This window comes from Paenibacillus germinis (assembly GCF_013141785.1).
Taxonomy (GTDB): Bacteria; Bacillota; Bacilli; order Paenibacillales; family NBRC-103111; genus Paenibacillus_E; species Paenibacillus_E phytorum.
The window spans coordinates 57,672-156,346 of record NZ_WHOC01000095.1; the positions used below are offsets into that span (position 1 = coordinate 57,672).

The following is a 98,675-nucleotide window of genomic DNA, read 5'->3' on the forward strand; positions in this document are numbered from 1 at the left end:
CCAACCTTTGTTCCGATCCATCCAAGAACGAAAGGCGCCGTAGTTCATGCCAATTGCACCGCCAACGAGGAAATACCCGAAATACGTTATGCAAAGTTCTGGTTTATGACTAATCGTTCCGAACCAGTGGCTGTAAATGTAAACGCCCGCTTGAATGGCTAGTCCCCAAAGTGCCAGCGTTCTGCGGAACCATGGCGCATTTCTAACAGCCCACACTAGCAGCGGAAACAGCAGGTAGAACTGTACAATAATAATCATGAAATACAAGTGATAGCCGGAATCTGCCCATTTTAACTGTTCTAAAAAAACACGTAGATCAAATTTAATGGGGTGCCCCGGCGTCCAAAGCCAAGGATTATATATATAGTAGAAGAAGGACCAAACGATATAAGGAACTAACACTTGGCGGACACGTTTCCAATAGAAAATGCCAGCCTGTTTCGCACTCCAATTATCCGTATAAATGTAGAATAATACAATGCCACTCAGAAAAATAAACAGCGGGACAGCGAAATAACTTATTTTATTCAAAAATAAAATGATCAGCTCTGTGCTGCTCCCCTTCAAAGCCGGATCCACTGTCCAGTCCGCGGTAACATGAATCAGAACGACTGCAAGGATGGAGAAGGCTCTAACGATATCGAGCTCCGTGATTTTTGCTTTTGCCATAACGGTTTCAAGTCCTCATTTCCTAATAAATACCCTTTTACTATAGACAGTTTCGAGATATTTCGCAACAGCGAGCCTAGCAAAAAGGCATCCCTACTCTTCGTTTGTTTACTAAAAAAAGAGTGCAGCCCAGGAGTAGACTTCTAGACGACTAGATGACTAGACTTCTCTACGAGGGATACACTCTTTTTTATTACAACATTGCTTTTAACGGCTCAGCAATGATCCGCTGCACATCTTCCAGTACGATCGACAATCGACGCTCCGCGTCGAATAATTGGTTAATACGTGGATTGAGAGCAAGCTCCTCATATCGTTTCTGCAATTGTTCCATATCCTCTTGCGGCGGCATGTCGCCCCCTGCCATTTTTTGCTGCAGCTCATTTTGACGATTGCGAAAATCTTCCAACAAGCTCTTACTGGCTGCATCACCGTTAATGATGGAGCGGAATTCCTTCATATCCTTGTATTCACTGCTTTCCTTAATTGCTTTTGCCAATTCGTAAGCCTTATCATGTACATTCATTTTATTTCCTCCTGATTTTTATTTGTTATGGCCTATGTACTTTCTCAACGAATAAAAGGGCACTTTCGGACAGATGCCTAGGCACCAAGGGAAATATGTCCTCATATGATGGAGTAGTTTACTTTGCTTAAGCAGCAATGCCATTTTTGATGCTGGAAGGAGTGTTCGCTATTGACCCGGACGAAAGTTGGAATATCCATTCAAGGCACCAGCATCTATTTGGATGATCGGACCGTTGTTCTAAGTGAAGCCATTGCAAAAAAATGGAAAGTTCCGTCCAATCAAACGATTACTATGCGATTTGGCTCTGCCAAGCAGGATGTCAAAATTGTCACCGCCTCAACGTCGAACAGTTTACGTGTAAACCCTGCTCTAGCTTCCAAAATCGGACTTCATCATGGGGCTCAACTCAATCTCCATTATAGGCAAAACGCAAGCACCTTGTCGATCGGACCCTTGATTGGCGTAATGATTAGCCGGGTTTATGCTAGCTCAAATGATCGTCCATTCGGTGCTATCACCGCTTTTTGTAAAGAAATGACGGACGCGTGTGACCTTTTCGGGGCTATTGTGTGCTTTTTTCCGCCTGATGAAATGCGTGCCAATGCCCAAACGCTATCCGCGTATTCGTATTCCAATGGTTCCTGGAGCAAAAAAACGTTTCCGATTCCCAATGTCATCTATAATCGACTTACCTCGCGCAAATACGAAAATATGGCCAATGTTCAACAATTCATGAAAGACGCCAAAGCTCGCCATGCCACTGATATCTTTAATGAGAAATATTTGAACAAAACGGAAGTATTCGAGGCCTTGCGCAAAGATAACACCCTCCATGGATATTTACCCGAATCCTATCTCTTTAAAAACTATCAGATGTTGAAATCCATGGCCGCACGTCATCCGGTCTTATTCCTTAAACCGATTACCGGAAGTTTAGGTAAAGGGATCATTCGCATTCGCAAGGAAGCAGGAGATGGCTTTACCTGTCATTTTACGAACCTCGCTGGGGTTCGCAAACAATCTTTCTCCTCGCTAACCGCTGTGTTCCAAGCCTTATCCGGCAAGCTCAAGACACAACGTTATCAATTACAACAAGGACTCGATCTCATCACTTCCGACGGTAACCCTGTTGATTTCCGAGCTCTTGTACAGAGGGGAGCCCAAGGGCAATGGGCCATAACGTCTATTGTTGGTCGAATTGCAGGAACGCAGCATTTTGTCTCTAACCTGGCTCGTGGCGGCAGTCTTACGACCGTGCCTGGAGCACTTGCTAAGTCTTCGTTTTCGTCAGCAACACGTGTCTCCGTCTCGGGACGTTTGCGCAAAGCTTCTCTAGACATCGCCAAAGGGATTGAAACACAAATTCCCAATCATTTTGGTGAGTTAGGAATCGACCTTGCTGTAGATAAAATGGGTAAAGTTTGGCTGCTCGAAGTGAACTCCAAGCCGTCCAAGGATGATAATACCCCTCTTAACAATGAGCGGAAAATTAGACCGTCTGTTAAACAAATCGTGCAGTATGCGCGTTTTTTAGCGAAGTTCTGAGGTGAAAACATGCGGTTAAGCGCAACTCGTCCCTTGCTAGGGATAATGGTGACGGAACAGAATCGAAAGCTGCCTTTTGCGAGTTCGGACTTTTATGAGCATCTCACTTCTTATGGTGATAGCGAGGGTCTCGACGTGTTCGTCTTCTCACCGAATCGTATCGATTGGAAGCAAGAAATGGTGAGAGGTTATACCTACCTGAGTGAAACTCAAGAATGGGTCATGAAACTTTTCCCTCTGCCTTCACTTATCTATGATCGATGCTTCTTTAGCAGTAAACACAGCTATAGGCAGTACCGTTACCATGTTGGCAAGCTGCGTGCGAAACCCCATATTCGTTTTCTAGGATATGGTTTGAGCGGAAAGTGGGAAGTGGGTCAGATCCTACAGAAAGATAGCGCTTTGCATCTCTACTTACCTCAAACGAGCATGCTGACAAGTGGCACAGGGCTGAGAAAATGGCTTCGTACAAGAAGCGATGTTTTCCTCAAACCACAGGGTGGCAGCCAAGGCAGAGGTGCATTGCATATTCACAAGATAAGCACATTGGACGATAACAGCTCTTTTCATATAAAAGGGCGAGATGCCCATAATCACCCCATAGAGCGTGATTTTAAAGACTTTGATTCGTGTTGGTTTTGGCTTCGCAACCTGATTGGTATGCGACCTTATCTGATACAAGAATACCTAACTCTCCATTCAACAGAGGGCATGGCTTACGATGTACGCTCCCTCGTACAAAAAAACGGCCGTGGGTTATGGGAAAGTACCGGCATGGCCGTACGTATTGGCAAACCTGGAAGCATCACCTCCAATCTACATGGCGGAGGCACTGCTGAAGATGTGACCTCGTTCCTTACCAAGGAGTTTGGAGACTCGAAGGCACATGAGCTTATAGCCACACTCGATATGCTTTCAAGCCGAATTCCCCCTTTTCTGGAAGCTCATCACGGGCGACTGGCTGAGCTTGGTATTGATCTAGGGATTGACACCTGTGGTCGCGTGTGGATTCTTGAAGTGAACTCGAAGCCGGGCAGGACAATTTTCGCACGAATGCGTAACGAGAAAGCACGCACGAAATCCATTGCAAACCCCATACATTATGCTGGATTCTTACTCCACAAAAAGCTGAGTTGAGCTTGGCTTTGCTGGTATGTGCCAAAGTAGGCAGATGGTCATTTCTGCCTGTTTTGACACGGAAAGCCCCGTAGGGCAACAAGTTTAGGAGGGTAACCTAATGAGTTTGACAACGTGTATGCTCCACGCCGTACAACGAACAGATAGATCGGTCTACTTAACAAGTGAACTCGTCAAAGCTTTACGGTTAACCGGCAATAAATCGATAACTGTAAAGGTTGGCAGTAAAAAAGCGACCCTACCGATCCGTCTGATCAAAAAAAGTGGTCAGCATATGTACATTCCGCTTTCCCTGATGGCCTCCTTACGCATTCCTCGAACAGGGAGTGTGTTCGTAGCCAATAACAATAATAAAGAACTTCGCATCGGCCCAGTCATTGGTATCTTAACCAACGTAGTGAGCGGTACATCACCATTCGGTACAAAAACTGGATTCATTCGCCAAATTATGAGTACAGCCTCAACAAAGTCCTTCGCTTTCGCTTTCAGCCCCAAGAGCGTTAATTGGATTCAAGAAACCGTTACAGGCATTATTCCGAAAGAAGGCGGAGGTTGGGTACGCAAAACATTCCCATTGCCTGATGTTGTCTATAATCGGCTGTCTAGCCGTATAGCAGAGAAATCTGCAGGTATGGAAGGCTTTAAGGAACGATTTGTACGAAGAGGGGTTCCCCTCTTTAACTGGAGCTTCTTTGATAAATGGGACGTTTACAAAATGTTAGATGGCGATGATGCGTTCCGCTTCGTCCCAGAATCCCGGATCAATCCGTCTGCTGATCAAATTAAAGAAATGCTTGATAAACATAAATTCATTTACTTGAAGCCCACGGCAGGGAGCCTAGGTATCGGTATTTTCCGCGTAACGTATAATCCTAAGCGAGGTTACTTTGTTCGGTACCGCAAAGGCGGTAAAAACGTTCTCATCCGTTACGGAAAATTCGATGGTTTAATGCAAATGCTTGGAACTGGACGTGGCCGCCTCACGAATTATGTTGCACAGCAAGGGATCCGTCTCATTGAAATCGATAGCTGTCCGATAGATTTCCGCTTCCATTTGACGAAGAACGGCAATAACAATTGGGTTGTAGCTGCAATCGGGGCGAAAAAATCTGGTAAAGGCAGTGTTACCACCCATATACGCAACGGCGGTCAATTGATGACGCCAGAACAGGTACTGCGTCAAATCTACGGCACTCGCGCGGAGCAAGTGCTTACCAATGCCAAAGAAACGGCTATTAAGCTCGCCGAGGGCATCGAGAATAATTATAACCATTTACTTGGAGAGCTCGGATTCGATATCGGTATTGATCAAAATGAGAAAATCTGGATGTTCGAAGCAAATGCCAAACCGGGGAGATCCATTTTCAAACATCCCTCTTTGAAAGAAGGCGACGTCGCTACTTTACAAAATATTTACGAGCACTGCCTCTTTTTGAGTCGCTTCCGCTCTAGGAGGGAAAACTAATGGGCTTCTTCCTTCATGAGATAGGACAAAAGCCTACTCTTGCCATTCTCACCGTTAAGGATAGTAAGCGTGTATTTCGCGGCAATCTGGACAATTTCAGGGATTTAATTCAAACTGGCGAACAATTTGGTGTTGATGTTTACATCGTGACCACGAAGGACTTCACCTTGTCCAGCCCCGAAATATATGGTTATCGCTTTAATGACGAAACCAAAAAATGGAGCAGGGAACTCGTTCCCGCTCCACAAGTCGTATACAATCGTATTCCCTATCGCAAGATGGAAATGAAGCCTGAGGTCCAGCAAACCATTCAAGCATGCAATCGCAGCTCCAGCATTCAGTTATTCAATCCTTCCTTCTTCAACAAATGGACCTTGTTCGGATGGTTAAATAGCGCCAAAGAAAGCAAACCTTACATGCCCGATACGCAGCAATTGAACTCGGCAAATGATCTAACTCAGCTATTGCGTAAACATGCCGTACTCTACTTAAAACCAGTAAAAGGTAAAGCAGGGAGAGGCATTATGCGCATTGATCGATTAACGACTGCAAATGGCCGCCGTAATTATCGGCTGAGCCGCCAAGAAAATAAGAAGATGGCTTATAGCTACCACAATTCCACTGATGAGCTATGGAATGAATGGAATAAACACCGTGGTACCCATGATTACATCGTGCAGCAAGGTATCGCTTTAACGAGATACAAAGAGCGTGCTTACGATTTACGCGCTTTGGTCCAGAAGACGTCCAAAGGTGTCTGGAGTGTGTCCGGTATTGGAGCTCGTGTAGCGGGTAGAGCCAGCATCACGACACATGTACCTCGCGGCGGATCAATTGACGAGCCACGCAAACTGCTTACGTCTGCGTTTGGTGCCACGGAAGCCAAAAATATTTTGACGCGAGTTCGCAAAGCCGCTGTTACACTCGCTGCGCAAATTGAGAAGTCATCCGGCAATCAACTTGGTGAAATGTCTATGGATATTGGTGTTGATACCGCAGGACACATCTGGTTCTTCGAAGCTAATTCTAAACCAATGAAATTCGATGAACCCAAAATTCGTCAAAAATCACTCGAACGCATTATCCGTTACAGCCTTTACTTGATTAATCATGGGAGAAGAAGGTGATTATGCTTGTCTTCGAAACGACTGGGCGTACTCGCTATCTATTTAAGCAAATCTCGGCTCGAAGAGCTTTCTTACTTTCAGCGGCTAAGTAGGGAGGGCAAGAAACTTGGTGTGCAGGTTGAGGTATTTACTCCGGATGACGTCGAAGGTGACAACGCCGTTCGTACGCTGACGTATGATTCCGGTCTGGGGAAATGGATTCGCAAGCGAACTTCTTTTCCCCCTATTATTTATGATCGCTGCCGGTATAAAGCGGCGGCAAATTATCAGATGCTCAAAGCATTTCGTAATCGGCATGCCATGCTTACCTATTTAAGCAAACCACTAGCTAACAAATGGTCGATGCATCAAACCTTATCAGAGAATGATAACATTCGCCCCTATTTACCTGCTACTGACCGATATAGCTCCGTGCAGGAGCTGCTGAAGTTTCTAAAGAAGCATAAGCTAATCTATGTAAAACCGAAGAATGGCACAGGTGGAAGAGGAATATTACGAATTGAACAGCTCGGTTCTGATCTTTACTTATTACAAGGAAGGAATCAGCAACGAACCATCATCGCTCCATTCCGCGCGACGGAAAAACAGCTTGCGATCAAACTGCATACCCTGAAATTGAGCCCCGATTATGTGGTTCAGCAAGGAATACAGCTAACACTGAGAGATGGCCGTGTGCATGATTATCGTTTGCTAATTCAGAAAAATGGCCGTGGCGAGTGGGAAGTGACCGGTTGTGCGGGCCGTATTGGTCCTCATCGCAGCATCACTTCGAATCTTCACGGCGGTGGAAGTGCAGTAACCCAGGATAAATTGCTAGCCTACCGTTTTTCTTCCGAAGAAAAAATGGAAACAATTAAGAAAGAAATGAACAGCTTCGCGTATAAGCTCGCTGCCTATTTGGAAAGTAAATTCGGTAAGTTGTGCGAGTTAGGCATGGATATTGCCGTAGATCCCAAAGGAAATGTTTGGCTGCTCGAAGTAAATCCTAAGCCATCACGAGAAGTATTTCGCAAAATTGGTCAACATTCAATCTATCAGAAGGCGGTTACAAGGCCACTTGAATATGCTGTTTGGATGATGAAACAAAAGAAAATAAAAATAGAAGAACAAACATCGGAAGAAAAAAAAGCCGAATCATAACGCAAGCAATCGGAAGCGTCAGCTAAAAGACTAGCCAGCTTCCGGCCTACATATGCTGAAGATGTCCCAAAGTTTGAACAAAAATTTGCTCAATATGGTCATCGTCTAACGAATAAAAGACCGTTTTCCCCACTTTGCGTCTTTTGACAATGTGCAAATCCCGCAAGTAGCGTAGCTGATGTGAAACAGCCGACTGCCCCATCGCAAGAAGCGTTGCAAGATCATGCACGCATAGCTCTCTTTGCTGCAGGTAATAGATCATTTTAACCCTTGTCGGATCGCCTAAGGCTTTGAATACCTCCGCAATCCCTACCGCTTGCTCCTCCGTTATTTGAGGTTCCTGCATAAGTTGTACCGAGTCAGCACTTGTACAAGTACATGTGTCCTCACCCTCACTTGCTTCTATCCATATTTTTTCCATGATCATCCCTCCTTAGCGCTTTGTTTTAGCTATACTTTTAGTTCTGGATGGGCGTTAGTTGAGTTTTCAATTTGAATCGTAGCATGAGTGATTTGAAATCGTTCCTCTATTTGATGAATAGCTTTCTGGAGAACTACTTGACTATCATGATCATCGGCAATGAGTAAATGGCAGCTCAGGGAATCAAGGCCTGAAGTAATCGTCCAAATATGTAAATCATGTACATTGATAACACCGTCAATGCTCTCCAACACGTGTTTGACATCCCCATAAGAAACAGCTGCGGGAGTTCCCTCCATCAATATATGAATCGTCGATTTCAGGACGGCCCAAGCCCCCTTAAGAATAAGTAGAGACACAATGATACTAATGATTGGATCAGCCGCATACCAACCGAAGATCAGCATAGCCCCACCTGCTAAAATAGCTCCCACAGAGCCCAAAGCATCACCTAGAATATGCAGATAAGCGCTGCGCAGATTGAGATTGCCATGCACATCCCCTTTACGCATAAGTGCCCAGGCACTAAGTAAATTGGCCATTAAACCGACGCATGCAATGAGCATCATTGAACCACTGGCAACAGTAGGAGGATCCATAAATCGCCCAATTGCTTCCCAGATAATGAGCCCTGCTATTAGAAAAAGTGTGACAGCATTGAATAGAGCCGCTAAGATTTCAATTCTATGAAAGCCATAGGATTTATGAGCTGATGATGGCTTGGCTGCGAACCAAAGAGCGGTGAGACTTAATACAAGAGAGCCTGCATCACTTAACATATGGCCTGAATCCGAGAGCAGCGCCAAACTATTGGTCCATAAACCACCTACAAACTCTAAAATCATGATGCTCGCTGTTATACATAGCGCAATGAGGAGTCCCTGTTTATTTCCGCTGTGGCCATGGTGGTGATGTCCATGATGATGTCCATGGTGAGCGTGATCGTGTCCTTGGTGACCCTCATGACCGCTGCAATTAGAATGATCTTTGTGTTGATGTGATTGTACTTCAGACTCTTGATGCTGCATGGTATTCCCTCCCTGTCTACTCAATCCTTTAGAATGGTGTGCTGCCAATTGCTTTATACATGGCATCAATATATGAACATCTACTCATATATACATAATAGTAAGTTAAACAGGCTGATGTCAATATCGTTTCTTCAAAAAAAATAGATCGATTCATTGCTCAATTTCACCTGAGCCTGAATCGATCTAACAAATGATTGTCTAACTGCTATGTCCCTGTTGCGACTTTGTTCGCTCCAGCCTCTATAACATCTGGGTCAAACGTGATCGTGGCACTAACCAACGTATTGGTTACCCCGAAATCTCCCGTTATGCCGCCGCCGCCGCCGGAATATGATTTGCTTGCACTTGTCGGAGCAATTACGCAAGTATCACCGTTCACCAGATTTCCTTCATTCCTAATAACGTTGAATATTCCTACAAAAGAAGGCATTCTGATCAGCACCCTTTATCTATCAAAGTTCTACAGTGTATGCCCATCTAGCCATGTTTGCGACAGCCTTCCCTTAATTACAAATATTCAAGCAGTTCGGCGAAGCTGCGGATTCGAATATGCGCACCCTCTAGCTCTCCCGATTCACGAAAGCCTGCATAATCGCAAGCGGCTACGGTTAGGTTATTCTGGATTCCTGCCTCTACGTCGGATGAGCGATCGCCAACCATCCAAGCCGATTGGATATGATGTGTTTCCAGCAATATTTTTACTAAATCCACCTTGGATCTCGTTCGATATTGCCCTGCACTGTACAATCCTTCAAATAAATGCGCTACACCTTTGGCTTCAATCACATGCCGCACATAATCTTCGAGTCCATTGCTTGCGACAAATAAACGAATTCCTTTATTATGTAAAGCTTGTAAGGTTTCAGCCACTCCTGTATAAAGATCGCCGTGCCCCTGCTGCAGTCCCTCCACTTGATACTTGATCAGCAGCTTATCTGCTTCTTGACGAGTTGCAATCTGCTCATTCGGCATAACCCGCTCCCAAATGTGCTCAAGAAGCATGCCTAGCGCCCCCAGGATTCGCTCTTCTGGTGGAGTTTCACCGACAAATAGACCTTTAGCTCTGAGCTCATCAAACGTCTTATGGTAAGCAGGCAGAAGTAAGGTCTCCGTCTGAAATAATGTTCCGTCCAAGTCAAAAAGCATCGCTTCGGGTTGGTTTCTCTGATTACTCATAATCAAGCTCCTTCTATGCTCAAAATAATGGTTATGATCTTAGATAAGAATGGCAAACATACCCATGTAAGTCAATATTCATATTTAGGAAAAAGCCTGTTGCCGATAAGAAAAAATTCAGTTATGATTGAAATGAGAGTAATTCGTTTTAAAAATGATATTTTTATGCAAAATCCTATCACAATTAATCAAAATAGGTATCACATCTTGCAAAAACCCCTATTCGATAACTTATCTATGAAAGTGAGGAAGACGATTATGAATCTTCATATTTTTCAAAATCAACAAGAGCTGAATGAAGCTGGAGCTGGCATTATTACCTCGCTTGTCCAAATGCAGCCTAAAGCAGTATTGGGTCTAGCCACTGGTGGAACACCTGTAGGCATTTATGAGGAGCTAGTTAAGGCTTACGATAAAGGACGTGTTAGCTTTAAATCTGTCACTACCTTTAACTTAGATGAATATGTCGGCTTACCGGTAGATCACCCAGAGAGCTATCACGCTTATATGCAGCAGCATTTGTTTGCACATATTGACTTACCTGCTGCTGCGGCTCATATCCCCAACGGAAATTCAGCAGATCTAGATGCCGAATGCGAGCGTTACAACCAACTTTTGGAAGAAGCAAAACAGATCGATTTGCAAATTCTCGGCCTTGGCCATAACGGGCATATTGGTTTTAATGAACCTGATCATTCCTTGATCAGCGGTACACACCGCGTAGAATTAAAAGCGGAGACTCGCGAAGCGAATGCACGTTATTTTAACTCCATCGATGAAGTTCCGACGCATGCCTTAACCATGGGTGTAGGCACCATTTTGAAAGCCAAAACAATCCTGTTGATCGTTCGCGGAGCCGATAAAGCCGAAATCGTACATCGCGCACTTACAGGTCCGATTACAACAGAAATTCCGGCAACCCTTTTGCAAACTCACCCACACCTTGTCGTTCTTCTTGATGCTGAGGCAGGGAGGCTTTTTGAATGAGTGAACTTGTGATTTCGGGGGCTAAAATCGTTACTGAGCAGGGAATCATCGAGCAAGGCATCCTTCATGTGAAGGATGGCTTTATTGCTTTTGTTGGCGATATGTCCCAGTGGGACCCTTCAGCTGCAGGCTCTACCGCTAGATCAGTCGATGCCCATGGAAGCTGGTTGTTACCAGGATTCATCGATGTTCACGTTCATGGAGGTTACGGCGCCGATTTCATGGATGCGAATCCAGAGACACTTGACATTATTACTCGGTTTCATGCCTTACACGGCACAACCTCCATGCTAGCTACGACGATGACAGCGACTCGAGATGCGATTGATCGTGTGCTTGGTGAAGTAGACCGCTATAAGAGCCAAGAGATGCCTTACGCTCAGCTGCTTGGCGTACATCTGGAGGGGCCTTTCATCTCACCCAAATGGGCAGGTGCGCAGGATCCGAACCTCATGGTACCGCCTCAGCTCTCATGGATCGAAGACTGGCACGAGCGCTATCCGCAGCTCATGAAGCAGTTGACCCTGGCCCCCGAACGCGAGGGGGGCCTTGAGATGATCGCGTGGCTGCGCGATCGTGGCATCGTTGCCGCCTGCGGCCACACCGACGCGACCTATGCCGACATCCAGTCGGCGGTTCGCGAAGGGCTTTCGCATGCGGTGCACACCTACAACGCGATGAAGCCGCTGCATCATCGCGAACCCGGAACCGTCGGTGCGATACTCACCGACGAACGCATCAGCGGCGAAGTCATCGCTGATGGGCACCACGTACACCCAGCAGCGATTCGCCTGCTGGCCATGGTCAAGCAGCCGCATGGCTTGCTGCTGATCACGGACGCGATGTCAGCCGTGGGACTCGGCGACGGGCAGTACGAGCTGGGCGGGCAAGCCGTGACCGTACAGTCGGGCGTAGCCCGGCTGACGGAAGGCGGCGCGCTCGCCGGCAGTACGCTGACGATGATCGAGGCGCTCCGGTTTATGGTGCGCGAGGTCGGCGTCAGCGTCGAAGACGCGAGCCGCTTCGCAAGCGGCAACCCTGCGAGGCTGCTGCGCCTCGAGGCGTCGCACGGCTCGATTGCGCAGGGCAAGCAGGGTGACTTGCTGCTCGTCAGCCCTGAATTAGAGCTCGAACATGTATGGGTTCGCGGCAAAGAAATTACAGCATAAGTTGACTTGACGCACATATTCGTTGATACTAGCCCCGACTTCGTTTTAATCGCGAAGTCGGGGCTTTTTGCATCTCACTACTTTGAAGCTCTTGTAAATTTGCAGGAAAGTACCAACTTTTGTCGAAAACCCCTAACACCATACTTGAGTTTGCACAAGAAAGGGTTTGACGCCTAATATGATTTATTTGATAAAAATCGCTTACACCATACTATTCCCTCCTGGAATTATCATACTTCTACTCTTGGCAATAGCTTTATGGCTGAAGCAAAAAAAAGAGTACCTTGCTACACTTCTAGTGGGTCTAGCCGCACTTCTTCTTGGCGTATCCTCCATGCCTTATTTCGGCAATACATTACTAAATTCCATTGAAAGAAGGTACACACCACCAGCTCAAGTTTCCGGCGACGTGCTAGTTCTACTAACAGGAGGCGCAACCTTGGATACTCCAGACCCTCTTACCAAAGGGGAGGGATATCTGACAGGGAACACGGCCGCGCGTGTATTAACGGTTGCTGAACTATACCGAAGCACAAAGCTGCCCATCCTTTTGTCTGGCGGTCAAGTGTTTCGTGACACGGGCAATGAATCTCAGATTGCCAAACGGCACCTTCTCGCGCTTGGTGTTCCCGAATCGTCCATTTCCATGGACGATAAGAGTCTCAATACCGAGGAAAATGCCGTGAATACTCAAGCTATTCTCACAGAAAAAGGCTGGAAAGCTCCAATTCTCATCACATCTGCCTTCCACATGGCCCGATCCGTTAAACAATTCCAAAAACTCAAAATTGACGTAGTCCCCTACCCTACCGACTATATTTCTCAGCAGAAGCAGTACCTCAGTATCAGCAAATTCATTCCATCTTCCAGCGGTTTATCCACCACAACGATTGCGCTGAAGGAATTCTTAGGCTTGTTTGCAGCCAGGAACAATTAGACGGTAATAGCCACTTATTGTGCTCGTACAAGAACAGTACTGGTATTCCTTTTGTATCATTAAATCATTTACAATATTACAACATTTACATCCTTTGCATCTTCTGCATTCCTACATCCATACATCCTTGCATCTTTTGCTGCTGAGGCTTTCAATTTTTCTCTCCCCCCACTCAATCTTGTTCCTTAACCCTTGTCCTGTCACTTTCAGAGCCTATGCAAGTTAGAAGTAACATAAGCGTATAGGCTCCAATACCGCGCTTTCAACTGTGGCGCTTGAAATAAGCTCCGTTTCGGAGCCTAAAATAAGAGAGAACAGAGGAGACTGTCGACTGATTCATTATGATTCCTTACAACTGGTATTCAAAACTCCAAAATTCGATTGGAGTCATCCAGCTGCTTTCGTGAGGTAAAATGGGTTATAGTAGTTACCAATGTTGTATTCTCTACAACAATTCACACGTCCAAAGTCTATTTCGCAATTTGAAGTTGTAGTTTGTACAACATTTTGAGCCCATATGTTGCGAAATGGCCTGTATAGGACCAAATTGTTGTACATTATGCAACAACAAAGGGAGAAAGTCGAGATTTAGGCAGCAATTGTTGTACTTTCTACAACATCATTCAACCGCGAATATGGATTTATTCATTCAGCAACCTCAATTGGGCACGATTTATGACACATCAATGTAGAGCGAGATTGGATGAATGAATCGACGGTCTCCAGAGATCGCAGTTAAAATAAGCGCGATTTCCAAGAGCTTAAAGTAGCGAGAGCAGCGTTGAAGCTAGTGGATATCGGCTGAAACGTCTGTTTCCGAGCTTACGACTTTCGTAAAAAACAAAAAGCAGGCCTCCCGGCCCACTTTTTTTCCTAATCCTAGCTACCCAGCCCTCCCCCTGCTAAAAAACCTTTTGCGCTTCCCGATCATCCTTCAAAATTTCAACTGCTTCTCTAAATCGCAGAGAATGCACAATCTCCCGTTCGCGGAGGAACTTTAGACTGTCCTGCAGATCAACGTCATCGGTTAGATCAATCAACCATTGATAGGTCGCCCTTGCCTTCTCCTCTGCGGCAATGTCTTCATAGAGGTCCGCGATGGGATCTCCTTTGGCTTGTATGTAAGCAGCCGTCCATGGCACACCGGATGCATTTTGATAAAAGAGCGCCCTGTCGTGGCTCACATAGTGATCATCCAAGCCAGCAGCTTTGAGCATATCTATCGTCGCATCCTTGGTCAGCTTATAAACCATCGTAGCAATCATCTCGAGATGGGCGAACTCCTCAGTCCCAATGTCCGTTAGCAGACCCACCACCTTATCTGGGATCGAATAGCGTTGATTCAAGTATCGTAGTGCCGCAGCCAGCTCCCCATCAGCACCCCCGTATTGTTCAAGGAGCAGTTTAGCCATCCGAGGGTCGCATTTACTGACTCTGACCGGATACTGCAGCTTTTTTTCATAAATCCACATGCGCTCTCCTCCTTCTCAGACTTGCCATGGCCATGGAGGTTCAATCCACTGCCAAGGTTGTTTTGTGTAACTTTGACCGTACGACATCAAAGGGCCAAATTCCATCTCAAATTGCCCGGCGATTTGTTTTCTTTTCTGCGCGAATTGATTGTATTGTTGAATGGCGCCCAGATCATCAGGATGAGTGTCCAAATATAGCGTTAGCTCAATTAAGACGAAATCTACAGCTTGCAGATCATGAAGCTGTCTGTAATACGACTCAGGTAACATGGGTTCACTCATGTCAATGGGCCCCCTTCTACCGCTTTGGACTCATAAGGCCCGTAAAGCGCCGGCCAGAGCGTTCCTTTTCTCAGTGCTTCATAGGGACTAAACTGTGGCAAGCCAGGCGGTTGAAAGTGGATATATAAATGTGGCGGTGTGTTATAGAGTTTCACTCGAATGGGTGGACAAGGATCAAATGGACCGATAAATGGGTAATATTTTTTAAATTGCGAATGCGAATGCATATGCATATCTCTCCTCCTCTTCTGTCTTGGGAGTATATGAAATCAGGCGTAGCAACAAAGGCCTATATGCTCGTTATATGCGGCATGACTTGGCCAAAATCACATGTTTTCCAACATTTCCATATTGTATGGGTTATTCGTTGACAGCTACAATAAGATCAAGCGCGTGTATTGAAAAAAAATCCCTGCTGCGTTACCATATGGCAACTAAGCAGGGACTTCTGTTTATGAAGCAGCTTTCGAGGGCGTACTAAAATAAATAAGGGATAAGTTCATGCAGCTGACGAACGATCGCGAGCGGTTTCTTTATTGAGTCGGAGGCAGGAGGCGTTTTGCCATATTTATTGAGCCAAACTGCCTTCATGCCAATTTGCAGCGGACCAGCTACATCCGCTTCCCAAGAGTCACCCACGAATAAGGTGTCCTCTGGCAGCACATTGAAATAATCAAGCGCCAGTTGGTAAATACGTGGATCAGGCTTGGCCAGTCCAACGACATTAGAGATCCACACCTGCTCGGGAGGAAACAATTCCTTCATACCTAGACGCACTATCTTACCTTCTTGCATATCGTGAGGTCCATTCGTAATGATTCCTAACTGATAACGCTCCTTAAGCTTCAGCAGCAGCTCCAACACGTGAGGATCAGGCTCTAAGCTTTTTTCATATTGTTGGACGTATTGGAGGTTGAAAGCTTCTGCCTCATCTTCCGACATCGTATACTGGTGGTCAGCTAATGTTTCGATCAGCCTTCGGTTACGATACGCCTCCACAGAACAAATGCGCTGCTCATATAGGTAGTATAGCTCGTCGCTTTTCTTTTGAAATGCAGAGAAAAACGCCTCGTTGTCATACTCTTTTGTCACCTCATGTTCCGCGAACATCTTTTTCATCACGACATTCCACGTACTTGAGAAGTCAAACAGTGTATCATCCAAATCAAATAAAATTAACTTCATACTCAACCACCCTGTTTATGTACTGTGGCTCAATCCAGCTTAATATTTAAGTTCAACAGGCCAGCTTTACGCATAGCTTGATAAATAATAACAACCAACGGCCCTAAAAAGAGACCTGTTATTCCTAATAACTCGAAACCAACGTACAAACTGATCAAAGCAGCGAGCGCATTAATTCCAACAGCATCACTGAGCACTTTAGGTTCTACAATGCGGCGGAATATCGTTAAAACAAGGAATAGGATTAACAATCCTACACCCATTCCCGTGTGTCCAATCAGCAGTTGATAGACGAGCCAAGGAATAAACACAAGCCCGGTACCAATCACAGGAACGAACTCCATAACCATTACTAATAAGGAAATGGCTAGCGGATATTCAGCTCTTAAGACCAGTAAGCCTATAAACGTGACTAAATAGGTTAACACAGCCATGATGAGCTGAGCTCGAATGAAGCCAAAGATAGCTTCCCGCAGGTAAGTCAGTACGTTTTCCATCTTTCCTTTGGAATGCTCTTCAAACATGGATAGAAAAGACATCCTAAGCTTTGGCAAACTAAACATAAACAAATATAAAGCAATGACGTACATAAGCATTAAGATAAATAAATTCGGAATTTTTCCAGCCATATTTAAAAAGAAGCCAGAAATGCCGCTTAATACATTGGTTAACGCCCCTGTTAAGGTTTCTGTACTGCTTTCCAGCCAAGTTTGCACTTGTGCCGCCATGTCTGGTGACAAGGAATCATAGAACAACTGTGTACGGTTGACAGCTTGATCCATATACTTATTCACTTCATCCATATAATTGGGTGCTTTGCGGCCAAGGTCAATGAGCTCTGTGACGACATTTAACCCAATGAAATAAAATAAGGTCAACGTCAGCAGCGTAAATAAGGTACAAATGATCGTAGCTGCAATCAATCGGTTCACCCTTGCAGCTCGCATGAGAAGCACAGTTAAAGGGTCCAAGAAAATAGCTGTCACGAGCGCGAGTAAAAATGGCAAACCTATGGTGAACAATCCGTACAATAACAGCAATCCAAGCACCATGATTAAGATCGTCTTAGGCGACATCGGAACTCCTCCGCTTACTCATCTGCAGGTCTGACAGCGTTGATTTTCGTTATGTGAATGCGCACGATACGCAGTCGATCTACTTCGGATACTTCAAACACGTGATTGCCGAAAGCCACTCTTTTGCCTTTTACAGGTGCACCTTCAAGCTTCTTAAATAACCAACCGCCGATAGAGTCCACATCATCGTCCTCAATGTCCAGATCCAGCATATCGTTCAAGTCTTCAATCAGGACACGGCCGTCTACGGATGTATACTTATCTTTGACCTCAACACCTGGCCGCTCGTCAATATCGAACTCATCGTGCATCTCGCCAACAATCTCCTCAAGAATGTCCCCTAGTGCTAGAAGTCCTGCAGTACCACCGTATTCATCAATAACAATAGCTAGTTGAGAATGTTTTTTCTGCATTAATTTCAATACACGACTGACTTCCATCGACTCTGGAACATTGAGAATTGGGCGAATAAAGTTTTTAATTTCCTGTTCTTCATCCGGATCAGCTGTCAGTAAATCAGCAATGTGAACGAAACCGACAATGTTGTCTTTATCCTGATCAGCGACAGGGTAGCGTGTATGTTTCGTCTCATGGACCATATGTAAATTATCAATGAAGCTAAGCTCAAGGAACAGACAATCCATATCCGTCCTCGGCAGCATAACCTCACGGGCAATACGTTCTGAGAATTCAAAAATATTATCGAAAAGCACCATTTCATCTTGATCGATATGGCCGCTTTTGACACTCTCATCCATCAGAATACGAATCTCTTCCTCCGTATGGGCGGCCTCATGCTCGCTTGCCGGCTCTACACCAATCCATGATAGAAATTTATTTGCTGCACCATTCAGCACCCAGATAATCGGGCGAAACAGCCTGTAGAAGAAGAGCAGCGGCGCTGAGAGCCATAGTGAGGTTAATTCCGCTTTTTGAATCGCGAACGATTTCGGGGCCAACTCACCGAGCACGATGTGCAGGAACGTAATAAATCCAAATGAAACAATGAAAGACAAGGTTGTCGTATACACCGAAGTCTCTACTTGAAGCTTATGTAAAAGGGGTTCCATGATCAACTCTGAGATGGCAGGCTCACCAACCCAGCCTAGTCCCAGAGAGGCAAGTGTAATCCCCAATTGTGTTGCTGATAAATAAGTATCTAACTGCGATGTTACCTTGATGGCATACTTTGCTTTGCCGCTGCCTTCATTGACTAACTGTTGAATACGGGATTGTCGAACCTTCACAAGCGCAAATTCAGCAGCAACGAAGAAACCATTGAGCAGGACTAATATAATGACAACTATCAGGTTAAGAACAATGGAACCGAAATCAAACGAAGTATGTGGCAAACTGTATATCTCCTTCAGTAATATGATTAGATGATAGCTTTGCGGCTTTTGAAATCAACAGAACGGTAATACGAGTCAGCTACCAGCAGGTTAGGTCCGCAACAAGAAGCGCCGCTGCAGAAGCAGTTTACACGCTGATTCAGCGGATTATTCTCCCAACGGGCAAAAATGGTATCTAACTGGTCATCATGGATATTACCTAGAGGTGGTTCATTGGCAAAATCCGTGACGAACACTTCTCCTGTAAAAGTGCTCACATTCAAGCGATTGCGTCCATCCGGATCATTACGTACGGTCACATTCGGCTCCTCGCGAAGCCTTTTAACCAATATTCTGTCCTCTTGAAGATCGTTGCAAGCAAAGAATGGCAGTGTGCCAAACAGCATCCATATGTCACGATTCCGGCTGTCTAACAACCGGTGAATGCTCGTTCTTAACTCGTCCAGAGATACCATAGGAAGATGAGAAGCAAAGGAACTGGCATACATCGGGTGAACCTCATGGCGCTTGCAGCCCATTTCCTCAATCAGCTTATGAATCTGCGGTAATTTCTCATGTGTGCGTGTATTAATCATCGATTCCGCTGAGACATAAAGTCCACCTTTACTAAGCGCGATCGTGTTATCAACCATGCGTTCATACATACGTGCCGCGGTATCATAACCAACAGGATGCCCGCTATTCACAAAGCCGACTTGATGGAAATCGTCAGCATTCAAGTAATTGAAAGAAATATGCATGACATCGAGATAAGGAGCGAGAAGTTCATACCTAGCTAAGTCAAGCGTTAAATTAGAATTGATTTGTGTACGAATACCGCGCTCTCGTGCATATTTAAGGATTGGCAGCATATAGTCTTTGACGATCTTGATGTGATATGAAGGCTCTCCACCAGTCAAGCTGATCGTTTCTAAATGCTCAACCTGGTCCAGCTGCTTCAAAATGATCGGCAAGGGAATACGCGGTCCTTCCGACATGGTTAACGAATCCCCAACTGCGCAATGCTCACATCGCATATTGCACAAATTCGTAATTGTAAGCTCTACACTTGTTAGTACGTGTTTCCCGTATTTGCGATAAGACCGAATAGGGTCCCACGGATCGTAAGCGGGGGTTAACTCCGGTAAGATGGAGCTTGTTCCATTCATATTCATGCTGTTTACACCTGACCTATCATTTCCTATTCACAAGCTAATTGTTCCTATCATGCCTATACCTATGCCCTTTATTGTAACTTATGATTCGCAAAAAAGGAAACGGCGGCAAGTTATTTTGAAGCTTCGCTACTGCTTCTCTGCTTTCGGTTTCGAACTCATTCGCAGCCACTTAGGTGCCCACCAGTTCGCATCCCCAAGCAGTTTCATGAGTGCAGGAACGAGCATCACCCGAACGATGGTCGCATCAATCAGAACAGCGAGACCTAGACCGAGCCCCAACGCCTTCATGATTTCGATATCTGTAAAAATAAATGATCCTACAACTACAACTAAAATGAAAGCTGCACTTGTAATTAAGCTTCCCGTTTTCTTAAGCCCTTCAGCCGTACTCTTATCATTGTCACCGCTTGCTTCATACTCCTCCATAATACGAGAAATCAGAAATACTTCATAATCCATGGATATGCCAAACACTACACAAAAAATGATAACTGGCAGCGTTGCACTGACATAACCAATGGACGTTATGTGCAGCAAATCAGCCATGTAGCCATGCTGGAACACTAACACAACAACACCGAGACTCGCGCCAAGACTGAGCATGTTCATTAATACAGCCTTGAGCGGAAGCAAAACGGACCTAAAGGCAAGCAATAGTACGATGTAGGTAATCCCCATCACAAAAGTTAATACTTCAGGAATTTCATTCTGAATGCGATCTATAATATCCAGTCTATAGGCTGGTCCGCCCGTGACTGCAATATCAAGTCCGTCCTTACTTAAGCTGCGAAGTTCTCGGACAAGGACATCCGTCGCAGGATCATCGGTATCTTTCTCCGGCACTACAACCATCAGAGCAGTGCGATCTTTTGCAAATTTATTGCCTTCTATTTGAGCTTTGACATTTGAATTCCTTAGCATGGCTGCTAATTCAGCATCGGAATGTTGACCTAGTGAACTGATATAACTCTGTACTTCTTTTACACCAGATACCCCTTTAACCTGTTCACTATAAGCCCGAATTTGACGAATCGAAGCTTCATCCCACACTTCTCCTTGTGTATGAATAACAATTTGGATGGGCCCCATCATACGCGGATCATAGGCCGCCTTCAATAATTCCGAGCCATATCGGGATTCGTAGCTGGGAGGCAGCACCTCCGCATTCGGTACATTTAACTTTATATGACCCATCGGGGTCATGGTGTAGATTAGGGCACCCCCGACGATGACAACCAATAGAACGGGGCGTTTCATTACAGCATAAGCGATCCGTTCCCAAAAGCGGGACGTTTCTTGTTTGCGAAAGCGTTTAGGAACGACCTGCAAGGAGTTAATCCGTTCACCAAGTATTCCGAGAAGCGACAGCAGCATCGTATTCGCGACTATAACGGATATCGACACGACAATTACTCCGCCCAAACACAAGGAGCGGAAAAAGGTGAGATCTACGAACAGCATGCCAAGCAGCCCAATCAGTACCGCTATTCCGGAAAAAAAGATCGATTTCCCCGCCGTCTGACAAGTCATGGCCACAGCTTCCGCCACATTCTTCTGTACCTTGAGTTCCTCTCGAAAGCGACTGACAAGAAACAAAGCGTAATCAATTCCTACAGCAAGACCGAGCATCGTCACCATATTCGGAAGGAAGTTCGATAAGGATTGGTGCTGGGCGATAAAATAGGTAATCCCTAATGTAAGGGTAACGCTCATAAGCCCCACGATCATAGGTAATAGCGCCGCGACTAGGGTACCAAACACGATTAATAACACAATCAGCGCAATCGGTAAACCAATCGCTTCTGATTTGGCAATATCATGTTTACTCGCTTCCTGCATATCATGCAAAATAGCAGGTCCACCAGTCACATATACATTCATGCCATTTGGCGGATGCACGCGTTCCTTAAGCTCCGGATATTTCTCCAAAGCAGGGTCGGTATCTAGATTTAGGGATACAGTTACCGCCGTCACATCTAGATGACCTTCGTTACGGGGTGTCGCGACGAATTTCACACTTTCTACATACGGCAGCTTCGTAAGTTCGTTAAGCGAATCCATAATAGCTTGTTGATGGACTTTGTCCGTCATGTCGAGCCCTTCTCCTGTATAAACCAGGTTCAGCATCGTAAGTGGGACACCAAGCTCATCCCGCAGTTGAATTAGACCACGATCGGACTCGCTACCTCTAGGCGTAAAGCCGTTGTCTTTGAGCATTCCCGGTGTTTTCTGTGCAAAAATAGCAAAGCTGAGAAGCAGAAGCACGCCAATAACTAGTACGATCCATCGGAAACGATGCATCGCATATCCCCATCTCCAAAACTTCCCTTTCACAGCTGTTTCTCTCACACGCATCCCCCTAATTTGCAAAAAGAACCTGGATTCCCAGGTTCTTCAGGCTTGTTATCTATATTTTATCTTAAAATATGGTTGGCATACTTTCGTCTGGATTAAATTCGTCTACATTAATTTCCCCAATTTCTGAAATTAATATAGAAAGCTTCGTTGACAGGTCAATTTCGTACGGTTCCTTTAGCTCTTGACCGGCTTGATCCTGCAGCACGCGAACGATCGGTCTATGAGGCACGGTTACGTTTAACTTAGATACGATGCCAAACTCCCCGGTATTCAATCGAACGGTTATGCCTAATGGGTAAATCGCGATTTTATCACGGAATAAGGCAATCTGACTTTGATCATACATCGTGCCCGAGCCTGCGAACAGTTGCTCCATAGCTTCATGCGGCAGTAAGGGTCTTCTATATACTCTTGTTGTCGTCATAGCATCATAAGAATCGACTAACCCAACCCATCTGGCAAATTCGTTGATTTCTGTACCTTGAATCCCACGCGGATAACCGCTTCCGTTAATTCGCTCATGGTGCTGAAGAGCACAATGCGCAGACAGAAGAGGAATATTCGGTTCATCTTTCAAAATGTTAAAACCGTATGTCGTATGATTCTTCATCTCAGTAAACTCTTGCTCGGTCAATTGCGAAGGCTTGCGAAGAATACCAAGTGGTACTTTCGTCTTACCAATATCGTGAAGCAAAGCGCCTAATCCGAGTGTTTCAAGGTTCTCACGACTGTACCCAAAGCTAATTCCCAGCATAATGGCATAAATACTTACATTCACAGAATGCTGAAATAAGTAATTATCTTTCACATTCATATTATTGAGCATGACCATAGCCCCTTGATGAGCGCTTAGATCGTCAATAATCATTTTCATCACATCACGGAAATTACGCCCGATATCATAATAATTAACGGCTCCGCGTTTGTTCGAATCTTCCATCACCTTCTTAAAGGTGTTACGGATTTCGAGAATAGCCTTCGTTCTCGTTTCATCTTGAATAACATCCTCTTGAATGATGTCGTTGGTCCGAGAATCTTGAATATATATGTAGTCGATACCGTATGTAAAAAGTCGATCAATGAGTCTCTGAGAAAGCTCAACATTAACGGCCAGCAGGACCATACCATCGTCGTTGTAAATATTCTTGGCCAACCTCATTCCAGGATGACACATGTTGATCGGCATTAACAGCATTTCAGGACCCCCGAATAGGTGAGCGTTACTTTCTATCTAAATGTAATAGATTTCACAAAAAAGTTCAATAAAAAAAACCGCATCATTCGACGCGGTTCGATAAATGAAACAGTTAATGTTACTTTAAGAACATATAAAGAGCGAAAATGATGGCTACCGCAAATCGATAGTAAGCAAAATACGTTAATTTCATATTTTGAACAAACTTGATGAAAGAAACAACAGCCAACAAAGCAACGATAAATGCAACGAGAAAACCGACTACAAAGAAACCTAAGTCATTCGAAGAGAGTGCTTCGTAGTTTTTAAGAAAGTAAACACCTGAAGCTCCAAACATAATTGGAATCGCCATAATGAATGTGAAATCGGCAGAAGCAGCGCGGCTTACGCCGGACAGCATTCCACCCGCAATTGTCGATCCAGACCGGGAGAATCCTGGCCAAATGGATACCAATTGCCACAAACCGATGAAGAACGCTTGACGATAAGTCAAATCATCCAAAACTACAGCACTCGGCTGTTCCTTCTTCTTCTCTGCAATGATTAACAGGATGCCTCCTAGAACAAGCCCAATCAACACGGTAGTTGCGTTAAAAAGCTTCTCGTCGACAATATCATTAAACAAGACGCCGATGATCCCTGCGGGTATAATCCCAATAAGAATATGCAGCAAGTTCAGTTTCTTTCCTGTCCTACTCTCGCTTTTCCTTTTCACTAACCCGAATAAAGATAAAATCCGTTTCCAATAAATGAGGACGACGGCCATAATGGCGCCAAGTTGGATGACAAAGTCAAAGGTTTTCATTACTTCATCATTTTGGGTGTTTAATAGGCTTTGTGCTAGAATCATATGCCCCGTAGAAGAAACCGGTAAAAACTCGGTCAATCCCTCTACGATCCCAATGATGATCGCTTCAAAAATAGTATGCATGGTTTCCCCCTATGAATTGAGAGTTTATAGATGTACTCCTGTCCAATTATCTATTCTACCTGTAACTTGGTAGATCTGACAACTCCTTCGACAAAGGTCGTGGTAGTTCGACTTATTCGTTATTCGCATTAGGTCTTCTATCCGTAAATCTTAGGAAATGACTGCTTACTATCGCGTCTTCATCGCGAAGCTCAGAAGCTAGTACATCACGGATAAATTCAGGCAGCATATACGTCACCTGTTTACCTCGACCGAGCGATAAATAACCTGAGCCGAAAGTAAACATGTCGATGGTGCCAACAACATAGTCACGGCTAAGGTCTAAAGGCTCATCGCCCACGTCCACAGCGATGATGCGTTCGTAAGGTGCACGGGTGCTGTCGGTCATGACGGTCAATCCGTCGACACACAGCACGCCCAGCACCTCGCCACGGAAGCCGAAGCCTCGAATCGGCTTCTCCATGAACTCGCCAAGCAGCGACTCTTCGAGCGCTTGCAGCAGATCCGCCCCGCTGAGCAGCACACGGCAGGGGTTGATCGGACCCGGGCAGATTTCTAGCAATCTGCCGCGAGTCAAGCGCCCCTCCTTCAGTCCCTGAAGGAGCTGGCCGCTATTGACCAGCCCGATCTCGGCGCTGGTCCAGCGGCGAATGCCCGCGGCAAGCAAGTTGCCGAGCGGGGATTCGCCGTACCAATCGAGGCGCAGCGGTTCCCGCAGCTGCGCCACCTCCGCATTCAGCGCCGCCGTGCTGGCGATGCGGTAGTGCTCCAGCAGCTCGGTAACGCTGCTGTCTTCTTCACTTGCGTCCGTCATAGGGACGACGACGCCTTGGAGCTCCACGATCCGGCGCTGCTCCGGATCGTAGGCAAGTTCAATATGGCCGGCGTACTGACCGAATTTGCCGGCCGCGCAAATATAGGTGCCGCTGAGCAGGAGCGGCTCCTCAAGCACATGATGCGTATGGCCGCCGAGGATCACATCGATGCCTTCCAGTTCCTCAGCCATACGTTGATCGGAACGCAATCCTAAGTGGGACATGACAACAATGATATCCACCCTTGGGCGAAGAAGCCTAGCATAGGCCTTTACAGCTTCGATGGGATCCGTTACATGCCATCCAAGCAGTTCATAGTACGCTTGGTAAGCCGCTGTTACCCCAATGAGTCCAATGGTGAGACCCGATTTCTCAATCGTAAGTGTAGGAAGCATCCAATCCGGCGTCTTATTTGTCGCCACTTCTATAATATTGCTTCCTATAATTGGGAACTTGGCATGCTCCTTCACAACCGTTCTTAACAATTCCGGTGTAAACGTTAGCCCTTCATTATTACCCATGACCATCGCTTCGTAACCGGTCGCGTTCATAATTTCCAAGTTGGCAGAAGCATTCGTGCCTTCCGTTTCTGGGCGCATCCGGTCCATATGATCGCCAATATCAAGTGTCAACACCTGATCAGCCGGCCACAGTCGACGTACGCGATCAAAGTACGCGCTAATTTTGGGCATCTGTTCAAAATGACTATGAATGTCATTCGTATGTAAAATAACGAGTCGTTGCAAGGGCTCAGACACACCGTTCACCTCTTTTCTTTGTAAGTCAGATCCGAAGCATGTCTAATCTTATGCAGCAGAATGTCCTCTCATTTCTTGAATTTAAGCTCATCAAGTGCCACTCTGTTTTTGAAGCCGAAAGTCGCTTCTTCCCCTAGCGCCTGATCATGAAGAAACCACACTTTGATAACACTTTTAACATTGAGACATTCACTGCTGCCATCTGGCACATAAAGACGAATCGGATAATCTTTCTTGAGCGCCTGTCCATCTTGAACATATAGAAATAAGGCAGAATCTAATTGTGACCAAGGCATTAGTGCTTCAAATTCGTCTACTGCCTCTACTTTCAGATGCGTAGGTTCTTCAGCATGCCCCCCATTACGGCTTCTCTTCCAGCTCCGATACCACGATTTTAAATCAAAAGCATCTCCCTGCACATTCGGTACACGCTCCTGGAGCGATACCTGCTGCTCAGCAAGAGCAACCATCTCGGATATCGTGAATGCTTCATTTTTTATATGTAGGTCTGACACTTGTATGCGCATATCTTCTTGCATGAATACATTTCCCCTTTCATCCTAAGCGCCATTTGTCATCCAAATGCTCTACCCATTATACCATTTTCAGGTCAAAATATGATATGCTGTAAGGGATTCCAACAACTAAGCCATTAGGAGCAGAGCCGTGAACATAAACATCCAACTCTTTGCAGGTTTGGTAGACCTATTCGGGACTTCCGTCCTAATTATAGATATCGAACAAGAATCCATTTCTATTGAGCAGCTCAAAAAGCAGATCACAGCAGCCTATCCGGCAGCTTCCACCCAACTTGCGACCTGTTTTTTTGCTAAAAATCAAGCCTATGCCGGAGATCAGGAAATCGTCACAGCTGCAGATGAACTTGCACTGATTCCCCCTGTGTCAGGCGGTCAACCTTCTAAATATGAAATCACCCACGATACGATTGATCCAGCTGAGGTAGCTTCTAAAGTCAACCACCCTAATCATGGCGCTTCGCTTGCCTTCATAGGGACAACAAGAGAGATGACCTATGGGCAGCGGACCGTCCTTTTGGAATATGAAGCCTACATACCGATGGCACTCAAAACCATGGAAACCATCGGTGAGGAGATAGAAGCTCAGTGGCCAGGCACGCTTTGTGCAATTACACACCGTTTGGGCAAGGTCGCTATTGCAGAAGCCAGCGTCGTTATTGCCGTTTCATCCCCGCATCGCGGTCATTGCTATGAAGCAAGTCGGTATGCGATTGAACGCCTGAAACAAATCGTACCCATTTGGAAAAAAGAGATATGGGAAGATGGTTCGGAGTGGAAAGGCAGCCAAACAGGTCCTTGGAACCCGCTCCAAACGCCACAATTCGAATAAACCAGACTGGAGATGACCACGCTTGGACACACATTTACATATAGATCATTATGATGACGTTGATACGCGCTATTCTAGACAAGTCCTGTTCTCCCCCATCGGCAAAGACGGACAGCGCAAACTCGGAGGAAGTCGAGTTGCTATCGTAGGAATGGGTGCTCTAGGCACCGTTCTTGCCAACCATATGGTTCGTGCAGGGGTCGGTTACGTACGACTGATTGATCGTGATTTTGTCGATACTAGCAACTTACAACGACAAATGCTCTACGATGAAGAGGATGCAGCTTCCACCACACCCAAAGCGATTGCAGCAGCAAAACGGTTACAACTCGTGAATTCACAGGTAACGATTGAGCCTCATGTAACCGATCTGAATTCCTTGAATGCTGAACAGCTGCTAAGTGATGTAGATTTAATTCTAGATGGTACCGATAACTTTTCCGTTCGGTTCCTGATTAACGATGTAAGTATCAAACTAGGGATTCCTTGGATTTATGGTGGTGCGGTCGCCTCCAGAGGAGTCTCTTTGATGATCATCCCGGGACAAACGCCATGTCTTCGCTGCCTTTTCACACAAGCACCCGCCGCAGGCACGACTGAAACCTGCGATACCGCTGGCGTTATTGGCGGAATCATTCATGTTGTAGCTTCCTTTCAAGCAACGGAAGCTCTTAAATTGCTTGTTGGCGCGAACGAACAGCTTAATCTTAAAATGCAGCAATGGGACTTATGGTTCAATCAGAATTCAGCGATTAGTGTAGCAGGTGCGCTTAAATCAGACTGTCCTGCCTGCGCAATGAAGCAGTACGATTACTTAGAAGTCGGCGTGGAAAGTGACACGATTCAATCCTTATGCGGTCGTAATTCCGTCCAGATTCATCCGGTAAATGCTTCTGATAAACCGCTTGAATATTGGGAAGAACGATTAAAACCACTGGGTCCGGTAGAGAAAAACCGCTTCCTTTTGAAGTTCCAAGCAGCCCCGGATCTGCACATGATCATCTTTCCAGATGGCCGCGTTCTCATCCAAGGAACTGAAGATTTAATTCAGGCTAAAAGTCTTTACAGCCGATATATTGGGATGTAGTATAACTATATACCTACGGATTATAGGACTAGGAGAGGAGCTTCTATGCGTATACATGTGCTTCAACTTATTGTTGGTGATAAACTTATTTCTGATTCCTACAATATGGTAGGACTTCATTTGCTTTCATCAGGTACTGTCGTAGATGCGGGAGATATCTTGATGCTCAATCGCCACAATGTAGAATATGTAGATATACATCCTAGAGGGAATGAAGCCATAAATGTGCTTGAAGAACCTACAGTCCGACAAGCAAATAGCACGCAATTACACTCTTTTAACGATGCAATCACCGGTATAAAAGATTTATTTGCTGCCGTCGAAAACGGGGAATCTATTCAAAATGAACTTATAGAATCCGCTTTCAATCCGATGATAGAGAGCTTTCAGGAGGAGAAAGACGTTGTTTCGCTACTGCTTTCTTTGAACAGCAAAGATGATTATACGTATCAGCACAGTGTGCAAGTAGGTATGTTATCCTACTATATTGCCAAGTGGATGAATAAAAGTGAGAAAGAAGCCCTTCATATTGGAAAAGCAGGCTATCTACACGATATCGGCAAAAGCAAAATCCATTCAGACATTCTACATAAACCCGCAAAGTTAACCAACGATGAGTACAATGAAATTCAGAAGCATACAATATACGGTTATGAAATCATCAAAAAATCCTTAAATGACAATACCCTTGCTCTCGTTGCTCTAGAGCACCATGAACGAATGGATGGTACAGGCTATCCTTTACGCAAAAAGAGTACAGAAATCCATTCGTACTCACGAATCATTTCGGTTGCAGACGTCTATAGTGCTATGATCTGCAACCGGGTTTACCAGGAAAAACGTGATCTACTGATCGTTCTGAAGGAACTACACCGCATGAGTTTTGGCCAGCTTGATCCGAAAATCACGCAAGTATTTATCCGCAACATGATTCCTAATTTTATCGGTAAGAAAGTGTCACTCAGTGACGGACGCGTCGGTACGATCGTCATGACAAATCCATCTGATTTCTTCCGACCGCTCATTAACATTGATAATCAATTTTTGGATTTATCACAGCTTTGCGACGTTGAAATAACGAAAATCGCGATTTAATTAAATAATAAGACTGCTGACTGCAATTGCGATTCCAATATAAACGGCAGCTAGCAGCGTGCCAACAGCTACATTCCCTTGCTTTAGTTGATCAGATAGCTTCACTCCAGGTGTAAGCCAATCAAAGATCCAATACGTAGCAACCAAACATACATACCCTACCGCGAACCATAAGCTCATATGCCAAATCGAAGAATTCGTATAAGCTGCAATGCCTAATACTATCGCCGTAGCTACAAATTTACCACCCATGGTAATGCCTACGGCTACATTGCCGTTGTTTATTTCCTCCATATCGCGGTAGGGCGTCATTAAACTAAACACATACATACCTGCGAATTGCAGCAGGACAATCACAAATAAACTAATTACTAGATCCAAAACTATCATTCTGCCCACCCCCGAAATTTCGCCATGGATTGATCAAAATTGCTGTAATCATGTACTTCCTCTAGAATAACCTGTACTTCCTTCTTGTTTTTAAAGCTTACATAGCGTTCCTCTGGGATGGGCTGCTTCACTTTCTGTCCAGTTGGTAGATCAGCTACCGCGAAATAGCGAAATTTGCCATCCTGCTCCGTTTTGTAAACCCCTACTAATTTCACATCCGTCTTAATTTCTATTTTTAACTCCCCTACATCTTTTTCAGCTTCTTCTTTCGTTTTAAATGTCTTAATTGGCTTCCATTGCGAAAGTGTCACATCGTTCTTCCCTTGATCATCCGTTTTCATTGTTGCTTGCATATAGCTCAGTACCCACACTTGGTCCCCTGTAGCAAAATTCTGATCGTTCGAAATCCGTTCATTATTCGGCAGCAGGACCATATCCCCATCCAATAAATCCCCTACTTTCGCCTGCTGTACTTGATAATCCCACGGTACTTCACCACTCCTATCGCTTGTGCTTGCTGGACTTCCCATCGTCGCCTTACTCAGGACAGCTGGCTTCTTATGAAAAGCACTGCTAATGCCCCAAATGATTAGGATGCATACAACGAGGCCCGCGGCCAATAGCCAAAATCGTCCTTGTTTCAAGGTGTTTTCACTCCTATCGCTACAAATTGACTCGCATTCCCTGTAATTATCCCACCTGCTCTCCCTAATAGCCCGCACGGTGTTCCATTAAGGACAAAGAGACCTGTTAATAAATGTTTATTTCCATGAGCAAAAGATAGCTCGGGCAAATCAGCTCGCTGCTGATAAACACGCTTGAAAAACACACTCGTGTCAAAGCCAACTTCATCTTTGACCTCTAATTCACCCTGCGAGTTATACAACTCAACCGAGCCGCCTTCTCTACCGAACATGGATTTGGACACGTAATCACCTGTAAGATCCGGCGTCATATAAGTAGGCAGCATATAGGTCCTTATTGCCTCATGCTCATCTGAGGTGAACAATTTTGCTCCTTTCTTATGCAAGCCCCATATGATGGCTTGCAAGCCTTTTGACTGCAAGATGACCGCATGTAATGGATTGAAAAGTTGTATGAATTGTTCTTCAATCGCATAAGAGAAGGCCTCTCCTCCATCATCAATGCCCATCCATTCCTTCGGATATAGCGCAAACATTTTGCTGATAATTTGGTTCTCTCCGACCTTAACGGCGCCTTCGTCAATCCATAAATCTAAACAATCGACACAGGTCACCCTTCTCCCGCTATGCGCTACAAGAGCATCTATGGTTCCTGTATCTTCAATATGCTTTCCATATGCGATGCAGGCAGCAAAGTCAGGCGCTTCGATCTCCCACGCTGAGCGTATTAGTTCTTTCATCGCACGGTTCGGTGATTCTATTCCCATTTGATCACATAACCAGGGTGTAGCGATTGCTGCTTCTACATAGCCTGTAGGTGTATCTGCATTCAGCTCTAAAAGCTTAATTTCTCCTTGCTGATCCACGGTAAAATCAAATCTGGCATATCGACTAATCAAGCCCGCGGCACCCGGTTCGAGCCGGTCTAACCCATCCCACAGCACTTCAGGAATAGACAAGAGCTCATATAACTCCCTTTTCCCTTTCACATAACGAACCGTCTTATCAAACACGCGCCACAAAGCGCCAGCCGCCTGGATAAGTTCTTCATATGCATGCCGCTCCATGACCACAAGTTGGTCAATCCAATACGCTTCCTCTTCCATATCTGCCCATGTAAATCCAAGGCTCGCCAGCTGCAGCACCCTATGATCTCTGTCGGCAGAAGGCGTCCCTATGACTTCATATATCACAGAAATTAACCTCCTGAACTGGAGCTTGACGAAGAGCTGAAACCACTTGATTTACCGCCAATACTACCGGAAGAGGTTGAGGTCGATTTGGAGCTTGATGTTGTTCCGCCGCTCGTACTGTTTGACGATGACTTATTTGTTGTAAACGAGCCGGTTCCACTCGAGGTTGTTGGTGTCTTCGTAGTGGATCGGTTCGAAAACGAACTAGGTTGATAGGTTTTCGTCACATATGGTGTATTGGAACGATAATGATAGGAACGGTGATTGCTTCCCCAACTACTCGATGAGTAAGGACTTACCGTATTAAAAATCAAATGGTACAGTAATAGATCATCCCACCCAAAACCACCACCACCGGTTACCTGGTTCACAATGATGGGTGTCGTACTTCCTCCAATGCCCGTTGAGCTCCCCCCTGCTGCAGGTGTTGGAGACGGAGAAGGCGATGTCGTTTTATTATCCGATAGCACGGGCACAGGCAAGCTCCAGTCAACTGAAGGGTCGTAATAAGCTTTGACGTCTTCTGAAGACCATTCAACCAGCTTAGATGATCCAGCACCAGCAGCACTCGGATTAGGAGACTCTACAGCATGCGCAGATAGCAGCAGCATTTGACTAACTAGCATGATGCCTATAGAGGTTGAAAGCACTTTGAGCGGTCGTTTCACTGCCTGTTCCCTCCCCCTCCAGAGCTTACCGTAACTAGCAGAAGCTCAAAAACATTAAGATCTAAGTTCAATCTTCCTTCAATCATTTCATATTCCTTACCGCCAATAAGAACAAAGTTAGCTACATTTAAGGCCTGTATGAGCTTTTCATCCCACGGGCGTTCACTAATTTTTTGCAGTTGTCCGTCCACCAACTTTTCGAAGAGCGTAATATTCATCGATTCATCTTCCTCCATCCAAATCTTTATACTAGATAAAACGCGCGAACAGACCATTTGTTTCAATTTAGTGAAAATAAATAAAGCCTATCCCTAAGGATAGACTTTATTGGATTAATATGCGATACGCTTTGCTCGTAGAAATGTTGATTTCCAATACGGTTTATTGATATTAATGATTTGAACACCATCCTTTGGTTTAGGTGAAGCATTTAGCATTTGCATGTTGCCTATATAAATACCTACGTGTCCAACTGTTTTATTGGTTTTGAATCGACCTGGTACATAGAAAAACAACAAATCACCTTTGCGCAAGGATTTTCGGCTAACCAATTGTCCTTGCGTCGCTTGTTGACGAGCAAGCCTCGGTAGCTTTATTCCATATTTTCCATAGACATATTGGGTAAACGTCGAGCAATCAAATTTTCCTGTCTGCGGATAAGGTCCTGAACCGAATAGATATTTCACACCTAAATATTGCTTGCCTTTGTTAATCATTGCATTAATATCAATGTTCTTAAGAACTGGAATTACTTCTTCCTGATTAGTGGATGCCCACACCTCAAGGTCACCCTCATCTTGTGGCATAGATGCCGGGTTAGCTCCCGTACCTTCACCTTTGAAAGGATCCGTTGGATCATCGCCGAATTCAAGCTCCGCTGTGTTACCGCGGGGGTCATTGTCATCTTCACGCTCAATTGGAGCAACCGGAGCTGCATGAATCAACAATTGGCCATTCTGTACTTCATATGACATATCTTCTTGAAACAAATCTGGCAAAGCGGAGACTGGCAAGTAAGCCGAATCACCTTCCTTGATAAAGGGTTGGCTAACTCGGATTTCTGCACCATCCTTCATGGCTTTCGTCGAATTCATCGTCACTTCGAAGTTTGCGTCATTATCGCCAATTAACAGCTTCTGATTTCCTGCTTCCCAGCTTGACTGGAACTTTAGGGTTTGGATAAGTTCACGTGCAGCTACATAATTTACATTGTTAATCACTTTAATGGGTACAACAGCGTCATCATTACCTAATTTCGTTCCTTGTCCTGCTTGTGACAAACTTTGAGACTGCATATTGCCTGTACCTGACTGTGCGGTAGGATTCTGCGTTGGTGCTGCATTATTGGGGCTGACATTACCCCTCCCACAAGCGGTTGTAGTTGCCATCATGACTACTATGCTACCAATTGCTGCTACTTTCAGCTTTTTCCACATCGCTTCTATTCTCCTTTAGGGACACATAATTATCCTCTATAGAGTGAAACAAGTGGCTTACAAATATGCATAAAAGGCCAAATGAACGGCTTGGATCATCTTGGAAGAAGGTAATCCCATTCTATTTGTCGAATATTGGAATATATTGAAAAGGAGTGATCGAAATGGCAGGTTTTTTGAATGGACTTTTAGGCAATTTTTCAGAGGTTTCCGTAGATGAGCTCACAAAACAGTATGGCATCTATCTCATGCCCAGCGAAAAGGTGACAACAGGCTTTAAGTTAGTCAGAGATTCATTTATCGTAACAGATGAAAGAATTATTCTTATTGATCATCAAGGTGTTACTGGCAAAAAAACAAGGATCGCTTCCATTGATCTTGACTCTATCTATGATGTCACGATGGAAACAGGCGGCACAGGCTTCGATGATAGTGAATTAACGATCCATTACATTACATCTCCTTATTACAAAGCCAACAATGCTGTCACGATTTCCTATAAATTTGAGTTCGGTAAAAAATTCAACCTCCAACCTTTCTATGTTGCCATTCTGACTCTAGCAACACAGAATCGTAAACGTATTAACGCTTAATTAGAGAGACTTCTTTGCTAGATCAAAAATTTACTAAAAAAAGCGTGCCCGAGAAACTCGGGCACGCTTTTCGTTGTACATATCGATTAACCGATGGAACCTTCCATCTCAAATTTAATGAGACGATTCATTTCTACGGCATATTCCATTGGAAGTTCTTTCGTGAACGGCTCGATGAAGCCCATAACGATCATTTGCGTCGCTTCAGCCTCAGTAAGACCGCGGCTCATGAGGTAGAACAATTGGTCCTCAGATACCTTGGATACTGTTGCTTCATGCTCAAGCGTAATGTTGTCGTTCATGATTTCGTTATAAGGAATCGTATCTGACGTTGACTCGTTATCGAGAATCAAGGTATCACATTTGATGTTCGCTTTGGAACCTTGGGAGTTGCGTCCGAAGGAAGCCAGACCACGGTATGTTACTTTACCACCGTGCTTGGAGATCGATTTGGATACGATCGTTGAAGTTGTGTCAGGCGCCAGATGCGTCATTTTCGCGCCAGCATCTTGGTGCTGCCCTTTTCCAGCTACAGCGATAGAAAGAACCATCCCTTTAGCGCCGCGGCCTTTCAGCACAACAGCTGGGTACTTCATAGTCAGCTTGGAACCAATGTTACCATCGACCCATTCCATTGTAGCGCCTTCTTCTGCAACCGCACGTTTAGTAACGAGGTTGTAGATGTTCGGTGCCCAGTTTTGAATCGTTGTGTAACGTGCACGGGAGTTTTTGAGACATACGATTTCAACTACCGCGCTATGAAGGGAGTTTGTGCTGTAAATAGGAGCTGTACAGCCCTCTACGTAGTGCACGAAGCTTTCCTCATCGGTAATGATCAATGTACGCTCGAATTGCCCCATGTTCTCGGAGTTAATACGGAAGTACGCTTGTAAAGGAACTTCACATTTTACGCCTTTAGGCACATAGATGAAAGAACCACCGGACCATACCGCACTATTCAACGCAGCGAATTTATTATCGGTCGGCGGAATAATAGTTCCGAAATATTGTCTGAACAGCTCTGGGTATTCACGAAGAGCCGTATCCGTATCTGTAAAGATAACGCCTTGGTCTTCTAGTTCCTTTTGCATGCTGTGGTAAACAACTTCAGATTCATACTGAGCCGATACGCCAGCTAAGAATTTTTGTTCCGCTTCAGGAATACCGAGTTTGTCGAATGTTTCTTTAATTTCTGTAGGAACTTCTTCCCACGTTTTGCCTTGCTTCTCGGACGGTCGTACATAGTACTGGATATCATCGAAATCCAGATCATCCATGTTTCCGCCCCAACGTGGCATTGGCATTTTGAAAAATTGCTCCAGTGATTTCAAACGAAACTCTAGCATCCACTCAGGTTCGCCTTTAATTCTGGAGATTTCTTCAACGATTTCACGAGTTAAGCCTTTACCCGATTGAAAAATCGATTTGTGCTCATCTCTAAAACCATATTTATAATCCTCGAGATCTGGCATTTGTTTAGCCATGGTAGTTTCCTCCTTAGAATTTTTGTGCAGCAAAAACAGCTTTCTAATCTATGCATCGCTTTTGCGTTAGTTATCGGTTTTTTGAGAATGTTCAATCCCTTTGCGAAGTGCGTTCCATGCCAGGGTTGCACATTTAATACGTGCTGGGAATTTATTTACCCCAGATAACGCCTCAATATCTTCATATTCAAATTCAACAGGTTCGCCCTTCATCAAGCCAGAAAAACCATCGGCCATCTTCAGTGCCTCTTCGATTGTTTTACCTTTGACTGCATCCGTCATCATGGATGCAGAGGATAAGCTAATCGAACAGCCTTCACCTGTGAATTTAGCCATCTTCACGATACCATCTTCTACCTGCATCTGCAGGGAAATCTTATCTCCACAGGTCGGGTTATTAAGATCAATGGTAACTGCTTCGCCAGACTCAAACTTCCCACGGTTGCGCGGTGTTTTATAGTGATCCATAATCACTCTACGGTATAAATCATCCAATTGCATGGCCGAAGTACTCCTTTGTTTTTTGTAAGGCCAACACAAGTCGGTCAATATCCGCTTCTGTATTGTATAGATAGAAGCTTGCACGAGCCGTTGAACTCACCTCAAGCCATCTCATTAAAGGCTGACAGCAATGGTGACCGGCACGCACAGCAACTCCTTCCGCATCCAGAACGGTTGCCACATCATGAGGATGCACATCGCCTAGATTAAACGTTACGAGTCCTGCACGGTTCGCAGTAGGGCCATAAACAACCAGATCTTCGATCTGAGTCATACGCTCCATCGCATAATTCGTGAGCTGAATATCGTGTTTATAAATATTGTCCATACCGACTTCTTGAAGAAAATCGATTGCCGCGCCGAGGCCAACAGCTCCTGCGATAATTGGTGTTCCACCTTCAAACTTCCAAGGCAGTTCTTTCCATGTTGACTCATAGAGATCCACATGATCAATCATCTCGCCGCCAAATTCAACGGGCTCCATATTCTCAAGCAAGGCCTTCTTTCCATACAATGCCCCGATTCCGGTAGGGCCACACATCTTGTGACCGGAAAGCGCGTAGAAGTCGCAATCCAAATCTTGAACATCCACCTTCATGTGCGGTGTGCTTTGTGCGCCATCGACCATCATCTTCGCTCCATGTTTATGGGCGATTTGGGCTATTTCTTTGATCGGATTAACGACACCCAGAACGTTGGAAACATACACAACCGATACGATCTTCGTACGATCGGTTATCGTGTTTTCAACATCTGTAAGCGAAATCGAACCATCTGGTTGTAAAGGAATATATTTTAAAGTAGCACCTGTTGCCTTGGCAGCTTGCTGCCATGGAATCAGGTTGCTGTGATGCTCCATCGGTGTAAGGACGATTTCATCGCCCTCACGTAGTACAGATCTCGCATAACTGCTTGCTACAATGTTGATTGCCGTTGTCGTACCTCTAGTGAAAATGATTTCCTGCTCACTGGATGCACCAATGAACTTAGCCACTTTGGCTCTAGCTCCTTCGTATGCATCCGTTGCACGGGAACCTAGGGTATGAACCCCGCGGTGAACGTTCGCATTGTCCCACTCATAGTAATGCTTCAGTGCTTCAATCACCTGAATAGGCTTCTGGGAAGTTGCAGCACTGTCCAAGTACACCAGCGGATGACCGTTCACTTCTTGCTTCAGAATGGGAAAAAGTTCACGTATCTCCGAGGTAATCATTGTCCCAGCTTCCTCTCCACTAAGCTTTGCAGCTGTTCTTCAACGCTCTTAATTGGAATTTCGGAAACGACTGGCGCCAAGAATCCGTAAATAATTAAGCGCTGAGCTTCTTCCTTCGTAATCCCACGAGACATCAGATAGTGAACTTGCTCAGCATTGACTTGGCCAACACTCGCCGCATGACCAGCTTTAACATCATCTTCATCAATAAGAAGAATCGGATTCGCGTCGCCGCGCGCTTTGGGGCTGAGCATAAGTACTTTCTCTGTTTGTTGACCGTTACAGCCTGTTGCGCCTTTTTCGATCTTCGTAATTCCGTTGATGATCGCTGTTGAGCCATCTCTCATTACGGCACGTGTAATCATGTCGCTTGTCGAAGCTTTGCCCCAGTGAACAGCGCGAGTTGTCAGGTTCAACTTTTGCTCTTGAGTTCCTACACAAATCACTTTAGCATCGGAATCGGAACCTTTGCCTTTAAGGATCGACGTCGTATCAGACAACGTGTTCCCGTAATTCATTTCACCAACTACCCACTGAATGCTCGCATCGTTATCGATGATCGCACGGCGGTATGTCAAGTCCGTAACGGATTCTTCCAAGTTATGAACGGATGCATAGTTAACGCGCGCACCTGGCTTCACGAATACTTCAACGATCCCGTTTTGTACCATTGGAACACCTGATACGGAGGATACAAAATTATCTACATAAGTAACAGAGCTGAACTGCTCTGCAACAATCAAGACATGCGGTGCAAAAGTCGCTTCAGCATCATCGGTTACAAATAACGCTTGCAGCGGAAGGTTCACTCGAACGTCTTTCGGTACATAGATGAAAATACCGCCGTTCCATAGTGCAGCATGCAAAGCTGTTAATTGATTTTCATTGGCTTCTACAGCTTTCATGAAGTATGGCTTCACCAAATCCGCATGATCGCGAATGGCTGTTTCCAAATCGGTGAAAATAACGCCTTGCTGTTTCAATTCCGCCGATACTTGATTGAACACGATACCGGAGTTGCGTTGTACGATCAAGTTTTCGGAATTAGCTAATCCTTTGGCAACTTCGGGTAAAGCATCGAGGGATGCCAAAGGAGCTTGCGTTTTATATGAACCATAGGAAGAGATGCTCCAACGGTCAATTCTCGTCTTTTCTAGTGCAGGTAATTCCAAAGAATTCGCTAACGCTAACCCTTCTGTACGAAGGGCAGTCACCCACTCCGGCTCTTGTTTGCTGCGGGAGAGCTCGATGACAGCATTAGTATCTATGGAAAGTGTTGTTTGACTACTCATGGTATTCCTCCTAATATATGGACCTTGGGTCGTAGACCAAAGTCTCTCCTCCTTTAGTACTTCGGTCCAGGCGTGTTCATTGGAACTTTGAATTCTTCCGTATCTTGACCAACCGTTTCATCCACGATACCGAGTTCTTCTTTGATCCAATCGTAACCTTCTGCTTCCAGACGCTCTGCAAGCTCAGGACCACCGGATTTCACGATACGACCTTGCATCATAACATGTACAAAATCAGGTTTAACGTAGTTCAGCAAACGTTGGTAATGCGTAATGATCAAGAAGCCGCGATCTTCGCTGCGCATAGCATTAACACCTTCAGCTACGATACGCAATGCATCGATGTCTAGACCGGAGTCAATTTCGTCCAAAATAACGAATTTAGGCTCAAGCAAAAGCATTTGAAGAATTTCGTTACGTTTCTTCTCACCACCGGAGAAGCCTTCGTTCAGGTAACGGTGCATGAACTCTGGGTTCATTTCTAGCTGCTTCATCTTCGCTTCCATTTGGCGAATGAACTTGATCAACGAGATTTCATTGCCCTCACCGCGGCGAACATTCATTGCACTGCGCAAGAAGTCAGCGTTCGTTACGCCAGTGATTTCGCTTGGATATTGCATAGCTAAGAACAAACCAGCGCGTGCTCTCTCGTCAACAGCCATTTCGAGAACATCTTCACCGTCTAATGTTACAGAACCCTCAGTTACTTCATATTTCGGGTGACCCATCAGAGCAGAAGCCAATGTACTTTTACCTGTACCATTTGGTCCCATGATGGCATGAATTTCGCCGCCTTTGATTTCCAGGCTAAGACCCTTCAAAATTTCCTTTCCTTCGACGTTCGCTTTTAGACCGTCTATTGTAAATGTTGATGAATTCGCCATTTCTTAAGCCTCCATAATGTGTTTGAATGTACAAGATAAACGACAACCATTTCAAATGATTATCATTGATTCTCATTAGAATAATTCTATTATAACTTACTATGCTAAATCAAGAAAGGGCATTTGTATGAAAAAGATGGTCATTTTCTGAAAATGCTTCCTTTTAATTTACGCCAAAGTATGCTTAATTTCAGCAACCCTCGCAGCAAACGCCTCATCACTCAACACTGGAACCAAGGAAGACTCTTCCGGTATAGCAGTCCCAAGCTCAATCCATGATTTGCAGCCTATATAGGCTTGTTCAATCGGAATTTGCAAGGGCTGCACCAATGTATATACCCTTAACAGCATGATATGAAGCGGATTTTGGCGTTTCCACTTTAATCTTTCTTCCGTGAAATTTTCGGTCCAAATGTGATAAGGATACAATTTATTCAACTGTTCTTGATCACTGACTTCAATATCTTCAACCATTCGAGCAAAGCTGCTAATCGTTACGTGTGTATCCTCTGCACTCCAGCCTATGAGGGATTCATCGATAACCCCGCGATAATCTTCCTTCAATAATTCTTTTCTCTGATGTTCATACGTCGGATAGAGAAAGAAATCAGCGGATTCCACTTGAAAATCTTTTGTTTCCTCAACAATTCCTCCCTTGCGCATAATAAAAATTTGCGTTCCATCTTCCAATGCTTTAACAGCCGATGCCCATTCCTTCAGGGCCTTTGGTTTCCCCATGACGCAAACACCTCGTTCTCCTCATTAATCTTATTTATTATAAGGAATCTAAGGAAGCAAAACAATGTACCGCAATTTGTGACATAAACACAAGTTAGTAACCATACTAGCGCACTATGAGAAAACCTCTATCGCAGCCTTTCGAAGATGAGCGACCGCGTTTAAATGTAGGTTTTATCGCCAATAAGAAAGTCAAGTTTTTCTGTTAGAAAAAACTTATACTTTCTTATGTGGTAAAAAAGGGATAGCCGTATGGGGCCATCCCTTTACTCTCTTTATTTAGAAGTTTCAGCGTAATACGTTGGCTGCATACGGGTAAACTGGTCTTGATTTTGTTTCATAGGATTAGGATCAGCAGTCGCGCTAGGAGCATCAGCATCGAAGGCGATCAGGAGCAAGAAGAAGCAAGCGGCCACAACAAGCAGCAGATTCAGGATTTTCATCACAATGACATCCTCCAGAACTGTTTTGCTCCAAGTATAGCCAAGTTTCATCATCCACATGTTTGTTCAGATTAAAGATTTTGTAAATATCGATTATCCTAGGAATGACTGAAGCATCCAGCGATGCTTTTCCAAGGAAGTTTGAATGGCTAGAAGCATGTCGGACGTCGTATCATCTTGAACTTCTTCACAAGCCTGCATACCCGCTTTTAATTCTTGCGTAAGGATCGTGAAATCTTCTATAACAGCTTCGACCATTTTTGTGGCGGTTTCTGAACCAGAAGCCTCTTTTAGGGACGATAATTCCATAAAAGCTTTCATTGTAGCCGCTGGCTGACCACCGATAGAAAGCAACCTTTCAGCCAGCTCGTCCACGTGAAGGGCCGCTTCATTATATAGCTCTTCAAATTTAACATGCAGCGTGAAAAACTGATTGCCTTTCACATACCAATGAAAGTTATGCAGCTTGACATAAAGTAAACCCCAGTTTGCAATTTGCTTATTCAGAACAACTTGGATAGATTGGGTTAAGGACGTTGTCACCATAGTAAGCCTCCTGATTTTTTTTATTGATCGGTGATACTCTGTTCATGTACACGTTAATTTACGTTAGAAGCACTTATTTTATGTAATTTGTGCAACATTTCCAAAGTTAGTATTTCAAGCAGCTACATTTTGTCTTATACTAGGAACAGACGATTAAAACATAGTAAGTTGGTTGGAATTAAATCCAATGAATCATAGGAGGTTACTACATGTCCACTTATCATCCTTTAAGTGAAGCCCAAGCTATTGAATACGCACGTCAAATTCCAAATTTGTTTCAAGCAGGCTCAGACTTAACTAGCCATGAAATCGGCGACGGCAACTTAAATCTCGTTTTTCACATATCGGAAACAGCTACAGGAAAAAGTATTATTTTAAAACAAGCCCTTCCTTATGCCAAAGTTGTCGGCGAATCCTGGCCTTTAACACTGGACCGTGCACGAATTGAAAGTGAAGCGCTCTTGATTGAAGAAAGCTTGAATCCAGACCTTGTACCTCACGTTTATGCCTATGATGCTGATTTGGCGCTTACCGTGATGGAAGATCTGAGTGACCATGTCATTATGCGCAGAGGGTTGATTGAACGTAACCAATACCCACTCTTTGCTGAGCACATCGGCCGCTTTCTAGCAAATACGTTATTTTTCACATCGGATCTAGGCAAAAACCAGCAAGAAAAGAAAATCCAACAGGGTCGATTCATCAACCCCGAGCTTTGCAAAATTACAGAAGACTTAATCTTCGATGATCCGTATCGCGATGCAGAAACGAACAATATTGAAGCGAACATCCGAGATGCGGCAGAACAGCTTTGGGCGGATAGCGAACTTCACTTTGAGGTAGCTATCCTGCGCAACAAATTCCTTACGAGTGCACAAGCGCTCCTTCATGGCGATCTGCACACAGGAAGTATCTTTATCAAACCAGATTCCACGAAGGTGATTGATCCTGAGTTCGCTTACTATGGGCCGATGGGCTTCGATATTGGCGCTGTACTCGCGAACCTGCTCCTCAATTACGCTGCTCAAGAGGGCTGGAGTAAAGATACTCAGAGCCGTGCTTCCTATCGCGCGTATTTACTACAAACCGTGAAGTACGTATGGACCCATTTCGAAACGAATTTCCGCACGTTATGGAATGAGCATTGTGTAGATCGCGTATTCCAAGCACCTGGCTATCAAGACCACTTCCTAGCCAATCTGCTTCAAGACACAGTTGGATTCGCCGGAGCTAAAATGGTGCGCCGTATTGTTGGACTTGCACATGTGGCTGATATTGATAAAATCGAAGATGCAGCCGCAAGAGAACGTGCACAGCGCTTGGCGTTAGCCATTGGCACTTCATTCATTCGTACCAATCGTCAAGTGAAATCTATCGATGAGCTTATTGCCATCGCTACCCAAGAATCTGCTGAAGAAAGAGGATTTGTCCTATGACGAACACGAACAACAAAGATTTAGAAGTACAAAACCTTGAGAACCAAGGTGCCTTGCAATCCTTGCGTTGGAATGGCAAGCAGCTTGATCTGCTCGATCAACGGCTGCTGCCGGAAGAGATTGTGTATTTGCCGCTGGAGACACCAATTGAGGTGTGGGAAGCGATCCGGCATTTGAAGGTTCGCGGCGCACCAGCGATAGGAATCGCCGCCGCGTATGGGGTATACCTCGGCATCCGTGAAGTGGATGCTCAGTTAGACGGGCTTCTGGAGGAAGTCCAGAAGCAAGCGGACTACCTGGCGACATCGCGTCCGACAGCTGTGAACTTGTTCTGGGCGCTCGATCGCATGCGAGCGCAGGCTGTTGCTTTGGCAGCAGCAGGCGGAAGCCCGGCTGCCTTCAAGGAAGCTCTCCTGGACGAAGCGCAGAAGATTCAAGCAGAGGACGAGGAGACGAACCGCCTTATCGGCGAACATGCGCTAACGCTGTTCGAGGATGGGTTCGGCGTGCTGACGCACTGCAACGCCGGGGGCTTAGCGACAGCCAAGTATGGCACGGCGCTAGCGCCGTTCTACTTGGCTAAGGAAAAAGGCATGAACATCAAAGTGTTCGCGGATGAGACCCGGCCGGTGCTGCAAGGCGCACGGCTGACCGCCTTTGAACTGCAGCAAGCAGGCGTTGACGTGACGCTGATCTGTGACAACATGGCCGGCGCGGTCATGTCGAAGGGCTGGATCCAGGCTGTCATCGTAGGAACAGACCGTGTTGCGGCTAACGGTGACGTCGCCAACAAAATCGGCACCTACAGCGTAGCCGTACTGGCGAAAGCGCACGGCATACCGTTCTACGTGGCGAGCCCACTCTCCACGATCGATCTGAATACGCCTACGGGCGGAGACATCCCCATTGAAGAACGTCATGAGGATGAGATTACACAAGGCTTCGGTAAACGCACAGCTCCTCTGGGTGTGAAAGTGTTTAATCCAGCCTTCGACGTGACACCTAACGAATATGTGACAGCAATTATTACCGAAAAAGGCATTATTCAAGCTCCTTATACGGAAAACTTGCGGAAGCTGTTCGAATAAAAAACTAGATGGTCCAGTATCGTGGATACGAATGTTGTAGTTTCTACAACAATTCACACGCCCAAAGGCTATTTTGCAAGTTGAAGTTGCAATTCGTACAACAATTCGAACCCATTTGTTGCGAAATAGCCTGAATAGGACCAAATTGTTGTACATAGTGCAACAACGAAGGGTGAGAGGCGAGATTTAGGCAGAAATTGTTGCAATTTCTGCAACATCATTATTCCGAGAGTAGGAATTCATTCATCCAGCAACCTCAACCCAGCATATGTGACGATTGATTCCAATTAAAGAGACCGACAATTATTACCTGATTGGATGAATGGATCGACGGCCCCTTTATCCAATAAAAAAGGCTGTTCCCTACGTAGTAGATCATTCTACGAGGGAACAGCCTTTTTCTTTTATCCATGATTCAATAGTTGATCACGATATTGATTCGGAGTGACACCATGTGCTTTCTTAAAGACATAGTGCAAATAATTGCTAGATGCAAAGCCATTGCTTTCCGCAATCTTGTCAAGGGTCAACGAGGTTTGAAGCAACTCGCTGCATACATGTTTCAAACGTACCTGTTCCAAGTATTCGCTGAACGAGATGTTCGCCTGCTCCTTGAAGATGCGCTGAAGCTGCCTTGAACTGATCTGCAAACGTTCAGCAACTCCTTCAAGCGTCAGTGGACGACGGAAGTTGTCCTCAATAAATTGAATAGCTAGCTGATACCGATAGCTCTTCATATCACGCGCAGGCAGGTTCAACCCTTGCTGATCCGCCTTATAGGCCCCCACTGTCCTTAACAACATTTGCACAATGGATTGCTTAATGATCGTGTACTGCCCTAACTGATTGCTTCGCCAAGCTTCATAAGCGACAAGAAAGCACTTCATGGCTTCCTGTCGGTCTAAAGCAGGGACATGAGGAAGCTCGCTCAGCTGCCTTAAGCATGCATCTGCCTCAGCAATCTCCCAAGCTTCTCCCCATGCTTCAGAGACTGGCATAGAACCTCGCTCAGCTTCATCTTGATCCAGCTTTACGATATCCACATGCAGACAAAGTTCGCCCATCGCTTCCCGCTCATCGGCTTCTTGGCGATGACTGACACCTGGTGCCGTTACATAAAGCATGCCTTCATGAAGGGGATGCGTGACACCGTCCAGAATCACCCTGCCTTTGCCATAGGGGATGTAATGAATTTCATACTCGGAATGTTGATGGAAATCTATGATCATTCCTGCAGGAAAGGAAGTCAGATGACAGCGCAGTACTCGAAGTCCATAAGAACCCCACCTGAAGCTTAACTCCAAGCGATCCAATGCCATTGGATTCTCGACCATGGGTTCGAAGTAAAATGGCTGGCTCATCCGTAGACCCTCCTTTCTTACCTGCTTAAATTACTGGTTTAGTGAATCAAGTCTCACTTGCTGTTTGGCTGCAACGGAACGATTAGAAGCCTCCATCAGCTTCGTTAAATCCACAGCGAGCCCAATATTTTCAACCGCTTTTGTCCCATTTTGAATATGAGCTACCCATTGATCGAACGCAGATGGCTTAGCTTCTGGACCGTTCTCATACGCTACCCATTGCGTGTTTGCATCTGCAAGCTTTTTCGTACGAAGTAAGACTCTTCCATCATGGTCGGAATAAAGGACACTGCCATCCGTACCGTGAACTTCAATCACAAACGGTGAAAATGCGTTCACAAAACCAGCTTCTACGATGCCAATCGCACCATTTGCATACTGGAGGGTTGCTACCGCATTATCTTCAACTTCTCTACCTGTTACGTAGCCATAAGAAGCACTTACAGCTTCAGGCAGCCCCAACAATAAACGAGTTAAATACATAGGATGACAACCAAGATCAATTAGGGCGCCTCCGCCACATTGCTCTGCATTATAGAAATGCTCTGGCAACCAACCGTTCGGATTTTCATTCGTGGAAATGCCGCCATTGTGTGATAAGCGTGTTCGAACGAGTGTAATCTGGCCCAATAATTCTTTCTGGACAATTTCTTGAATTGCTAACGTATAAGTTGGATTCAGACGAGGCAATGAAACTGTCAATGTCACACCCGCTTCATTAACAGCGTTCAGAATCTCATTAACTTCATGTAAAGTTGGTGCAATTACTTTTTCTGTGAAAATATGTTTACCTGCCTTCGCAGCAGCGATCATTACGTCTCGGTGTAGGTTGGTCGGTGTATCCACAACAACAGCATCAATTTCCTTATTTGCTAGTAACTCAGCTAGATCTGTGTAAAAGCTCACTCCGCGCTTCGCCGCTTCTGCTTGCCCACGTTCTGGAAGCTCATCCCAAACCGCAACAATCTGGGTATCTGGATGCCCCTCTACTTGTTTTGCATAGTCATTCGCATGCACGTGCCAAAAACTTAACATCGCTACTTTAATCATGTTAACCTCCAAATAAGTGACTTGGTTTCATTGTAACATGCCATAACGTCTTGATAAATTTCGAATTAGCGACAGAATAAGGTGCAAAATAACGACATCTTTCATTACTTGGTTACGGGAACCGCTTTGTAATACTCTTCCATTGTCAAGCTTTTGTCTACCATTTCTTTCGCAACCTCTATGCCCACATAACGAATATGCCATGGTTCGTATTGATAACCGGTAATCGTTGTTTTACCTTTGGGATAACGAATAATAAACCCGTACTCCGCCACATGTGTTTCGAGCCATTTCGCTTCCTTGGTTCCAGCAAAGCAATCTTCCGCCGCACATTTCCCGTCACTGCCCGTTACATCTATGGCTAGCCCAGTTTCATGCTCACTCGTCCCAGGGACAGCACTGTACAATTTGGCTTTCTCTTCGCCGTCTTTAAGCACATAACGCTGGAAAAGAGCTTTCTGCGTCGCATAAGAGCGATATGCCGAAACTCCAGATAGGCGGATACCGTCCTTCTCAGCTCCAGCAAAGAGTTTTTCGATCGCACTGGCAGCGGCTTTACGCATTTTACGTTTTTCATTTTTCTCAGCAAAAATAAATGGAATGTCAGGATATACCAAATCAGTCGGCTCGTAGCTCGAGGGCAATGAATTTTGCTTATTTACTAGAACAGTTATACTCTCCGGTTTCGCAACAACTTGGATAGCTCCGCTCTTTGGCGGAACCGCAGAGGTTGATGGGGAAGCCGTAGGAACAATTGAGGGTTTCGGGGTTGTGACAGGCGATGGAGAAGGGCTCGAAGAAGGTGTAGGACTTCCCAAACTAACCGGCGGAGTAGCCGTTGCAGTGGGACTACCTGAAGGAGCTACTTCCCCCTTGCTGCATCCAGTTGCTATGGATAACGCCAAGAGTATGGCGAGCGTATATTTCGACTTATTGTTCATGATCTTCTAGTTGCCTCCTCAAATATGAAAAACTTACACATGAAATAGACTTCTGATCTCATGCAAAAGTTGCATTGCAAATGAAAAAGGCTGCAATTTTAGGTTTTGAGCCTAGATCACAGCCTTCTTATTTTATGCGTATTCGTGTAAGGTTACAAGTTTAGAATTCGTAAAATAATTCCTTTGCTCTTCTAGCCTTGACTTGATGCAATCGCTTGTTCCAAATCATAGATAATATCTTCGATCGCTTCCGTACCAACGGACAATCGAATAAGTCCCGGAGACACACCGGCAGATACTTGTTCCTGCTCATTCAATTGCGCATGCGTCGTGCTTGCAGGATGAATAATCAATGACTTCGAATCTCCGACATTCGCCAAATGCGAGAATAGTTTAACGGAATGTATCAGCTTCTTGCCGGATTCAATACCGCCTTTGATACCAAAGCTCAATATAGCGCCTTGACCCTTCGGCAAATACTTCTGAGCAAGTTTATAGGAAGGATGGCTTTCCAGGCCAGCATAACTAACCCATTCTACGGATTCATGTGACTCTAAAAATTGAGCAACCTTAAGGGCATTGGAACTGTGGCGCTCCATGCGCAGATGCAGTGTCTCAAGTCCTTGCAATAAAAGGAATGAACTGTTAGGAGATAACGAAGCCCCTAAATCTCGAAGCAGTTGAACCCGTGCTTTAATGATGTAGGCAATAGGACCGACTGCCTCCGTATAGACGACGCCGTTATAACTTGGATCAGGCTTCGTCAAACCAGGAAATTTACCGCTTGCAGCCCAATCAAATTTACCGCTATCTACAATAACACCGCCAATCGTTGTTCCGTGTCCACCAATGAACTTGGTTGCGGAGTGAACAACAATATCGGCCCCGTGCTCAATCGGTCTAAGCAGGTAAGGACTCGGGAATGTATTATCAATAATCAAAGGAATTCCATTTTCGTGTGCTATAGCCGCTACAGCCTCAATATCGAGAATATCCCCCTTAGGATTACCGATCGATTCCGCGTAAATGGCTTTGGTCTTGTCCGTAATCGCACCTCGGAAGTTTTCCGGATTGCTCGGATCAACGAATTTCACTTTAATGCCAAGTTTAGCCAATGTATTTGAAAATAAATTATATGTACCGCCATACAAGGAAGAAGCTGAAACGATTTCATCTCCTACCTCAGCAATGTTCAGTATTGAGAAGGTAATGGCTGCTTGACCGGATGCTACAGCAAGAGCGGCTGGGGCACCTTCCAATGCGGCAATCCGTTTCTCAAATACATCGGTCGTAGGGTTCATTATACGGGTATAAATATTGCCAAATTCTTTGAGTGCAAATAAATTTGCAGCATGGTCCGTATCGTTAAACACATAGGAAGTCGTTTGATAAATCGGTACAGCCCTTGAATTGGTCGCTGGATCAACCTGTTGACCTGCATGAATGGCTAGTGTTTCCGGTAAGTACTGGCGTTCTGAATCTGACATTGCACATGCCTCCTAAGATAAAATAAATTGAATAATAACAGTCACTTACTTTAAACTTGATAATTCCTACTGGAATAGTATACAATCATTCTAGTGGAAATATCTAGGTAAAGTCAATATAACATATTGGGATTTTTTTCTATACCATTTTCGATAGGATGTGCGTACTCATGTTATTTACCCCCTATACCATAAAAGAAATGACCTTAAAGAATCGTATCGTGATGTCACCCATGTGTATGTATGCATCGGACGATTCCGGTGTTGTGAAGGATTGGCACCATATTCATTACGCTTCACGCGCAGTTGGCCAAGTCGGTCTCATTCTATTGGAAGCTAGCGCCGTCACAGCCCAAGGACGAATTTCCACCAGAGATTTGGGCATCTGGCAGGATGAACAAATCGAAGGCCTGAAACGGATCGTTGATTCCGTACATGGTCAAGGATCACATATCGGTATCCAGCTTGCGCACGCTGGCAGGAAGGCGGTCCTTGAAACACCCATTATCGCACCCTCAGCAATCCCCTTCTCAGAATCATTCAAAACGCCTGATGAAGCCACCCTCCAGCAAATTCAGGAGACGATTACAGCCTTCGCCGATGCCGCAGACCGCGCAAAACAAGCTGGATTTGATGTCATCGAGATTCATGGCGCACACGGCTATCTCATCAACGAGTTTCTATCTCCGCTCACCAATCTGCGCCAAGATCAATATGGCGGTGATCGAGACGGTCGTTTCCGTTTCTTAAGCGAAGTCATCACAGCTGTTAAACAGCGCTGGGATGGGCCGCTATTTGTACGTATCTCTGCGCATGAGTATACGGACGGAGGGTTAACTCCGGAAGATCATGTTTATTTTGCAGCGAAACTCAGAGAGCTGGGCGTTGATCTTATCGATGTCAGCTCTGGCGGCAACCAACCCGTTGTACCAACATCGTACCCCGGTTATCAAGTACCATTCGCTGAAGAGATTCGCTCCAAAGCAAGTATCGCCGTGGGAGCTGTCGGTCTCATCTCAGAGCCGGAGCAAGCAGAAGAAATTCTGCAAAACGAAAGAGCAGATCTCATTTTCCTCGGCCGAGTCTTGCTGCGAGATCCTTATTGGGCAAGAACAGCAGCTCGCAAATTGAATGCTGAAATCTCACCTCCCCCATCCTACCAACGCGGTTGGTAATTATACAAAGGCCCGCTCAGAATGTAAATTCAAGAGCGGGCCTTTCTCAAGATTGGTCTGGCGGAAGCAGAACAATTCGTCCATCCTCCATCGCAACGCGAACTTTATTCGTATTGGAAGCGCCAATCGATTCGAGGAAGTTAGCAGGAATTTGCAGTCTACCCGCCTTGTCAACGACCGCGTATTCGACATGAGAGTCACCATCGGCAGCAACGATACCCTGCTCTAGTTCCAGCAATTCTTCCTGGTAGGATTTGCGCCGCAATATCTCTGAAGAGGTTTTGCCGTCACGAATGGCAACGACACGGTCTACTTTCTTAGCTAGAAGCGGATCGTGCGTGACGATAACAACCGTTAAACCGAAGCTGCGGTTCAGCTCACGGAACAGATCGAGAATTTGATTCGCCATTTTCGTATCGACAGACCCTGTCGGTTCATCAGCGAGCAAGAGCCTGGGCTGATTAGCGAGTGCAATAGCAATTGCCACACGCTGCTGTTCTCCGCCAGAAAGCTCATTTAGCTTGTTATTTCTTCGGTGGCTCAAACCTACAGCTTCCAGTAAATCTAATGCCAGGTGGCGCTTGCGTCGTCCCTGCAGCAGGATAGGCAGCTCTACATTTTCCAAAGCTGTCAAATAGGGAATCAGATTGCGCGCATTATTTTGCCAAACGAAGCCAACGGTTTCCCTTTTATACTTCACTAGATCCGATTCCTTAAATTTCAACAAATCCTTGCCATCCACATGGAGATTACCTGCTGAAGGTCGATCTAACCCTCCCAGCATATTCAACAACGTCGATTTGCCACTGCCACTGTTGCCGATAATCGCCATCAGCTCTCCCTCCTCAATATGGAGATCAAGCCCTTGTAAAGCGACGACTTCAATGTCAGCCGCTTTATAAATTTTAACTAGATTTTCACAGTGAATCATCCTTAATCCTCCCCAAGCTTAACGGCTTGATGAATTTTAATTCTGGACAGCATCGTACCGAGTAATAATAGACCCGCGCCTATCATCACAGTGACAATGACGTACAAATGCAGCTGGTCATTCGGATCAAAGCTCACTTGAAAAGGCGGTACTTGACTTGATGAATCGAAAGTTAACTGGAATAACGGAACAAACAATCGGCTGGCCATATTCCCCGTAATCATGCCTATTAGAACAGCTGCGCCAGAAGTTAATAATTGTTCAGCTATTAGCATTCCGATCAGCTGCGCAAAAGATATTCCCATCGCTCGAAGCACACCGAATTGCAAGATCCGCCCGGACAACGAAAGCACCCAGTACAGGAGAAACCCAATAAAGCTTATGCCAATAGCAATCAGGAAGCCAAGCGTCATAACGCCATTCACAGCCAGTTGGAATGGATCATTCTTGGAGAGAACCAACATTTGTTTCGTATCCATTACACTTGTGAGGGGAATATGTTTAAGCTCTAGCTCTTCATACAAAGCTTGACTGGTCATATCCGGTTTTAGCTTTAGCCAAACATCATACGGCTCTACAGCCATATTATTTTGAATGTAGGACAGATGCCCAATAACTAGCTTCGGTGCATCCACTTTACTTTGCTTCGTCGTGTCAGAACTGCTCCCTGTTTTGGTTCCAGCGGTTAGGATCGGATTGGGATTCCAACTCGGCCAGTAATCAATAATCCCATACACAACACAAGTGGCTCCCTCCACATCATTCCATCCTAAATGCACCACATCGCCCACTTTGGCTCCAGTTTCCTCGGCAATAGATTTGGAAATAAGCACGGCTTTGGAATCCGCAGCCAATAGGTTTAAGTACTCATAAAAGTGATGATCGAGCAAATGGTCGCGGAGCCAGGCCGTTTGACCAAATTCATCGGTATCAATGCCCATGAACGCTGTTTTTTTCGTTTCTTTACCAAGCGCGAAATAAGCATCTTTCTTATTAAATACTCGAGCCGCTGATTCCACACCTGCCAGCTGTGTGAAGGGCAAGAACGGAGGCTCCGTATATTGGACACGCTTCTTAACAACTGGTTGACTAGCGGAACTCGCTTCTGACTGAATGCCAGACGGACCTGACTCAGGGGGCGGAGCATCATTGTCCCATTTGGTTTGCAGAACAATATCGGCCCCATTCTTATAACGGATCTTCTCTTCTATATTTTTGTTCATCGTCCTTGCTGCGCTGGCACTAAACAACCCTGTAGCAAGCGTCATGATGATAAACAGCATAATGAATTGATATTGTGTGGTTGATCTGCCAACTTGGAGCAGCGTTGAATATAAATAGGGAGGCCACCATTTTCGGCCGATGAGATAGAATAATTGAATAACCCATGGGTATATCCGCAGTAGGAACAGGCCCATGGCAAAGATGAATAAAGCCGGTACTACGAAAAGGAGTGGATCTACCTTCATGTCCATAGAGTCCAGCCCTAAGGATACAAGATCATTCATTCGTCGGTTAAAGCTTTGTAATAAATAGATAGAAACGGCCAATAAGACAACATCGAGAAACATTTTATGTACAAAAGAGAGCTTGTTCTTCCTCGCCATGGTTTGTTTGTGGCTAACAATTGTAGCGCGAGTGGCAAGTACAGCGGGAATAAGAGTCATACAAACCGATGCGGTTACGGCAATTAAAGCGTATTGATAGGCCTCTTTATTCAGCTTGACTTCCATCGCTGCGCGCTGGACAAACGCTAGAAACCCATTCGATGCACCCAGTATTTTTGTTAATTGTAGGCCAATGAGAGGACCAACCAGAAGGGCAACTCCCCCTAATAAAATACCTTCTAGCACATAACCTAGCAGAATCTGAGTCCGGCTTGCTCCTCTGCTGCGAAGCACGGCAATCTCTGTTTTCTGTCGTTCTGTAATCAAATTGGCAACCATGAATAAATAGAAGGCTAGTAAAATACTAATGGGCACATTAAGCGACCACAGCATAATTCTGAGTTTTTTCTCTTTCTCACCATACAATTTCAATGTGGTAATCGCTGGATTTTTGACCATGTACGTGTTGAAATGACTGCTTAAATAGCCGGTTATTCTTTCATGTGTGCTGGTGTAGGCTTCAATCCCTTCCAACTTCAATTGATGATAATCCAATATGTAATCCCAATAGGAAAATGTGTTGGGAAACATTTTGTTTTTCGTAAAATCTTTTTCAAATAAGGCAAAGGGAACGAAAAATTTTGAACGTAAGTCACCCATATTATTCGTCCAATAAAGATCGGCATAATCGGAACGATCGATAACTGCAACCGGCTTTATTCGAATGTTTTGTTTCAAATCTTTGTCAGCGATGGTTAATTCATTGCCCAGTACGATTTTTAATTGAGTCAGCAGCTCAGGAAATACCCACGCTTCATACACACCATCAACTGGCTCCTTAGAAGGCATGACACCGTCAACAATACGAATATGCTTTTCCAACTCTGACATCGCTGTTAATTCAGCTGCGCGGTTTACTTTAGGGTCTACCTTACTTGGATCGCTAGGTGTAAGCTCGAAATTTAATGTGCTGCGCGTTATCGTGGATAGGAGAATCGGCAAGCCGAATTGCTGGCTTTGTTCTGCCATAAAGTCATCCGTTTCCTCTAAAAGTTGATCTCCGCTTTCTCCCATTACGTAGGCAGAATTATAGGAATGCCCGGGATATTGCTGAGAGTTGGTTTGTAGAACTTCCAAATCTTTGATCAGCATACGCTGTAAAATGGCATGTGTATAAATGGGCATTGAGCTGGCAAGTGCAACCGAAATAATTAGCCCCACAAGTAAACTAAGCTCTAACCAGCGGTTTTTGACCATTTTACGGAGAATCATCAGAAATAAAGCCATTGCTATCCTCCCACAGATGCTAGTTATTTAAAATAACATTCTGACCTTCCTTTAGCCCGGTTCGTATTTCCACTTCTGTCGGTGTTACAAGCCCTTTGTCTACATCGACTTCCTTCCGACTATCCCCAATCAACACCTGAACGTAATCCCTACCTAGGTAACTCCGAAGACCTGTTCTTGGTAGGACAATGACATTTTCTCGTTTCTCAACGATGATCGTTAAGTCTCCGGATACACCGATCGCTGCTCCTTCAGTTCCATCGGGAACCCCAACGATAATCGTTTTAGCATTTCTTTCAGCTTGCGCTTTGTTGTCTGATAGAGGTGAGCTAGAGGGCGTTCGCAGCACTTTGCCTTGTATCTTATTTCCAGAGGAACCAATCTTCACTTCAACATCCATGCCAACTTCAATACCGGAAAGAGTGCTGGTATCTGAAGATTCGTAAGATAGCTGCAGCTTACTAGGATCAGCGATGACGACAAGCGTACTGAAGGCATCCACGACATTTCCCTGCTGTGCATCGGTTAAGTAAGTGACCACTCCCGCGGAATCGGCCTTCAGCATCGTCTTGTCTAGCTGGGATTGAAGAGATGCCAATTGAAGCTGCGCGGCTTCGACATCTATAGCCTTCAAACGATTCGCTAGCACTTGATCGGGGTCAACCTGCCTCGTTTGCACACTAGCAATCTGGGCTTTCTCCAGATTCAGTTTTTGAAGGGCAAGCCGAGTTTCTAAGTCGCCTTTTTCCAGTTCAGCAAGCACATCGCCGGGCTTAACGGTATCGCCTAGTTTAACGCGCAATCCAGCTAACCGATGACCTGCCTCTTTAAAATAATAGTTGGTCGTTTTACTAGACTTAAAGGTCCCAACAACACTAACCTTCCTCGTTATACTGCCTTTCTTCACTTCATAAAGGTCAAAATTTTCTTTAACGGGTTTGATTAAAGGCGGTTTAAGCGCTTCCTCTTCTTTGGGCAACAGAGAGCATCCCGCTAGTAAAAGCACAGCACTTGTTAGTAAAACGAGCTGAGAAGCCAATTTATTAACCTTCATCGACAATGGTACCATCCTCCAATGCATACACTTCATCTACAATTTCCATAATAGCGAGATCATGCGTGGTCAAAATAATTGTCATTCCTTCTTGCACCAAATCTTTGAACAGTTTAAGCACCTGGAGGCCCATTCTGCTATCTAACTCAGCTGTAGGCTCATCTGCCAATATCAACTTAGGCTTGTGCGCAATGGCCCTGGCAATGGCAACCCTCTGCTGTTCTCCGCCGGAAAGTTCGTAGGGACGATGCTTCATTCTCGGCTTCAATCCAACGAAATCTAGCGCTTCTTCTGCCAAACTCTTATATTGATTGGGGTGAATACCCGAAATGCGCAATCCAAACTCTACATTCTCGTAGGCTGACATGTAAGGTACTAAGGCAAAAGATTGAAAAATAAGACCGATCTGCTTCCGTCTGACTTCATTGCGCTTGGACTCGGATAGTCGGCTAATCTCCAAGCCTTCTAAATAAACGGTTCCTTCCGAAGGATGGTCGAGTGCCCCTAATATATTGAGCAGCGTTGTTTTACCGGATCCGGATCTCCCGCGCAAAGCCACTAATCTGCCTCTGGGAATACTTAAATGAGCTCCCCGCAATGCGTGAACGGCTCCCGGCCCTTTCCCAAAAACACGCGTAACGCCAATTGCTCGCACCATAGGCACTTGATCTTCATACGTTTTCAAAGTTAGCACCTCTTTAGAAATGGAATCAAAATGACAAGCGTAAATATAGAGAAACACCTCTTTGGAAGCGCTTAAACAAATGAGTAAAGCTATGGAATAAATCACCCTAATTTTCAATATAAGATAGTTACCTTCATTATAAATCTATCTTTTGCCAAAAAGATACAAATAAAAAAGAGGATCGGCATGCGATCCTCCCTGCTTACTTCTATTCTTTTAAAAAGCGCTAGAGCACTTTAGACAAAAATGATTTCGTCCGTTCCTGCTTGGCATTTTCAAAGATTTGCTCTGGCTTTCCTTCTTCGACAATAACGCCTTGTTCCATAAACATAACACGGTCACCGACTTCGCGAGCGAAGCCCATTTCATGCGTTACGACAACCATTGTCATCCCTTCTTTGGCCAATTGCTTCATGACAGCAAGCACTTCCCCAACCATTTCAGGATCAAGAGCCGATGTTGGCTCATCGAACAGCATGATCTTCGGCTCCATAGCCAGTGCTCTTGCAATAGCTACACGCTGTGCCTGACCGCCCGAAAGCGAGTCTGGAAGGGCATTGGCCTTATCTGCAAGCCCAACTTTATCTAGAAGCTCCAGCGCTTTCTTACGCGCTTTATCCTCTGGCCATTTTCTCACTTGAACAGGTGCTAACATGATATTATCAATGACTTTCATATGCGGGAACAAATGAAACCGCTGAAAGACCATCCCGAGTTCCATACGGATCTCATTGATCTTATTCATCGGATCCATAATCGACTTGCCTTCAATCAAGATACTGCCGCTATCCGGCTGTTCTAACAGGTTCAGACAACGTAGGAATGTCGATTTCCCTGATCCGGATGGTCCTATCACAACAAGAACCTCTTGGTTCTGAATTTCTGCACTAATATCTCGCAGGACGACATTATCCCCGAACGATTTTTTAAGATTTCTAACTTCGATCATAGCCGTCATATCTCTACACTTTCCTTTCCAGATAAGCAAGCAGCTTGCTTAAAGAGTAAGTGAGGATGAAATAAATAAGAGCAGCCGTTAAATAAGGTTCCCAAACTTTAAAGTATTGGCTGCGCATCGCATTGGACCAATACATCAATTCTGGTGCAGCAATAACAGCGAATAGGGAAGAGTCCTTAATTAGCACGATAAACTCATTGCCAAATGGAGGAATCATACGTTTAATCGCCTGAGGCAAAATAACCGATTTCATGGTTTGGAAATGGGTCAATCCTAGCGAATGCGCGGCTTCTGTTTGTCCTTTATCGATGGATTGAATACCAGCTCTGAAAATCTCGGCCATGTAGCCTGCTGAATTCAGAGATAAAGCAACGATTGAAGCGATGATCGCATTCGTTGTTCCTATGAATAATGGAACGATTCCAAAGTGGACGAGTAATATCTGAACAAGCAGCGGTGTGCCGCGGAAAAAATTGACGTACATACTAGTCGGCCATCTTAAGTAACCACGGTGAGACATCTTGCCTAATCCAACAGCTAGCCCTAGTACAGAGCCCAACAGGATGGAAAGAATGGATATGCCAATAGTCCAAAGCGTACCCTTGAGCAATAAAGGTAAATATTCAATAATGATGTCAAAACGAAAATCCATTCCACACTTCCTTTCTTAACTTATTCTGCCTTTACAGAACAAAAGCATGCGCAAGGTTGAAGTCACGCATGCTGTTGGCCTATTATTTTTGTTCAAGTAATTTCTTAGTATCTGGCTCTTGACCGAACCATTTTTTGTACACTTTTGCATATGCACCGTTCTCAATAATTTTCTTGATTGCCGGGTCTAGCTTCGCTTTAAGCTCGCTGCCTTTAGGAAGCAGAATACCGTAGTACTCGGACTCAAAGTTTTTCGGATCAGAAATCGTGACGAATTTCTTGTTCGGATTATTTTTCACATATTCACGTACAATCGCAATGTCAGCGACAACTGCATCTACACCGTTATTTTCAAGCTCCATTAGAGCTAAAGTGTTATTATCCAGACGTTTCAAAGATGGATTCTTCTCACCCAAAATTTTGCTCATCAATGTATCAGCCGTTGTAGAAATTTGAACAGCTACTTTCTTGTCTTTCAAGTCATCCGCGCTTTTGATCGGGCTGCCTTCTTTAACAAGAATCATGTTCATTGATTCAAAGTAAGGGATCGAGTAATCGTAAGTTTGTTTACGGTCATCTGTGATCGAAACGGCCGAAACTCCACCTTGAAACTCTTTACCTTGCTTCACATTTGTCAGCATGGTATCCCAACCTGTATTCGTTATCTCGTAGTCAAGGCCAGCTTCTTTCATTACTTCAGCAAAAAAATCGATATCGAAGCCAATCAACTTATCTTTATCCATATATTCCATTGGTGCATAGGCAGCATTAGTAGCAAATTTGTACTTCGTGCCACCAGTTCCCTTAGAACCACAACCTGCTAGAGCAACAACTAAAACTACAGCCAGTAAAAAAAATATTAATTTTTTCAAAAATTATTCCCCCGTTCTATGTAATGGACGAATCATATTTTAACACTTGGTCAATAAAATAACAACGCCTTCATTGAGAAATTTCGCTAGAAATATATTGAAACTGGCTATTTTCCCACATTTTTAGGTGTATGCACAAAGGTAATTAAACTGGTTGGTCGCCATGCATGCTCAAATAAATAAAAACGCCGAGATCCTAAGATCCCAAGCGTTCTAATTTTGTCATTCAAAACACTTTTACATCATTTTCAGAATGGCTTCCCGTCCGGTCATCCCAGCTACAATACCCAAATCTTCTGCCGTGTGTGTCACCGATTCAAGCGGTGCTTCTAGAAGTTCCTCAATCGTGCGAACCCCCGTTGCCCGTGCAGCTACAATATTCCTGTCCCTCAAGCGTTCATTGAGCAGCGCAACATCGAGAGCGCCACACATAATGTAACCTTTGTCCGTAGTCACAACCAGCAGCGTTGTTTTCGGCAGTTTAACTTCTATAGCGATTGCTGTATGTCCTTCAAGGAGAATGGGTTCTACGCGCATCATGCTCTGCACAGCTCCTCTTCGCAGTCTTACGGTAGTATATGCGCGCGCGGCTAGTACGGTGTGAGAAAGGTTTGAAAAATTTCGTGTAAATTTCCAGAATCATGTAAAAACCAAGCAATATTTGAGCTGCCGTGAAATGGATTTTCTTCATTAACCCTGTAAAAGTTTTTTAATCTCAGATAGTTCTTCTTTCACATCTTTCCTAAACTCAGCAAAATCTGCCTCAAGCCTATGTAAATGTCCTTGCATATCAACTATTTCTTGTTCAGCCTTATAGTTAATCGCAAAATCAATAATAGCCTCTTGTTTGTCTCTTGCTGACTGTCTATTCTGACTCATCATAATAATTGGAGCTTGGAATCCAGCAAGGAAAGACAATAGCAGATTCAACAAAATAAACGGCGGTTCATCAAAATGAATAACCTTAGTGAGAGCCAGGGAGTTTAAGATAACCCACATAGCCAAAAATACCATGAAAATATTAATGAATTTCCAACTTCCGACAAAACTTGCAACATTATCGGCGAGTCTATCTGACCATTTTGTGGATTTTACATAATCCTCGTTTAAATGTTCATGTATATTGCTTTGAAAATTATCAACCAATCGTTGAATTCTACCTGCATACTCTTTTATATCTGTTTTGTTTTCATTTTCCATTGTTATCACTGCCTTTATTTGTAGTTGAAATGGATTTTTTATTTGTATTGTTCGTGTAATTTTTCAATAAACACTTTATGATAAAATCGTGAGAAATGAGCAATAAAATGATCGTAAAAATAACCGCTTGGAAAGTTAAAATATTACCTAATAAAATCATTCTTTGTTGCTATTGTTCGATCAAGAAAAGTATCTATTTTCCCAATACTTCATATGAAATCCAGTTCTATATATTAGTGCTTTCTGAATTAGTTTTGATAGCTTAACTGTTAAGATTTTTACATTCTCCCAATTTGTTGAGTTTTCACCTAATGAGCGTTTAATCAACCACGACAAGGGATAAACAATGCAAGCAAAAATAAAGAATGCTATTTTAATAAACCACGCATGATCGAAAAAAGCTATTAAGTGTGCCAAGTCATACCAATGATAATTATGTTCGTTAGTCATGTAAAATCACCTATCTGGAAGAATTAGGGTACGTTTATCATCTGAGCCATTTTGCCAATAACGCCAAACCGTTCCTCTATCTTCTAGTCCAAACAAATACGCAAAACGATATGCCAATAGTCGCAAACAATATTGCTATAATCCTCCAATTTCCTTATAATCCCATTGGAACATTATACATCAAATTCAACAAAAAGAAGCCATCTTTTAAGGATAGCTGCCCAGTTAGCTGTATAATAAAGGTTTAAAAAGTTTCGGGTGAATTTCAAATTCATGGGGAAAGCAAGCTATATTTGGGTATGATATCATGATATAGTATGTGCAAGAGCAGTATTTGGACAGCAAGGAGGCTATATGAGTCAAGGAAAAGCAGACACAAGTCCGAATGGACATTTATTTACCGTAGAAATTCTGATTGAAGAAGCCACAAATGGCCTTGCCATGGAAAAGCTCCTTCATCTTTTGAATGTGGATACAGTTAAGGATTACCAAATTATTAATGGCATTCAACTTGGCAAGTTGATTGAACTTAACACAAAAAAAGAGAGCCCCCCTCCGTTACAACCAAGCAAAAAAACGGCTGCTGTCCCACCTTCAACTGTAACAGCCACGGCGAAAGTCATCACCAACAGTGGAGCTTCAGATAAAATTATTGAGCAATTGGAAGGTTTCAAATTAAATAATACATTAATCCGTTTAACGGTTATCAAAGGTCAAGGAATCAAGCTTAATCTTCCGTGTCGCATTTTGAATTTTGATAGCAGTACTCAAAATGTATCGGTGTACCATGTAGATGAGAAGAAGGTTTACTTATTCAAATTGAATGAAATAGATGATTACGTCGCGTTCTAAATAAAAGTAAGAGGGTATCCTGGAATTAGGATACCCTCTTACTTTTATTTGGCATGGACAGAAGCAGCCGAAGCATTCGGGATACCCGTTCTTAGCATTTTCTCTAGTTCATCCGCACTTACGGGTGGACTAAACCAATAGCCCTGCACCTCATTACAGCGATTCTGATGCAGGAAATGCAGTTGATCTTCGGTTTCTACGCCTTCAGCAATGACCTTCAAGTTCAGATGGTGCGTCATGGCAATAATCGTGGCCACGATGGCTGCGTCATTCGGATCCACCATGATGTCTCGAACAAAGGAACGATCGATCTTCAGCTTATCAATCGGAAATTTCTTTAAGTAGTACAGCGAACTGTAGCCTGTCCCAAAATCATCAATGCTTACATTCACACCTAGCTCCTTAAGCTCAAGTAAGGACTGAATGGCGTGATCAACATCCATCGTCATGCTTTCGGTGATTTCAAGTTCCAAGTACTGCGGATCAAGTCCTGTTTGTTCTAAAACATGTCTGATCTTGCCTTTGAGATTGTGTTGAAAAAACTGTCGCATAGACAAATTCACAGATATCGGCATCATCGGATACCCTTGATTTTGCCATGCTTTATTTTGCTTGCATGCAGCGCGCAGTACCCATTCACCGATCGGTACGATCAATCCGGACTCCTCAGCAAAGGGAATGAAATAGTTTGGGGAGATGAGGCCTTTCTCCGGATGATCCCACCGAATTAAGGCTTCGACACCGACAATTTTTCCCGTCTCAATGTCAACCTGTGGCTGATAGTATAAAACGAACTCATCCCCGACAATCGCCCTGCGAAGCTCACTCTCCAGCTTGAGTCGGTTTATTGAAACTGATTTCATGTCCGTATTGAAGATCTGAAAGTCGTTGCGCCCCTTCTCTTTGGCTCTGGCTAATGCAATGTCAGCATATTTCATAAGTATTTCCGCATCATCGGCATCATCCGAGGAGATCGCTACGCCGATACTAGCTGTAATATGTAGTTCATACTGTTCTAAAAGAAACGGCTTTTCGAGGACACGATTAATCTCTGCAATAACCGCAATTACGTCATTAGAATCGGCTACATTCGTATAGAAAAAGGCAAATTCATCGCCTTCCGTGCGAGCCAAATAATCATTGTCCGTTACAACTCTTGTGAAACGCTCCGCGAGCTGCAGCAGCAGCATGTTTCCGTAATCATAACCGAAGCTGTCATTGACCAGCTTGAAGCGATCGATGTCCAAATAGAAGACGGCTACCTTTTGTCCAATGGATTTGGAAATACTAAGCCGCTCATTCAAGTTATCTCTGAACATGCGCCTGTTCGGCAGCCCTGTCATATCATCATAATAGGCCATATAGCGAACTTGCTCATCGCCGCGCTTACGCTCTGTGATATCCTGGCAAATGAGAATATTGCCTTTGGAATTAGGCTGTAAATCAACAGGTACAGCAGTAACGTTCAAATCCACCCGATAGCCGCTTTTATGTATTACGGCTGTTTCAAAGGTGACGGGAGTCCCGCTTCTCACTTGTTCAAGCTGACTCCCTGTCCGCTCCAGCTGCTCTTGTGTAACAAAGCTGATAAAGGGTTGATTAAGCAGCTCTGCTACGGAGTATCCGAGGATGGTTTCTGCCGCAAAATTAATCCGAATAAATTTGCCCTCTTGATCAAAAATACCAATCGCATTCGGATTGTGCTCGAATAAGGAATCAAGCACATTTAAATACGTGTGATCCCGCGGCATTTCCTTGTTTAAGGACCGTGTACTTCCACCTTTTCTAAGCAGCACGATAAGCAGCACTAGTGAGGCAAGCAAACAAGTCCATGCAGCATACGGCTTTACGTAAAAGCTTACGAATATGGCGACTAACAGATATCCGCCAATATAGAGCCGGTTTTTCACAAATTAGCCTCCTCTTACTGCTCACTCTAGGTACTAGGAAGCGTCACACTGACAACCGTTCCTTCTCCCACTTTACTCTCAACCACAAACTGGCCAAGATGATCCTCAATAATTCTATTCGTAATCATAATGCCAAGCCCTGTCCCTTTTTCCTTCGTTGTAAAGAAGGGCTCACCTAGTCTAGCCAATACATCTTGCGGAATCCCATGCCCACTGTCTTGAAACAAAACACGCACCGCTTTGTCTCCAACTGAAAATAGTTGAATATCGATTTGTCCGCCATCTGGCATTGCTTCCATCGCATTTTTGATCAAATTAATGAAGGATTGCTTTAGCTGGTTTTCCTCACAAAGAACAAGCGGTAAATGATGCTCCATAGCGACAACGAATTGAATGTTGTTAATAATGGCTTGCGTTTCAAGCAGGGTAATGACACTTTTGATAATATTCTCGATACTTTTGGGCTGGTAGTGTATGAATTGCGGCTTAGCCAGAACGAGCATCTCTGTCGTAATCAGTTCGATCCGTTCTAGTTCGGACATCATAATATCGTAGTATTCTTTCTTATTTGGAGCTCCTTGGTGCAGAAATTGCATAAATCCTTTGAGCGTAGTCAATGGATTACGAATTTCGTGAGCAACCCCAGCAGCAAGCTGCCCGATAAGGGACATCTTCTCTGATCTGCGGAGCAGCTCTTCCGTGCGCCGCCGCTCAGTAATATCAATGAATGATAGGACAACGCCAATGATTTGATCTTGATCCAAGATCGGCGAAGTCATGAATTCGACCGGAAACGAGTCTCCATTTTTTTTGTAAAAGATCTCGTTTGAACAAACACAAACCCCTTCAAGCATCGTTCGATTTAACACAGTTTCCTTCTTGATTTGCAAATCTTCATTGGTTACACAAGCACGTGTCAAAACAAGATAAGGATTCTTCCCTACCATTTCTTCATAGGTGTAACCCGTTAAGCACTCCGCCGCTTTATTCCAAAACGTAGTACCAAAATGCTCATCGATGCCAAACATACCCTCTGAAACGGCATTTAGAATGAGTTGATTATGGTTATGATTCAGCCGGGATTGATAGCTAAGTCTGCTTTCCTCAAGCTTGTACTCCAAACACTTTCTTTCTGATACATCTTGAATCTGAACCACTGCAAAATTGGGATGGGCATCCGTATCACGAATGAAGGAAACTTGAACCATTCCCCAAATCATGGAGCCATCCTTATGGACATATCGATTCTCTTTTGGAGAAGATTCCCGCTCGCCACGAAGGGTCTGATCACATAGTTCTGCATAGGTCTCCACATCGTCAAGATGCGAAAATTCCTGAATATGCTGACCAATCAGTTCTTCTTCTGTGTAGCCAAAAAGGCGGCATAACGATGTATTCACCTTGAGTAACCTGCCGTCGAGACTAACGATTGCCATTGCAATGATTGCGCAACCAAACAATTGATGATATAGCTCATGGCTTGTGAGTAGCTTTAGTTCCGAAGTTTCTGATTGGTTCCCCATGAAATCAGCCATGCGCCACATCCTTTCAATTAAGGAAGAATGATCGTAAACGTCATGACTACTTTCTACATGATCCGCGGTTTTTCCTGCTAAGAAGACACAATACAATGAAAAAAGAGTCAGATTTCCTGACTCTTTCCATTTTTTTATTTGTAAGCGGCCACGGCCAGAAGTATCCATCCAACCAAGAAACTCAGCCCGCCTAGCGGGGTAATGGGTCCAAAAATCTTGAGTCCTGTCAAACTCAGGGCATATAAACTACCTGAGAACAGGATAATACCGATAAAAATGGCCCATCCCGATGCATTCACCATAGAGCTATTTGCCAACTTATCTGACAAAAGAGCAATAAGGATGAGGGCTATCGCATGAATCATGTGATACTGTACACCGGTCTGAAACACATCTATCTTATCCGGAATCCTTTGTTTCAAGTAATGAGCCCCAAAAGCGCCTAGAGCGACCGAAAGAAACGCATTCAAACTGCCTAACAGCAAAAAAAGTTTCATCATTCTCGTCTTCTTTCCTTTCCGTAACACATTAATTTATTTATTCTACTTCGCCAATATCATGCTGACCGACAATTAACCGCACGGGCTCCAAAAACACACGTGTTATCGAAGGCTTTTTGATAAGATCGAGTTCAATGTCTACAACCTTGTTACGAGCAGTTTTGCCTTCTCTTTTGTCATAAACAACATCAAATTGTTTCAGACCAAGCTGATAAATCACAACAGATGAACCAATCGTTAATGCATTCGAATCAAAATCACCATGGTCAAATAATACCTCTGACAAAATCTCTTCATTCATATCCACAATCGTAACATACTGACAAAATTGGTAACGCATTAAAGAAGTCCCCCTTTATAGATTAGTATGGTTACCCATTCGCTGAAAAATGTCGAAATTCCTGCTAACTTCATGATTCCCACCCATGTTCATATAAAATCCAAACAAAAGATAACAACTGGAATTGTAAACATACTAAATAAAGTTGAAGTAAAGACAGCCTGTGAAGAAAACTCCGGTTCATTCTCATATTCAATGGCCAGCAACACACTGCTTAGAGAGGTGGGCACAGCACACGAGAGAATCAATGCTTTGGCCGTAATTCCTTCAATCCCGAGCAGCCAAACAACGAAAAATCCGAGCAGTGGTCCTGCAGCAAGTCTTAGTATATTAGAAACAAGCACATTAGAAAAATGAAATTCCCATTTCATACCGCCAAGCTGCACACCTAAGGTCAGTAAGGCTGTCGCCATAAAAGCGTTTGAAATATACTGCAGCGGTATATGAATCGATCCTGGAACAGGTAAATGGAAATATCGCAGCAGCAGAGCAATCGGAATCGCATAAATGACCGGTAAGGAAAGAATGGTTTTCATCGTTGCTTTCCAGGTTGATTTATGTGCATTTAAGGTATAGATGCCATATGTATTTGGAATTAGCGTTTGCATAATCATGATCACGATTTGGATGGATAAGGTATAGGCATTCCCACCAAAAACAGTTTGATTCAGCGGCAGTGCGTAGTTAGCACTATTATAGAAAATAACACTATTGCGCATGGCAATGCGCATACCTCGCTGCATCTTTTTCAACCGAATAATAACCTCAATGATGGCAAAAAGGAGACTAAAGAAAAGGACAAAAAACAAGAGAACCTGCATTAAAATATGCAAGTTCATTTCGGACTCATACAGCTTAACAAAAACGAGCGCGGGTGAAAACACGTAGAAATTAAGCTTCGATAATGTCTTAATATCAATGTGGAAAGCACGATACATCGCCGCGCCGATCGCAATCATAATACTAATAGGTACAATGTTATTCACTAAAATGTATATGAAATAACTCATTCCAGATCCTCACTTCAAAAACCTATAGTCGTTCCTTAATCGAACGCATTTACGCTGCTGATAATACGTTTTAACTGTTCATTGAAAGTGTAAATTTCTTCAGGAGATAGCCCGCTTGACGCAAGCAGCGACTGTGGAATACAAAGCGCCTTCTCGTAAAGGGCAAGACCCGCTTCTGTGATTTGAATATTCACGACACGTTCATCTTCCGAAGATCGTTTCCTTTGAACCAATTGCTGAGCTTCCATCCGCTTAAGCATAGGTGTCAAAGTACCCGAATCTAGATCGAGCTTCTCGCTGAGCTCTTTGACTGTGCTTTCCTTTTGATCCCAGAGAACCAACAGCACCAAGTATTGCGGATAGGTAATCCCCAAACCTTCAAGAAAAGGGCGATACATGCGAGTAATGGCTCTCGAGCTTGCATATAGACTAAAGCACAGTTGATTTTCTAGCTTTAAAAATTCACTGCTGCTCATTGGCTTGGTTTCCTTTCTGTTCAGTCATATTGTGAACAATCGATTTGTTTCAAATGTATATAAAATTATTCCCTCTGTCAATGTGAATAGTTAAATATGTTCATAAATGTTGTATGATTACATCTTGTGTCTATTTCAATTCGGATGATAAGGTAGATATACTTGGCATCACTGTATCGGTTAGTCCGTAAGGGGGGGCACGCTGTGAATTTAAAGATTTCGGGAGATAATCGCAAACTGTATATTAAGCTTTTGCTTAGTACTATTTTCGTTACAGTTCTGACTCTGCTTGTATCCTCCACCATTTTCTTCGTTAATTACAGAAATATCAATCTGAACCAAGTGTATCAATCGGACTTAGAGAATTTAACCCAAACGAGCAGAGAAGTCATCTCCATGACGGAAAGTGCGCAATCGCTTACATTTCAAATGTACCGGAACGGTAATATTAGTAAATTAATGTTTTATGAAAATCCGGATATTTATGACACCACAGCTGCAATGAGAGAAATGAATAATTATTTGAATTCAATGCCCTACATCGAATCGATTTACGTTTACAATCCGAAAGCGCCAAATGTCTATATTGCGTCAAACAAAGGTCAGAACGGTTTAATGACCAAGGCGGAGCTCGTTGATAAAGACATCTTGAATGTCCTAGATCACTTCCAGGAATTCAAACCCTTCGTGCCCATTCCGCGTACTTATTTAAAAAATGCTGACAGTTCACAGAAAAGCAACGTCTACACCTATCTATGCTACGATGCCATTGGCAACAACAATGCCTTGAATTCTGCCATTATCGTGAATATTACGACAGACTGGATTAATAAAGATATCGGCAAACCAAGTGGGAACGAACCAAGCAGTTCGTTTATTCTCGATAATACAGGCAGAATGCTTACAGGTGATCAACCCATTAATTCTCTAGCCCTGACGTCTGATTCCCCGATAACGAAGCAAATTATGAGCAATAAGGGCTCCGGATATTTCGTTGGCATGGCCCAGGGCAAGAAATCCTTAATTTCCTTTACAGCGCCTGACACGCTGGAATGGCGGTATATTCGTATTACGCCATATGAGAATATTACGAAGAAATTAAACAAGATTCGTACAACCACCATTTATATTGGCATATCGATTCTTGTTGTAGGATTGCTAGTGTCATGGTTGTTATCTCGAAAGCTCTACGCCCCTATTAATCGTATTGTCAATAAAATGAAATCGCTGGAATCAGAAAAACGAAATTCTTTGTTTACGTTAAAACAAGATTTATTACGCAAGCTGCTCCAAGGACATGAGCCTATTACATCTAAAATAATGAGGGATAAGCGCAGCGAGCTTGGCATTTCCTTTGACTTCCAAAGTGATTATCGACTTGTCTTGCTTCGTATCGATCACTTCCAACCCTTTCTGCAAGCCCATCAAGACGATCTTCATGTATACAAATATGCCATTATGAATATCAGTTCAGAAATCGCTTCCCAAGCCTTTCAAGTGGAAACGGTGGATATCGGCGATGACAGCACTGTGCTTTTCATTAATGCTCGAAATATACCTGGCGACGGGGATCAGAGCATGCTGCAAACCCTATTAAAGCAAATTCAAAAGGCTGTCAACGAGCTGCTTAAAATCAGCTTATCCATCACATACAGTCCGCTAAGCTCTCAGCCTCAAAGCCTAGTACCCATGTATCGCAAGGTTGTAGAAGCTTCCGAACACCGTCTGTTTCTTGGATCAGGCTGTCTCATTGCTTCTCAGGAGCACCAGTATCCAGAAACGGCTGACTACATGTTCACCGTTGAGAAGGAGAAGAAACTGATAGATGCTTTAATGGCTGGCAAGGTTGAAGAAGCTAAGAAGATATACACCGTCATCATTGAGGAAACAAAGCCTTATCCGATTAGTGTATTCCAATCAACCCTTTCACGATTAACCATCACTCTTAGCGGTGTCATGCATACGATTCTCAAAAACAATGCCCTCGAAATCCCTAGCGGATCGCAATTATCTAGACAGGCACTCGCGAAGCTGGAAACGACCCAAGAGATTGAAGCTATTTTTTTCGAATCGTTCGATGAAATTAAGAGGAAGCTCAATGATAAAAGAAGCATGAAACAAGATGATCTTATTCGTAAAATTAATGACATGATTGAGCTGCATTGCGGGAATCCAAACTTATGCTTAAACTGGATCGCAGATGAGATCGATATGTCGCCGATCTACATAAGCCGCGTCTACAAGCAGAATACAATGAAGACCGTTGTCGATGTCATCAATGCCATGCGCATGGATCGAGCCAAGGATTTGCTCAAACAATCTGACCTTCCCATATCGGATATTGCTGAACGCATTGGTTATACCAATAGCTCATACTTCTATCGCATGTTCAAGAAAAACTTTGGTGTAACGCCAACCGATTACCGAAAGATTGGTCAATTAGAACCAGGTAAACAAGCGTAAAAAGGATCGCCCTGCACATAGCATGCTGCAGGGCGATCCTTTTTTTGTGTTTTATTTAATTCCTTTATCACTTACATATTGAAGCCATTGCTTCTTGTACTCTGCCTGAACTTTTTCTAGACCTGCCTGTTTGGCTTTCTCCATAAAAGTCTTCATACCCGCTTCTACGTCGGCGACAAGACCGAGCTGCAGCGGCCATAGGTACTGCTTTTCAACTTGCTCCAACGCTGCTTTCTCCGCTTGGTAGGAGCTGAAGTCTTCGGCAAAGCCAGTGAAGATATCCGGTTTTTGAATTTTATCGAGTTCTTTGTAGATGGCTTTAACACCATCAAAGCTTTTCTCGAATAACATCAGCTCCGGGTTCCGCCATGCCCAGCTGTTCATAGCCTCACGCGGGAAGCCATTGGAGTTATTATCACCAATCATTTTGTAATAGCCATTTTCGACTTGGAAGTTCTTCCCTTCAATGCCATACGAAGTGAGCCAATTATACGTTTTGTCTGTGACCATTTTCTCATAGAATTCTAGCGCCCGCTCTGCGTTCTTACTGCTCTTCGGAATAGCAAAGCCGTTATGAATCGGATGTACTGGCTGTGCATACCCTTTGGCAATCGGGAATGGATAGTAATCTAGATTCCAGTCCGGATGTGTTGATTTCATTTTGTTCAAGGAATCATTGAAACGAGCCGGATTATCTCCGAATTCACTTGCTGCTTTCCCGCTTACAAGCTGATCCCACGTGGAGTCTTTGACGTTCAGTACGTTTTTCGGGATGAAGCCTTTATCCATCCAACGTTTGGCGATTTTAATGTCGCCTAAGTGTTCATCTGACCCCCAATAGGAGTATGGCTCGCCAGGTTTATTATAGTTGATTCCAACACCGTAAAGTGGAGCACCTGCACTGTTATGAACGACGTCTCTTAGGCCATTAATAATTAGATTTCCATCTCCACCGCTGGCGAATGGCAAAATGTTAGGTTCATTCTTCTTGATGCCATCCATGTAAGCCTCGAAGGTTTCAATCGAAGTTGGCTTCGGCAAATTGTACTTCGCTCTCAAATCTTCGCGCCAAACGAAGCCATTGGTTACGTATTCCTTAAAAGTCGCCGGTACGGTGTAGATTTTACCGTCGATTTTCACTGCCTCCCACATGTCCTTTGGCACATATTTATTCAAGGTTGGTGCTGCTTTTGGAAGAATATCATCGAGCGGCAGGAAGGCGCCTTTTTTGGCATAGGATTGATATTGCGTCCAGTCTGCGGTGAAGATTAAGTCAACTTGCTGACCAGAGGAAAGCAGAAGCTTATACTTTTGATCCCAGTCCGTCCATGTTGTGTAGTTGAATTTAACGGTTGTGTTCAAGTCTTTCAAAGCAAGCTTGTTCACTTCGTCCTGAATAATTTGAAGATCTTTGGGAGCATTACCGAGCATATAGAACTGAAGCTCTACCTTGTCTCTCTTAGGCGTCTCAGCCTTCGCTGGTGCAGCCGCGCTCGCTGCAGGTGCAGCGGTTTCTTTCTTAGGCTCTGTAGTGCTGCAGCCTGTAAGAGCAGTGATAACTAGTGCCCCCGAGAGTATAGCAGAGAATCGATTTGTTGCTATCATTTTCATTTGAATCCTCCCTTTATGATGTTTGTAATCTATGTTAGCCGAGAAGGTTTACTAGTTTGCTCCTTCTACGGTTCTAACCTTTAACAGCACCGATTGTCAATCCCTTCACAAAATAACGCTGAACGAACGGGTACAGGAAGAGTATAGGTCCTGTTACGACAATGGCCATTGCCATCTTCGTCGATTCCGTCGGCATTTCACCCGTCATCACGACACCGGTGCCAGCACCCATTTGGGACACAAAGCGCATCGTATTGATCACGTTATACAAGTAGTATTGAAGTTCATACTTGTTCGGATCGTTGATGAAGAGAGATGAGAGCAGCCAACCATTCCAATAATGAAGCGCCAAGAATAAACCAACTGTTGCGATGCCGGGCATCGATAATTGAAGCACAACGCTGTAGTAAATCTTGAAATCATTCGCGCCGTCTATTTTGGCAGATTCAATCAATTCTTCAGGAATGGCTGATTTAATGAAGCTTCGCATCAAGATGATTAGGAATGGACTCATAAGTCCCGGTAAAATAAGAACTGCGTAGGTATCCGTCAGCTTCAAGTAATTAGCCAGCAAAATATACCAAGGCACCAAGCCGCCACCGAACAACGTCGTGAAGTAAATATAGAAGGAAAAATGATTGCGGTACTTGAAATCCTTGCGCTGCAGGACGTAGCCTGCCATGGTCATCAGGAATAAACCGATAAAAGTTCCCAATAAAGTAACTAAGATGGTCACTCCGTATGCTTTGAGCACCTGCTCAGGAAACCGAAACACCGTTTTGTAACCTTCTATGGAGAAAACTTTAGGAATGAGGTGGTAACCACTGCGGATAATCGACTCATTCTGTGTAAGCGATGCCGAAATAATCATCAGAAAGGGAAATAAACAAATGACGAAAGAGAAGATAATGACGACATATGCGATGGTTTGAAACAAATACGTGTATTTCTCATCCTTGACTCTCAAGTTCCCAGCACCTCTTTCCCTAAAATAAAGCGTAATCGTCGTTAATTTTCCGAATGATATAGTTAACGGAGATGATTAAGATAAACCCAAACAGAGATTGATAGAGTCCTGCTGCTGTGGCCATCCCAACATCAAAAGTGACCTTCAATGAGCGATATACATACGTATCTATAATGTCTGTCGCATTAAACAGGATCCCGTTATTACCTATTAACTGATAAAAGAGATCGAACTGTCCCTTCATGATGCTTCCCAGAGAAAACAATAGGAGCACAACAAATGTAGGCTTCAGCATTGGAATGGTAATGTGCCATACACGCTGAAAGATATTAGCTCCATCGATTTTCGCTGCTTCATAATACTCCTCGCTGATCCCCGTAATCGCAGCCAAATAGATGACCATACTGTAGCCGAGATTTTTCCACAAATAGAACAAAATGATGAGGAATACCCAAGCCCAGGGCGTATTGTACACATCGACTGGATTCGAGCTCAGCTCTTTCAATGTTGTGTTTAGAAAACCGCTCTCATAATTAAATAAGTTGTAGACAATGACACTTAAAATTACGAAAGAAATGAAGTAAGGCAAGAACATAACGGACTGAGCAATTTTCTTAAACCATGCGCTGCGAATTTCGCTTAGCAAGACGGCACAGATAATCGCGAAAACATTACCGAATAGAATGAAAGCCAAATTATAGCCCAGCGTATTGAACGTCAATTTCATTAAAATGCCGGATTTCCAAAGAAAGGAGAAATTATCCAAGCCCACAAATGGACTACCGAACAAACCAGCATTGAAATCGAACCTCGTAAACGCATAATAGATGCCTACCATCGGAATGTACGAGTTAATGAAGAAGAAGATCAATGTCGGCAGCAGCATAAGAAACATGATTTTGTTCGTCATTAATTCGTAGAGAAAACCTCGTCGTTTGACCATGTATGGATCGATCCCCCTCAAGCAATATGTCTTGAGATGATCATAAATCGGGCAGCAGCTATTGGATAGTGAAGCCTGTCGAAGGTATGTGAACTATGCTGTGAAAGATGAAGTGAACAATATGAACTTCAGTGAACAAGAGTGAATAATTGCGTTGTTAAATCGTGGAAAAACACTAATTGAATACTCCGTGAATTCGTGCTAGGCTAGTTTCAAGAATATACCAATAAAGGGGGTAATGACCTATGAACTGGTTCCTTGCTCATGAGAAAGATCTTGCTGACGTATTTGCAGATGCAGAACGCATCGTTAGCGCATTTCCAGCACCGTTAGATCACCTCGGACTTGCCTATCTAGCTACATTTGACGGAAGAAAAGAAGAAAGCACTAAAAATTATATCTGTTACCTTCTTCCGTATTGGATGAAAGATATCAGTGAACTGCCGCCAGAGTCGATGAATAAACTCTCATTAGCGAATGTATTCGTAATGCTCTACTATTTTATACAAGACGATATCATGGATTCAGCCAAAGGTGAGCATAAGGACAAGCTGCCGCTCGCCAATTTATTTCATGTGCAGTTCCTATCCATTTATAGAGAAATGTTCCCTGCTGGGTCGCCTTTCTGGATTTACTATGAAACGTATGTCACGGAATGGTCAGAAGCTGTTTCCAATGAGCAGCAATCCGATTACTTCCATCACGACATTGGCAAAGTCGCTAAGAAAGCAAGTCCAGTCAAAAATGCCAGCACCGGCGCTCTTCTATTAGCAAACCAAGCTCACCTTATCCCTGTCGTCACGGCGGCTGTTGAACAAACGCTTATCACTTTACAAATGCTGGATGATTGGGCTGACTGGGAAGAGGATTTGGAAGAGGGTTCTTACAACTGCCTATTAGCTTCGATGCGGAAGCAGTTGCGGCTTTCAACGGATAGTGCTATATCATCTGAAATGGTAAAGCAGCAGTTGTATGTGCATGACTTTTTGGATACCTATGGGCAAATCGCCACTACTCATCATGAGCAATTACTAGACTTGCAAGTATCTATGACGCAAATGATCAATTTCCATGATTCTCTTGTGCAAAACATTCAAAAAGTCGCACTTGAAATAAAAGAAAACAGAAAAATGTTAGCCTCTGGGGGATTCTATTATTATTTGTCGAAATCTAGTTGATATTGGTAGATTATTCCGAATATTCGTGCTATAATTTTTTTGTAGGAAAAATTACCCAATTGACTAGGAGTGATTAGTAATGTCATCCAACGAAACATTGAAAGCTCAAATTATTCAAAAAGCTTGGGAAGATGAAGCATTCAAGAACCAACTTATTGCTAATCCCAAAGCCGCGCTAAAACAAGCATTTAACATCACTCTTCCAGATGACATCAAAGTTAAAGCGGTTGAAGAAACCTCAACGGAGTTTGTTCTCGTGATTCCTACGAATCCTGCGAAAGTATTAGTTACTACGAGTGGCACTGAAAGTAATTGGTAAAATAGGTAAGAGGTGCCACGCTAACAACGCGCAGCACCTCTTTTTATTTAACAGCAATTGATGGGAAGCGAATGATAACCTCTGTGCCAATGTATCTTTGACTATGGAACTCAATGTGCCCTTTCATGATTTCAATGATCCGAAAGGTGACCATTAATCCAAGCCCTGTCCCCTTCGTCTTTGTGGAATAATAAGGCTCCCCTAATTTGATCAACTGCGCGGGTTCAATCCCCTCGCCATTATCTTTGATATGAATGTAAACCTCATCATTTTTATGATAAGCCCATATATGAATCTGACCATCAACCTGAAAGGCTTCGATACTATTTTTGATAATATTAATAAGCACTTGTTTCAATTTCGATGAGTTCCCTTGTATATGCAAATCATTAGGAACACTAACGGTTATCCGCCCGCCATGTAAGGTAGCCAATGGAACAATAATACCTTCAATTTGGCTGATTTCTTTGGAAACATTTAAATCAACGAGATCATCCAGCTGAGGCTTTGCAAAAGTCAGGAAGTCCGTAATGATAACAGAAGCCCGATCTAATTCTTCGATCGCAATTCCCATATATTCTTTGTTCTTATCGTCTGTTCTAGCAGCAACAAGCTGTAAGAAACCTCGCGTAACCTGCAATGGGTTTCTCACCTCATGAGCGACAGAAGCCGCCAACGAGCTTATGATTTCCATTTTTTCCGAGAGTTGAAGCTGATGATTGTAAAATTCAAGTTCTTTGGAATAATTGATCATCTGTTCCTGATTGATGGCAAAGCGCCTGCCTAATATGACAATAAGGGCAATAATAAATCCTACAACTCCCCATTTCCACAAGGAAAACTGATATTCTTGAGAACTAGCGTAGAAGTATATAAGGTCTAGTGTACTCATAAAAGCTAAAAAGGCAAAACCGGATGAAAAAATAACAGCTTCCTTATTCCCTCTTAGTACGAGTATAATAGATAATCCAATAATTAAAATGAACTGACTAATCATAATAAACCCCAAGACGGTAACCGAAGAAAAAAAATAAGCTTTGTTAAATCGATAATCACTGAGTAGATTAATGAGCATAAAAGTAATTGAAAAAATCGAATACAGAACTTGGAATTTTCTAAACCAACGAATCAGTTTATATTTGCCCTCATCAAATATTTTTCCAAAAAAACAAGTGAGTGCCGGCAAAAAAATGGCAAGCGACACATCAAACAAAGCACTAAATAGATTGCCATAGTTCGTGAAGTTTGCGTACATGAAAGCGGGATATGTAATAAAAATAATGCCAATCGTTAAATTAAGTATACTAACTAAAACCCAGCTTGTAAGTTGGCCTTTTTTCAGGAAGATAGAACCTATCAGCATAATTGCAGCCATGAAGAGAAATGCACACCCTAGAATAATGTCCGTTAGATCCTGAAGTACATATGTTCGTGTCAAAACAGCATAATTATCCAACTTAATTGCTGTATGTATACCCAAGCGATCCATGGATGTCTCCAGCTTTAAATAAATGACTCCCCCTCCATCCTCACTGCCTATAGGAAATAAACTTCTTTGACTATCATATGGAAAGTCAAACTTGGTTTCTCGAACTAAGCGATCACCCATAAACACCCAAAGGTTCTGCGTATAAATTCCTTCAATGTAAATGCCATAGTCTTTAGGTACATTGGGTGGAAGTTGAAGTCTAATCCATGCCGAAGAAACTTCTTTCGGTTTCTCGGGAGATGATTCGCCGTTAATAACTTTAATCCAATGATTCGAGGAAGCAGCAATTACTCCTTCTAGACCACCTGGTGGGTCGTTCCACATGATGCTCCACTCTGGGATCGCTTTCAAATCCGCTTTCTCTTCGGCATAGGCATTGGAAGACATGAATCCACAACAAACAATCAGAACCAATATTGTTTTCCAGAGTTCTCGAGATATCCATTTCATTTATTTTCCTCCCCCGAAGAAAACTGTAAGTAATTAACAATAGTATAAATTCGACAGGTTCTAAAGCTTTCCTTCTTATTTACTTGTAAACATAAGAAAAACAAAACATAAACACCCCCTGCAAAAAAACATCAGGGGGGGGTACTGCTTTCTGTATAAATTATTATATTTAAAATGCAGTGAACAATTGACTCCTTGCAGGCACAGTTTCAGCAACAATGCGGCCTTGGCTCACAACGTACCGACAACTTGGCTGTTCACGAACAAGATCCATAGCATCATCTCCAAGCAGCAAGATAAAGCTGGCAGGATGGCCAATCTCGATCTCGTATTCCTTGAGCTGCAGGGTATTCGCTGCACGTGTTGTAATCATACGTACAAGCTCCGCCACTTCTTCGCGCCCCGTCATATGTGCTAAATGAGCAGCAATGTGGGCTGCTTGCAGCATATTCCCTGTACCCAGCGGATAGAAAGGCGTTTGAATATCATCATGCGCGATGCTAACATTCACACCAGCCGACCATAACTCCTTTATCCGAGTGATGCCTCGGCCTTTGGGATAGCCGTCGTATCTGCCCTGCATAGCACTATTGATGAGCGGACAGCAAACAACATTCACGCCCGAGCGCGAAAGCATTCCCTGCACCTTCTGGTAATAAGCTTCACCATAATAGGCTGCAGCGTTCGCATGTGCTGCTGTTACTCGCTCGCGCAGTCCAGAACGAATCGCAAGATGCGCCACGCTTTCTAAGAACGTGGAGTGAGCATCGTCCATTTCATCGCAAAAAACATGGACGAAACAACCATACTTCTCTGCTAGATTGAAGCAAATTTCAAGCGATAATAGACCTTCCTCACGCGTAGGCTCTAGATGCGGAATCGCTCCAATGCCATCTGCGCCAAGCTCCAATGCCATCTCCAAACGCCGTTCATTATCGGGACAGGCGCGAATACCATCTTGAGGAAACGCAATAACTTGCAGGTTCATGTCTGGTTTTATGCGCTCGCGCAAGGCTAGTAGTGCACGTAGAGCAGTCAGATTCGGATCTGAGATATCTGCTTGTGTACGCACATGCAGGATGCCGGAAGCCATCTGCATCCGAAGCACCTTCTCTGCTCGTTCCGTGACGTCTTCGTAGGTGAGCGCTTGTTTCCGCTTTTGCCATAATCCGATGCCTTCGTATAGGGTCCCGCTCTCATTACATGCGGGCTCCCCCGCTGTTAGGACGGTATCCAAATGAATATGCGACTCCACAAACGGGGGGAGCAGGAGATGACCAGTGCCATCGATTTCACGTTCTCCATTTACGGTAATACTTCCAAGCATGGCGATTTCGCCGTTTTTTATACCGATATCTACAAGACCTCGGCCCTCCGAATGTCCAAGCATACGCACATTACGAAATACAATATCCAGCAGCTAACTCACCCTCTTTACCTTGGTGCCATTTTAGTTATCCTTTTTCATCTCGGATTCATGCCACGAACTAAGCAGCCATTTGGCAAAACCGTTGACTAATAGGAAGAAAATAATGCCCAGTGCTGATGCTGAAAGTCCACAAGCGAATAAATAAGGTGTTTTTAAACGAGCAGCGGCATACGTTATCGCATAACCAAGTCCGCCTTGACCTCCGCCAATACCGGCAATGTATTCCCCGACAATAGCCCCGACTACGGATAATGTACAAGAGATTTTCAGACCGGCTACGATATAAGGCAGGGCAGCTGGTATGCGCAGTCTCCACATCGTTTGAATCGCATTTGCATTGTATAAATAAAACAAGTTACTCATATTTTGATCCGTGGAATTTAAACCGATTAATGTATTAGAAAGCATGGGGAAAAATCCAATTAAGAATGTAATAATAACAATCGCATTCACACCCGCATCGAACCAGATCACAATGAGAGGGGCAATGGCGACAATCGGAATCGTTTGTAAAATAATTGCATATGGATACACACTTTTCTCAATCCATTTGGAGCTTGCCAATAGAATAGCACCAGTAACTCCTAATATAATACTGAGGAAAAATCCAAGCACAGCTTCCAGCGTTGTTGTCCTTACAGATACCCATAGTCCGTGTCTGTTTTCTACGGCTGCTGCTACGATATCGGAAGGCTTCGGTACGAGATAAACAGGAGCTTTCACTAAATAAGCAATAAGTTCCCAGCCTCCGATGAAAACAACAAAGGCAACTAAGGGTGGCAAAAGATTCTTAAGCAACATCAGGAGTCGACGCCCTGGCGAAGCCCCGTCTTCCAATCGATTAGCCCAAGCCGCCCGTTCGCGGGCAGGGAATATTTCATCCGGCAGTATTTGCAGGTATTTAGAATCTACAGCCATTGTACGTCCCCCTTCATTTACATCTCATAAATGATTTTCCCTGGATTCAACAGCCCTTTCGGGTCATTCTCACGTTTTTTGCGCTCCATGCTGCCAACTTCACCACGTCCGCCATGATCTAACACCCAAGTATGAGGATCAAATATTTTCACGCCGATGGATTCACAATAGTGAATGATCTCGTATAAGCGTTCTTCGCTTTCAAAGCGAACAACCGGAAGCGAATTTGGGGAGATTTCCCCACCGCTTCGTACCCATTCAAAATGCAAGTAAACTTCATCCCCATATTTGTCTTTAATCTTCTGGATCTGTTCCATATAGCAATCCAGCTTAAAGCCAGCTTGCAGATACGTCATGGAAGAGTCCGTTTTCATTGCCCATAACGTCGTATGATTCCATGTAAAATCCGATACCCCGATCGTTTTCCGGTAATTCTTAGCCTCAATCAGATGGCCGATGTGCCCGCCATGACTTTGGGTAAGGGCAGTGAATCCTCAGCGAATTCAAGCATGACAGCGGCCATACCCGACTTAATCACTTTGGCAAACGGAACGAAATACGAGGGAATTGGCCATTCCATCGGAGCAATGAGTCGTTTCAGAATAGCTTCCTCTCTGGCAAGAGCCTCACCGAATCGCATCGACTGCTCGAAGGTGTCGAAATTAGCAATAGCCTGAGCCCACTCGGTGCGAGGAGAAAGCGGGATGGTCACCTCAGTCAAAATACCGGTCGTCCCATAATTATGAATATAATCAAATAAGTCACGGCCTTGGATAACCAAGCGCTGCGGAGATTCTTCCATGGTGTAAATGACGGCTTCCAGCACATTGCCATCCCATAGGTTTCCGTGGGTAATCGAGCCGATTCCGCCGGAACCACCACTTACAAAGCCGCCCACCGTCGCTTTGACATAAGTACTGGGGTAAATGCGAATTTCTTGCCCAACTTCGCGAGCCTTTTTATCAATGACACCTAGACGAACTCCACATTGTAAACGAGCATATCCAGGTCCGATTTCAAGAATTTCATCCATTCGGCTTAAATCTAAGACAATACCGCCCTGCAGAGGGACCGCCTGACCATAGTTACCTGTACCAGCTCCACGAACCGTAACAGGAATGTTATGGCGGTAACCAAAGGCTAATACTTCTGCCACCTCGGCCTCATTGTGCGGTATGGCAACGACATCGGCCGCCTTCATATTCTGCAACTGCCGATTTAGTACAGGAGAGTACCAGTAATAATCTTTAGAGAGCTTTTCTCTCGTTTCGCCATCGACAAACACGATTTCTTTAGCTAGCTGCTCCTGTATCTCTTTCTCCCAGCTAATATTCATGGCCATGAACTATTCACCCTTTCATATCAATGATCCAAAGCTGCAGATACTTCACGAACTAAATCACTGAACTGAGTCGTTGTACGGAAGCTTTCATCTCGTGGAAAAGGGACAGGGATATCAAGCCTCGCCGATATTTTACCTGGACGGGGTGTCATCACAACAACACTTGTGGATAGGAAGACCGATTCGAATACGTTATGCGTGACGAATAGCACGGTCATGGATTTATCCTGCTGCCAAATATTGAGCAGCTCCATCTGCAAGGTTTGACGCGTAATTTCATCTAAGGCGCCGAAGGGCTCATCCATGAGAAGCAGCTTAGGTCTCGAAATGAGGGCACGCGCGATGGAGACACGCATCTTCATTCCTCCAGAGAGCTGTCTAGGCAGCACCTTCATATAGTCCTTCAAGCCGACCAGCTCCAACACGCGCTGAGCCTCTTCTTTCTGTGTCTTCTTATCTACACCGCGCAATTCAAGCGGCAATCTTACGTTAGCTTCTACCGTAGACCAAGGCAGCAGCGTATGATCTTGGAAAACAAAGGCGATATCACTTTGTTTGCGCGCTTCTTTGGGCGTCGTTCCGAAAACATCTAATGTCCCTTTACTCGGCTTGGCAAGACCTGTGATCATCTTGAAAATCGTTGATTTCCCACAACCAGACGGACCGACAAAACAAAGGAACTCCCCTTCTTGTATGGTTAGATTCACATCCTGCAAGGCAATCGTTCCATTAGGATAAGTCTTAGACAGATTTTCCATACTTACGAATTTAAGGCCAGATTCATGTGAATTGGATGTATAGATCAGAGAAGAATTCATAGCCATTTACTTCATCTCCTGTATTTGATTTTTGGAACTTTCCTCCGTTATTGTTCCTTTTTCAATGACTTCATTTCAAAAGCTTGAAAGGTGAGCAGCGCCTCGGCGATATAAGCGCCATACCTTTCGGTCATCGCATGCCCTTTCTTTATCGTTGCTTGCGTGGCATCACCTGAAATGCCTGAATGAGATAAATCATCCATCACCCAAGCAAAAGCACGATTGCGAAGGCCCAAATAACGCGAATCCGGGTAATTCGGATATTCCGTAGGAGCCAGCTCCATATGAACCCAATGGGGCATAGCAGACATCACTAAGGAAGTTTCCATGTCACCCGCATGAATACCAGCCTGCTTCTCCAGCGGCGTTATCCATTCATCAGCGGCACCGAGTCCGCCCGGATCTAATCGAAATACAGCCAGCCCCGTTTCAATACGGATTTCCCGGCCCATCATATTTAATAAATCCGTGTTGCCCCCGTGTGTGTTCACTAGTACTAATTTCTGAAATCCGCTTTTACTCAGGCTTTTCGCTATATCCATCACAACAGCCATTAAGGTAGTTGCGGATAACGTTATGGTCCCTGGATGGCCAAGGTGCTCTGTACTTTTGCCATACGGAATGGCCGGCAGCAGCCATATATTCGCATCATCGGGAAGCTGTTCGAAAGCCTCGGTCAAGAGCACTTCGGAGATTAACGTATCGGTAAACACTGGCATATGCGGACCATGCTGCTCAATCGCGCCAACTGGCAGAACGATGAGCGCATCATCTTTGGGAACCTGAGCAACCTCGAGCTTACTTAAGCGGGGAAAAAAGCAGCGATCCCACGCCTTACCTTGATAACGATTGAATGACAAGTTCAGCACCTCCAAGTGAGTGGACATTATAGTACGCATAAGCTCTTATAAAAAAAGATCCAGACTCAAAGTGAAGAGCGGATCTTAAGCTTTCAAATTAGCGTCGTTCAAAATTAAGCTTATCTTGCTTGGAATAGCTGTAAAGCAGCGGCTACATCAGCAACCCTCTCTCCTAATCGAGCTGCCATCAGAAGCTCTCTTGGATCCGGAGATAGCGAACTATCCGGCCCAGCCAATGTCGATGCCCCATAAGGCGAGCAGCCAATCGCATCTGCAGTTAAATATTCGGGATTCTCCGAATAAGGCAGTCCCACGAATATCATGCCAAAATGAAATAAGGGAACCATTGCAGTTAAAATAGCGGCTTCATGTCCGGTATGAATGGAAGCAGTACTGTTAAAAATACCAGTCGGTTTTCCTTCCAAAGCACCTTCGATACAAAGCTCTCCAGCCATTTCAAGAAATAGCTTAACTTGGGCAGGCATCGTGCCATAATACGTCGGAAATCCCCATAGAATTCCATCTGCCCAACGCAAATCATCATTCGTTGCGATAGGAATATCCTGCTGCAAAGCTTGCGTAGCTTCATATTTACTGTAACGATCTGTTAAGCGGAATTGCTTGGAAAGCGTCGCTGCACTTGCTAAGTTCTCATTTCCCGCTCTCGGGCTTTCTTTATCTTGCTGAATAACACGATTTTGAGCAGCAATCATTTCTGAAATGCGAACGATCCTAACCTGATGCGCTCCGGATTGGCTAGCTCCATCTGCAACAGCCTGAGCCATTTGAAATACGTGACCGAATGCGCTGTAATAGATGACCAATAGGTTAGCCATTAAGACGCTCACCCTTTCGCAAATTCATGTTTATGGAAGGATACATTCTCACTTGCCTCTTGCCAATAATGAGCTAAGGTCTTATCCTGCCACTCTGCTTTATTTGCAGCCATTCGCACAAAGCTTCCTTGACTATAAACCCAACGGCGTTCAGGCAGCATGGTAAAGAGCTCTTCCGGCGTACTTCCGTCTATGATAATAAAATTCGCATGATGACCAGCCTTTACCTCATAGGAAGCTAAGCCGAGTACCTTGGCGGGCACATCTGTGATCATGCGCAGCAGTGTGCGAAGATCATCTGGTCGCCCCATATGAGCGGCATAAGAGCCAATAAGAGCAATTTGCAATAAATCGCCTCTGCCAAAAGGGTGAAAGGGATCGTGAATATTATCAGAAGCCACGGCAATAGGAATGCCTGCTTCCCAGATTTCCTTCAAACGAGTTACACCACGTCTAACGGGGAATCCGTCATGCCTTCCTTGCAAATACAAATTAACTGCAGGTAATGAGACTGCTTTGAGCCTCGCGTCAGCCATGCGCTCAATGATGCCGTGAGCATCCTGATCCGTCATCGAAGCTAACGCACATAAATGATCGACAGTAACTCTTCCTGAATAGCCCTCTGATTTTGTTCGTAAAGCGATATGATCGATTGTGCGCATAGCTGGATTATCTGTTTCGTCACAATGAAGATCTATCGGCACATCATATTTCTCTGCTAATTTGAATATGTAATCGATATCTTCCTTAGGGGTTGAGGACAAATGCGGTGCTCCACCAATCCCATCGACGCCCATCTTTAATGCTTCCTCTACGGCATCAACATCTAGTGACATGAAATTGTAGGGACACATCGGAAACAACTGCAAGCTGATATAAGGCGCTAAGGCCTCTTTAGCTTCCAAAGCTGCCTGAATTGTGCGTAGAGCTACCTCTCGTGAGGCTCTCAAATTAAAATCAAGATGTGTACGAATGTGCATTGTGCCAAATGACAAAGCTTGCAGAGCAGAACGCATGATTCTTGATTTAATCTCATTTTTGGTAAAAGACGGTGATGCACTTGAGTAATTGCGTACGGCCTCTTCTAATGTCCCGCTCCAGTTCTCAACCGAAGTTAGCGAGAAAGATTTGTCTAAATGCATATGAGCATCTACGAAGCCAGGCAGTAGTATTTTTCCTTCAAGATCAATGAACGAGACGCTCGATTCGCCTGTGCCAATCTGCAGTTTCCATTGTTCCAGCGACACGGCACCAGAATGAGCAGCATTAGCTTCTTGCTTCTGAATCTGAGTCCAAACGCCTTCACGAATCGAGAGACGAAACAAATGCCCCTCATCCTCCATTGGCAATCGAACGTTCACTAAATCCATATTCATATTAGAAGCCAATGCCGCCACCCCCTGATTATTTTCTATGCTTTATCTCTTACTTTTTAGGTAAAAATTGCGTTGTGAACACTTTGTCGATGTTCTCTGCTGTTTTCAGAACACCCACATCAACAAGCTGCTTCTGAACTTCTGTCCAGCGCTCTTTGGTCATTACTCCTGTTCCCTTGGTTGCTGCATCTCCGCCGAATACAAAATCCATCTCTTTAGCAGCGCTATATTTCATCATATCTAAGCCCATATCTGGATTCTTCACTTGAATGGAAGGATTGATCTCCTCGGAATGATCCTTGTAATAATCCCAGCCTTTAACCGTAGCTTCTACGAAAGCTTTCACTTGGTCTGGATGTTCAGCAATCATTTTCTCCGTAGTGAAGTATACGCCAGCATAAATGTTATAACCGGAGTCGGCAACCAAAAGCGTGCCGTGCTCTACCTTTTGCTGAGAAAGAGTGAACGGTTCAGAAGTTACATACCCTTGCGTAAGAGCCTTGGGATCGCTGACAAAGTTAACTAATTGACCTGTATATTTCATTTCTTGGGCACTGTCTAATTTGTATTTCTTCTTAATAAATTGCCAGAAGCTGGCCGTTGAAGCCACGTATACCTTATGTCCGTTTAAATCACCAAAATCTTTAATCGCAGCATCTTCTTTATGATAAAACAACGCTTGTGGACTCTTTTGCATGGAGGTTGCGATAGCTACAATCGGAATACCCTCTTGTCTGGCTACCAGGATATCATCGCCATTGGCCATACCGAATTGCGCTTTGCCTGAAGCGACGATTTGTGTAGAAGAAACCTGGGGACCACCCGGCATAAGCGTCATATCAAATCCTGCGTCTTTGTAGAATCCTTTGGCCAAGGCCGCAAAGTTCCCGCCATGTTCGGGTTCGGCGAACCAGTTTAAAACAACAGTTGCAGGTACGACTGCTTTGGTTGCTGTCGTTGCAGCCGGTGAAGCTGCTGGAGCAGTGGAAGCCGTCGCTTGCGCCAATGGTGCTGTAGATGTCGCTGACGTTGAAACCGATGAGCCCGCATTACCGCATGCGGCGAGCACACTTGAGATCATAACTAAGCTAATGAACAAAACAACTGGGCGTTTCGCTGCAAGCGGATTGGTAAGATGAAATGGTTTCATATTAAACTTCCCCTCCATATTTGGTTTTCTCTACAAAAGAACTTATCAATCTTTAGTCAAATATAGAGTTGATGGCCTGTTCAAGTCAACGAATAGACTAACGTTTTGTATTTCCACACAATAAAAGTACGTCTTTTTATTACTTTTTCAAGAATTGTTTTAGAAAAACACACTTATATTGCGCGAAAGACGAACGTTCACTCACATCGTGCCAACAACCACGCCTAATTCTTTCAACCAACGACGATACGCAATGGAGAACCGGTCGACCTTATGGTTGAGTTCGACCTGCAGATCCAGCGGCAGAAGCTCCGGCTTCTGAGTCTCGATTACCCTCGAATCTTGTTCAAACACGATATCCTGGAAGCGAATAAAATTCGCATCATCTACGTCATAGGCATAATTCCGCGATACCATCATGAATACAACGCATTCTTCTGCGGCTACAGGCAAAACCGTCAACATAATCCACAAGGTTTGGCCATTGCTCGGATCTGATTTGGACAATCGAGCCGATAGAGGCCGATAAACTTCCTTCATATATACGTATGTCGTACCTTCACTCTTATCCGAGCCGGAATGGGCAACAGGTTGAAAGATCGGAATATTTTCGATATAGATGCGTTCCTTCTCCTTGATAACCTGAAAGTCAGGCAGCTCCGCATAGTCAGGGTGTCCGAGCAAATTCTGATGGACGAACATCAAATGTGCGAAGTCTGTAAAATTCTCGATCACTCTCGTTCCAGCTGCCTCAACTTTGTATGGGCCGCATGGTAATGGACGAAACTCCGGATTAGCAAACTCTTCGAAATGAGGCAAAGGCGCTACAGGTTCACCTATACATACCCAGATAAAACCGTATTTCTCTTCACAGGCATAGGTTTGCGCCTTAGCTCTGAGAGGAATCTTCTCTCCCTTAGGCTGAGCTGGAATACAGATACATTGCCCAGATGAATCATACTGCCAGCCATGATATGGACAGACTAGGACATCATCTTGTACCCACCCTCTGGAAAGCATGGCTCCACGGTGAACGCATAGATCTTGCAGGGCATGAACCCCTTTGCTAGAGCGGTAAATCACTACTCTTTCACCCAAAATGATGACACCCACAGGTTGGTCTTTCAACTCAGACGCGAGGTACACAGCATGCCAATCATTTTCAAGTACAGGATCATGTAGACGTTGTAAAGCCATTGAAATCATCCTCCTACTCTATATTTGCAAAAACAGGATATTGCCCCGCCAGCTTATTGCGCAGAGCATCAACCCTTGCTTGTGCTCTCTCTAGAACTTCCTGCTCATCGATCCATGTGCTTTTTCCCTTCTCTACAACAACCTGACCGCCAACAATAACGAGATCGACATCATTACCGTTCGCGTTATAAACTAGCGCTGAAGAAGCGCGATGCACGGGACTAATGTGTGCTTTGAGCATATCTACAGTCACTAGATCTGCCTTCTTGCCTGGTTCAAGACTGCCCAAATCAGCACTTCTTCCAACGGCCTTTGCTCCATTCACAGTAGCCATACGCAGCACATCCATCGGCGGCAATAAGGTTGCATCCAGCTCATTCACCTTATGCAAGCACGCCGTAAACTTCAGCACCTCTAAGTTATCTTGGCAATTATTGCTGCCAGGACCATCGGTACCTAGGGCGACGTTAATACCCATACGCAGCATTTCAGGTACTCTGGCAACACCAGAAGCTAAGTACATATTGGATACTGGACAATGGATGACGGAAGCTTGCTTTGCACGAATCATTTCTAGTTCTCCATCATCGAGCCACACACCATGAACAACCTGAGTTTGCTCGCCCAGCAGTCCAACTTCATTCAGCAATTCCAAATTGCGCAGACCATAGCGGGCTATCGTCGTGTCGATCTGTTCGCTCGTTTCAGCGACATGTACGTGAGATATCAGCTTGCGATCCCGGCTAAAGACAGCCGCCCGCTCTAGATACCCTCGGGAGCATCCATATAAATTAAGCGGCCCTAATGCAATTCGAATCCGACCGGAGGCAGCGCCATCCCATTCATCAAGTAAACGATCTGTACTATCAAATATCTGCTCCTCTGTTTCCCTTAAGCGAACTTCTCCAGCCAAATCCGAGCCACCTCTGGCCAAATGTCCACGAATCCCAGAATCAACCATCGCTTGCAACACACTTGCATCATTCTCTGGATACGTGTGGATATAATGGTGATCCATCATATATGTCGCGCCCGATTTTAAATTTTCGATACATCCAATTAAAGCAGCTAAATAAAAATCTTCAGGCTCCATCGTGAGGCTCATTGGCCAAATAATCTCCTTCAGCCACTGCGCGAGCGGGGAGTGATCCGATACCCCTCTCATGAACGTTTGAAACAAGTGGGTGTGGCCATTGATGATCCCGGGAATGACGACTTTACCCGAAGCATTGTACGTATACGAAGATTGTGAGATTAAATGGTCCAAGCTCCCGTCTGATCTCCATTCCCCCACTTCACGGATCACATCATGCTCCATATACACAAAGCCAGGTTTGAAAATCTGATTGGTGGCATTCATGGTCAAAACCGTACCGTTATAAATTAATTTGTTTGACATTTTACCACCTCCTTCATGTGTTATGTAATATGACATAACTTCGCTTGTTTTCTTTATGTGTTATGTTAATTAACATCATTATATGAACGAACATTTTTATCGTCAACTCCATTTGTAAATGTAAACACTTGATATAGTTACGTTTTTATCATATTTATAACCATCTTGATTAACATAATTTGATTTCGAACGTAAAATACGTTCTTTTAATGAGAATACTATGATAAAATTAACAACTGTATATATTTACGAAAAGGAGTCTTGCTTATGTTAGATCTTCCTCACCTCGATCAAATAGATCAAGAAATCATCAAGTTACTACATGAGAACGGCCGGATATCCTATGCAAAAATCGGGGAAATACTCAATCTCTCACGTGTTGCGATTCAAAAACGAGTCGAAAACCTCATCGAAAAGGAAGTCATCGAAAACTTCACAATTCGGTTGAACGCGACCAAATTAGGTAAAGTCGTCAGCGCTTTTTTCGAAGTCGAAGTGGAGCCGCGTTTTGCTGAGGAAGTAGGTAATCTGCTCTCCGCTGACTCCAACGTCATTAGTATTTATCAAATGACGGGGAGCAGCTCCCTGCACATGCACGCCTTGCTCAAAGATGATGCTGCGCTCGAAGACTTCCTCTACCAAAATATTTACAAATTGAAAGGCGTCGTACGCGTTAACACGCAGGTCGTCATTAAACGCTTTAAACAAGGAACTGGATTGGAACTGTGAGAAAAGACAAAAAAAACTGCGCGAGCATCTGTGCTCACGCAGTTTTCGTTATTTTGATATAAATTATAAGTTCAAACGATACATCGCCTTATTTTCTAGTCCGCGGATCATCGGCGTCCATGCTTCTGTTTCCGGCGTTGTCATCAGAGTATCCTCAACCATCTGGAGCTTCGCATCCATCGAATCAATGTAATGTAAAGCAACAGCTTCTGGAATTTGAGGCAGTACCGGACTCCCCCATTCTGGCAAGTTGTGGTGGGACAGCACAATATGCTGCAGACCTATGACAACATCCGACTGGAGGTCAATCCCCTGATGCAAAGCAGCTTCCGTAATCCAGTTCGACGCCATCGAGATGTGTCCGAGCAGCTTTCCTTGCACACTATAATCAGAAACGATCCCTAACTGCGCGATCATTTCTTCAGGTTTGGCGATATCATGCAGAATGATGCCCGCTTTAATTAAATCGGGATTAAGAAATGGCCGCTGATTACAAATAAATTCACCAATTTCCAGCATCCGTACAATATGATAAGCAAGGCCGGCGAAATAGGCATGATGATGCGTTTTGGCAGCAGGATAATGGTTTAGCTTCTCTTCAACTTTGGTCACACAGAATGAAACAATCGACTTGATGGCCGGATTCGTAATACTTTCCAAAACTTGATTTATCGTATGAATAAGATCGATTGGACTAATCGGTGCTGAACGGATGAAATCCGTAATATGTATGCCATCCTCTGGCAGCGCCTTGCGCAATCTACCAATTTTCACCTGTAATTTATCGCGATAGGTTTGAACTAAGCCTTGAACTTTGACCAACGTCATCGGGAAAAATGTTTCTTTATCGGTCGCGCTAACATCCCATAGTTTTGCAGAGATCTGCCCACTAGCATCGCATAACACAATGTCCATGAAATCTTTGGCAGGCGTGGTATTCGTTTGTTTGACTTCTAATTCTTTGATGAGGTAGTAGCCTACAAACTCTTCTGGTGCTTGCAATTGCTTAATTAACGTCATTTTAGTTCCTCCATATGTCATTAGGAACATTATACTACGAATAGGATCGAATTCATTAATAGAAAATGATAGAAATTTGAGAAGTGCTAATCTTTCACTCAAAGTCTTTTAAAGTCAGCAACCTGTTGCGAGGTATCTCGCTCATCGGCTTTCCTAATTTTGCCCCGACCTTTTCACGAAATGAAGCGTCACTTTCGATTTTGCGAAGGAGTTCATAAGACATTAACAGCCGAATATCCTGTTTATCCATTTTCAAATAAAATTGTATTCCATACTTTCGATATCCAAGCTCATCTTTTAACATTTCCGCAAAAGGAACCGTTTCCGGCTTAACTTCGACTTCCAACCCGGTATTATTGATATATTTCATGGCCAAAGTTTTGGGCCCACTCTGCTGTTCAAGGGGGAGGTGGAGAATAACGGAAGAAGAACTGTCTACCCATTCGACTTCATAACCAAGCTTTTCCGCGATCGCGCGTAATGGAACAAAGATTTCATCACCCGAAACAAATGCTTCCGGATGTTCCTCTAGGGTTTCACTTTTCACTTTGATTTTAATATCATTGTACGCGGCGCTAATTTCTGTAGGCGCCCCACTATGGGGAGAAAGAAGGTCATCCGGATTTGTTTCTTCGAATTCTAAACGGTTCGTTGTATCGATGACAATTTCATTCTTATCCTCATTCCAGTCTGCCGAATACCAAAGTGTATCACTGAAAAAAGAAGCAGGAACATAGATGGAGTTGTTCGTTATGAACGACTTTTTCGAGTACCCTCTATCATGATGTTCAAAAAATACCCGAATCTCTCCCTGTCTATGGGCAAGAATAGTCTCCGTGCGCGGAGGCTTAGGTTGTTGTTTCTCAGTCCTATCTGAGAGCCAATGCGTCAGCTTTTCTGCTCTTTCTGTACTAAGAAGATGCGTATCAAATACACTAACGTAAGGTAAATCCCATCTCTGGGAGTAAAATAAATAGGTTTCTCCAACTTCGATACCGGCACCGCATTGGTCCGAATCATCATTGGTCACAACAAAGGACGGAGACTGTCCCTTGAATACTTTATCTGGTTCCACCACTGCTATTTTATGCGACGGATACACGGCATCCACGCTCGTTACTTTAGCCGTAAAGATCGCACTCGCTTCCAGAAAATCTTCCTCAAACGTTGTCGGCCCGCGGGAACAAGCATACGCCTTAGGCGTCATAAAGCTGATAAACAGACCCAGTAAACAAACAAAACACAGCAATCCGATAATTCTACCTTTCAAGAGCACACACCCTTTCCTCCAAACGCAAAGGACTGTTCGGATGCCAGCATTATAAGCTACATCCCCTTACCATGCTTCACCCTCTCCGCAAGCACCGCAAGATCATGCCCTTTCAATGCCCCTTCAATGAATTCCGGGAGCTTCTCCGGAGAACATCCGAAACAAGGGATACCGTATTGAGCCAATTTTTTAGCAACAGCATCGTCATAAGAAGGTACGCCCTGGTCAGATAAAGCGAGTAAGCAGATCGTCTTCACGCCTGCCTGATGCATGTCGACAAGCCTTTGAATCATCTCAGTCCGATTGCCGCCTTCATATAAGTCTGAGACCAAGATAAACAGCGTTTTCTTCGGCTCCGTGATAAAAGGCTCGCAGTAAGCGATGGATTTGTTAATATCTGTTCCCCCGCCAAGCTGAATCCCAAACAGCATATCAACGGGATCTTCTGCACACTGCTCACTTAAATCAACGACCTCGGTGTCAAAAGCAACTACTCGCGTGTCCAGAGCCGGCATACTGGCGAAAATAGAACCAATAATGGACGCGTAAATGACAGAGCCCGCCATCGAACCGCTTTGATCAATATCCAGGATGACCGTCCACTCTTTGCTCCGACGTGCTCGGTCAAAGAAGTAGACTTTTTCGGGCAGCAGGAGACCGCGCTCCTTGTCGTAGTGCTTAAGATTTTTGCGGATGGTTGTGTTCCAGTCCAGTCCCGTGGACGACGGCAGCGGCGAATGCTGCCTGCGATTCAAGGCACCAGTAACTGCTCGGCGCAGATCCTGCGAAAGCCGCTTCACGATTTCATCTACAACGGCCTTCACTAATTGCCGTGCTGTTTCTTTCGTTTTCTCCGGTATTTTCCCTTTAAGCGCCATTAATGTGGCTACCATTTGGATGTCCGGCTTCACTTGGGAAAGCAGCTCCGGCTCGAAGAGCAGCTGCTTCAATCCTTTGCGCTCAATGGCATCGGATTGAATGACGGAGACCACGTCCGGCGGGAAAAAGGTGCGGATATCGCCCAACCACTTGGCAAGCTTCGGGGACGAAGGCCCCAGCCCCGCTTTGCGGGGGCCGCCCACGTTCGATCCGTCATCAGCACTAATGCCGGATGTCTCATCATAGATCGCGGCAAGCGCTTCATCCATGAGTCTCGACTCCTCGTCGAGCATTCCATCTCCAGCGCCAAAAGACTGCAGCTTCTCTTCGGAAGCAGCACCTAGGATCAACCGCCATCGCTTCAATTGTTCTTGATCTATCATGGTCATAGGCTACAAATCCCCAAAATCAAAATCGTTGAGCTCATCCAGCTTCTCCTTCTCTTCCTCGCTTAACGGCTGCTGCAAAGCAGTTCCGGCTTTATCTGCACCAACACCCCAAATATCGCCCATCATCTCGGCTACCGTTGCCTTCTCCCTCGGCTCGAATGAACCGAAAGCTCGGCGCAGAAACACAAGTGAACGTTGAAATGCCTCTTTTTCCAGCGATCCAATATAGGCATCTAGCTGCTGCCACAGCGATACCCTAGACAGCAGTGCGTATCGGTTGCGCATCGACATGCCTTCAAACCATCCCGCTCCCAGGTCAACAGGAATCCCTGGTGACAGGCGGCGTGAAACTTCCTGAGCAACGCGCTCATCCGGAATTTCGTTACGCTCAAGCAAAATAGCGAATGCGAAGCCCGACAGCTTTGCATTTCGGTCATCGCGAGAAGCCAGTTCTTGCAGTTTGTTCAACCACAGAGCGTCGTCTACCGCTTCAAAATGGTCTTGGGCAATTGTGTGCAGCGACTGAATCGCTCGAACCATACCCTGAGCAGCGTCATCGTTGCAGCCCGCGCTATCTACGAGAAGCAGCGTTCCCCGCAGGAATAACTGCTGGAGCAGCGGAACAAGGGTATCCGTTTCGATTCGGCGAATCGATCCATAACGGATCAACACCGACAGCTCATAGGCCGCCCCTGCGACCTGCTCGAAGTTGCCTGCATCCACCGTAAGGCCTTGCAGCGTGGATTTGGCCTGCTCCATCAGCTCCGTCAACGTGCAATCGCAAGCGATTCGAATAATGCGCGAAGCTTCCGCGATATCGCTGCAAACATCAAGCCGCTCCTTCAGCACGAAAGCCGCGGCCAGCTCAATCGTCTCCCCCTTCAAGGTCGACTCCACCGCTTGGATCTCAGCTTCCGGCGTCCACTGCAGTACCCAATTCTCCGCCCACGATGCGGAGTCTTGATTCACTCTTTGCTTCTTGGCAAAGTTAATGCCGAGCAATTCCAAACGGTGCAGGAGAACAGACCGCTTCAAATCCAGAAACGCAGCTTCCTCCGACTTCACCCTGCGGTTTTCGCGTAAATCCAACTCTAAGGTTGCAGCAACCGTAGATTTGAATTTCTCCAGCTTGAGCCGCTTGAGTTCTCTGTTCAAATCATCTTGAATTGGCGTCTGGCTGACTCCTTCTGGCAATCTGCCAATGGCCGTGCCCACGTCTGTCCTTGCCAACGCTTCCGCAATTGTCGAAAGCTCCCCATGACCGAGACATACGGTTGCAGCGTCCCGAAGGTCTTTCCACGTAGGATGACTACCATCGTGCAGAGCAGCAAGAGCCTCTGCCAGCCTCACACCTTCGATGAGCGAAGCTGTGGATCTATAAGTGCCATGTTCCCTGAGATGAGCCGCTACCTGTGAGAAATACAAAGAAGGGAGTCTGCTCAGATCACCTTTTTGAAGGCACTGCCAAAACAATTCGAAATAAGCGGGTGCCTGGTTCCCCGCCCCATATCCCGAGTGCGAAGACAGCTTGTAGTAAGAATAAGGCATCAGCGTAAGCTTGGTTGTCGTCTTGGGCAGCCCCTTCATCTCTTCATCCGTCATCACAGGAAAGCGGAAATCTAATGCGGAGGCGTGATGCGCGCCGGTTACAACTACTATTTTCTCAGGAGCGTGCCCAGCTTCAATAGCATGCTGAATTTTACGCCGCATGTAAGCTTCCCTGATTTCATTGTAGGCCGCATCTTGTGGAGCATATTGCCACTCCTGCTGAGCGGTCAGCTCCCGCATTTGAGCCGAGAATTGAAAAATGCCATGACGGTAGGCGTCTTTTTGCAAATTATGTTCAAAATGCCGCTCCCAGTAAGCCTCGTAGTCCGGTTCTTCTGAAAGATCGGCAAGCTGCTGATACAGTGTCCTCTGTTCGTGGACATACGCCCGAAAAGCGTCGTCCTCAGTCTGATTACTCTCTCCCTCAGCAGAGGATGACCTCCGTTTCCTTTGCTCGTATAGAGCTAAGGCATGCTCGGACGGCAAATCGATAAATTCAGCATGTGCACCATTGCGGCTAGCCCATTGAAACGCCTGATATTCCGGCGAATAATCTGCATACGGGTACAACAAGGTCCTTACGGGCAGTTGATCCGTATACGCCAAAATAGCAATCGGCGGGACAACGCCATGAGAGGTTAGTTCAGTAATAAACCCGCTTGCGTCGCTAGGTCCCTCAACGAGCACTGCCGTAGGCTTCACTTCATCTAAGAAAGCAAGCAGGTGGAAAGCACCTGCAGGAGATAAATGCCGTATACCAAAAACATGAAACTCCTGACTGCGATCTAGTTGTTCATCTCCGAGCACGCGAAGTACAGATTTCTCCATGTCGATCCCCGCTTTTTCATCACATTTTCTAGATATTCCTTCCATACGAGGCGATCCTTCTCTTCGTCTTTCACAATAGCTCCTTGCAACCCGGCTGCTATATCTTCTTCACTGATCTGTCCGCTGCCAAAGCTCCCAGCAAGTGCCATGCTGCCCGTTAACAGCGAGATCGCTTCAGCCGTAGAAATCACACCGCTCGGCCCTTTCACCTTCTCTTTGCCGTCGAGTGTCATCCCGCTGCGCAGCTCGCGGAAAATCGTCACAACCTTGCGCACCGCCTCCTCCTCTGGAAGCGACGCTCTCAACTCATAGCTCGTCGAAATCTCTCTGACACGCTTGCGAACAATTTCCACTTCCGTATCGATATCCGACGGCGATGGAAGCACGATGATGTTAAATCGCCGCTTCAAGGCGGCTGACATCTCGTTCACCCCACGGTCGCGCGTATTGGCCGTTGCAATGATAGAGAATCCCCTTGCAGCGAACACTTCTCTACCTAGCTCCGGAATTGAGATCGTCTTCTCGGACAGGATGGAGATCATAGCGTCCTGTACTTCGGACGCGCAGCGTGAGATCTCTTCGAATCTGGCGATCCCGCCTGTTTCCATTGCGCGGAAAATCGGGCTTTTGATAATAGCTTGATCAGAGGGCCCTTGCGCCAACAGCATGGCATAGTTCCATGAATAACGAATATGCTCCTCGCTCGTGCCTGCCGTTCCTTGAATTACTTTTCCAGAATCTCCATGGATGGCTGCCGTCAGATTTTCCGAAAGCCAAGACTTAGCCGTCCCTGGTTCTCCGATCAGCATGAGAGCTCGGTCTGTCAACAGCGTAGCTATCGCCATTTCTACCAACCGCTTGTTGCCGATGTATTTCGGCGTAATTGCGACCCCTTTTACATTTCCACCAATCAGGAACGTAAGTACGGCCTTCGGAGAAAGCTGCCACCCGGCTGGCTTCGCATCCTGATCCAATTTCTTCAAAGCTTCCAGTTCTTCCATATATAATCGTTCAGAGGGTAACCTTACGACATCTTGCTTTTGATCCATCCCCATAATCCCTGTCCCTTCTCTTCGTGATCTGAGCGTTCGGTTTGTTCCGGCTTCGCAGCTATCGTTTCCGCGATTTCTAGCAGTTGATTTTTCATGCCTTGATAGGAAAGCCCTTCTGCGAATTGCTGCAATCTCTCTGCATATGGCTTAGGCAGTAAAGAAAGCAATGTAAGCTGGACACGATCCAAGTAATAGAACTGCTTGGCTCCGCCTTTTTCCAATATATCCATGAGCAGCTTTGGCGCATCCGGATAGCTTTGGCTGAAGAGGATCAACAACATATTAGCTGTTTTACTTCGATTAAAATTAGGCAGCTCTTCGCATTTTTTGACTAGATAAGTCGTGACTTTCAGATCCAGGTCTTGAGCAAACCTACACACGAGCTCTTCCTCGTCCAATTTCACAAACAAATGCACCCATCTTGGATCCCATGTTGTAAAATTTGCTGAAGCAACCTCATGGGGTTCATCTGCTTGGTATAGCAGCGTCGGTGTCATTTCATACAACTCTCGCAATAATTCCTTAGCCGCCGGCTGCTTTTTATCCTTAAGATCATGGCAAAAGCGTTCGTAGACGTCTTCTGGAGGAAGAATCTTGATGGCCGCTCTAAAGCTGTAAGCAATAAATTTGCGATTGTACACCTCATGTAGAGTAACCGCAAATCCGTCTGCCTCTGGCAGATCCAATTGCAGCAGAAGATCAGCAGCAGCCTCCTGGACAGCTTCCGTTTCCGGAACAATAAAATTAGGCGTAGATAGCAATTTCTCTAGGAATTCTACGACTTCCGGTACTCTTTTGCCTTGTAAGCTGCGGATGTCCGCCAACAACTGTTGTGCGGAGTCTTCCACCTTTGTACGTTGAACGATTCGCTCCAACACACTTTCCGCATGCCCGATGACACTGAGAGTCAAATCGTTGGCCTTGCATAATTGAATTGGCTCTATGGCAAGATCCTGATCCTTCGACCCCAGTGCCTTGTAAAGGCGCGCGATCGCTTGCTCCGTCCCAAGACGAGATAAGGCGAATAAAGCGGCTCTGCGTATCTCTTTTTTCTTATCGTCCGCCTGCTCCAAAATAAAATCCTCTTGATCAGGATAATCGCCCAGAAGCTCAATCGCCGTGGAGCGGACTTCCGTTGAGCCCTGTTTGGCAGCTTGCAAAAGGAGGTCTAAGGCAGATGTGGGGAGCAAATCGTGGATTAGCTCCAATCTGCGGGCGTCACCTTTCCCGCCATCCAGCCGGAATTGCTGCTGAAGCGCGGGGAGTGCTTCCACTCCGAGTGTGGGCATCACCTTTCGATGGAGAAAATCAGGTATTTCTACATAACTGTCGTCTAACGCAGAAACAGCCGCAGGTATGACGCGGAAATCATGAAACAACCCATCGTCGTACCCTTGACGAATCTGCTCCATTCGGCCCTGACCTTTTTGTGTCAACGCCTCAATGAGTGGGTGCAGCTTGCGGTAAGGGAATGACGTCGAAAGATTCGCTCCCGTCCCTTCCATAGGTACGAGGTCCTCTTTCGTCTCCGTTTTCCCTTGCGTGTACAGCACGGAATTTAACAGCATGCCTAACTCTAGAAGTCTGCTCGCTGAACCGCTCGTCTCCGTGTCCAGAACTTGGCTAACCGCTTGAGCCATTCGGTTAAAAACCGGCGCTGACTCGCCCAGCTTTTGCAATTGGGGAAGCATTTTCTGCAAACGTAAATCGCCCGCCGCCATCCCGCTACCTGCTATAAACAAACGCCGCACCTCATGCTGCAGCTCAAACAATAGATCTATACTCATGAGTTCGTCTCCTAATTCTTTTCATCAATAAAGCACTACTCAAATATCTCTTGAACACTTGCTGCAAAATCATATCGAGATCTTAGATAGTTGGATTGGATTATCTGGAAACTCTCCATCTAATTTGCGCCTGGATAGCGCTTGAGTCATACTAGCGGGAAAAACTCCTGCTAAATCAGCGATTATTTAAGGATTGACCAAGATTCGAATATATTAGTAGTAGAATTTCCTGTTAAAGCCATAGATTAACGAAAATCAAAGTAATTTGCAGGAGTTTTTCCTGTTAAACTTTCTCCCGTACTTTAGTTCAATCTTTTTTAAACCTCAATAAAGCAAGCGAACGACTTCATTTGTCGTTACGATGCTTAAAGGCTGAGCCTTAAGCCTGTTATGCTGCCAATTGTGTTCGAACATAACCATAATCGCCTGATTCTGTAAGAACGTCTTATTTAGCATAGACAGCAAATGAGTCGTAGGCTCGCCGAGATATGGAATGTCCGCAAGAGGAATCTGCTTGCCCTGTTCATCTAACAATATATAGCCAGTTTCCGTCTTCTTGATCTCAGCAAATTGCAGCAGTACGACAGGGCGCTTGTCCGAAAGTGGATTTTTAATCTGATTCTTCACTTGTTTAATGACTTCTGGGAATGACTTGTGAGCTGAAGCACAGATCTTCTGAAAATCCTGTGAGTCAGCTTCGCGGAATGTCGCTTCCTCCCAACGCACTCTCTTGTTAAGCTCCCCTGGGTATTGCGCAAGTTCTTTCGCTTCGACGACCTGAAATACGGAATCTTCTTCACGTATGTATTTCGCTGCACGGAATGGCCGATACGTTCTTGTGATGTGGAGCTGTCCGCTTTGTAGGTCCGACCAGTATCCTTCATCTATGAACTCGCCCCGCGCCTGATCCGTATAGGATCGAAACGACAACTGCAGTAATTCTGAGGACTCGCTGCGAACGCGACCAGACTCCCTCAGTTCCGCGATTTGCCAGGCATGCCCCATCCATTCTTCCAACGCGGATTCCGTATCCATAGGATGATCTGGATTTTCCAATCTGCTGTTGAGATACTCCCTGCTTTTCTTAATCAATGCTTGCAGTGTGGTAAGCTGCTCGATCACGTTTGTATACATGGTCTCCCGATCTTCCAAAGCTCGGAACTGCAGTGTCAAATCACGAAGCGCTGTTTGGATTCCCGGGATATAATAGTTGCCGAGCTGTTTTGCCTGCTCTTCAGCGGTTTGCAGCGCCTTTTTGTCCAGGCCTCCTAGCCCTGACTGTACAAGCTGCAGGATAAGCTTCTCAGCAATACTGATCCCTTCCAGCTGTGCAGCTATTTTCTTCATTAACGCTGACTTGTTCGTCTTGCGCTTAACAACTGGAGCATCCGGGTCGACAGGTTCTTTCTTCTTTTCCTCCCGCTTCTCCGCCTTTTCCCTTTTATCCACAATATCTTGTGGTACGGGTGCAGTGATGAACGTTTTGCCTGACGTATAGGCATACATCAAACCCAGATTGTGTTTGCACGGAAACTGACGACTCGGGCATGAACAGCGGAATACGGGATTCCCCTCTTTCGCCACATCGACCGAACATCGATACGGGTCCTTTCCGCTACCTTTACACTCCCCAAAAATGATCGTCCCGTCCTCCGACTGACAGAGCAGCGGAAAACTATTTTTCTTCACCAAATCCTTGCCATTCTTGATCGCACTGCTGTTAAGTGCCAAACTATCTACATACGATTCCGTTAAATAATTCATCTTGTACCCCTCATAACTTGGTTATACAAACAATTTCCACACCATTCCTAAATTTTCCTTTTTCATGGGTATGGAATTTCAGCTGCGAATAGAACGAAGGACAAGAAAAACTAAATAAACGGCTTACGCCGTCATGGTTGAAAGTGTTTATTAAACTTGATGCAAAGCAAGCTACGCTCAAGAGGTAAATGCTTAAACATTCATTTGGTTATCCGTCTAATGTTGTAAATTTTACAACTTTAGGCAAGCAACTTTGCGTTTTCCACGCGATTGTTGTAAAAAATACAACAATTCCAGCCAAAAGTAGCTCAAAAGCCTA

Annotated in this window: 92 protein-coding genes and 1 pseudogene (1 of these 93 only partly in view); 20 read left to right on the top strand and 73 right to left on the bottom strand. The window is 44.7% G+C overall.

Going from position 1 to position 98,675, the window contains the following annotated elements; all coding sequences use genetic code 11:
• Together GC102_RS20070 and GC102_RS20075 are read right to left on the bottom strand one after the other, a co-directional pair.
• A protein-coding gene (locus GC102_RS20070) for an acyltransferase (RefSeq protein ID WP_171691120.1) crosses the window boundary here: on the bottom strand, window positions 1-669 show its 5' portion. Its footprint begins 387 nt before the window's first position; the window shows 669 of its 1,056 coding nt (coding positions 1-669); its start codon is at window positions 667-669; the stop codon falls past the left edge of the window.
• A 193-nt stretch (window positions 670-862) separates the two neighbouring features.
• Window positions 863-1,195 carry a YlbF family regulator gene (locus GC102_RS20075; RefSeq protein ID WP_171642934.1) on the bottom strand — a complete coding sequence of 111 codons (333 nt, stop codon included), beginning with the start codon at window positions 1,193-1,195 and terminating at the stop codon, window positions 863-865.
• A gap of 171 nt (window positions 1,196-1,366) precedes the next feature.
• On the opposite strand from GC102_RS20075, the gene GC102_RS20080 reads away from it, so the two are divergent.
• From GC102_RS20080 to GC102_RS20100, 5 genes are all read left to right on the top strand, one after another.
• Entirely contained in the window at window positions 1,367-2,743 is a 1,377-nt protein-coding gene (locus GC102_RS20080) for a YheC/YheD family endospore coat-associated protein (protein ID WP_171691121.1), read from the top strand.
• A 9-nt stretch (window positions 2,744-2,752) separates the two neighbouring features.
• Window positions 2,753-3,880: a YheC/YheD family endospore coat-associated protein gene (locus tag GC102_RS20085; RefSeq protein ID WP_171691122.1), complete on the top strand. Its 1,128-nt coding sequence runs from the start codon at window positions 2,753-2,755 to the stop codon at window positions 3,878-3,880.
• A gap of 100 nt (window positions 3,881-3,980) precedes the next feature.
• Window positions 3,981-5,345, top strand: a complete 1,365-nt coding sequence (locus GC102_RS20090) for a YheC/YheD family endospore coat-associated protein (RefSeq protein ID WP_171691123.1) — start codon at window positions 3,981-3,983, stop codon at window positions 5,343-5,345.
• Window positions 5,345-6,472: a YheC/YheD family endospore coat-associated protein gene (locus GC102_RS20095; protein ID WP_171691124.1), complete on the top strand. Its 1,128-nt coding sequence runs from the start codon at window positions 5,345-5,347 to the stop codon at window positions 6,470-6,472. The genes GC102_RS20090 and GC102_RS20095 overlap by 1 nt, the downstream gene beginning before the upstream one ends.
• A 6-nt stretch (window positions 6,473-6,478) precedes the next feature.
• The gene (locus tag GC102_RS20100; RefSeq protein ID WP_171691125.1) at window positions 6,479-7,612 is read left to right on the top strand and encodes a YheC/YheD family endospore coat-associated protein; all 1,134 of its coding nucleotides are present in this window, start codon (window positions 6,479-6,481) and stop codon (window positions 7,610-7,612) included.
• 46 nt (window positions 7,613-7,658) lie between these two features.
• On the opposite strand, the gene GC102_RS20105 is transcribed toward GC102_RS20100, so the two are convergent.
• From GC102_RS20105 to GC102_RS20120, 4 genes are all read right to left on the bottom strand, one after another.
• On the bottom strand, window positions 7,659-8,033 hold the full coding sequence (locus tag GC102_RS20105; RefSeq protein WP_171691126.1) for an ArsR/SmtB family transcription factor: 375 nt from the start codon (window positions 8,031-8,033) through the stop codon (window positions 7,659-7,661).
• Window positions 8,034-8,062: 29 nt separating this feature from the next.
• Window positions 8,063-9,061 (bottom strand): cation diffusion facilitator family transporter, encoded by a 999-nt coding sequence (locus GC102_RS20110; RefSeq protein WP_171691127.1) that lies wholly within the window; start codon window positions 9,059-9,061, stop codon window positions 8,063-8,065.
• A gap of 208 nt (window positions 9,062-9,269) precedes the next feature.
• Complete coding sequence (locus GC102_RS20115) at window positions 9,270-9,494, bottom strand: spore germination protein (RefSeq protein WP_171691128.1); 225 nt, start codon at window positions 9,492-9,494, stop codon at window positions 9,270-9,272.
• Between the two features lie 77 nt (window positions 9,495-9,571).
• Window positions 9,572-10,240, bottom strand: a complete 669-nt coding sequence (locus GC102_RS20120; protein ID WP_171691129.1) for an HAD family hydrolase — start codon at window positions 10,238-10,240, stop codon at window positions 9,572-9,574.
• Window positions 10,241-10,498: 258 nt separating this feature from the next.
• Here GC102_RS20120 and nagB point away from each other — a divergent pair, with 258 nt between their 5' ends.
• The 3 genes from nagB to GC102_RS20135 all read left to right on the top strand — a co-directional run bounded on the left by nagB (window position 10,499) and on the right by GC102_RS20135 (window position 13,333).
• Window positions 10,499-11,227, top strand: a complete 729-nt coding sequence (gene nagB / locus GC102_RS20125) for a glucosamine-6-phosphate deaminase (RefSeq protein WP_171642943.1) — start codon at window positions 10,499-10,501, stop codon at window positions 11,225-11,227.
• Window positions 11,224-12,396: an N-acetylglucosamine-6-phosphate deacetylase gene (gene nagA / locus GC102_RS20130; RefSeq protein ID WP_171691130.1), complete on the top strand. Its 1,173-nt coding sequence runs from the start codon at window positions 11,224-11,226 to the stop codon at window positions 12,394-12,396. The genes nagB and nagA overlap by 4 nt, the downstream gene beginning before the upstream one ends.
• A gap of 178 nt (window positions 12,397-12,574) precedes the next feature.
• The gene (locus GC102_RS20135; RefSeq protein WP_171691131.1) at window positions 12,575-13,333 is read left to right on the top strand and encodes a YdcF family protein; all 759 of its coding nucleotides are present in this window, start codon (window positions 12,575-12,577) and stop codon (window positions 13,331-13,333) included.
• 902 nt (window positions 13,334-14,235) lie between these two features.
• Here GC102_RS20135 and GC102_RS20140 read toward each other — a convergent pair.
• From GC102_RS20140 to GC102_RS20195, 12 genes are all read right to left on the bottom strand, one after another.
• The gene (locus tag GC102_RS20140) at window positions 14,236-14,805 is read right to left on the bottom strand and encodes a manganese catalase family protein (protein ID WP_171691132.1); all 570 of its coding nucleotides are present in this window, start codon (window positions 14,803-14,805) and stop codon (window positions 14,236-14,238) included.
• 15 nt (window positions 14,806-14,820) lie between these two features.
• Window positions 14,821-15,087, bottom strand: a complete 267-nt coding sequence (locus GC102_RS20145; protein ID WP_171691133.1) for a spore coat protein CotJB — start codon at window positions 15,085-15,087, stop codon at window positions 14,821-14,823.
• Complete coding sequence (locus GC102_RS20150) at window positions 15,084-15,320, bottom strand: spore coat associated protein CotJA (protein ID WP_376769392.1); 237 nt, start codon at window positions 15,318-15,320, stop codon at window positions 15,084-15,086. The genes GC102_RS20145 and GC102_RS20150 overlap by 4 nt, the downstream gene beginning before the upstream one ends.
• A 244-nt stretch (window positions 15,321-15,564) precedes the next feature.
• Entirely contained in the window at window positions 15,565-16,272 is a 708-nt protein-coding gene (locus GC102_RS20155; protein ID WP_171691134.1) for an HAD family hydrolase, read from the bottom strand.
• Between the two features lie 29 nt (window positions 16,273-16,301).
• Window positions 16,302-17,348, bottom strand: a complete 1,047-nt coding sequence (gene ytvI, locus GC102_RS20160; RefSeq protein WP_171691135.1) for a sporulation integral membrane protein YtvI — start codon at window positions 17,346-17,348, stop codon at window positions 16,302-16,304.
• Window positions 17,349-17,362: 14 nt separating this feature from the next.
• Entirely contained in the window at window positions 17,363-18,700 is a 1,338-nt protein-coding gene (locus tag GC102_RS20165) for a hemolysin family protein (protein WP_171691136.1), read from the bottom strand.
• 26 nt (window positions 18,701-18,726) lie between these two features.
• On the bottom strand, window positions 18,727-19,854 hold the full coding sequence (gene yfkAB, locus GC102_RS20170) for a radical SAM/CxCxxxxC motif protein YfkAB (RefSeq protein WP_171691137.1): 1,128 nt from the start codon (window positions 19,852-19,854) through the stop codon (window positions 18,727-18,729).
• Window positions 19,855-19,983: 129 nt separating this feature from the next.
• Window positions 19,984-22,212, bottom strand: coding sequence for an MMPL family transporter (locus tag GC102_RS20175; RefSeq protein WP_171691138.1), 2,229 nt, complete (start codon window positions 22,210-22,212; stop codon window positions 19,984-19,986).
• A 64-nt stretch (window positions 22,213-22,276) separates the two neighbouring features.
• Window positions 22,277-23,410 carry an HD-GYP domain-containing protein gene (locus GC102_RS20180; protein WP_171691139.1) on the bottom strand — a complete coding sequence of 378 codons (1,134 nt, stop codon included), beginning with the start codon at window positions 23,408-23,410 and terminating at the stop codon, window positions 22,277-22,279.
• 118 nt (window positions 23,411-23,528) lie between these two features.
• Complete coding sequence (locus GC102_RS20185; RefSeq protein ID WP_171691140.1) at window positions 23,529-24,341, bottom strand: undecaprenyl-diphosphate phosphatase; 813 nt, start codon at window positions 24,339-24,341, stop codon at window positions 23,529-23,531.
• A 112-nt stretch (window positions 24,342-24,453) separates the two neighbouring features.
• The gene (locus GC102_RS20190; protein WP_312883331.1) at window positions 24,454-25,914 is read right to left on the bottom strand and encodes a bifunctional metallophosphatase/5'-nucleotidase; all 1,461 of its coding nucleotides are present in this window, start codon (window positions 25,912-25,914) and stop codon (window positions 24,454-24,456) included.
• 68 nt (window positions 25,915-25,982) lie between these two features.
• Complete coding sequence (locus tag GC102_RS20195; RefSeq protein WP_171642956.1) at window positions 25,983-26,453, bottom strand: hypothetical protein; 471 nt, start codon at window positions 26,451-26,453, stop codon at window positions 25,983-25,985.
• A 127-nt stretch (window positions 26,454-26,580) separates the two neighbouring features.
• Between GC102_RS20195 and GC102_RS20200 the strand changes: the two genes are divergently transcribed.
• Genes GC102_RS20200 through GC102_RS20210 form a run of 3 tightly spaced genes read left to right on the top strand, consistent with a single transcriptional unit; the run spans window position 26,581 to window position 29,464 of the window.
• Window positions 26,581-27,282 carry a molybdenum cofactor biosynthesis protein gene (locus GC102_RS20200; protein ID WP_171642957.1) on the top strand — a complete coding sequence of 234 codons (702 nt, stop codon included), beginning with the start codon at window positions 26,581-26,583 and terminating at the stop codon, window positions 27,280-27,282.
• Window positions 27,283-27,304: 22 nt separating this feature from the next.
• Window positions 27,305-28,369 carry a ThiF family adenylyltransferase gene (locus tag GC102_RS20205; RefSeq protein ID WP_216625218.1) on the top strand — a complete coding sequence of 355 codons (1,065 nt, stop codon included), beginning with the start codon at window positions 27,305-27,307 and terminating at the stop codon, window positions 28,367-28,369.
• A gap of 45 nt (window positions 28,370-28,414) precedes the next feature.
• Window positions 28,415-29,464 carry an HD-GYP domain-containing protein gene (locus GC102_RS20210; protein ID WP_171642958.1) on the top strand — a complete coding sequence of 350 codons (1,050 nt, stop codon included), beginning with the start codon at window positions 28,415-28,417 and terminating at the stop codon, window positions 29,462-29,464.
• Here GC102_RS20210 and GC102_RS20215 read toward each other — a convergent pair whose 3' ends face one another.
• From GC102_RS20215 to GC102_RS20240, 6 genes are all read right to left on the bottom strand, one after another.
• Window positions 29,465-29,854 (bottom strand): DUF350 domain-containing protein, encoded by a 390-nt coding sequence (locus GC102_RS20215; RefSeq protein ID WP_171642959.1) that lies wholly within the window; start codon window positions 29,852-29,854, stop codon window positions 29,465-29,467.
• On the bottom strand, window positions 29,851-30,498 hold the full coding sequence (locus GC102_RS20220; RefSeq protein WP_171642960.1) for a hypothetical protein: 648 nt from the start codon (window positions 30,496-30,498) through the stop codon (window positions 29,851-29,853). Before GC102_RS20220 ends, GC102_RS20215 begins: the two co-directional genes overlap by 4 nt.
• Window positions 30,495-31,691: a glutathionylspermidine synthase family protein gene (locus tag GC102_RS20225; protein WP_171642961.1), complete on the bottom strand. Its 1,197-nt coding sequence runs from the start codon at window positions 31,689-31,691 to the stop codon at window positions 30,495-30,497. The genes GC102_RS20220 and GC102_RS20225 overlap by 4 nt, the downstream gene beginning before the upstream one ends.
• Before the next feature lie 5 nt (window positions 31,692-31,696).
• Entirely contained in the window at window positions 31,697-32,359 is a 663-nt protein-coding gene (locus tag GC102_RS20230) for a hypothetical protein (protein ID WP_171642962.1), read from the bottom strand.
• Window positions 32,356-32,577, bottom strand: a complete 222-nt coding sequence (locus tag GC102_RS20235) for a hypothetical protein (RefSeq protein ID WP_171691141.1) — start codon at window positions 32,575-32,577, stop codon at window positions 32,356-32,358. The genes GC102_RS20230 and GC102_RS20235 overlap by 4 nt, the downstream gene beginning before the upstream one ends.
• Window positions 32,578-32,691: 114 nt before the next feature.
• Window positions 32,692-33,795 (bottom strand): C40 family peptidase, encoded by a 1,104-nt coding sequence (locus GC102_RS20240; protein WP_171642963.1) that lies wholly within the window; start codon window positions 33,793-33,795, stop codon window positions 32,692-32,694.
• Window positions 33,796-33,959: 164 nt separating this feature from the next.
• Between GC102_RS20240 and GC102_RS20245 the strand changes: the two genes are divergently transcribed.
• Entirely contained in the window at window positions 33,960-34,388 is a 429-nt protein-coding gene (locus GC102_RS20245; protein ID WP_171642964.1) for a PH domain-containing protein, read from the top strand.
• An 86-nt stretch (window positions 34,389-34,474) separates the two neighbouring features.
• Here the strand turns inward: GC102_RS20245 and sufB are convergent, their stop codons facing one another.
• The 8 genes from sufB to GC102_RS20285 form a co-directional block, all read right to left on the bottom strand.
• Entirely contained in the window at window positions 34,475-35,872 is a 1,398-nt protein-coding gene (gene sufB / locus GC102_RS20250) for a Fe-S cluster assembly protein SufB (protein WP_171642965.1), read from the bottom strand.
• 66 nt (window positions 35,873-35,938) lie between these two features.
• Window positions 35,939-36,373 (bottom strand): Fe-S cluster assembly sulfur transfer protein SufU, encoded by a 435-nt coding sequence (sufU, locus tag GC102_RS20255; protein ID WP_171642966.1) that lies wholly within the window; start codon window positions 36,371-36,373, stop codon window positions 35,939-35,941.
• On the bottom strand, window positions 36,360-37,586 hold the full coding sequence (locus tag GC102_RS20260) for a cysteine desulfurase (RefSeq protein ID WP_171642967.1): 1,227 nt from the start codon (window positions 37,584-37,586) through the stop codon (window positions 36,360-36,362). The genes sufU and GC102_RS20260 overlap by 14 nt, the downstream gene beginning before the upstream one ends.
• Window positions 37,583-38,878 carry a Fe-S cluster assembly protein SufD gene (sufD, locus tag GC102_RS20265; RefSeq protein WP_171642968.1) on the bottom strand — a complete coding sequence of 432 codons (1,296 nt, stop codon included), beginning with the start codon at window positions 38,876-38,878 and terminating at the stop codon, window positions 37,583-37,585. The genes GC102_RS20260 and sufD overlap by 4 nt, the downstream gene beginning before the upstream one ends.
• 53 nt (window positions 38,879-38,931) lie before the next feature.
• Window positions 38,932-39,762: a Fe-S cluster assembly ATPase SufC gene (sufC, locus tag GC102_RS20270; protein WP_029194394.1), complete on the bottom strand. Its 831-nt coding sequence runs from the start codon at window positions 39,760-39,762 to the stop codon at window positions 38,932-38,934.
• 168 nt (window positions 39,763-39,930) lie between these two features.
• Window positions 39,931-40,500, bottom strand: a complete 570-nt coding sequence (locus GC102_RS20275) for a DUF1802 family protein (protein WP_171642969.1) — start codon at window positions 40,498-40,500, stop codon at window positions 39,931-39,933.
• A 275-nt stretch (window positions 40,501-40,775) separates the two neighbouring features.
• Entirely contained in the window at window positions 40,776-40,946 is a 171-nt protein-coding gene (locus tag GC102_RS20280) for a hypothetical protein (protein ID WP_171691142.1), read from the bottom strand.
• Window positions 40,947-41,036: 90 nt separating this feature from the next.
• Window positions 41,037-41,489 (bottom strand): Dps family protein, encoded by a 453-nt coding sequence (locus GC102_RS20285; RefSeq protein ID WP_171642971.1) that lies wholly within the window; start codon window positions 41,487-41,489, stop codon window positions 41,037-41,039.
• A 209-nt stretch (window positions 41,490-41,698) separates the two neighbouring features.
• Here GC102_RS20285 and mtnK point away from each other — a divergent pair, with 209 nt between their 5' ends.
• Together mtnK and mtnA are read left to right on the top strand one after the other, a co-directional pair.
• Window positions 41,699-42,925, top strand: a complete 1,227-nt coding sequence (mtnK, locus tag GC102_RS20290; RefSeq protein WP_171691143.1) for an S-methyl-5-thioribose kinase — start codon at window positions 41,699-41,701, stop codon at window positions 42,923-42,925.
• Window positions 42,922-44,013, top strand: coding sequence for an S-methyl-5-thioribose-1-phosphate isomerase (mtnA, locus tag GC102_RS20295; protein WP_171691144.1), 1,092 nt, complete (start codon window positions 42,922-42,924; stop codon window positions 44,011-44,013). The genes mtnK and mtnA overlap by 4 nt, the downstream gene beginning before the upstream one ends.
• 404 nt (window positions 44,014-44,417) lie before the next feature.
• Here the strand turns inward: mtnA and GC102_RS20300 are convergent, their stop codons facing one another.
• The 4 genes and pseudogenes from GC102_RS20300 to GC102_RS20315 all read right to left on the bottom strand — a co-directional run bounded on the left by GC102_RS20300 (window position 44,418) and on the right by GC102_RS20315 (window position 48,852).
• Window positions 44,418-45,374 (bottom strand): AraC family transcriptional regulator, encoded by a 957-nt coding sequence (locus tag GC102_RS20300; RefSeq protein ID WP_171691145.1) that lies wholly within the window; start codon window positions 45,372-45,374, stop codon window positions 44,418-44,420.
• A gap of 30 nt (window positions 45,375-45,404) precedes the next feature.
• Entirely contained in the window at window positions 45,405-46,424 is a 1,020-nt protein-coding gene (locus GC102_RS20305; protein WP_171691146.1) for a Gfo/Idh/MocA family protein, read from the bottom strand.
• A gap of 178 nt (window positions 46,425-46,602) precedes the next feature.
• Window positions 46,603-47,365 (bottom strand): annotated as a pseudogene (locus GC102_RS20310) (M15 family metallopeptidase); the annotation flags it as partial.
• A 191-nt stretch (window positions 47,366-47,556) separates the two neighbouring features.
• Window positions 47,557-48,852, bottom strand: coding sequence for a homocysteine synthase (locus GC102_RS20315; protein ID WP_171691148.1), 1,296 nt, complete (start codon window positions 48,850-48,852; stop codon window positions 47,557-47,559).
• Between the two features lie 170 nt (window positions 48,853-49,022).
• On the opposite strand from GC102_RS20315, the gene namA reads away from it, so the two are divergent.
• Window positions 49,023-50,027 carry an NADPH dehydrogenase NamA gene (gene namA, locus GC102_RS20320; RefSeq protein WP_171691149.1) on the top strand — a complete coding sequence of 335 codons (1,005 nt, stop codon included), beginning with the start codon at window positions 49,023-49,025 and terminating at the stop codon, window positions 50,025-50,027.
• A 46-nt stretch (window positions 50,028-50,073) separates the two neighbouring features.
• Here the strand turns inward: namA and GC102_RS20325 are convergent, their stop codons facing one another.
• From GC102_RS20325 to GC102_RS20365, 9 genes are all read right to left on the bottom strand, one after another.
• Window positions 50,074-50,958 carry an ABC transporter ATP-binding protein gene (locus tag GC102_RS20325; RefSeq protein ID WP_171691150.1) on the bottom strand — a complete coding sequence of 295 codons (885 nt, stop codon included), beginning with the start codon at window positions 50,956-50,958 and terminating at the stop codon, window positions 50,074-50,076.
• Window positions 50,959-50,960: 2 nt separating this feature from the next.
• On the bottom strand, window positions 50,961-53,852 hold the full coding sequence (locus GC102_RS20330) for an ABC transporter permease (RefSeq protein ID WP_171691151.1): 2,892 nt from the start codon (window positions 53,850-53,852) through the stop codon (window positions 50,961-50,963).
• A 19-nt stretch (window positions 53,853-53,871) separates the two neighbouring features.
• Window positions 53,872-54,906, bottom strand: a complete 1,035-nt coding sequence (locus tag GC102_RS20335; RefSeq protein ID WP_171691180.1) for an efflux RND transporter periplasmic adaptor subunit — start codon at window positions 54,904-54,906, stop codon at window positions 53,872-53,874.
• Entirely contained in the window at window positions 54,896-55,564 is a 669-nt protein-coding gene (locus GC102_RS20340; protein WP_171691181.1) for an ABC transporter ATP-binding protein, read from the bottom strand. Before GC102_RS20340 ends, GC102_RS20335 begins: the two co-directional genes overlap by 11 nt.
• A 253-nt stretch (window positions 55,565-55,817) precedes the next feature.
• Window positions 55,818-56,540, bottom strand: a complete 723-nt coding sequence (locus tag GC102_RS20345; RefSeq protein ID WP_171691182.1) for an amino acid ABC transporter ATP-binding protein — start codon at window positions 56,538-56,540, stop codon at window positions 55,818-55,820.
• Between the two features lie 13 nt (window positions 56,541-56,553).
• On the bottom strand, window positions 56,554-57,201 hold the full coding sequence (locus tag GC102_RS20350; RefSeq protein ID WP_171691152.1) for an amino acid ABC transporter permease: 648 nt from the start codon (window positions 57,199-57,201) through the stop codon (window positions 56,554-56,556).
• A gap of 82 nt (window positions 57,202-57,283) precedes the next feature.
• A complete protein-coding gene (locus tag GC102_RS20355; RefSeq protein WP_171691153.1) occupies window positions 57,284-58,072 on the bottom strand; it encodes a basic amino acid ABC transporter substrate-binding protein in 789 nt (262 codons plus the stop codon).
• Window positions 58,073-58,309: 237 nt separating this feature from the next.
• On the bottom strand, window positions 58,310-58,612 hold the full coding sequence (locus GC102_RS20360; protein WP_029194411.1) for a YunC family protein: 303 nt from the start codon (window positions 58,610-58,612) through the stop codon (window positions 58,310-58,312).
• 150 nt (window positions 58,613-58,762) lie between these two features.
• Window positions 58,763-59,272: a DUF1003 domain-containing protein gene (locus GC102_RS20365; RefSeq protein ID WP_171691154.1), complete on the bottom strand. Its 510-nt coding sequence runs from the start codon at window positions 59,270-59,272 to the stop codon at window positions 58,763-58,765.
• An 804-nt stretch (window positions 59,273-60,076) separates the two neighbouring features.
• On the opposite strand from GC102_RS20365, the gene GC102_RS20370 reads away from it, so the two are divergent.
• Window positions 60,077-60,574, top strand: coding sequence for a hypothetical protein (locus GC102_RS20370; protein ID WP_171691155.1), 498 nt, complete (start codon window positions 60,077-60,079; stop codon window positions 60,572-60,574).
• Window positions 60,575-60,618: 44 nt separating this feature from the next.
• On the opposite strand, the gene GC102_RS20375 is transcribed toward GC102_RS20370, so the two are convergent.
• From GC102_RS20375 to GC102_RS20400, 6 genes are all read right to left on the bottom strand, one after another.
• A complete protein-coding gene (locus tag GC102_RS20375; protein WP_171691156.1) occupies window positions 60,619-62,484 on the bottom strand; it encodes a putative bifunctional diguanylate cyclase/phosphodiesterase in 1,866 nt (621 codons plus the stop codon).
• A gap of 26 nt (window positions 62,485-62,510) precedes the next feature.
• A complete protein-coding gene (locus tag GC102_RS20380; RefSeq protein WP_171691157.1) occupies window positions 62,511-64,019 on the bottom strand; it encodes a PAS domain S-box protein in 1,509 nt (502 codons plus the stop codon).
• Between the two features lie 134 nt (window positions 64,020-64,153).
• Entirely contained in the window at window positions 64,154-64,516 is a 363-nt protein-coding gene (locus tag GC102_RS20385; RefSeq protein ID WP_171691183.1) for a DUF423 domain-containing protein, read from the bottom strand.
• Window positions 64,517-64,556: 40 nt separating this feature from the next.
• Entirely contained in the window at window positions 64,557-64,859 is a 303-nt protein-coding gene (locus GC102_RS20390) for a hypothetical protein (RefSeq protein ID WP_171691158.1), read from the bottom strand.
• An 89-nt stretch (window positions 64,860-64,948) separates the two neighbouring features.
• Window positions 64,949-65,869 (bottom strand): AEC family transporter, encoded by a 921-nt coding sequence (locus tag GC102_RS20395; RefSeq protein WP_171691159.1) that lies wholly within the window; start codon window positions 65,867-65,869, stop codon window positions 64,949-64,951.
• 35 nt (window positions 65,870-65,904) lie between these two features.
• Window positions 65,905-66,345, bottom strand: coding sequence for a MarR family winged helix-turn-helix transcriptional regulator (locus tag GC102_RS20400; RefSeq protein WP_047676650.1), 441 nt, complete (start codon window positions 66,343-66,345; stop codon window positions 65,905-65,907).
• A gap of 204 nt (window positions 66,346-66,549) precedes the next feature.
• Between GC102_RS20400 and GC102_RS20405 the strand changes: the two genes are divergently transcribed.
• Window positions 66,550-68,808: a helix-turn-helix domain-containing protein gene (locus GC102_RS20405; protein ID WP_171691160.1), complete on the top strand. Its 2,259-nt coding sequence runs from the start codon at window positions 66,550-66,552 to the stop codon at window positions 68,806-68,808.
• Window positions 68,809-68,859: 51 nt separating this feature from the next.
• Here the strand turns inward: GC102_RS20405 and GC102_RS20410 are convergent, their stop codons facing one another.
• The 3 genes from GC102_RS20410 to GC102_RS20420 all read right to left on the bottom strand — a co-directional run bounded on the left by GC102_RS20410 (window position 68,860) and on the right by GC102_RS20420 (window position 72,329).
• A complete protein-coding gene (locus GC102_RS20410) occupies window positions 68,860-70,419 on the bottom strand; it encodes an extracellular solute-binding protein (protein ID WP_171691161.1) in 1,560 nt (519 codons plus the stop codon).
• A gap of 73 nt (window positions 70,420-70,492) precedes the next feature.
• The gene (locus GC102_RS20415) at window positions 70,493-71,386 is read right to left on the bottom strand and encodes a carbohydrate ABC transporter permease (protein WP_171691162.1); all 894 of its coding nucleotides are present in this window, start codon (window positions 71,384-71,386) and stop codon (window positions 70,493-70,495) included.
• Window positions 71,387-71,405: 19 nt separating this feature from the next.
• The gene (locus GC102_RS20420; protein ID WP_171691163.1) at window positions 71,406-72,329 is read right to left on the bottom strand and encodes an ABC transporter permease; all 924 of its coding nucleotides are present in this window, start codon (window positions 72,327-72,329) and stop codon (window positions 71,406-71,408) included.
• Window positions 72,330-72,574: 245 nt separating this feature from the next.
• Between GC102_RS20420 and GC102_RS20425 the strand changes: the two genes are divergently transcribed.
• Both GC102_RS20425 and GC102_RS20430 read left to right on the top strand, forming a co-directional pair.
• Window positions 72,575-73,507 carry a hypothetical protein gene (locus tag GC102_RS20425; protein ID WP_171691164.1) on the top strand — a complete coding sequence of 311 codons (933 nt, stop codon included), beginning with the start codon at window positions 72,575-72,577 and terminating at the stop codon, window positions 73,505-73,507.
• 79 nt (window positions 73,508-73,586) lie between these two features.
• Window positions 73,587-73,826, top strand: coding sequence for an NHLP leader peptide family RiPP precursor (locus GC102_RS20430; RefSeq protein ID WP_171691165.1), 240 nt, complete (start codon window positions 73,587-73,589; stop codon window positions 73,824-73,826).
• A gap of 43 nt (window positions 73,827-73,869) precedes the next feature.
• On the opposite strand, the gene GC102_RS20435 is transcribed toward GC102_RS20430, so the two are convergent.
• The 12 genes from GC102_RS20435 to GC102_RS20485 form a co-directional block, all read right to left on the bottom strand.
• Window positions 73,870-75,765, bottom strand: coding sequence for an ATP-binding protein (locus tag GC102_RS20435; RefSeq protein ID WP_171691166.1), 1,896 nt, complete (start codon window positions 75,763-75,765; stop codon window positions 73,870-73,872).
• A gap of 169 nt (window positions 75,766-75,934) precedes the next feature.
• Window positions 75,935-77,155, bottom strand: coding sequence for an amidohydrolase family protein (locus tag GC102_RS20440; RefSeq protein WP_171691184.1), 1,221 nt, complete (start codon window positions 77,153-77,155; stop codon window positions 75,935-75,937).
• 60 nt (window positions 77,156-77,215) lie between these two features.
• Window positions 77,216-77,995: an ABC transporter permease gene (locus GC102_RS20445; RefSeq protein WP_246321027.1), complete on the bottom strand. Its 780-nt coding sequence runs from the start codon at window positions 77,993-77,995 to the stop codon at window positions 77,216-77,218.
• 134 nt (window positions 77,996-78,129) lie between these two features.
• Window positions 78,130-78,486: a hypothetical protein gene (locus GC102_RS39530; protein WP_246321015.1), complete on the bottom strand. Its 357-nt coding sequence runs from the start codon at window positions 78,484-78,486 to the stop codon at window positions 78,130-78,132.
• Between the two features lie 71 nt (window positions 78,487-78,557).
• Window positions 78,558-79,454: an FAD-binding oxidoreductase gene (locus GC102_RS20450; RefSeq protein ID WP_246321016.1), complete on the bottom strand. Its 897-nt coding sequence runs from the start codon at window positions 79,452-79,454 to the stop codon at window positions 78,558-78,560.
• A 20-nt stretch (window positions 79,455-79,474) separates the two neighbouring features.
• Window positions 79,475-80,278 carry an ABC transporter ATP-binding protein gene (locus GC102_RS20455; protein ID WP_171642996.1) on the bottom strand — a complete coding sequence of 268 codons (804 nt, stop codon included), beginning with the start codon at window positions 80,276-80,278 and terminating at the stop codon, window positions 79,475-79,477.
• A 41-nt stretch (window positions 80,279-80,319) separates the two neighbouring features.
• Complete coding sequence (locus GC102_RS20460) at window positions 80,320-81,141, bottom strand: creatininase family protein (protein WP_312880024.1); 822 nt, start codon at window positions 81,139-81,141, stop codon at window positions 80,320-80,322.
• A gap of 110 nt (window positions 81,142-81,251) precedes the next feature.
• Window positions 81,252-81,968, bottom strand: a complete 717-nt coding sequence (locus tag GC102_RS20465) for an NAD(P)H-dependent oxidoreductase (RefSeq protein WP_171642997.1) — start codon at window positions 81,966-81,968, stop codon at window positions 81,252-81,254.
• Window positions 81,969-81,976: 8 nt separating this feature from the next.
• On the bottom strand, window positions 81,977-83,356 hold the full coding sequence (locus GC102_RS20470) for an amidohydrolase family protein (RefSeq protein ID WP_246321018.1): 1,380 nt from the start codon (window positions 83,354-83,356) through the stop codon (window positions 81,977-81,979).
• 37 nt (window positions 83,357-83,393) lie between these two features.
• A complete protein-coding gene (locus tag GC102_RS20475) occupies window positions 83,394-84,494 on the bottom strand; it encodes an ABC transporter substrate-binding protein (RefSeq protein WP_246321019.1) in 1,101 nt (366 codons plus the stop codon).
• A 201-nt stretch (window positions 84,495-84,695) separates the two neighbouring features.
• Window positions 84,696-85,691: an aromatic ring-hydroxylating dioxygenase subunit alpha gene (locus GC102_RS20480; RefSeq protein ID WP_246321020.1), complete on the bottom strand. Its 996-nt coding sequence runs from the start codon at window positions 85,689-85,691 to the stop codon at window positions 84,696-84,698.
• Window positions 85,692-85,704: 13 nt separating this feature from the next.
• Complete coding sequence (locus GC102_RS20485) at window positions 85,705-87,090, bottom strand: amidohydrolase family protein (RefSeq protein ID WP_171691169.1); 1,386 nt, start codon at window positions 87,088-87,090, stop codon at window positions 85,705-85,707.
• 267 nt (window positions 87,091-87,357) lie between these two features.
• Here GC102_RS20485 and GC102_RS20490 point away from each other — a divergent pair, with 267 nt between their 5' ends.
• Window positions 87,358-87,819, top strand: coding sequence for an Lrp/AsnC family transcriptional regulator (locus tag GC102_RS20490; RefSeq protein ID WP_171691170.1), 462 nt, complete (start codon window positions 87,358-87,360; stop codon window positions 87,817-87,819).
• A gap of 63 nt (window positions 87,820-87,882) precedes the next feature.
• Here the strand turns inward: GC102_RS20490 and GC102_RS20495 are convergent, their stop codons facing one another.
• The 7 genes from GC102_RS20495 to GC102_RS20525 all read right to left on the bottom strand — a co-directional run bounded on the left by GC102_RS20495 (window position 87,883) and on the right by GC102_RS20525 (window position 98,356).
• The gene (locus GC102_RS20495) at window positions 87,883-88,839 is read right to left on the bottom strand and encodes a 3'-5' exoribonuclease YhaM family protein (protein WP_171691171.1); all 957 of its coding nucleotides are present in this window, start codon (window positions 88,837-88,839) and stop codon (window positions 87,883-87,885) included.
• 94 nt (window positions 88,840-88,933) lie between these two features.
• Window positions 88,934-90,115, bottom strand: a complete 1,182-nt coding sequence (locus tag GC102_RS20500) for a stalk domain-containing protein (protein WP_171691172.1) — start codon at window positions 90,113-90,115, stop codon at window positions 88,934-88,936.
• Between the two features lie 50 nt (window positions 90,116-90,165).
• Window positions 90,166-91,377, bottom strand: coding sequence for a VWA domain-containing protein (locus GC102_RS20505; protein WP_171691173.1), 1,212 nt, complete (start codon window positions 91,375-91,377; stop codon window positions 90,166-90,168).
• Window positions 91,378-91,380: 3 nt separating this feature from the next.
• On the bottom strand, window positions 91,381-93,753 hold the full coding sequence (locus GC102_RS20510; RefSeq protein ID WP_171691174.1) for a DUF5682 family protein: 2,373 nt from the start codon (window positions 93,751-93,753) through the stop codon (window positions 91,381-91,383).
• Window positions 93,711-94,802, bottom strand: a complete 1,092-nt coding sequence (locus GC102_RS20515) for an ATP-binding protein (protein ID WP_171691186.1) — start codon at window positions 94,800-94,802, stop codon at window positions 93,711-93,713. The genes GC102_RS20510 and GC102_RS20515 overlap by 43 nt, the downstream gene beginning before the upstream one ends.
• Window positions 94,778-96,592 (bottom strand): HEAT repeat domain-containing protein, encoded by a 1,815-nt coding sequence (locus tag GC102_RS20520; RefSeq protein WP_171691175.1) that lies wholly within the window; start codon window positions 96,590-96,592, stop codon window positions 94,778-94,780. The genes GC102_RS20515 and GC102_RS20520 overlap by 25 nt, the downstream gene beginning before the upstream one ends.
• Window positions 96,593-96,916: 324 nt before the next feature.
• Entirely contained in the window at window positions 96,917-98,356 is a 1,440-nt protein-coding gene (locus tag GC102_RS20525) for an SWIM zinc finger family protein (RefSeq protein WP_171691176.1), read from the bottom strand.
• Window positions 98,357-98,675 lie beyond the last annotated feature (319 nt).

Excerpts from the sequence above, each read along its gene's own strand:
- GC102_RS20095 (WP_171691124.1), top strand. The coding sequence starts at position 5,345 with ATGGGCTTCTTCCTTCATGAGATAGGACAAAAGCCTACTCTTGCCATT.
- GC102_RS39530 (WP_246321015.1), bottom strand. The coding sequence starts at position 78,486 with ATGAAAACGGACTCTTCCATGACGTATCTGCAAGCTGGCTTTAAGCTG.
- GC102_RS20455 (WP_171642996.1), bottom strand. The coding sequence starts at position 80,278 with ATGGCTATGAATTCTTCTCTGATCTATACATCCAATTCACATGAATCT.
- GC102_RS20155 (WP_171691134.1), bottom strand. The coding sequence starts at position 16,272 with ATGAAGTTAATTTTATTTGATTTGGATGATACACTGTTTGACTTCTCA.
- GC102_RS20115 (WP_171691128.1), bottom strand. The coding sequence starts at position 9,494 with ATGCCTTCTTTTGTAGGAATATTCAACGTTATTAGGAATGAAGGAAAT.
- GC102_RS20215 (WP_171642959.1), bottom strand. The coding sequence starts at position 29,854 with ATGATAGTTTTGGATCTAGTAATTAGTTTATTTGTGATTGTCCTGCTG.
- nagA (WP_171691130.1), top strand. The coding sequence starts at position 11,224 with ATGAGTGAACTTGTGATTTCGGGGGCTAAAATCGTTACTGAGCAGGGA.
- nagB (WP_171642943.1), top strand. The coding sequence starts at position 10,499 with ATGAATCTTCATATTTTTCAAAATCAACAAGAGCTGAATGAAGCTGGA.
- GC102_RS20140 (WP_171691132.1), bottom strand. The coding sequence starts at position 14,805 with ATGTGGATTTATGAAAAAAAGCTGCAGTATCCGGTCAGAGTCAGTAAA.
- GC102_RS20380 (WP_171691157.1), bottom strand. The coding sequence starts at position 64,019 with ATGGCTGATTTCATGGGGAACCAATCAGAAACTTCGGAACTAAAGCTA.
- GC102_RS20435 (WP_171691166.1), bottom strand. The coding sequence starts at position 75,765 with ATGAAATGGATATCTCGAGAACTCTGGAAAACAATATTGGTTCTGATT.
- namA (WP_171691149.1), top strand. The coding sequence starts at position 49,023 with ATGTTATTTACCCCCTATACCATAAAAGAAATGACCTTAAAGAATCGT.
- GC102_RS20210 (WP_171642958.1), top strand. The coding sequence starts at position 28,415 with ATGCGTATACATGTGCTTCAACTTATTGTTGGTGATAAACTTATTTCT.
- GC102_RS20475 (WP_246321019.1), bottom strand. The coding sequence starts at position 84,494 with ATGAAACCATTTCATCTTACCAATCCGCTTGCAGCGAAACGCCCAGTT.
- GC102_RS20175 (WP_171691138.1), bottom strand. The coding sequence starts at position 22,212 with ATGCGTGTGAGAGAAACAGCTGTGAAAGGGAAGTTTTGGAGATGGGGA.
- GC102_RS20195 (WP_171642956.1), bottom strand. The coding sequence starts at position 26,453 with ATGCAAGAAGATATGCGCATACAAGTGTCAGACCTACATATAAAAAAT.
- GC102_RS20490 (WP_171691170.1), top strand. The coding sequence starts at position 87,358 with ATGTTAGATCTTCCTCACCTCGATCAAATAGATCAAGAAATCATCAAG.
- GC102_RS20300 (WP_171691145.1), bottom strand. The coding sequence starts at position 45,374 with ATGAGCCAGCCATTTTACTTCGAACCCATGGTCGAGAATCCAATGGCA.
- GC102_RS20110 (WP_171691127.1), bottom strand. The coding sequence starts at position 9,061 with ATGCAGCATCAAGAGTCTGAAGTACAATCACATCAACACAAAGATCAT.
- GC102_RS20075 (WP_171642934.1), bottom strand. The coding sequence starts at position 1,195 with ATGAATGTACATGATAAGGCTTACGAATTGGCAAAAGCAATTAAGGAA.
- GC102_RS20420 (WP_171691163.1), bottom strand. The coding sequence starts at position 72,329 with ATGGTCAAACGACGAGGTTTTCTCTACGAATTAATGACGAACAAAATC.
- GC102_RS20350 (WP_171691152.1), bottom strand. The coding sequence starts at position 57,201 with ATGGATTTTCGTTTTGACATCATTATTGAATATTTACCTTTATTGCTC.
- GC102_RS20085 (WP_171691122.1), top strand. The coding sequence starts at position 2,753 with ATGCGGTTAAGCGCAACTCGTCCCTTGCTAGGGATAATGGTGACGGAA.
- GC102_RS20515 (WP_171691186.1), bottom strand. The coding sequence starts at position 94,802 with ATGGATCAAAAGCAAGATGTCGTAAGGTTACCCTCTGAACGATTATAT.
- GC102_RS20360 (WP_029194411.1), bottom strand. The coding sequence starts at position 58,612 with ATGATGCGCGTAGAACCCATTCTCCTTGAAGGACATACAGCAATCGCT.
- GC102_RS20120 (WP_171691129.1), bottom strand. The coding sequence starts at position 10,240 with ATGAGTAATCAGAGAAACCAACCCGAAGCGATGCTTTTTGACTTGGAC.
- GC102_RS20185 (WP_171691140.1), bottom strand. The coding sequence starts at position 24,341 with ATGCATACTATTTTTGAAGCGATCATCATTGGGATCGTAGAGGGATTG.
- GC102_RS20410 (WP_171691161.1), bottom strand. The coding sequence starts at position 70,419 with ATGAAAATGATAGCAACAAATCGATTCTCTGCTATACTCTCGGGGGCA.
- GC102_RS20285 (WP_171642971.1), bottom strand. The coding sequence starts at position 41,489 with ATGGTGACAACGTCCTTAACCCAATCTATCCAAGTTGTTCTGAATAAG.
- mtnA (WP_171691144.1), top strand. The coding sequence starts at position 42,922 with ATGACGAACACGAACAACAAAGATTTAGAAGTACAAAACCTTGAGAAC.
- GC102_RS20525 (WP_171691176.1), bottom strand. The coding sequence starts at position 98,356 with ATGAATTATTTAACGGAATCGTATGTAGATAGTTTGGCACTTAACAGC.
- GC102_RS20315 (WP_171691148.1), bottom strand. The coding sequence starts at position 48,852 with ATGTCAGATTCAGAACGCCAGTACTTACCGGAAACACTAGCCATTCAT.
- GC102_RS20400 (WP_047676650.1), bottom strand. The coding sequence starts at position 66,345 with ATGAGCAGCAGTGAATTTTTAAAGCTAGAAAATCAACTGTGCTTTAGT.
- GC102_RS20440 (WP_171691184.1), bottom strand. The coding sequence starts at position 77,155 with ATGCTTGGACATTCGGAGGGCCGAGGTCTTGTAGATATCGGTATAAAA.
- GC102_RS20365 (WP_171691154.1), bottom strand. The coding sequence starts at position 59,272 with ATGGAAAATGAAAACAAAACAGATATAAAAGAGTATGCAGGTAGAATT.
- GC102_RS20105 (WP_171691126.1), bottom strand. The coding sequence starts at position 8,033 with ATGGAAAAAATATGGATAGAAGCAAGTGAGGGTGAGGACACATGTACT.
- GC102_RS20445 (WP_246321027.1), bottom strand. The coding sequence starts at position 77,995 with ATGTTGCTTAAGAATCTTTTGCCACCCTTAGTTGCCTTTGTTGTTTTC.
- sufU (WP_171642966.1), bottom strand. The coding sequence starts at position 36,373 with ATGCAATTGGATGATTTATACCGTAGAGTGATTATGGATCACTATAAA.
- GC102_RS20370 (WP_171691155.1), top strand. The coding sequence starts at position 60,077 with ATGAGTCAAGGAAAAGCAGACACAAGTCCGAATGGACATTTATTTACC.
- mtnK (WP_171691143.1), top strand. The coding sequence starts at position 41,699 with ATGTCCACTTATCATCCTTTAAGTGAAGCCCAAGCTATTGAATACGCA.
- GC102_RS20260 (WP_171642967.1), bottom strand. The coding sequence starts at position 37,586 with ATGATTACCTCGGAGATACGTGAACTTTTTCCCATTCTGAAGCAAGAA.
- GC102_RS20505 (WP_171691173.1), bottom strand. The coding sequence starts at position 91,377 with ATGACCATGATAGATCAAGAACAATTGAAGCGATGGCGGTTGATCCTA.
- sufD (WP_171642968.1), bottom strand. The coding sequence starts at position 38,878 with ATGAGTAGTCAAACAACACTTTCCATAGATACTAATGCTGTCATCGAG.
- GC102_RS20480 (WP_246321020.1), bottom strand. The coding sequence starts at position 85,691 with ATGGCTTTACAACGTCTACATGATCCTGTACTTGAAAATGATTGGCAT.
- GC102_RS20135 (WP_171691131.1), top strand. The coding sequence starts at position 12,575 with ATGATTTATTTGATAAAAATCGCTTACACCATACTATTCCCTCCTGGA.
- GC102_RS20240 (WP_171642963.1), bottom strand. The coding sequence starts at position 33,795 with ATGTGGAAAAAGCTGAAAGTAGCAGCAATTGGTAGCATAGTAGTCATG.
- GC102_RS20335 (WP_171691180.1), bottom strand. The coding sequence starts at position 54,906 with ATGAAGGTTAATAAATTGGCTTCTCAGCTCGTTTTACTAACAAGTGCT.
- GC102_RS20275 (WP_171642969.1), bottom strand. The coding sequence starts at position 40,500 with ATGGGGAAACCAAAGGCCCTGAAGGAATGGGCATCGGCTGTTAAAGCA.
- GC102_RS20385 (WP_171691183.1), bottom strand. The coding sequence starts at position 64,516 with ATGAAACTTTTTTTGCTGTTAGGCAGTTTGAATGCGTTTCTTTCGGTC.
- GC102_RS20425 (WP_171691164.1), top strand. The coding sequence starts at position 72,575 with ATGAACTGGTTCCTTGCTCATGAGAAAGATCTTGCTGACGTATTTGCA.
- sufC (WP_029194394.1), bottom strand. The coding sequence starts at position 39,762 with ATGGCGAATTCATCAACATTTACAATAGACGGTCTAAAAGCGAACGTC.
- GC102_RS20510 (WP_171691174.1), bottom strand. The coding sequence starts at position 93,753 with ATGGAGAAATCTGTACTTCGCGTGCTCGGAGATGAACAACTAGATCGC.
- GC102_RS20325 (WP_171691150.1), bottom strand. The coding sequence starts at position 50,958 with ATGATTCACTGTGAAAATCTAGTTAAAATTTATAAAGCGGCTGACATT.
- ytvI (WP_171691135.1), bottom strand. The coding sequence starts at position 17,348 with ATGTCGCCTAAGACGATCTTAATCATGGTGCTTGGATTGCTGTTATTG.
- GC102_RS20465 (WP_171642997.1), bottom strand. The coding sequence starts at position 81,968 with ATGGCTAACCTATTGGTCATCTATTACAGCGCATTCGGTCACGTATTT.
- GC102_RS20245 (WP_171642964.1), top strand. The coding sequence starts at position 33,960 with ATGGCAGGTTTTTTGAATGGACTTTTAGGCAATTTTTCAGAGGTTTCC.
- GC102_RS20090 (WP_171691123.1), top strand. The coding sequence starts at position 3,981 with ATGAGTTTGACAACGTGTATGCTCCACGCCGTACAACGAACAGATAGA.
- GC102_RS20495 (WP_171691171.1), bottom strand. The coding sequence starts at position 88,839 with ATGACGTTAATTAAGCAATTGCAAGCACCAGAAGAGTTTGTAGGCTAC.
- sufB (WP_171642965.1), bottom strand. The coding sequence starts at position 35,872 with ATGGCTAAACAAATGCCAGATCTCGAGGATTATAAATATGGTTTTAGA.
- GC102_RS20520 (WP_171691175.1), bottom strand. The coding sequence starts at position 96,592 with ATGAGTATAGATCTATTGTTTGAGCTGCAGCATGAGGTGCGGCGTTTG.
- GC102_RS20485 (WP_171691169.1), bottom strand. The coding sequence starts at position 87,090 with ATGTCAAACAAATTAATTTATAACGGTACGGTTTTGACCATGAATGCC.
- GC102_RS20430 (WP_171691165.1), top strand. The coding sequence starts at position 73,587 with ATGTCATCCAACGAAACATTGAAAGCTCAAATTATTCAAAAAGCTTGG.
- GC102_RS20330 (WP_171691151.1), bottom strand. The coding sequence starts at position 53,852 with ATGGCTTTATTTCTGATGATTCTCCGTAAAATGGTCAAAAACCGCTGG.
- GC102_RS20395 (WP_171691159.1), bottom strand. The coding sequence starts at position 65,869 with ATGAGTTATTTCATATACATTTTAGTGAATAACATTGTACCTATTAGT.
- GC102_RS20235 (WP_171691141.1), bottom strand. The coding sequence starts at position 32,577 with ATGAATATTACGCTCTTCGAAAAGTTGGTGGACGGACAACTGCAAAAA.
- GC102_RS20180 (WP_171691139.1), bottom strand. The coding sequence starts at position 23,410 with ATGCTGTTAATGCCGATCAACATGTGTCATCCTGGAATGAGGTTGGCC.
- GC102_RS20390 (WP_171691158.1), bottom strand. The coding sequence starts at position 64,859 with ATGCGTTACCAATTTTGTCAGTATGTTACGATTGTGGATATGAATGAA.
- GC102_RS20340 (WP_171691181.1), bottom strand. The coding sequence starts at position 55,564 with ATGGTGCGAGCAATTGGCGTTACGCGTGTTTTTGGGAAAGGGCCGGGA.
- GC102_RS20345 (WP_171691182.1), bottom strand. The coding sequence starts at position 56,540 with ATGATCGAAGTTAGAAATCTTAAAAAATCGTTCGGGGATAATGTCGTC.
- GC102_RS20450 (WP_246321016.1), bottom strand. The coding sequence starts at position 79,454 with ATGGCCATGAATATTAGCTGGGAGAAAGAGATACAGGAGCAGCTAGCT.
- yfkAB (WP_171691137.1), bottom strand. The coding sequence starts at position 19,854 with ATGAATATGAATGGAACAAGCTCCATCTTACCGGAGTTAACCCCCGCT.
- GC102_RS20145 (WP_171691133.1), bottom strand. The coding sequence starts at position 15,087 with ATGAGTGAACCCATGTTACCTGAGTCGTATTACAGACAGCTTCATGAT.
- GC102_RS20150 (WP_376769392.1), bottom strand. The coding sequence starts at position 15,320 with ATGCATATGCATTCGCATTCGCAATTTAAAAAATATTACCCATTTATC.
- GC102_RS20305 (WP_171691146.1), bottom strand. The coding sequence starts at position 46,424 with ATGATTAAAGTAGCGATGTTAAGTTTTTGGCACGTGCATGCGAATGAC.